Source organism: Bacteroides sp. OM08-11, from assembly GCF_003438665.1.
GTDB lineage: Bacteria > Bacteroidota > Bacteroidia > Bacteroidales > Bacteroidaceae > Bacteroides > Bacteroides cutis.
In genome coordinates this window covers 115,343-228,814 of sequence record NZ_QSTJ01000007.1, presented here as the reverse complement: position 1 = coordinate 228,814, position 113,472 = coordinate 115,343, and the positions used below count along the sequence as shown (strand labels likewise).

At 39.1% G+C, this 113,472-nt stretch carries 112 protein-coding genes (1 of these 112 running past the window's edge); 45 read left to right on the top strand and 67 right to left on the bottom strand.

Annotated elements, in window-relative coordinates:
- Positions 1–52: 52 nt before the first annotated feature.
- The 22 genes from DXC10_RS13530 to lipB form a co-directional block, all read right to left on the bottom strand.
- Positions 53–643 (bottom strand): acetyltransferase, encoded by a 591-nt coding sequence (locus DXC10_RS13530; RefSeq protein WP_117738074.1) that lies wholly within the window; start codon positions 641–643, stop codon positions 53–55.
- Between the two features lie 12 nt (positions 644–655).
- Positions 656–1,264, bottom strand: a complete 609-nt coding sequence (locus DXC10_RS13525; RefSeq protein ID WP_117738073.1) for a sugar transferase — start codon at positions 1,262–1,264, stop codon at positions 656–658.
- Between the two features lie 41 nt (positions 1,265–1,305).
- Complete coding sequence (locus DXC10_RS13520; RefSeq protein ID WP_117738072.1) at positions 1,306–2,433, bottom strand: glycosyltransferase family 4 protein; 1,128 nt, start codon at positions 2,431–2,433, stop codon at positions 1,306–1,308.
- Positions 2,434–2,443: 10 nt separating this feature from the next.
- On the bottom strand, positions 2,444–3,385 hold the full coding sequence (locus DXC10_RS13515; protein ID WP_117738071.1) for a glycosyltransferase family 2 protein: 942 nt from the start codon (positions 3,383–3,385) through the stop codon (positions 2,444–2,446).
- Between the two features lie 580 nt (positions 3,386–3,965).
- Entirely contained in the window at positions 3,966–4,940 is a 975-nt protein-coding gene (locus tag DXC10_RS13510) for a hypothetical protein (protein ID WP_147331318.1), read from the bottom strand.
- Positions 4,941–5,125: 185 nt separating this feature from the next.
- The gene (locus DXC10_RS13505; protein WP_117738087.1) at positions 5,126–5,998 is read right to left on the bottom strand and encodes a glycosyltransferase family 2 protein; all 873 of its coding nucleotides are present in this window, start codon (positions 5,996–5,998) and stop codon (positions 5,126–5,128) included.
- A 7-nt stretch (positions 5,999–6,005) separates the two neighbouring features.
- Positions 6,006–7,121, bottom strand: a complete 1,116-nt coding sequence (locus DXC10_RS13500) for a DegT/DnrJ/EryC1/StrS aminotransferase family protein (protein WP_117738069.1) — start codon at positions 7,119–7,121, stop codon at positions 6,006–6,008.
- Between the two features lie 17 nt (positions 7,122–7,138).
- Positions 7,139–7,939 (bottom strand): glucose-1-phosphate cytidylyltransferase, encoded by an 801-nt coding sequence (gene rfbF / locus DXC10_RS13495; protein WP_117738068.1) that lies wholly within the window; start codon positions 7,937–7,939, stop codon positions 7,139–7,141.
- Positions 7,936–8,409: a dTDP-4-dehydrorhamnose 3,5-epimerase family protein gene (locus DXC10_RS13490; protein WP_117738067.1), complete on the bottom strand. Its 474-nt coding sequence runs from the start codon at positions 8,407–8,409 to the stop codon at positions 7,936–7,938. The genes rfbF and DXC10_RS13490 overlap by 4 nt, the downstream gene beginning before the upstream one ends.
- Positions 8,410–8,420: 11 nt before the next feature.
- Positions 8,421–9,521: a CDP-glucose 4,6-dehydratase gene (gene rfbG / locus DXC10_RS13485; RefSeq protein ID WP_117738066.1), complete on the bottom strand. Its 1,101-nt coding sequence runs from the start codon at positions 9,519–9,521 to the stop codon at positions 8,421–8,423.
- A gap of 11 nt (positions 9,522–9,532) precedes the next feature.
- Positions 9,533–10,804, bottom strand: a complete 1,272-nt coding sequence (locus tag DXC10_RS13480; protein ID WP_147331317.1) for a glycosyltransferase family 4 protein — start codon at positions 10,802–10,804, stop codon at positions 9,533–9,535.
- Positions 10,783–12,240: a lipopolysaccharide biosynthesis protein gene (locus DXC10_RS13475; protein ID WP_117738064.1), complete on the bottom strand. Its 1,458-nt coding sequence runs from the start codon at positions 12,238–12,240 to the stop codon at positions 10,783–10,785. The genes DXC10_RS13480 and DXC10_RS13475 overlap by 22 nt, the downstream gene beginning before the upstream one ends.
- A gap of 12 nt (positions 12,241–12,252) precedes the next feature.
- A complete protein-coding gene (locus DXC10_RS13470; RefSeq protein WP_117738063.1) occupies positions 12,253–13,353 on the bottom strand; it encodes a DegT/DnrJ/EryC1/StrS aminotransferase family protein in 1,101 nt (366 codons plus the stop codon).
- 7 nt (positions 13,354–13,360) lie between these two features.
- Positions 13,361–14,581: a Coenzyme F420 hydrogenase/dehydrogenase, beta subunit C-terminal domain gene (locus DXC10_RS13465; RefSeq protein WP_117738062.1), complete on the bottom strand. Its 1,221-nt coding sequence runs from the start codon at positions 14,579–14,581 to the stop codon at positions 13,361–13,363.
- Positions 14,574–15,509, bottom strand: coding sequence for a DegT/DnrJ/EryC1/StrS family aminotransferase (locus tag DXC10_RS13460; RefSeq protein WP_117738061.1), 936 nt, complete (start codon positions 15,507–15,509; stop codon positions 14,574–14,576). Before DXC10_RS13460 ends, DXC10_RS13465 begins: the two co-directional genes overlap by 8 nt.
- A complete protein-coding gene (locus DXC10_RS13455; protein ID WP_117738060.1) occupies positions 15,509–16,447 on the bottom strand; it encodes a GNAT family N-acetyltransferase in 939 nt (312 codons plus the stop codon). The genes DXC10_RS13460 and DXC10_RS13455 overlap by 1 nt, the downstream gene beginning before the upstream one ends.
- Positions 16,440–16,874 (bottom strand): FdtA/QdtA family cupin domain-containing protein, encoded by a 435-nt coding sequence (locus DXC10_RS13450; RefSeq protein WP_117738059.1) that lies wholly within the window; start codon positions 16,872–16,874, stop codon positions 16,440–16,442. Before DXC10_RS13450 ends, DXC10_RS13455 begins: the two co-directional genes overlap by 8 nt.
- Positions 16,867–17,268 (bottom strand): FdtA/QdtA family cupin domain-containing protein, encoded by a 402-nt coding sequence (locus DXC10_RS13445; protein ID WP_370448216.1) that lies wholly within the window; start codon positions 17,266–17,268, stop codon positions 16,867–16,869. The genes DXC10_RS13450 and DXC10_RS13445 overlap by 8 nt, the downstream gene beginning before the upstream one ends.
- 16 nt (positions 17,269–17,284) lie before the next feature.
- Positions 17,285–18,373 (bottom strand): hypothetical protein, encoded by a 1,089-nt coding sequence (locus tag DXC10_RS13440; RefSeq protein WP_117738057.1) that lies wholly within the window; start codon positions 18,371–18,373, stop codon positions 17,285–17,287.
- Between the two features lie 4 nt (positions 18,374–18,377).
- The gene (locus DXC10_RS13435; RefSeq protein ID WP_117738056.1) at positions 18,378–18,785 is read right to left on the bottom strand and encodes an adenylyltransferase/cytidyltransferase family protein; all 408 of its coding nucleotides are present in this window, start codon (positions 18,783–18,785) and stop codon (positions 18,378–18,380) included.
- Between the two features lie 969 nt (positions 18,786–19,754).
- Positions 19,755–20,327, bottom strand: coding sequence for a UpxY family transcription antiterminator (locus DXC10_RS13430; protein WP_101542538.1), 573 nt, complete (start codon positions 20,325–20,327; stop codon positions 19,755–19,757).
- 427 nt (positions 20,328–20,754) lie between these two features.
- Positions 20,755–21,465: a lipoyl(octanoyl) transferase LipB gene (gene lipB, locus DXC10_RS13425; protein WP_255419825.1), complete on the bottom strand. Its 711-nt coding sequence runs from the start codon at positions 21,463–21,465 to the stop codon at positions 20,755–20,757.
- Between the two features lie 70 nt (positions 21,466–21,535).
- Between lipB and DXC10_RS13420 the strand changes: the two genes are divergently transcribed.
- Positions 21,536–22,369: a helix-turn-helix domain-containing protein gene (locus DXC10_RS13420; protein ID WP_101542536.1), complete on the top strand. Its 834-nt coding sequence runs from the start codon at positions 21,536–21,538 to the stop codon at positions 22,367–22,369.
- Here DXC10_RS13420 and DXC10_RS13415 read toward each other — a convergent pair.
- Entirely contained in the window at positions 22,366–24,021 is a 1,656-nt protein-coding gene (locus DXC10_RS13415; protein ID WP_101542535.1) for an HAD-IC family P-type ATPase, read from the bottom strand. The two genes, DXC10_RS13420 and DXC10_RS13415, sit on opposite strands and share 4 nt — an antisense overlap.
- A gap of 191 nt (positions 24,022–24,212) precedes the next feature.
- Here DXC10_RS13415 and DXC10_RS13410 point away from each other — a divergent pair, with 191 nt between their 5' ends.
- The 9 genes from DXC10_RS13410 (at position 24,213) to DXC10_RS13370 (ending at position 34,632) form a co-directional block, all read left to right on the top strand.
- Positions 24,213–25,070 carry a DUF3298 and DUF4163 domain-containing protein gene (locus DXC10_RS13410; protein WP_101542534.1) on the top strand — a complete coding sequence of 286 codons (858 nt, stop codon included), beginning with the start codon at positions 24,213–24,215 and terminating at the stop codon, positions 25,068–25,070.
- Between the two features lie 18 nt (positions 25,071–25,088).
- A complete protein-coding gene (gene rsmG / locus DXC10_RS13405; RefSeq protein ID WP_101542533.1) occupies positions 25,089–25,712 on the top strand; it encodes a 16S rRNA (guanine(527)-N(7))-methyltransferase RsmG in 624 nt (207 codons plus the stop codon).
- A gap of 29 nt (positions 25,713–25,741) precedes the next feature.
- On the top strand, positions 25,742–26,380 hold the full coding sequence (locus DXC10_RS13400) for an MBL fold metallo-hydrolase (RefSeq protein ID WP_101542532.1): 639 nt from the start codon (positions 25,742–25,744) through the stop codon (positions 26,378–26,380).
- A 25-nt stretch (positions 26,381–26,405) separates the two neighbouring features.
- Positions 26,406–29,252, top strand: a complete 2,847-nt coding sequence (gene gcvP, locus DXC10_RS13395; protein WP_117738055.1) for an aminomethyl-transferring glycine dehydrogenase — start codon at positions 26,406–26,408, stop codon at positions 29,250–29,252.
- A gap of 85 nt (positions 29,253–29,337) precedes the next feature.
- A complete protein-coding gene (locus tag DXC10_RS13390) occupies positions 29,338–29,997 on the top strand; it encodes a hemolysin III family protein (RefSeq protein WP_101542530.1) in 660 nt (219 codons plus the stop codon).
- A gap of 107 nt (positions 29,998–30,104) precedes the next feature.
- Positions 30,105–30,935 carry an ATP-binding cassette domain-containing protein gene (locus DXC10_RS13385; RefSeq protein ID WP_101542966.1) on the top strand — a complete coding sequence of 277 codons (831 nt, stop codon included), beginning with the start codon at positions 30,105–30,107 and terminating at the stop codon, positions 30,933–30,935.
- Positions 30,932–31,699, top strand: a complete 768-nt coding sequence (locus DXC10_RS13380) for a hypothetical protein (protein WP_101542529.1) — start codon at positions 30,932–30,934, stop codon at positions 31,697–31,699. The genes DXC10_RS13385 and DXC10_RS13380 overlap by 4 nt, the downstream gene beginning before the upstream one ends.
- A 3-nt stretch (positions 31,700–31,702) precedes the next feature.
- Positions 31,703–32,083: a GntR family transcriptional regulator gene (locus DXC10_RS13375; protein ID WP_101542528.1), complete on the top strand. Its 381-nt coding sequence runs from the start codon at positions 31,703–31,705 to the stop codon at positions 32,081–32,083.
- A 218-nt stretch (positions 32,084–32,301) separates the two neighbouring features.
- Positions 32,302–34,632 (top strand): TonB-dependent receptor, encoded by a 2,331-nt coding sequence (locus tag DXC10_RS13370; RefSeq protein ID WP_101542965.1) that lies wholly within the window; start codon positions 32,302–32,304, stop codon positions 34,630–34,632.
- A gap of 160 nt (positions 34,633–34,792) precedes the next feature.
- Here the strand turns inward: DXC10_RS13370 and DXC10_RS13365 are convergent, their stop codons facing one another.
- The 3 genes from DXC10_RS13365 to DXC10_RS13355 all read right to left on the bottom strand — a co-directional run bounded on the left by DXC10_RS13365 (position 34,793) and on the right by DXC10_RS13355 (position 37,155).
- Positions 34,793–35,356, bottom strand: coding sequence for a nitroreductase family protein (locus DXC10_RS13365; RefSeq protein WP_101542527.1), 564 nt, complete (start codon positions 35,354–35,356; stop codon positions 34,793–34,795).
- 5 nt (positions 35,357–35,361) lie between these two features.
- Positions 35,362–36,486 carry an HpaII family restriction endonuclease gene (locus DXC10_RS13360; RefSeq protein WP_101542526.1) on the bottom strand — a complete coding sequence of 375 codons (1,125 nt, stop codon included), beginning with the start codon at positions 36,484–36,486 and terminating at the stop codon, positions 35,362–35,364.
- A 69-nt stretch (positions 36,487–36,555) separates the two neighbouring features.
- Positions 36,556–37,155, bottom strand: a complete 600-nt coding sequence (locus DXC10_RS13355) for a YigZ family protein (RefSeq protein ID WP_101542525.1) — start codon at positions 37,153–37,155, stop codon at positions 36,556–36,558.
- 260 nt (positions 37,156–37,415) lie between these two features.
- On the opposite strand from DXC10_RS13355, the gene DXC10_RS13350 reads away from it, so the two are divergent.
- Positions 37,416–38,045, top strand: a complete 630-nt coding sequence (locus tag DXC10_RS13350; protein WP_117738054.1) for a hypothetical protein — start codon at positions 37,416–37,418, stop codon at positions 38,043–38,045.
- Positions 38,046–38,063: 18 nt separating this feature from the next.
- Positions 38,064–39,269: a glycerate kinase gene (locus DXC10_RS13345; protein WP_117738053.1), complete on the top strand. Its 1,206-nt coding sequence runs from the start codon at positions 38,064–38,066 to the stop codon at positions 39,267–39,269.
- Here DXC10_RS13345 and DXC10_RS13340 read toward each other — a convergent pair.
- From DXC10_RS13340 to DXC10_RS13320, 5 genes are all read right to left on the bottom strand, one after another.
- A complete protein-coding gene (locus DXC10_RS13340) occupies positions 39,244–40,572 on the bottom strand; it encodes an MATE family efflux transporter (RefSeq protein WP_101542522.1) in 1,329 nt (442 codons plus the stop codon). The two genes, DXC10_RS13345 and DXC10_RS13340, sit on opposite strands and share 26 nt — an antisense overlap.
- A gap of 107 nt (positions 40,573–40,679) precedes the next feature.
- Positions 40,680–40,871 (bottom strand): hypothetical protein, encoded by a 192-nt coding sequence (locus DXC10_RS13335; RefSeq protein WP_101542521.1) that lies wholly within the window; start codon positions 40,869–40,871, stop codon positions 40,680–40,682.
- Between the two features lie 58 nt (positions 40,872–40,929).
- The gene (locus DXC10_RS13330) at positions 40,930–41,331 is read right to left on the bottom strand and encodes an FKBP-type peptidyl-prolyl cis-trans isomerase (protein ID WP_101542520.1); all 402 of its coding nucleotides are present in this window, start codon (positions 41,329–41,331) and stop codon (positions 40,930–40,932) included.
- A 28-nt stretch (positions 41,332–41,359) separates the two neighbouring features.
- Positions 41,360–41,935, bottom strand: a complete 576-nt coding sequence (locus tag DXC10_RS13325; protein WP_101542519.1) for a flavodoxin family protein — start codon at positions 41,933–41,935, stop codon at positions 41,360–41,362.
- A gap of 39 nt (positions 41,936–41,974) precedes the next feature.
- Positions 41,975–42,370, bottom strand: coding sequence for a DUF6249 domain-containing protein (locus tag DXC10_RS13320; RefSeq protein ID WP_101542518.1), 396 nt, complete (start codon positions 42,368–42,370; stop codon positions 41,975–41,977).
- 142 nt (positions 42,371–42,512) lie between these two features.
- Between DXC10_RS13320 and DXC10_RS13315 the strand changes: the two genes are divergently transcribed.
- On the top strand, positions 42,513–43,064 hold the full coding sequence (locus tag DXC10_RS13315; protein ID WP_117738052.1) for an RNA polymerase sigma factor: 552 nt from the start codon (positions 42,513–42,515) through the stop codon (positions 43,062–43,064).
- Positions 43,061–43,432, top strand: a complete 372-nt coding sequence (locus DXC10_RS13310; protein ID WP_101542516.1) for a hypothetical protein — start codon at positions 43,061–43,063, stop codon at positions 43,430–43,432. Before DXC10_RS13315 ends, DXC10_RS13310 begins: the two co-directional genes overlap by 4 nt.
- A 65-nt stretch (positions 43,433–43,497) precedes the next feature.
- Here DXC10_RS13310 and DXC10_RS13305 read toward each other — a convergent pair whose 3' ends face one another.
- From DXC10_RS13305 to DXC10_RS13255, 11 genes are all read right to left on the bottom strand, one after another.
- Positions 43,498–44,745 carry a DUF1015 domain-containing protein gene (locus DXC10_RS13305; protein WP_101542515.1) on the bottom strand — a complete coding sequence of 416 codons (1,248 nt, stop codon included), beginning with the start codon at positions 44,743–44,745 and terminating at the stop codon, positions 43,498–43,500.
- 98 nt (positions 44,746–44,843) lie between these two features.
- The gene (locus tag DXC10_RS13300) at positions 44,844–45,764 is read right to left on the bottom strand and encodes an NAD(P)-dependent oxidoreductase (RefSeq protein ID WP_101542514.1); all 921 of its coding nucleotides are present in this window, start codon (positions 45,762–45,764) and stop codon (positions 44,844–44,846) included.
- A 114-nt stretch (positions 45,765–45,878) separates the two neighbouring features.
- Positions 45,879–46,946 (bottom strand): 3-phosphoserine/phosphohydroxythreonine transaminase, encoded by a 1,068-nt coding sequence (gene serC, locus DXC10_RS13295; RefSeq protein WP_101542513.1) that lies wholly within the window; start codon positions 46,944–46,946, stop codon positions 45,879–45,881.
- Positions 46,947–47,203: 257 nt separating this feature from the next.
- A complete protein-coding gene (locus DXC10_RS13290) occupies positions 47,204–48,517 on the bottom strand; it encodes a DEAD/DEAH box helicase (protein WP_117738086.1) in 1,314 nt (437 codons plus the stop codon).
- 127 nt (positions 48,518–48,644) lie between these two features.
- Complete coding sequence (nqrF, locus tag DXC10_RS13285) at positions 48,645–49,919, bottom strand: NADH:ubiquinone reductase (Na(+)-transporting) subunit F (protein WP_101542512.1); 1,275 nt, start codon at positions 49,917–49,919, stop codon at positions 48,645–48,647.
- Between the two features lie 17 nt (positions 49,920–49,936).
- On the bottom strand, positions 49,937–50,563 hold the full coding sequence (gene nqrE / locus DXC10_RS13280; RefSeq protein WP_101542511.1) for an NADH:ubiquinone reductase (Na(+)-transporting) subunit E: 627 nt from the start codon (positions 50,561–50,563) through the stop codon (positions 49,937–49,939).
- A gap of 97 nt (positions 50,564–50,660) precedes the next feature.
- A complete protein-coding gene (locus DXC10_RS13275; protein ID WP_101542510.1) occupies positions 50,661–51,296 on the bottom strand; it encodes an NADH:ubiquinone reductase (Na(+)-transporting) subunit D in 636 nt (211 codons plus the stop codon).
- Between the two features lie 4 nt (positions 51,297–51,300).
- Positions 51,301–51,990 (bottom strand): Na(+)-translocating NADH-quinone reductase subunit C, encoded by a 690-nt coding sequence (locus tag DXC10_RS13270; protein WP_101542963.1) that lies wholly within the window; start codon positions 51,988–51,990, stop codon positions 51,301–51,303.
- A gap of 16 nt (positions 51,991–52,006) precedes the next feature.
- The gene (locus tag DXC10_RS13265; protein WP_101542509.1) at positions 52,007–53,194 is read right to left on the bottom strand and encodes an NADH:ubiquinone reductase (Na(+)-transporting) subunit B; all 1,188 of its coding nucleotides are present in this window, start codon (positions 53,192–53,194) and stop codon (positions 52,007–52,009) included.
- Between the two features lie 127 nt (positions 53,195–53,321).
- Positions 53,322–54,671: a Na(+)-translocating NADH-quinone reductase subunit A gene (locus DXC10_RS13260; protein ID WP_101542508.1), complete on the bottom strand. Its 1,350-nt coding sequence runs from the start codon at positions 54,669–54,671 to the stop codon at positions 53,322–53,324.
- A 227-nt stretch (positions 54,672–54,898) separates the two neighbouring features.
- The gene (locus DXC10_RS13255) at positions 54,899–56,299 is read right to left on the bottom strand and encodes a C1 family peptidase (protein WP_101542962.1); all 1,401 of its coding nucleotides are present in this window, start codon (positions 56,297–56,299) and stop codon (positions 54,899–54,901) included.
- Positions 56,300–56,517: 218 nt separating this feature from the next.
- On the opposite strand from DXC10_RS13255, the gene DXC10_RS13250 reads away from it, so the two are divergent.
- From DXC10_RS13250 to DXC10_RS13240, 3 genes are all read left to right on the top strand, one after another.
- Positions 56,518–57,720, top strand: a complete 1,203-nt coding sequence (locus DXC10_RS13250; protein ID WP_101542507.1) for a BamA/TamA family outer membrane protein — start codon at positions 56,518–56,520, stop codon at positions 57,718–57,720.
- 124 nt (positions 57,721–57,844) lie between these two features.
- Entirely contained in the window at positions 57,845–59,035 is a 1,191-nt protein-coding gene (locus tag DXC10_RS13245; protein WP_101542506.1) for a glycosyltransferase family 2 protein, read from the top strand.
- Positions 59,036–59,048: 13 nt separating this feature from the next.
- Positions 59,049–61,727 (top strand): ATP-binding protein, encoded by a 2,679-nt coding sequence (locus tag DXC10_RS13240; RefSeq protein WP_117738085.1) that lies wholly within the window; start codon positions 59,049–59,051, stop codon positions 61,725–61,727.
- 130 nt (positions 61,728–61,857) lie between these two features.
- On the opposite strand, the gene DXC10_RS13235 is transcribed toward DXC10_RS13240, so the two are convergent.
- The 3 genes from DXC10_RS13235 to DXC10_RS13225 form a co-directional block, all read right to left on the bottom strand.
- Positions 61,858–63,633, bottom strand: coding sequence for an oxaloacetate decarboxylase (locus tag DXC10_RS13235; protein WP_117738084.1), 1,776 nt, complete (start codon positions 63,631–63,633; stop codon positions 61,858–61,860).
- 175 nt (positions 63,634–63,808) lie between these two features.
- Positions 63,809–64,312, bottom strand: coding sequence for an RNA polymerase sigma factor (locus tag DXC10_RS13230; protein ID WP_101542505.1), 504 nt, complete (start codon positions 64,310–64,312; stop codon positions 63,809–63,811).
- A 200-nt stretch (positions 64,313–64,512) separates the two neighbouring features.
- Complete coding sequence (locus DXC10_RS13225; RefSeq protein WP_101542504.1) at positions 64,513–65,136, bottom strand: trimeric intracellular cation channel family protein; 624 nt, start codon at positions 65,134–65,136, stop codon at positions 64,513–64,515.
- Positions 65,137–65,263: 127 nt separating this feature from the next.
- On the opposite strand from DXC10_RS13225, the gene DXC10_RS13220 reads away from it, so the two are divergent.
- The gene (locus tag DXC10_RS13220; RefSeq protein ID WP_117738051.1) at positions 65,264–66,358 is read left to right on the top strand and encodes a UDP-N-acetyl glucosamine 2-epimerase; all 1,095 of its coding nucleotides are present in this window, start codon (positions 65,264–65,266) and stop codon (positions 66,356–66,358) included.
- A gap of 183 nt (positions 66,359–66,541) precedes the next feature.
- Here the strand turns inward: DXC10_RS13220 and DXC10_RS13215 are convergent, their stop codons facing one another.
- The gene (locus DXC10_RS13215) at positions 66,542–67,372 is read right to left on the bottom strand and encodes a DUF4595 domain-containing protein (protein WP_101542502.1); all 831 of its coding nucleotides are present in this window, start codon (positions 67,370–67,372) and stop codon (positions 66,542–66,544) included.
- A gap of 274 nt (positions 67,373–67,646) precedes the next feature.
- Between DXC10_RS13215 and DXC10_RS13210 the strand changes: the two genes are divergently transcribed.
- The 4 genes from DXC10_RS13210 (at position 67,647) to DXC10_RS13195 (ending at position 73,714) form a co-directional block, all read left to right on the top strand.
- Entirely contained in the window at positions 67,647–70,232 is a 2,586-nt protein-coding gene (locus tag DXC10_RS13210; RefSeq protein ID WP_117738083.1) for a DUF5686 and carboxypeptidase-like regulatory domain-containing protein, read from the top strand.
- Positions 70,233–70,235: 3 nt separating this feature from the next.
- Positions 70,236–71,501, top strand: coding sequence for a replication-associated recombination protein A (locus tag DXC10_RS13205; protein WP_101542501.1), 1,266 nt, complete (start codon positions 70,236–70,238; stop codon positions 71,499–71,501).
- Positions 71,502–71,625: 124 nt separating this feature from the next.
- A complete protein-coding gene (locus DXC10_RS13200) occupies positions 71,626–72,582 on the top strand; it encodes a D-2-hydroxyacid dehydrogenase (RefSeq protein WP_101542958.1) in 957 nt (318 codons plus the stop codon).
- 25 nt (positions 72,583–72,607) lie between these two features.
- Positions 72,608–73,714 carry an endonuclease/exonuclease/phosphatase family protein gene (locus DXC10_RS13195; RefSeq protein WP_117738050.1) on the top strand — a complete coding sequence of 369 codons (1,107 nt, stop codon included), beginning with the start codon at positions 72,608–72,610 and terminating at the stop codon, positions 73,712–73,714.
- 148 nt (positions 73,715–73,862) lie between these two features.
- On the opposite strand, the gene DXC10_RS13190 is transcribed toward DXC10_RS13195, so the two are convergent.
- Positions 73,863–77,054, bottom strand: coding sequence for a carboxypeptidase regulatory-like domain-containing protein (locus tag DXC10_RS13190; RefSeq protein ID WP_117738049.1), 3,192 nt, complete (start codon positions 77,052–77,054; stop codon positions 73,863–73,865).
- A 305-nt stretch (positions 77,055–77,359) separates the two neighbouring features.
- Here DXC10_RS13190 and potA point away from each other — a divergent pair, with 305 nt between their 5' ends.
- From potA to DXC10_RS13145, 9 genes are all read left to right on the top strand, one after another.
- Positions 77,360–78,766: a polyamine ABC transporter ATP-binding protein gene (gene potA / locus DXC10_RS13185; protein WP_101542498.1), complete on the top strand. Its 1,407-nt coding sequence runs from the start codon at positions 77,360–77,362 to the stop codon at positions 78,764–78,766.
- A gap of 16 nt (positions 78,767–78,782) precedes the next feature.
- Positions 78,783–79,556 (top strand): ABC transporter permease, encoded by a 774-nt coding sequence (locus tag DXC10_RS13180; RefSeq protein ID WP_101542497.1) that lies wholly within the window; start codon positions 78,783–78,785, stop codon positions 79,554–79,556.
- A complete protein-coding gene (locus DXC10_RS13175) occupies positions 79,553–80,344 on the top strand; it encodes an ABC transporter permease (protein ID WP_101542496.1) in 792 nt (263 codons plus the stop codon). Before DXC10_RS13180 ends, DXC10_RS13175 begins: the two co-directional genes overlap by 4 nt.
- A gap of 49 nt (positions 80,345–80,393) precedes the next feature.
- Positions 80,394–81,734, top strand: a complete 1,341-nt coding sequence (locus DXC10_RS13170; protein WP_101542495.1) for an ABC transporter substrate-binding protein — start codon at positions 80,394–80,396, stop codon at positions 81,732–81,734.
- A 17-nt stretch (positions 81,735–81,751) separates the two neighbouring features.
- On the top strand, positions 81,752–82,915 hold the full coding sequence (gene nagA, locus DXC10_RS13165; protein WP_101542494.1) for an N-acetylglucosamine-6-phosphate deacetylase: 1,164 nt from the start codon (positions 81,752–81,754) through the stop codon (positions 82,913–82,915).
- 165 nt (positions 82,916–83,080) lie between these two features.
- Positions 83,081–83,755, top strand: coding sequence for an OmpA family protein (locus tag DXC10_RS13160; protein WP_101542493.1), 675 nt, complete (start codon positions 83,081–83,083; stop codon positions 83,753–83,755).
- 92 nt (positions 83,756–83,847) lie between these two features.
- A complete protein-coding gene (mtgA, locus tag DXC10_RS13155; RefSeq protein ID WP_117738048.1) occupies positions 83,848–84,561 on the top strand; it encodes a monofunctional biosynthetic peptidoglycan transglycosylase in 714 nt (237 codons plus the stop codon).
- A 348-nt stretch (positions 84,562–84,909) separates the two neighbouring features.
- A complete protein-coding gene (locus tag DXC10_RS13150) occupies positions 84,910–85,149 on the top strand; it encodes an XRE family transcriptional regulator (protein ID WP_180949177.1) in 240 nt (79 codons plus the stop codon).
- A gap of 186 nt (positions 85,150–85,335) precedes the next feature.
- Entirely contained in the window at positions 85,336–85,773 is a 438-nt protein-coding gene (locus DXC10_RS13145) for a lipocalin family protein (protein WP_101542491.1), read from the top strand.
- A gap of 186 nt (positions 85,774–85,959) precedes the next feature.
- Here DXC10_RS13145 and DXC10_RS13140 read toward each other — a convergent pair whose 3' ends face one another.
- The 3 genes from DXC10_RS13140 to DXC10_RS13130 are packed head-to-tail and all read right to left on the bottom strand — an operon-like array spanning position 85,960 to position 88,979.
- A complete protein-coding gene (locus DXC10_RS13140; RefSeq protein ID WP_101542490.1) occupies positions 85,960–87,108 on the bottom strand; it encodes a cytochrome d ubiquinol oxidase subunit II in 1,149 nt (382 codons plus the stop codon).
- A 59-nt stretch (positions 87,109–87,167) separates the two neighbouring features.
- Positions 87,168–88,718: a cytochrome ubiquinol oxidase subunit I gene (locus DXC10_RS13135; protein WP_101542489.1), complete on the bottom strand. Its 1,551-nt coding sequence runs from the start codon at positions 88,716–88,718 to the stop codon at positions 87,168–87,170.
- A gap of 39 nt (positions 88,719–88,757) precedes the next feature.
- A complete protein-coding gene (locus tag DXC10_RS13130) occupies positions 88,758–88,979 on the bottom strand; it encodes a DUF4492 domain-containing protein (protein WP_101542488.1) in 222 nt (73 codons plus the stop codon).
- Positions 88,980–89,169: 190 nt separating this feature from the next.
- On the opposite strand from DXC10_RS13130, the gene DXC10_RS13125 reads away from it, so the two are divergent.
- The 7 genes from DXC10_RS13125 (at position 89,170) to DXC10_RS13095 (ending at position 97,386) form a co-directional block, all read left to right on the top strand.
- Positions 89,170–90,576 (top strand): TolC family protein, encoded by a 1,407-nt coding sequence (locus DXC10_RS13125; RefSeq protein ID WP_117738047.1) that lies wholly within the window; start codon positions 89,170–89,172, stop codon positions 90,574–90,576.
- A 219-nt stretch (positions 90,577–90,795) separates the two neighbouring features.
- A complete protein-coding gene (locus DXC10_RS13120) occupies positions 90,796–92,025 on the top strand; it encodes an efflux RND transporter periplasmic adaptor subunit (protein ID WP_101542486.1) in 1,230 nt (409 codons plus the stop codon).
- 51 nt (positions 92,026–92,076) lie between these two features.
- Entirely contained in the window at positions 92,077–92,823 is a 747-nt protein-coding gene (locus DXC10_RS13115) for an ABC transporter ATP-binding protein (RefSeq protein ID WP_117738046.1), read from the top strand.
- 12 nt (positions 92,824–92,835) lie between these two features.
- Entirely contained in the window at positions 92,836–94,056 is a 1,221-nt protein-coding gene (locus tag DXC10_RS13110; protein ID WP_101542484.1) for an ABC transporter permease, read from the top strand.
- 50 nt (positions 94,057–94,106) lie between these two features.
- Complete coding sequence (locus tag DXC10_RS13105; RefSeq protein ID WP_101542483.1) at positions 94,107–95,171, top strand: sensor histidine kinase; 1,065 nt, start codon at positions 94,107–94,109, stop codon at positions 95,169–95,171.
- A 6-nt stretch (positions 95,172–95,177) separates the two neighbouring features.
- Positions 95,178–95,879 (top strand): LytTR family DNA-binding domain-containing protein, encoded by a 702-nt coding sequence (locus tag DXC10_RS13100; protein ID WP_101542482.1) that lies wholly within the window; start codon positions 95,178–95,180, stop codon positions 95,877–95,879.
- Positions 95,880–96,213: 334 nt separating this feature from the next.
- Positions 96,214–97,386 (top strand): phage integrase SAM-like domain-containing protein, encoded by a 1,173-nt coding sequence (locus tag DXC10_RS13095; protein ID WP_117738045.1) that lies wholly within the window; start codon positions 96,214–96,216, stop codon positions 97,384–97,386.
- Here the strand turns inward: DXC10_RS13095 and DXC10_RS13090 are convergent.
- Positions 97,378–97,587, bottom strand: a complete 210-nt coding sequence (locus DXC10_RS13090; RefSeq protein WP_117738044.1) for a hypothetical protein — start codon at positions 97,585–97,587, stop codon at positions 97,378–97,380. The genes DXC10_RS13095 and DXC10_RS13090 overlap by 9 nt on opposite strands.
- Before the next feature lie 308 nt (positions 97,588–97,895).
- On the opposite strand from DXC10_RS13090, the gene DXC10_RS13080 reads away from it, so the two are divergent.
- The gene (locus DXC10_RS13080) at positions 97,896–98,078 is read left to right on the top strand and encodes a hypothetical protein (RefSeq protein ID WP_117589094.1); all 183 of its coding nucleotides are present in this window, start codon (positions 97,896–97,898) and stop codon (positions 98,076–98,078) included.
- Between the two features lie 42 nt (positions 98,079–98,120).
- Entirely contained in the window at positions 98,121–98,525 is a 405-nt protein-coding gene (locus DXC10_RS13075; protein WP_117738042.1) for a DUF5053 domain-containing protein, read from the top strand.
- A gap of 317 nt (positions 98,526–98,842) precedes the next feature.
- On the opposite strand, the gene DXC10_RS13070 is transcribed toward DXC10_RS13075, so the two are convergent.
- The 10 genes from DXC10_RS13070 to DXC10_RS13025 form a co-directional block, all read right to left on the bottom strand.
- Positions 98,843–99,097: a hypothetical protein gene (locus DXC10_RS13070; RefSeq protein ID WP_117738041.1), complete on the bottom strand. Its 255-nt coding sequence runs from the start codon at positions 99,095–99,097 to the stop codon at positions 98,843–98,845.
- Positions 99,098–99,684: 587 nt separating this feature from the next.
- On the bottom strand, positions 99,685–100,359 hold the full coding sequence (locus tag DXC10_RS13065) for a hypothetical protein (RefSeq protein ID WP_117738040.1): 675 nt from the start codon (positions 100,357–100,359) through the stop codon (positions 99,685–99,687).
- A 14-nt stretch (positions 100,360–100,373) separates the two neighbouring features.
- A complete protein-coding gene (locus DXC10_RS13060; protein WP_117738039.1) occupies positions 100,374–100,601 on the bottom strand; it encodes a hypothetical protein in 228 nt (75 codons plus the stop codon).
- A 100-nt stretch (positions 100,602–100,701) separates the two neighbouring features.
- Positions 100,702–101,322, bottom strand: a complete 621-nt coding sequence (locus DXC10_RS13055) for a hypothetical protein (RefSeq protein WP_117738038.1) — start codon at positions 101,320–101,322, stop codon at positions 100,702–100,704.
- Between the two features lie 11 nt (positions 101,323–101,333).
- A complete protein-coding gene (locus DXC10_RS13050; RefSeq protein WP_117738037.1) occupies positions 101,334–101,699 on the bottom strand; it encodes a hypothetical protein in 366 nt (121 codons plus the stop codon).
- Complete coding sequence (locus DXC10_RS13045; RefSeq protein WP_117738036.1) at positions 101,686–102,999, bottom strand: hypothetical protein; 1,314 nt, start codon at positions 102,997–102,999, stop codon at positions 101,686–101,688. The genes DXC10_RS13050 and DXC10_RS13045 overlap by 14 nt, the downstream gene beginning before the upstream one ends.
- Positions 103,000–103,080: 81 nt before the next feature.
- Complete coding sequence (locus DXC10_RS13040; protein ID WP_117738035.1) at positions 103,081–103,542, bottom strand: DUF6808 domain-containing protein; 462 nt, start codon at positions 103,540–103,542, stop codon at positions 103,081–103,083.
- Positions 103,539–104,117, bottom strand: coding sequence for an N-acetylmuramoyl-L-alanine amidase (locus DXC10_RS13035; RefSeq protein WP_117738034.1), 579 nt, complete (start codon positions 104,115–104,117; stop codon positions 103,539–103,541). The genes DXC10_RS13040 and DXC10_RS13035 overlap by 4 nt, the downstream gene beginning before the upstream one ends.
- A complete protein-coding gene (locus DXC10_RS13030; RefSeq protein WP_117738033.1) occupies positions 104,114–104,587 on the bottom strand; it encodes a hypothetical protein in 474 nt (157 codons plus the stop codon). Before DXC10_RS13030 ends, DXC10_RS13035 begins: the two co-directional genes overlap by 4 nt.
- 199 nt (positions 104,588–104,786) lie before the next feature.
- Positions 104,787–105,389, bottom strand: a complete 603-nt coding sequence (locus DXC10_RS13025) for a master DNA invertase Mpi family serine-type recombinase (protein WP_117738032.1) — start codon at positions 105,387–105,389, stop codon at positions 104,787–104,789.
- A gap of 71 nt (positions 105,390–105,460) precedes the next feature.
- On the opposite strand from DXC10_RS13025, the gene DXC10_RS13020 reads away from it, so the two are divergent.
- The 5 genes from DXC10_RS13020 to DXC10_RS13000 all read left to right on the top strand — a co-directional run bounded on the left by DXC10_RS13020 (position 105,461) and on the right by DXC10_RS13000 (position 107,628).
- Positions 105,461–105,844 carry a hypothetical protein gene (locus DXC10_RS13020; RefSeq protein WP_117738031.1) on the top strand — a complete coding sequence of 128 codons (384 nt, stop codon included), beginning with the start codon at positions 105,461–105,463 and terminating at the stop codon, positions 105,842–105,844.
- Between the two features lie 77 nt (positions 105,845–105,921).
- Entirely contained in the window at positions 105,922–106,329 is a 408-nt protein-coding gene (locus tag DXC10_RS13015) for a hypothetical protein (protein ID WP_147331316.1), read from the top strand.
- Between the two features lie 62 nt (positions 106,330–106,391).
- Positions 106,392–106,721, top strand: a complete 330-nt coding sequence (locus DXC10_RS13010) for a pyocin knob domain-containing protein (protein ID WP_117738029.1) — start codon at positions 106,392–106,394, stop codon at positions 106,719–106,721.
- A 75-nt stretch (positions 106,722–106,796) separates the two neighbouring features.
- A complete protein-coding gene (locus DXC10_RS13005; RefSeq protein WP_147331315.1) occupies positions 106,797–107,171 on the top strand; it encodes a hypothetical protein in 375 nt (124 codons plus the stop codon).
- A 64-nt stretch (positions 107,172–107,235) separates the two neighbouring features.
- A complete protein-coding gene (locus DXC10_RS13000; protein WP_117738027.1) occupies positions 107,236–107,628 on the top strand; it encodes a hypothetical protein in 393 nt (130 codons plus the stop codon).
- Between the two features lie 61 nt (positions 107,629–107,689).
- Here the strand turns inward: DXC10_RS13000 and DXC10_RS12995 are convergent, their stop codons facing one another.
- From DXC10_RS12995 to DXC10_RS12970, 6 genes are all read right to left on the bottom strand, one after another.
- Positions 107,690–108,229: a hypothetical protein gene (locus DXC10_RS12995; RefSeq protein WP_147331314.1), complete on the bottom strand. Its 540-nt coding sequence runs from the start codon at positions 108,227–108,229 to the stop codon at positions 107,690–107,692.
- A gap of 65 nt (positions 108,230–108,294) precedes the next feature.
- The gene (locus tag DXC10_RS12990; protein ID WP_147331313.1) at positions 108,295–108,702 is read right to left on the bottom strand and encodes a hypothetical protein; all 408 of its coding nucleotides are present in this window, start codon (positions 108,700–108,702) and stop codon (positions 108,295–108,297) included.
- Positions 108,703–108,789: 87 nt separating this feature from the next.
- Positions 108,790–109,233, bottom strand: a complete 444-nt coding sequence (locus DXC10_RS12985; protein ID WP_117738024.1) for a hypothetical protein — start codon at positions 109,231–109,233, stop codon at positions 108,790–108,792.
- A 45-nt stretch (positions 109,234–109,278) separates the two neighbouring features.
- Positions 109,279–112,380 (bottom strand): hypothetical protein, encoded by a 3,102-nt coding sequence (locus tag DXC10_RS12980; RefSeq protein WP_117738023.1) that lies wholly within the window; start codon positions 112,378–112,380, stop codon positions 109,279–109,281.
- Entirely contained in the window at positions 112,380–112,895 is a 516-nt protein-coding gene (locus DXC10_RS12975; protein ID WP_117738022.1) for a hypothetical protein, read from the bottom strand. Before DXC10_RS12975 ends, DXC10_RS12980 begins: the two co-directional genes overlap by 1 nt.
- Positions 112,867–113,472, bottom strand: partial view of a hypothetical protein gene (locus tag DXC10_RS12970; protein WP_117738021.1) — the 3' portion only. The gene runs 591 nt beyond the window's last position; 606 of the gene's 1,197 nt are visible here — the last part of the coding sequence; the start codon falls outside the window, past its right edge; it ends in the stop codon at positions 112,867–112,869. Before DXC10_RS12970 ends, DXC10_RS12975 begins: the two co-directional genes overlap by 29 nt.

The window sequence follows — 113,472 nt, the reverse complement described above, 5'->3', positions numbered from 1 at the left end:
CTCATGTGAGCGAGGCAAAGATAAATTCGTTTGTCCATAAAATATATGTGATTTATAAAACTATATTTTTGATGATCCTACATCTATTTCCTACAGCTAATACTCTATCTGGAATATCTTTTGTCACAACCGAACCTGCACCAACAATGCTCCACTTTCCGACTTTCACCCCTGGAATAATAGTGGAACCTGCACCAATCCACGTTCCTTCTCCTATTTCTACATTACCACAAAGTGTACAATGTGGAGAGATATGGACAAAATCATTTAGGACACATTCATGATCTACAGAAGCACCTGTATTAATTATACAATGTTTACCAATTCTGACATCAGACTGTATAATTGCTCCCTGCATTACTACTGTGCCTACATCTATTTTAGCTTCCTTTGAAATTATGGCTGAAGGATGAAAGGCCTTTCCAAAAATCAGTTTCAATCCCTCGGCTATTCTCTTTCTAATATAATTATTTCCTATACTGATAATCAATGGACCTCGAACTTCTCCTGACCGTAATACGGGATAATTCAGAAGCTGACAAAGCTTTTCATTATCATCAAATAGCGCTTCAACAGGTTCATGATTAGCACGAAGAATATCAATGATCACTTTTGCATGACCACTGGCACCATATAAATACATTTATCAAATAGATTAGTTATTTCCAGTAAAAGGTTCCATTGTAGCAGAAGTATCAGAACTGATACCTTCGCGCACAAACACTTTCCTTATTGTCATAAACACTATTTTCAAATCAAGCAGAAAAGAGCAATGGTCTACATACCAAACATCCAGCTCGAATTTCTTTGTCCAACTAATTGCATTACGACCATTGACCTGCGCCCAACCGGTAATACCCGGACGTACTTCATGGCGCCGCGCCTGTTCTTTACTGTATAAAGAAAGATATTGGGGAAGTAAAGGACGTGGACCTATCAAAGCCATATCGCCTTTCAATACGTTTATCAATTGAGGCAGTTCATCCATCGAAGTAGAACGGATAAATTTCCCAACTTGCGTCAAACGTTTATCGTCAGGTAATAAGTTACCGACTGTATCTCGTTCATCAGTCATGGTCTTAAACTTGATCACCTTAAAAATCTTGCCATTCTTTCCAGGACGTTCTTGCAAAAAGAAAACTCCCGCTCCTTTATTGACAAAATAAAGCCATAAGGTAATCAAAAACAATATTGGCCATATAACACTTAACACGCTAAATACAAAAATTAAATCAAAACATCTCTTCAAACAACAAACATACATAACTATTTACTGTATCTGATTAAGGCACACAAGAGTTTTTTTTAAATTATTGTAAGACTTTCTGTAATTGATTTATAATAATCTAACACTTTTTTTACATCAAAAACATTTTGAGCTTTCACATATGATGCTTCCGACATTTCTTTTTTTCTACTTTGTGGAAGTTCTATGAATTTTATCATTGCTTCTGCAAGAGCGAAAGTATCCCCAGGTGCTACTGAAAAACCATTAATTCCATCTTCTACAGTTTCCAAACAACCTGGATTAGTTGTTGTAATTATAGGACGCCCCATAGCGCAAGCCTCCATTAAAGACCTATTAAGTCCTTCCAAGTACTTACTAACAACAACCACAACTACTCCATCTCTAAGAACAAAAGATGGAACATCATCTGTTGTACCTAAATATTTAATAAAACCATTTTCATGATCACTTCTCACAATTTCCTCAGGAACCCCCATTGGACTATCAGTTACCAATGGCCCCAAAAGTTCTATCTCGATATTAGGATATTTACACTTTACAATTTTTGCAGCTTCAACATATTCACGATATCCCTTATCATAAAGTACCCGTGCAACCATCAAAAATCTTGTCGTTTCAAACTGCATTGGTTTATAAGGATATAAATCTAAATTGACTCCCTCTCCACCCTTGAACCAAATTAAGTTATCAGGTTTACAGTAATTACCACTAAGAAGCACTTCTGCATTTGAAATATTTAAGCAAATTACTTTAGTAGAACGCCTCAAAGCAAATTTATATAATTTACGAGCTATCTTTTTTTTAAATGATTTCCCCTCAAATACATATCCTAAACCAGCTAACATAGCAACACTTGTTAATTTATGCAATCTAGCAACTATCGTACCGTAAATATTAGGTTTAATTGTATAGTGAAATATTATATCTGGATTTTCTTTTTTGTAAATGCCATATAACTCCCAAAAATATCTAAAATCTGAAAAAACATTAATACTATTCGGATTAAGTGAGACAAGATACACTTTCCATTTTTTAGAAAGCTCACTTAAATTCATATCTGTTACCAACTGTTTTGCAACAACAATAACAACTTCATAACCCATTCTCTCATATTCATCAATAACTTCTTTACGAAAATGAATAAGACCATCTAAATAGTTATTACAAAAAAGAACTTTTTTCATATACAGATATTTAGAAACGACCAAATAAAACAGCTATTCGAAAAACAATATTTATACGTAATTGTCCAGTCACAAATTTAGGTGAAAAAAGAAGCTTCATTCGATATGCAATTTTTTTTCTATAGCATGCTACCCAAATCAACTGTTCCTTAATTATCATAGGTATATTATTGCTATGTGTTAATAAAAAGCTCTCAATTGCGATAGATCGTTCACAAGAATTATTCCAGAACATCATTAACCATCGTTTATATCTCTTTAAAGAACTTTGGTTTCCACCTATGACATTATTACCATGTTGCCGATAATAAATATGTACATCATCATCGTACACAACATTTCCTCCACAAATTAAACATACTTTATAGAGACTGTCATCATGCAAAAACATTTTATCAATATCAATCTTAATGTACAAATCCAACAAAGTTTTATTAAATACCATGACACAACCAGGACTTGGTTGCACCATGATTGCCTCTTCAACCGTCCTTTTAAATTTAGGCTTCATTTTCTTAAGAAAAAGAGGCTTTAAATCACTATCAACAAGTAAAGTTTGGCAAGTATACAAATTGGGAGATTTCTCAGACAAATTTGCTAATTTTTTAATTGCAGAAGAAAGTTTATCAGAAAACCAAACATCATCCTGATCCGAGAATGCAAAATATTCGTAAAAAGCTAAATGTTGAGAAGCATATTGAGCCAACTCAAAAAAACTTTTCTTACATCCAATATTAACTCCATGAAGTAATTTTATCTTTTTGTAATGATGGCAAAAATCATTAATAATATTGAGTGTTGCATCACTTGAGCCATCATCTCGAATAATCAATTCCACATCTACATCTTTCTGTTGAAGAATACTTTGAATTTGATTATGCAAAAATTTCTCTCCATTGTAAGTAGACATCAGAACTGCTACTTTGGGATAATTTATTTGTTTATCACTCATATAATAAGAAAGATTAATATCATGAAATTATCAATAAATGTTTTTGACAATTCATTTTTTCCTTGTCACATATTCTAATAATTAATAAACCCTCATATGCCCTATAATACTCAACCACTTCATGAACGAATTAATAAAAAATATTCTAACAAATATGCCCAATATTGTAAATAAATATTCTAATATTATACATAATATATAATCAGCTCTTCAAATACAATTTTATAAATATTTACAACACAAAAAACTATCAGATATATTTATTACTACCACTGTTATCATGATATCATATTTCCACAAAATATGAAACACTAGTAAATTCAAAATGCTATTCTTGATTTACTTTCAAACGATTACCTATATTATTTATTGCATATATTTTCTTTTTAAACAAGCTACAATTTTTTTATGGGAAATAATAAAAACTGAATGAAGCCTTTTATTGAAGCCACTTTTACATAACAATAAACAAACACTCAATAGTACAGTAATTATACACTTCCATATTTTTATGTATATAGCTACAAAAAATTTACTTCATTGTGAATTAAATTGATAAATGGACATTTTCAATACAATATTATAACATATTCATAGATATAACCTTTTGCCGAATTACCATAGCCCAAGTAAGAGCTGTCAACCCTATTGATCCAAGGAGAATGGGATTTGTTCCGGCTAGGATAAGGAACAGAATATATGTCAGCATAAATCGGCTAAAAAAAAGATCTTTTTCTGTAATATCTACACGTTTAAGCACAGGTATATAAAATAAAAGACCAAAATATACTCCTAATGGAACTCCATACATACGTAACAAATCAAAATATGAAAGTTCCGTAAAAGCAAGCATTTTATTATTACCTTTTGCATAAAACATACTTCCTACACCATCGCCAAATATAAAAGTTCTTACTTTCAAAATTTCTTTTTTATAAGATGCCACATTATCAAACTTTAATTCATTTGACTCTTCTCCTTTTTCTGTTGCCAATTTATATGTGAGATAAAAAACTCCAATTATTGCTATAAGTGAAACCATACGTATAAAATATTTACCAAATAACTTACTATCATAAAAATATATTAATAAAATTAATGTCTGCATAATCATTGGGGTACGCGATCCTGAAAATGCCAAAGCTAAATACATAAAAATGGAAATAATCAACTTAAATGGACCATGATACCTATATAAATGGTATACGAATGAAAACATAATAAAAGGACCAGATCTAAAATACAAACCATTTATTGGTATACCCAGGAACTCACGATCCACCGCCATCATAAAGTTTGGATTAATTGTTACAAGCGAATATATAGCACTGAAATCAATAAATATTGAAAAAGAAAGTAAAATTAAAGTTATTATAGATAAGACTAAACCATTAAACCATATTATTTTCAAAAGGACATTGAGATCCATTGTATTTAAATAAACAAATAAAAACACAAAAAGCATAGACATAATATGACTTAAAGCATAATCCAGATCTCTCAAAGTTCCTATAATATCAGCGTACATAACACTGAAAACAGGCAATAATACCATTGATAATATTATAACGAAGTTTATCCTCAAGATCTTTCTATTACTAGATTTAAATATACCATATATTGTCAATATAATAAATAGAATTATTTTTAAAGATGACGTATAATAACCTGTAGGATCAAACGTTAGTACTAGCAAGAACAATGTGTAGACTAAGTCTATCAATTTCATTTTCTAAAAAACTATAATTTTACATATTGCTTAAGAATAGAAAATAAAAAGGACCATGATCCTTTTGCTGAAATATACTTAAAACCATCTATAAGATGCCATTTTTTTATATAATAATGACAGGCAAAACGAGTTTCATTCCTCTTTATAGCGTCATTGACTAAACTTGAAGGAGGTAGAGCATTAAGTATGTCTCTCATTTCAGCTATACAGGTAATACCATTTTTTGTTGTATTGTTATTTTTATGGATTCTATAATAAGTCATTGTTCTATTTGCAACAGAAAAGCTAGACAATAATGATGCCTTCAAAAGTAATTCCCAATCTTCATATTGCTGAAATCTCGTGTTTACACCTCCTATTTGAGTAAATAGATTTTTTTTTATCAAGACACTTGAGAAAATAATATAATTCTCAATTAAAAGTTTTTCATACAAATTACCATCAAAACAAATATGTCTAATATGTTTTGTATATACCTTTCGCATATTATAATCAAAGCTATCCCCAAAAATCACATCAAACGGAGTATAAATGACCTCACACTTACCCGGAACAATAAGCTTTATTTGTTCCTCAATTTTATTATTAGCCCAAACATCGTCGGCATCAAGAAAATTTATATACTCACCATTTGCCTTTTCAACAGCTAAATTTCTTGCTTCTCCTAAATTAGTATGAGTTACTGCATAATAATAATGTATTCTATCGTCATCATAGTTTTTCACAATATCACTTGTCGAGTCTGTTGACTGATTATCCCAAAAAATAATTTCCCAATTTGTATAAGTTTGAGCAATAACGCTATCAATTGCTTCACGCAGATAAGTTTCCCCATTAAAACAATTGATAATGACTGATACCAAAGGCTGAAATTTTTTCATTAGTTGTTTATAATGCCTTTTTAAGAGTATTACATACATACACCACATCTTCTTCTGTCATATCAACATGAAGAGGTAGAGTTATTAGTTGTTTGTAAACCAAATCAGTATGTTTAAGTGTAGAATTATCTTGATTACTAGAAAAAAGTGATAATAGATGATTGGGACGATAGTGCATACCTGTAGCAACACCATTATCATTAAGAAATTGTTTAACTTCATCACGTTTTCCGTTAGTAATACGCACAACAAAAATATGCGGTACAACATCATCATAATTACACGGTATAATTTTCACACCATTCACATCGAATAATTCTTTCTGATAAATCTTAGCAAGACGTTGACGGGTTTCTTTAAATTTAGGAAATTTCTCCAATTGGGTATAACCAATAGCTGCCATAATATTACTCATATGATAACGCCATCCAGGTTGGTCTACATCAAAAATCCACGTTCGAGTACCAGTGAATCGACTATCGGTATCATTCTGTACACTAAGAAGGCGAGCATCCTTCACAATTCTCTGACACACAACATCTTCTGTAATAATCATTCCACCTTCTCCTGAAGTAATATTTTTAATACCATCCATACTAATACAAGTAATGTCGCCAAAAGAACCGATTTTCCTACCTTTATAAATTGTACCAAATGCATGCGATGCATCTTCAATAACTCGAAGATTATGTTTTTTTGCAAATTCATAAATTTCATCAAGATTACCAGGATTACCGGCATAATGGATAGGCATTATAGCTCTAGTTTTGGAAGTAAGTTTACGCTCAGCATCTACAAGATCAATAGTAAGAGTATTATCATCAACCTCACAAGCAACAGGTACACCACCAGTAGCACGAATAGCTTGAAAACAAGCAACGTATGTAAGCGATTGAACAAGAACTTCATCGCCTTCCTTTATGCCCACACCCTGAATGGCCAAATGTAAAGCTGCTGTACCAGAATTAACAAGGGTTACATCACGACCAAAAAATTCATGAAGATCCTCCTCGAACCTATGAACGTCCTGCCCCATACCAAGATATTCTCTCTTTAGTACATCTGTAACTGCATCTATTTCTTCCTGCCCAATACACGACTTTGATAATCTTATATTATTCATCTTTATCTAAGTTTAAATTATTTAACAATAGGAACTTCACGTTCCCATTTTTTCCATGGAGCTTTATCCTCTGCAAGAAGTGTTTCAAGCAGATTTTTTTCACGAATATTATCCATACATTGCCAAAATCCTCTATGTTTGTATGACATTAACTCTCCCTCATCCGCAAGTTTTGATAATGGACCTTTTTCAAAAATTGTCATATCTCCCTCAATATAATCAAATATTTTAGGTTCAAGAACCATATAACCCGCATTAATAGGTGCTCCATCCGACATTTCTTTCTCTCTGAATGAATGGACAGAGTTATCTTCATCAATATTGAGAACACCTTTCTCTTGTGCTTGAATCACAGCAGTAAGAGTTGCAAGTTTACCATGAGATCTATGAAAATCAAGCAACCTATTGATATCAACATCACAAACCCCATCACCATAAGTCATAAAAAAAGTCTCATTACCAACGTAGTTTTGAATACGTTTAATCCGACCACCAGTCAAAGTGTTATAACCAGTATCAACTATAGTAACTTTCCATGGTTCCAAACGAATTTGATGTATTATTATCTCATTCTTTCCTCTAGTATAATCAAAAGTTATATCTGAATTATGAAGGAAATAATTAGCAAACCATTCTTTAATATATTCTTGACGATAACCTGCACATATGATAAACTCTGTAAATCCATAATATGCATACTCTTTCATTATATGCCAAAGAATAGGCATTCCTCCTATCTCAATCATAGGTTTTGGCTTAAATACAGACTCTTCTGAAATTCGTGTACCAAATCCACCTGCTAAAAGAACTACCTTCATTTCTCTATATTGATTTTTGTGAAATCAAATTTTATACTACTCTCTTCTATAGGAATATTCACTTGTTCTGCTGGATCATGAGAAATATCAGCAACATTTAACAATATATTTTTCCCTTTATCAATACCAACAAACGCCATCCAAACACCCGGGGGAATAGTTATTCTTCTGTATAATTTAGGCTTTTCAGGTGATAAAGTTATTTCCATAAAATCTCTGTATGTAGATGAGTTTTCCCGTCCATCATAGAGAACAAAATGTACCTTCCCTACCATACAAACAAGATTCAGTGTCATTTTCGAATGACACTTCCATGCTTTTACCAACCCACAAAGAATACTTGAAAAATAAGCTTCACCAAAACTTATGTATCCTGGATCCACACATTTCATTGCGTGATAGACATCTCCCTTTGGATGATTAATTTGCTTAAGAGGTGTCAAAAGTACCCCCTCAATTTGATTTACCATAACTTATACATTTAGAAAGCCCATTCAAGATTTTGTTTTTTAGCCTCGGAAATATATTCCCTTATTTGCTTTTCTGTGAGAGCGTACATATCCTTATCCTTCTCTACGTAGAATGCATAATACCATTCTGCTATAAAACGTACACACTCCTTATAATGAAGAGTAGAATGCCAATGAAGATAAGCTAATGCCTTATCACAATTCAATTTTAACAAAGTAGCCTCCTCAAAAGGTATATCACCTGTCTGTTTAGCAGCCTTATCTCTATCAAGCCCCCAAAAAGAGGCCAAATCCTGAACCAACTCGAATACAGTCTTAGTCTGTTCAGCCTGAGGTCCAAAGTTATAAGGTTCGCCATTCCCGCTTTTACCTTCAGCCAAGTATTGTGCAAGTGTAAGATATCCGGAAAGAGGTTCAAGAACATGTTGCCAAGGGCGAGTCGCTTTAGGCGAACGAATTTCAACAGTCTCACCTTCTGAGAACGCCTTTATGCAATCCACAATTATACGATCTTTTGCCCAGTCTCCTCCACCAATTACGTTACCAGCACGCGTTATACCAAACTTTATATTAGACATCTTATTGATAAATGAATGCCAATAGCTCTTAATAACGAGTTCAGCAGCCCCCTTTGAACCAGAATATATGTCCTTACCACCTACTCTGTCTGTCTCACGATACCCCCAAATCCATTCAACATTGTCATAAGCCTTATCTGAAGTAATGAGCACACATGTACATTCCCAATCAATCTTCATGATAGCCTCGCAAACAACAGCTGTTCCAATAATATTTGTAGTCATTGTATTAAACGGCTCACGATAAGAAGTCAACACCAAAGCCTGAGCAGCAAGATGAATCAAAAAGTCGGGACGTACCTCCTGAACATAATCATTGAACTCCTCCTTATTACAAATATCACCATAATATTGGTGAAGCTTCCCTTCAAGCTTAAGAGTTTCGAACATTGAAGGATTCGTAGGTATACTCAAAGAGTATCCATAAACATCTGCCTCCATCATATGAAGCCATGTTGATAACCAAGATCCCTTGAATCCTGTATTCCCAGTGATTAGAACTTTTTTCCCCTTAAAAATATTGTTAAATGCCATATTTTGTAATATTATTTTAATTTTTCAAATATTCTTCTGACTCTTGAATATAATTTCCATGTCCATAATGGTTGTATAATATTGGAATCAATCATATCAAAAGTATAATTAGACTTCTTAAGATCTTTGACGAATTGTTGACCAACCGATGTTAACGAATGATACTGAACAAAGTGCTCTCTACTTAATATTGACACCTCATTATAATTGAAAGTTACTTTATCCATAATATCTTCAAAAGAAGAATTATTTGGTTCATAATCCTTCTCAGTAACAAGATGGCCTATATCATAATTTTTCCTCTCATGCAACATTTTAAAAATATAATCCCCATGTAAATCCTCAAGAGAATCATCCGTTACAACAGTAGGTATTCCCAACTTTGCTGATTCCAATGCAGACGTAGCTTGAGCAAACATTAAATCAATATTCCTCAACAAGAAATTATTGATATCGACATATCGAATCGATCTCGCCTTTCGTTGGTGATAATATGCATTATCAAAACCTAAATTATCTATTTCCTCTTGATGACTTCCATATCCTAAAACATACATTTCTATATGTCGTTTATTTCTCATTGCATAATCAGCAAGTTTCGATATAGCATATTTTAAAATCGGTGTCTTTTCATCGCATAATCTTCCTAACCAACAAACATTTAAGACCTCACTGTTTCTTGCACTTTTTAGTTCTCCATAATAATCCGAAGCTGGCACAGGCAGAAAATGATCCACCTTTTTCAGTTTTATAGGAAGATGTTTAATAGTTTCATATAACGTATCATAATCCATAAAATAAAGTGCTCCATGAGATATCATATCATCCACCATATTTGCAAAACCATGTATAAAGGGATAATACAGTAAAGCACATAGTTTATACAACCAATGATATTTAAATGTAAGTTCATCAAAAGGTACAGGTATCAATGTCGGTGACAAACAGCGAGCATGCAAAGTCCACCATACAATTTTAGTTCCAGAAGAAAGTTTCAAATTCTGAGGCCAAAAACTTGGATTAAATGATTGAAAAACAATTATTGCATCATCATCTATAAAACAAATCTCATTATCATCATATTGCAATAGCTTAACTTTATCTTCATCCGTAAGATTACGAGCCATAGCACCATCTGAATAATCTATTACAAAACACTCATAATCATGAGCATAATGAATTGAGAGCCAACGAGACATTCGAAGAAATAAAACCGGAACTCCCGATTCATCCATATAAGGAAAATAGAAATAAACACTTGTCATTGTCTCTTTCTTATGCATGCATATATATATTTCTTTTCATCTTTATCAACCCAAAGTAACCACATGAATAACAATGTGAAAATAGATATAAATAGCTTCCCAAGAAAACCATGGGCAACAGTGATATTTACTAAGTTTAACAGAATAAACTCTGCAATACAAAGAAGCACAATACTACTTAAACGCCCCCATTCCAAAGGTAACCTATAATATTTATTTGATATAAACAACAGTATCAGAGCTGCAACCAAATAAGTAAACATAAAAATATAAGCAGATACCGCTACACCATATTTCGGCAGAAGAAGAAGATTCAAACCACAATTAATAACTGTTCCTATAATAGGTACTATACTTTGATATACAAATTTATTATTAACATAAATTCCAAAATTAAAAATATCAGTCCATCCATAGAACAAATAACCTATCATTATTATTGGGTATATCTGTAAAGATATTATATATTCTTGTTGAGGAAAAAGCATTAACAATATATCATTTCCCCAAACCATACAAACAATGATAAATAAAGCAGATCCCATCGTATAATAACTAGCTATTTTTTTTATAAAGAAAACATTATCAGGACTCTTACGATATTCCATTCGCAAAGGGCTCCATACCAAAACAAAAGGGAGATAGATTAGAATCTGATACAAACATCCAATTCTATATCCCAAAGAATATATACCCACATCAGCAACAGATAGAGTTTCTTTAATTACAAATTTATCAAGGCTACCATATGCATACCCCAATAAACTACTTAATACTATTTGAGCACCATAATATAATTCTATTTTATAAGTCTCTTTAGATACATTTAGGCTTAAATCATCTTTACAGTCAAATAGCAATACCAGTAAAAGTATTACATTACTACAGACCAATCCAATAAAAGGGGCACAGACTTTAATCTCAGAAAACGTCAGAACTAAAATCGTAATAATAAAATTTAAAATTAATCCTGCCAAAGTTACTATCAAGTAAAAAAAAGATTTTTTCTTATATCTAAGAAGCAAAGTAAGTGTTGTTATCGGATAAGTTAAAGCATTACCTACCATGCACAAAACAAATGGTATTATAAGAGAGGAATCTTCTAAATAATAAGTACATATAGGTGACGCTAATAAAATCGATAAGACTATTAATAAGACACTTCCAAGCATTGAAAGCCACAATGTTCCTGAAACGATATCCTGATCTTTTCCCTTTTCCTTATAATCATAATAAAATCTACCTAATACACTTGATGCTCCAAGATAAAATACAGTATTACATGCCCCTACTATTACTAAAAGCATGTTATAACCTCCAAATTCCTCTAAACTAAAATATTTAGTGTAAAGCGGTAACAAAACAAACGCCAAAGCACTCTGAAGCGATGAAGTTAGTCCAAAAACTACCCCATGTTTCAAAAGTTGTTTAAGCCGTTGTCCTAATGATAACATTAATTTAGTGATTTACTTGAATGAGTTAATTAATGATACGACTATTTTTGCATCTTTAATACTCATAACGGGACTAATAGGAAGACTTAATTCTTCCATATGAATCCTTTCTGAAATAGGAAAGGATAATTTTCTCCACTCTTTATAACATTCTTGCTTATGTGGTGGTATTGGATAATGAATAAGAGTCTGTACACCGTTCTCTGAAAGATAGCGTTGTAACTCATCACGTTGTGAACATAGAACCGGAAATATGTGATAAACATTATTTGCATCTTTGGAATGAACCGGTAATTTTACCTTCTTATTATCTATATTCCCATAATAGTAATTTGCTATTTCTTGGCGATGCTTGTTGTCAGCAACCAAATAATGCAATTTCACGTCAAGAACAGCAGCTTGAATCTCATCAAGACGACTGTTTTTGCCCTTGTATTTGAATACATATTTTTTCTGTGATCCATAGTTTGCCAAAGCACGAATACAATCTGCAACATTTTTATCATTAGTGGTAACTGCACCTGCATCGCCAAAAGCACCAAGATTTTTACCAGGATAGAATGAGTGACCTGCAGCATCCCCCAAGGCACCGGTTCGAATACCATCATACTCACAACCATGAGCTTGGGCATTATCCTCTACAAGTTTAAGGTTATATTTCTTACACAATTCACCAATCTTACTCGTATAGGCACAACGACCATAAAGATGAACTATTAGAATTGATTTTGTTTTAGAAGTAATAGCCTTTTCAATCTTTTCATCGTCAATTTCAAGTGTATTTATGTTTGGTTCCACCAATACCGGTACCAAATTATTTTCTGTTATGGCAAGAATTGAAGCTATATAAGTATTTGCCGGAACAATTACCTCATCTCCTGGTTTCATTATACCAAGTTCTATATATGCTCTATATATCCAGATTAACGCATCAAGACCATTACCTACTCCTATACAATAAGAAGTTCCTATAAAACTGGCATAATTCATCTCAAAGTTCTTATTCTCATTACCCTGTAGATACCATCCACTATCAACTACACGATTAACAGCCTCCTGTAGTTCTTTAACATGACTATCAGTCACTGCCTTTAAATCCAAAAATTTAATCATATAATACTTAATCTAATTTCCCAGAAAAAAATAATCTTCTTTGCTGATAATCTCTAACATAATCTACAACTTTTCGAAGACCAATATATTTTAATATAGTTACACCATAATGGCGAATTTCTAATAATAAAGGTCGTTTTTTGTTTGTGAATTCTTTAATTGTATTAGTATATTCATTTGTCACTTCAAGAGACCTAAAAAAGTTCGCTCTATCCGCTGGCTCTCTTTGAGAATGTTCGATATTCTTATTACCAAGTAAAGCTTGATTATAATTGAATTCTTTAAAATCAGAACTTAAATGATCAAATAAATCTATACCACGATGTGTATTTAAAATAACGAGGCTAACACCCTTATTGTCAACAAAATCCGTATCTAAATATTCTAATCCCCAAAAATCTCCTAACAAGATGTCGGACCCTGCCCTAAGACTCTTTGCAGAGCAGTCAAAACAAGAAGGTCTAAGAATAAGATTACTTCCGAATCCACTCATGAAAGAATTATCTAACGGACCTTTAAAGTATCTTCCATCATTCATTTGAATGGAAAAAATATATTCTTTCCAACTTTTTGGATTTCGGAAGAATATACTCTTTATATCATCCAAACTTATATCATGTTTCTTACAAACTTCCTCAAGATACATCTTAAAGATCTTTGGCGATGGAACCCCATGGCAGAGAATCTCTACAGAAAATAGATTATTATATCTTTTCCTAAGAAATAAATTCAATCCCTTAACCTGACAAGAAACGCCACTGAACAAAACTTTACGGCCTTCTTTTAAGTGATTCTTAATTTGAACGTAAGTATCATTCAAGTTACTTTGCACATATTTTGACCCACGAAGATTGTCTAAATCTTCCAATTTCCCTACAACAGTATGTACTACTTGCTTTTGTTCATTTAAAGAAGCGCCATATATAATACCACCATTTTCTAATACATAACGTGCAATGGATGCGAATGCTCCACCTGATGAACTTTTGATCCGGCTGTCATCATAGTCCTTTAGTGCGTAAGTTTTCTTTAATGAAGGCTGTATATTTAAGTTATTCAGACAGGGGCATACTTTTTCACATAACCCACAATCAATACAAATTTCCTCATCAACCACAGGATAGAGGAATCCTTCCTCATCTTCTTTCATGTTTATGCAATGCTTTGGACATGCTAACGTACAACCTCCGCAACCACAACATTTCTTTTTATCAATAATTTCAATCATTATTATATTCACCAAAATATTTTAACAGTGCTATTATATAACTGCACTGATCGTAAGAAAGATTTTGATGGCATGGTATATAGAAAGCATGCTGTCCATAGAAAACGCTTGACTCTATTCCATTTGACTGCATAAACTCTTTTAGTTTAGGATAATTGACATTATCATTCCATTTAAAAAGAAATACACCAGGAATAATACCATCTTCTAGTTCGAAATATGGACGAATTCCTAAAGGTCGTAATTCTTCCTCAAATCTTTTGTAAACACATAATCTTTTTTCCTTAATATTTTCAAATTCTGAAACCAGATCCGACAGTTTACTAAGTATATACTTGGCATACATTTCATTAACATCAGCTTCCAAAGGAAACCGATTCGATGTTATGGCAGCGCCTAATTGCATCGGTAGTGCTTTAGGAAAACTATAAATGACAAAATCACTATATTTACCAATCTCAGCTTTTGAGCCATCAGAAAAGAATGTATGTGCACAATCTTCTACAATAGGAAATCCTAAATCTGCAACAGCTTTCATACCTTTATATGGATAACCAAATTCATGGTTTACGAATACCAATTTCGTATTTTTCTCGATTTTTCTTGACCACTTACAAAACTTCTCAATGACATTGGTGACACAACTACTGATGTAGAAATTAGCCGATGTCGTTAATATTGTAACTACATCATTTTTTTTTAAATGATAATTACTCAAAACTTTCTCAATAGCCAACCGACCCTTAGGTACTAAACTATAATTACCAAAACTTTCGTCTAAATAACTTTTACCAGCAGAGATTTTGATATCCAGTTTCTCATCTAAAGCACTAATCTCTGATGACGAAAAAGGTGATATAAGTACATGAGGAGTAAGTTCCCATGTCGGGTTAATGACATAACCCGAATATAATTTTCCCGTAGACATTATAATGTATATTGGTAAATATCACAAGCAACTCCTCTCCCCCCAAATCCCTCTTTTTGAAAGATTAAAGGTTCATTAAGCACTCTTCCCATCTCCTCATTGGATGTTCCAAAATCAAATATTGGATAACTACAATATTCTTGATTAATTAAATAATCAAAGAGCAAGTCTAACGCACCCATTTCTTTCCCCTCAAAATTTGCAGATATATATTGTGTATGAACAACTCGCTGAGTAATATACAATACAGAACCTCCAACAGGCTTCTCACCTTTATATGCCATATAGAGCTTTATATTTTTCGGGAATTTTTCTTTTAAAATAAGCATCTCATCCAATGTATGTACAGGAGCTGCTCCATACTTGTTTTTTAGATTCTCATCTAATATATTCCAAAAATCTCTCCAATTATCAGACAATCTAATTTGTATATCATTTGCTATCGCTTTTCTTATTCCAGACTTACGAGATTCAATAAATTTAATTTTATTATCTTGATAGATTGTTGCCGATATATTTCGACCAATGAGTTGAGCATTTGTCGTCCTAAATAACGCATAAAGATCTTCTTGTGCTGGAATATTTTGGAAAATAAAAGGAATTGATTTATATATTACAGAAGAAACCCCGTTATCCTTCAAATATTCATTCATAAAACTCCAAAGATTAACAATTTCTGCTGTAGTCGCTTTTTTATCAATCAACAGTCCTCCATAAGTCAATCCTTGATGCGAGTATAAGACACCACCGTCAATGTTAGCAGGTAAAAGGGCAAACAAATTACCTTTACGATAAATCATTAAAGAGAAATCATTGAATCTATAAGAATGATAATCCATATAATCACGAAGAAAAAGAAAAGTCGCATTGATGGAGTTTCTAACAAAAACATCCCATGTATTCTTATTCTCCTGTGTGAATTTTCTAATCTCAAACATTATTTATATCTTTAATATACTTCAAATAATCATTATAATTACGAATATAATCTTCCTCAGAATAGTTTTCGGAGGCTAAAACAAGACATATTGAACCAGAAGAAAATCCTTGCTCTGAAGCCCAAATACCAGGTTGTATATGAAGACCGTAAAAAGGTCTATTCAGTAATACAGTTCTTTTACTCTTACCATCATCAAGGAGTACCTCAAAACTACCACTAGCTGCAACAAGAAACTGATGACACTCTTTATGTGCATGAGCTCCTCGTGATTCCCCTCCAGGAATATCATAAGAATAAAAAACTCTTTTTACATCAAAAGGAAAGTGTTCATTATTATATGCTATCGTAAGATTACCTTTACGAGCTTCAACCTCTATTTTGGGAAGTTCAATAAGAGAACAATCATATACTGAAATTTTATTCATTACTCATCATTTTAAATATATCATAGTTATATAAATAATCATTTTCATCATATTTCGTTGAAGCTAACACAAGAGCAAGAGAATTCGTTGAAAAATTACACATTTCGCGCCACATACCTTCGGGAACATATAGCCCATAATAAGAACGATTTAAATGATAAGTATTCTTAATTTTTCCATCATCAAGGACAACATCAAAGCTACCAGAAAGAGCAACAATAAACTCGTTATTTTTTCGATACGCATGCCCCCCTCGACTTTCTCCACCAGGAACATCATAAATCCAATAGGAACGTTCTATTTTGAAAGGAATATCTTTGTATTCTTCTATAACAGATAAATTTCCTCGTGGATCAAAATGTCTAGACAGTTCAATAATCTTTGGTTTCTTCATATCAATGAAAAATTAATTAATCAATCAACGAACAACAAAAATTATCTAATTCCTTTTTTATTAATTCAAAATCACTCATGGACATAGTACTATCTTTCCAAATACCAACAAATTTTTTTGAAATATCAGGGTCAAAACATCTCTTTTTATTTAAATGAAAATTATCATCAAGATCAAGATATTCTAAGATTTTCTTATACTCGTTGTCATAGTCTAAACATATTGCTTCATAACTGACAATTAAAGAATCTTCAATATTGGCATTTAGAGGACTATACATAATTTTATACCATTGAATAAAGCTTCCTAAATCCTGAGGAATCCACTCAACTTTCTTGTAATTCGTCCAAGCATACAAATCTCGAGGATCTCGAGGAACAAAAATAGTTTTGAGATTTGGTAAATATTGCTTATTACGATCTATATCAAATTCAAAATCAGATAACAACTGATCTGCAACAAAATAATTTATATTTTCCGTATGAAAATAATTAAAAACAGAATTTAAAAAATTGCTACATAATTTTCTATAATCTACTTTTGACATTTTTTCTAGAAAATATATTGAAGCTGGAGTTCTTGGTAAATACAAGTATCCATTATAATAAGACTGATTAAGCTTTGGAAAAGAAAATTTTATGATAGTCTTTAAAAAACTTATAAAATATGGCCTTAATTCAGGCAAATTAAAGAGGTATGAACTACTAAAAAGACAAAAGGTTCGTTTAATCAAGGCATCTTCATGAAACAAATTATTAGATTCCACATATTTTTCTATTTCAAAAAGCCCTCCAGAAAGTCGAATAAAATCAACTTCTGCCATAGATTTATTTCTAGCTGTTTTACTACCTTCCACAGAAACATATCCAACAACATTACAATTTGAAAACTCACGTAATAAATCTACCACAGCTCCAGAACCTGAATACCCAAAACCTTGAACAGATACTATTTTATCAAACTTTGACTCTACAGGTTTCATTAGATCTGGCAATTCATATTCTTTCAATTCAGATATACATTTTTCAACCATTCCAACTCTATCATAACGATTGATTATATAGCCATATGGTAATATCTTCTGAAGAAAACTCTTTATATCCATAAATCTATTTATTTATAATGTTACGTAATAAAGAAGAAGAAATTCCATCTGTATGACTAAAATATTCTATTTTTGCTCCAAATTTCAAGAACTCTTCTTCATAATGATTATACAGATCAGTACCTTTCCATTCGTCCCCATGAAACATCACATCAAAATGTCTCTGTTTTAGAAAAGCAAGTTTATTCATATTTTCCTGTGGTACTACTTCATCGACAAATCTTATAGCTGCTACAATAGCTGCTCTTTGTTCATAAGGTATTACTGGTCTTTTATGCTTATAGGATTCGCAACATTCATCAGTACTAACCCCTACAATAAGATAATCACATTTTTCTTTTGCCCTCTTTAATAAATTAAGATGCCCTATATGAAACATGTCATAAACACCAGTTGTGTAGCCAATAATCATATCTATAAAAATATAAGATCTTTAACGATTAATATATAAACTCTACTATTACCCCCCAATATATCATCCATCCAGTTTGTCTATTTGGACAAAACTCCTCATTGTATTTCTCATCAAGAAAATAGTTTCTCATAGAGAAAGGAATCTCTGTCATAGCAGACACAGGTAGATCAACCTATACTTCCTGAGCATAATGATAAAAACAGATCCATCTTGAGGTTCACAATTCAATTGCTAATATATGATACACAACATACGTTCACACTTACAACGCATATCGTAGAAGTTATGCGAATAATAGAACTGAATTATATTCAGCATCCCACTCCAACTTCTCAACAAATCGTTTCAGACATCGTAACTTAAATTATATTACTGAATGTGAATACCATTACATATGAATATTCAATAAGACACGAAAAATGTCAAGGAAACCCAAATAGTTAAAATCCCCTTCTCTGAAATGTCATCTTTTGACTATCGAACAAATATATTGAACCTGAATACTTTGTGGCGAATATCCTTGTATTATTTCTCAGACAAATTATAGAGCCTTTTGTTTCTAAAATAAAATCTCTACATCGAAACAACAACAGAAAATGCTTCGATTTTATTTTATACTGAATAAAATTTTCAAAATCCGAGTCAGTGTACATAAGTAAAGCTCGCCATTAGCCATTGATTTCCCTATATCTTTTTTGAATGATAATTATTATCTTTATGTAGAATGACACCTATGTCACCCTCTTTTATAACTTTTTATACGTATACGTAAAACGTACTATTAAGTATATTAATACATATATACTATAGAAAGTTGGAAAAACGTGTGCCAAAGGTGTCATCGGCATTATACTAAAAATGACGAATGGTAATCTAAATATGATAGTTAGCAGCCTAAACATGATGATGAACAGTCTAAACATCATCATAGCGCCCGCCAATCATCAGTAAGAGTATTTATGTTTGTTATGCTTCAATCGGTTCTATCAGTGAAGGATGAATAAAAGCTGTAGCTACTGCCATGATACCTTGGATAGCCACTACAACACGACGATCACCTTTAATACGGATGAATTCCCCTTCTACCCCTTCAAAAATGCCACCGGTGATACGGACACGGGTACCCTTTGCCATGTTGACGCAAGTAGGGTCAAGATAAACGAGTTGCTGGTCAAAGTTACCGGCAACAGCGATGAAATTACGCATTTGTACATCGGGGATGGTGATGGGTTGGCGAGTTTCACGATCCATGATATAACGGATGGGAAGAACACTCCCCCGCACTTCTTTTATTTCATCGAGTTGCTTGCGGGTAGTATGGACAAACACCAGATTGTGGACTACCGGAACAAGCTTACGCATTTTACGCTCACCCTTTACGATGTAAATATAGTGCATCGGGATAAAGTTCTCAATCCCCTCTGCATCCAGATACTCTTTCAGAACAAGTTCCCGGCTATAGGTGATGCGCAAAGCATACCAATGCAATTGAAAATCTTTGTTTAATTCTGTATTGGAAGTTAAAATTTGAGAGCTCATTGCATCATTCTCGTCAAGACATTCTTTGGGGACACTGAAAAGAAGAAACTCTTTTCAATCAAGTAGTAAAGAAGTGATGTCAAGTTTAGTACTTTCATTGTCAAAATCAAGTTCCCCTATCGCAGGCGGAGCGGCTTGAACAACGATAAAAATAAACGCATTTATAAAAAACGTTTAATTGATGTGTGCAAAGATAAGGGCGATTTTTATATTGGCAAAATGTTTGATAAGAAATATTTCCGAATTATTGATATGTTCTACTTCTTCAACAAATTTCTTATTTGTTTTCCAGAAGTAATGAAGTGTCAATCTACAATAAGTTAACTTCATATCATACAATAAGTTAACTCAGCATATCGCACTTAGTTAACTTCTTGAGAATACAAAGTTAACATCCTACCGGAAAGGAAGTTAACTTCGTAAAAAATCAGAAATATGAATGTTCAAGTAAATACTGCAATTCTTTAGATATCTTCTCCTTTACTTCTTCCATCGGCACTTTACATCCCAATTCTTTTTGAAGGGACGTAACCCCCTTATCCACAAAACCACAAGGATGGATATAACTGAAATAACGTAAATCTGTATTCACATTGAGAGCCAGTCCATGCATGGTTACATAATGGCTGCTACGCACCCCGATAGCACAAATCTTACGGGCACGGGAAGTATCGCCTTCCAACCAAACACCTGTGGCTTTGTCCACCCGACCGGCTGTTATTCCATAAGATGCACATACACGGATTACAGCTTCTTCCAGCAAATGGACATATTCTTTTAACCCTAAAGAAAATTCTTCAAGGTTCAGGATAGGATAGCAGACCAATTGTCCCGGACCATGATAGGTGATATCTCCCCCACGATCGATATGATACAACGTCGCACCTATCTTTTGAAGTTGTTGTTCACTCAGCAACATGTTTGTTTCCTTGCCACTACGTCCCAATGTATATACATGAGGATGTTCGCAGAGAATAATATGGTTTACATACTCCTCACCTGCCTGCTTGGCATGCACAAGCGCGTCAAACCATTCCGTTTGCCTATCCCATGCTTTAGCATAGGGAATTACTTTCCAATCTACAGTCTCTAATTTCATAGAAGCAAATGTAACACACTTTTCTAAATTAACAGGCAAAAATTAAATATCTTCCGCCAAATTTTCGCAAAAAAGTGTACCTTTGTACAAATTAAAGACGACAATAGCTATGGAATTTCCACAAGTAGACCTACCCGTAGATATCATTGCATGGACAGATGTAACGGAAGATATTCTGAATATATATAAGCAGTCATGCCGACTCAAAGCATGTATTTTCGCCCTTTGCACGGAAGGTTCCATCACGGTATCCATCAATCTGATGGACACTGAAATCAAACAGGGAGACTTCATCACACTGCTTCCCGGTACTATCATCCAGTTTTACGGGCAGAAAGAAAAAGTAAGGATTTGCTTTGCAGGTTTTTCCGAGCACTGCCTCAACGGGGTCAATCTAATTCAGTCTACCATGTCGTCCTACTCCAATATATTGGAAACCCCTGTAATACCTGTCAACGAATTAATCGCTTCTTATTTCAAGGATTATTTTTCCTTGTTGGCACGTATCTCCACCGGACCCTATATGCCCAATACGAGAATGGCGCAGAATATATTGAACATCATCCTGTATGGCATAGACGAACTATATAGCAGCCGTCCACAAACACAAAAAGGTGCCAAAAGCCGGAAAGAGGAAATATGCCGTGAACTGATACAGTTGGTCATCGAGAATTATACGCGTGAACGCCGAGCACAGTTCTACGCCCACAAGTTGGGAATTTCACTGCAACATCTCAGTACTACTGTAAAACAAGTTACAGGAAGAAATGTGCTGGATATCATCGCCCATGTGGTTATTATCGACATCAAGGCTAAACTGAAATCCAGTAATATGACAATTCAGGAGATAGCCTATTCGCTGAACTTCCCCAGTGCTTCATTCTTTGGAAAATATTTTAAGAGACATATGGGGATGAGTCCGCTGGAATACAGGAACAGTTAGTATTTCAATTTCAGACTATTCAACATTACGGATATGCCCGCCAATGCCATGGCGACAGTTGCCAAAGTAGGTGTAAGCAATATTCCATAAACAGGATAAAGTATACCTGCCGCAAGAGGGATACCTATCAAGTTGTAAATCAACGCCCAGAATAGATTCTGATTTATCAATCCCGTAATCTGGCGGGACAGACTGAATGCTTTGGGTAATAACAAAAGATCCGATGTTTTCAATGTTACCATGGAGACTTCCATGGCGATGTCTTTACCCTCACCCATCGCAATACTGACATCTGCTGCTTCCAATGCTTGCGTATCGTTGACGCCATCACCCACCATCGCCACTGTTTTACCCTGTAACTGGAGTTCATGGATAAATGTCTCCTTATCTTCGGGCAAGGCATCGGACAGATAACGGATGATACCCAAACTATCGGCAACAGAGGAAGCGGTACGTTCACCATCGCTCGTCAACATGCAGACTTCAATATCCTGTCCGCGAAGTACTTTGACGGCTTCGGCGGATGTGGGTTTTATCTGATCTTTAATGGCAACAAAGGAAATCAACTCATTCTCACGACCAAAATAGATGATACTATTCCCATCCGATTCATATTGGGCAAGCATATCACCTAAAATATCAGACAGATAAACCTGATAATCTTTCAACAGTTTATGATTGCCCACCCAGTATACCGTGTCTTTATAAACCACTTTCACTCCCTTTTCCGAAAGTTTTTCGAAACTCTCCAGAATGGCAGGTTCCACGCTCTCATCTTTCTCCAAAACGGAAACGATCGAATTGATCAGGATATGATCGGTTTTCATTCCGGCAGCCAGAAGAATGTTTTTAAAATATTTTTCTTGGGTTTGTACCCACAGCCACCCCGTTATCGAAGGATGCCCCTCTGTCAACGTACCGGTTTTATCAAAAACAACGACGTCCACATCGGGCATTTGTTCCAAAGCCCATGCTTCTTTTATCAGGATGTGATTTTCGGATGCTCTATTTATGCCTACCATCAAAGCAACGGGCGTCACCAATACCAAAGCACACGGGCAAGCCATCACCCATACGGAAATGGCTGAATATACACCGTGGGAAACAGCTTCTTTTCCACCGAAAAAAATCCAGGTAATGAAAGTCAGGGCAGACAAGGCAAAAATAACGGAAATAAACCCTCCCGTAATGCGGGTACTGATGGAAGGTGCAGCATGCAAAATGCGTCTCTCCATCATTTTACCGGTCAGAGTTATAGCTACGACGATAGCAATCGTTTCATAATATACATGTGGCTCCAAACCACGAATATACCAAAAGCCGGGGAAAAAAGTATTGAATGCACTGAACAGAAAAGTAATGGTAATACTGATTGCTGCCAGTGTATCCATATTATAATATCCTACATAGAATTGTCTCCATGCACCTCTATATAAAGGGATACTGAAAAACAACAGGACAAAGATAACCAATATCAACTGTAGTACATTGATATATGGAATATGTACAAAGTTTTCAAGTACCACCAAAAGGATCATAAAAATCCATGCGATTGTAACCCGCAACTTCGAGTAAAAATCAGGTTTATTTTCAGCGCATCCTGTATCGTACATATCCAATACAGGATATGCTTTTCTGAATATATTGTTCATTCAATTTATGTTTTAGATTATTGTTTTTCTGCTTTGATTAAGCAACAACCGGAATGAGTGCTTTGTTCAACTAGTTTTAACCCTTATACAGAATAGATTTTTCTCTTTTTATGCGTACAGTTCACTAATATGTTCTATATTTGTCGATAAAGATTTATGATCGAAATGTTGATTTATAAACGAAATTCAATATGAAAAAGCAAACTGTCAGCCTACTTGTCCTTCTGCTTGCGACAAGCGGCTTTTTCTTTTCTTGCGGTAACATCATGAACAAAAACGCAGGGGCGTTGGAGTTTGACAGTATACAAGTGAACGAAACGGCTCATCTTTTCGGTGACACCGCCAAACCGGCTTGTAACCTTACCATCAATTTTGCGTATGCCGCAAAATCTTCCGACAACAAATTAAAAGACAGTCTGAATACTTACTTTCTTTCTGCCTGTTTCGGAGACAAGTATATATCGATGACACCTGAAGAGGCAGTAGAAAAATATACAGAGAAGTATGTTGAAGACTATCGTAAAGACTTGGAATCGATGTATAAGAAAGATGAACAGGACAAAGAAGATGGTGCCAGTATGGAAGCATGGTATTCTTACTATAAGGGTATCAACAGCCATATTCAACTATACCTCAAACATTTGTTGGTTTATCGTATCGAGTATAACGAATACACCGGTGGCGCACACGGTATCTATATGACAACTTTCCTCAATATGGATTTACGTACATTAGCCCCTATCCGTCTGGATGACTTATTCGTTAGTGATTATAAAGAGGCTCTGACCGATTTATTGTGGAACCAGTTGATGGCCGACAATAAAGTGACTACCCGCCAAGAGTTGGAAGATATGGGATATGCCACTACCGGAGAATTGGCCCCCACCGAGAATTTCTATCTTAGCAAAGAAGGAATTACTTTCTTTTATAATGTATATGACATCGCTCCATACGTGATGGGACCGGTGAAAATCACTTTGCCGTATGAAATGCTGCAACACCTGTTGGGAGACGACAATATGGTGCTGAACGAAGTACGTAACTCATAAATAGTAATTCATATTCAAATGGAACTTATTCTGAAGTATTTTCCGAATCTGACAGAAGAACAAAAAAGGCAGTTTGCCGCACTTTATGATCTCTATCTGGACTGGAATTCTAAAATAAATGTTATTTCACGCAAGGATATCGAGAACTTATACGAACATCACGTGCTCCATTCGCTGGGTATCGCTAAAGTTATCCGTTTTAGACCGGGTACGCAGATTATGGATCTCGGCACAGGTGGAGGTTTCCCGGGTATCCCTTTGGCTATCCTTTTTCCGGAAGTAAAATTTCATTTAGTAGACAGCATCGGTAAGAAAGTCCGTGTAGCTACTGAAATAGCAAATAGTATCGGACTGAAAAACGTTACTTTCCGTCATGCACGCGCTGAGGAAGAAAAACAACAGTTCGATTTTGTTGTAAGCCGCGCCGTAATGCCGTTGACCGATTTATTGAAAATCATTCGCAAAAATATTTCTCCCAAACAACAGAATGCCCTCCCCAATGGACTGATTTGCCTGAAAGGTGGTGAATTGGAACATGAAACCATGCCTGTCAAGAATAAAACAACCCTGTGGAATTTGAAGGAATTCTTTGAGGAGGAATTTTTTGAAACGAAGAAAGTGGTATATGTCTGTAATGGATAATTGATAAATCTGACATCATAAATCTTATCATGAAAATAAAGAGATTTGAATTTAATATGTTCCCCGAAAACTGTTATGTTTTGTGGGACGAAACCAATGAAGCGGTTGTTATTGACCCCGGTTGTTTTTATGAAGAAGAAAAGCAAACATTGAAGAATTTTATCATTAACAACCAATTGAATGTAAAGCATCTGCTGAACACTCATCTACACCTTGACCATATCTTCGGCAATCCTTTCATGCTGAAAGAATTCGGACTGAAAGCTGAAGCTAACCAGGCCGATGAGTTTTGGATTGACGAGGCGCCTAAACAAAGCCGTATGTTCGGTTTTCAATTACAAGAATCTCCCGTACCGTTGGGCACTTACCTGCACGACGGTGACATCATTGCATTCGGAAACACAAAACTGGAAGCTATTCATGTGCCGGGGCACTCACCAGGTAGTTTGGTGTACTATTGTGCGGCAGACCATTGCATGTTTTCAGGTGACGTCTTGTTTCAGGGGAGTATCGGCCGTGCCGATCTTACCGGTGGTAATTTTGACGAACTGATAGAACATATTTGCAGCCGTTTGTTCATTCTGCCCAATGAAACGATTGTTTATCCCGGGCATGGTGCTCCGACAACCATAGGGATTGAAAAAGCGGAAAATCCCTTCTTTAGATAACAAAAATACTTAATCAAATATCACCATGAAAAATGACCTATTGGCATGCCGCCATATCGGCATTAATGAACAAGATGAAAAACAGATGCTCCGCAAAATCGGAGTGAAAAGTCTGGATGAGCTGATAGATAAAACTATTCCCGCCAACATCCGTCTGAAAGAGCCGTTAGCCCTGCCCGAAGCAATGACGGAATATGAGTTTGCAAAACATATTGCCGGACTGGCTGCCAAAAACAAAATTTACACTACTTATATCGGTATGGGATGGTACAATACCATTACGCCTGCCGTTATCCAACGGAATGTATTTGAAAATCCTGTTTGGTACACTTCTTATACGCCCTATCAAACCGAAGTATCACAAGGACGGCTCGAAGCTCTATTGAATTTCCAGACTGCCATATGCGACCTTACCGGTATGCCCCTTGCCAATTGTTCTTTACTGGATGAAGCTACCGCCGCTGCCGAAGCTGTGACAATGATGTACGGCCTACGTCCCCGCGATATGCAGAAATCGGGAGCCAACGTAGTCTTTGTGGATGAAAATATCTTTCCACAAACTCTGGCGGTAATGACTACCCGTGCCATCCCGCAAGGTATCGAACTACGTACAGGTAAGTACTATGAAATGGAAATGACCCCGGATACTTTTGCCTGCATACTGCAATATCCCAACAGCAACGGAAGTGTGGAGGATTATCGTGCTTTTGTTGAAAAGGCACACGCAGCCGGTTGCAAGGTAGCTGTAGCCGCTGATATATTGAGCCTCGCCTTACTCACTCCTCCGGGAGAATGGGGTGCCGATATTGTATTCGGAAGTAGCCAACGACTGGGTACGCCGATGTTCTACGGTGGCCCGTCTGCCGCTTACTTTGCCACACGCGACGAATATAAACGTAATATGCCGGGACGTATCATCGGATGGTCGAAAGATAAATATGGTAAGCTTTGTTACCGCATGGCATTGCAGACCCGCGAACAGCACATCAAACGCGAAAAGGCAACCTCCAATATCTGTACGGCTCAAGCATTACTGGCTACCATGGCAGGTTTCTATGCCGTATATCACGGTCCGGAAGGTATCCGCACCATTGCCGAACGCATCCACAGTATTGCCGTATATCTGGAAAAGGAAATCAATAAATTCGGATATAAGCAAGTCAACGAACAGTATTTTGATACGCTCCGTTTTGCATTGCCCGACACCGTATCGGCCCAGCAGATACGCACCATCGCATTGAGCAAGGAAGTGAACCTCCGTTATTTCAAGAACGGTGATGTAGGCATGAGTATCGACGAGACAACGGATGTAGTTGCCGCCAACGTACTCCTTTCCATCTTTGCCATCGCTGCCGGAAAAGATTATGCCAAGACCAACGAGGTACCGGAGAATTGCACCATCAGGAAATCATTGAAACGCCAAAGTACTTACCTGACACACGAGGTATTCAACAAGTATCACACGGAAACGGAAATGATGCGTTACATCAAGCGTCTGGACCGCAAAGATATTTCACTGGCCCATTCCATGATTTCTCTCGGTTCCTGTACCATGAAACTGAATGCCGCCGCTGAAATGTTGCCGCTCAGCCGTCCTGAATTTATGAACATGCATCCGCTTGTCCCCGAAGACCAGGCTGAAGGTTACCGTGAACTTATCCACAATCTCAGTGAAGAGCTGAAGGTTATCACAGGCTTTGCAGGCGTCAGCCTGCAACCCAACTCCGGTGCGGCGGGTGAATATACCGGACTCCGCGTGATCCGCGCCTATCTGGAAAGTATCGGTCAAGGACACCGTAACAAGGTATTGATACCGGCTTCGGCACACGGCACTAATCCAGCTTCTGCCGTTCAGGCGGGATTTACTACCGTAACTTGCGCTTGTGATGAACAGGGTAATGTAGACATGAATGACCTGCGTGCCAAAGCAGAAGAAAACAAAGAAAATCTTGCAGCGTTGATGATTACTTACCCGTCTACGCATGGTATCTTTGAAACCGAAATCGTAGAAATCTGCAGGATTATCCATGCCTGCGGCGCACAAGTCTATATGGACGGAGCTAATATGAACGCTCAGGTAGGACTGACAAATCCCGGAACCATCGGTGCCGATGTTTGCCACCTGAATCTCCATAAGACATTTGCTTCGCCTCATGGCGGCGGCGGACCGGGTGTAGGACCTATCTGTGTAGCAAAACATCTGGTTCCGTTCCTTCCGGGACACAAAATATTCGGAAATTCCATTAATCAGGTATCGGCTGCTCCCTTCGGCAGTGCAGGTATCTTGCCCATTACCTACGGTTATATTCGTATGATGGGTACCGAAGGTTTGACACGTGCCACGAAGATTGCCATCCTGAATGCCAATTACCTGGCTGCCTCACTCAAAGATACCTACGGCATCGTTTATCGCGGAACCAATGGTTTTGTAGGGCACGAAATGATTTTGGAATGCCGTAAAGTGGCAGAAGAAACGGGTATCAACGAAAACGACATAGCCAAACGCTTGATGGATTACGGTTATCATGCTCCTACCCTCTCCTTCCCGGTACACGGTACTTTGATGATAGAACCGACGGAAAGCGAAAGTCTTGCCGAATTGGATAACTTCATCACCGTAATGCTGACCATCTGGAACGAGATACAGGAAGTGAAAAACGGGGAAGCCGATAAGGAAGATAATGTATTGGTAAATGCCCCGCATCCTGAGTATGAGATAGTGGCTGACAACTGGGCACACTGTTATACCCGTGAAAAGGCAGCCTATCCGATAGAAAGTGTTCGCGAAAACAAATTCTGGGTGAATGTAGCACGCGTAGACAATACGCTGGGTGACCGGAAGTTGTTGCCGACATGTTACGGATGCTTCTAAGCTATTTCTTACCATAAATGACACAGTTCCGCGTACATTATCCTTTTAATGGCGTGAAACTGTGTCATTCAAAATCAGTAACCACATGAACAATAAACGGAGTGGGTTATTTTATTCAAAGTCGGAAGAACAAATCAATTCTATTTCACATGGAGCAGGTTTGGGAATGGGTGTCATCGTATGTACCCTGTTCCTCGTAAAATGTTATCAGAGTGGCGACTTATGGGGAGCTTTCGGAGTGTGGCTGTACCTGTTTGGTATGGGCGGGTCTTATCTTTCCTCCACGCTTTACCACTCCATGAAGCATCACAATCCATGGAAACGACGGTTGAGGCATTGGGATCATGCCGCCATTTATTGGCATATCGCGGGCAGCTTCTCTCCTGTCACACTCATTGCTCTGCGGAATGATGGAATTTGGGGATGGTCACTGTTCACCTTTGTCTGGCTATGTGCCATTGCAGGTACTGTCGTCAGTTTCCGGAAAATGAAGGAACATAGCCATCTGGAAACGATATGTTACATTCTCATGGGATTATCCGTACTGGTAGTTTTTAAACAATTGTATGCTATTTCTCCCGTTGCCTGTTGGTGGATTATTGCTGAAGGAGTGTGCTACATCACCGGGGCAGTACTCTATTCTATCCGCACACGATACATGCACTCCGTCTTCCACTTCTTTGTTTTGGGGGGATCGATATGCCATATGATTGCAATATGGGATATCTTGGAAAAGATGCTATGACATTATCAAACCGTTAAAATACTCTAATAAATCTCTGTATCCTTGCTTTTCTCCTAAGCATCCCTTACGTTTGCAGTGTTGTACACCAGTGCAACACTATGGAAATTATGATAGAAATAGAGAACGTAAGCTACGGTTATAAGTCCAATCATCCCATTTTCAATGATATATCTTTGAAAATAGGAAATGGAATTTATGGGCTTTTAGGAGAAAACGGTGTAGGAAAAACGACACTGATACATCTACTCTGCGGGTTACTTTTTCCCTGGAAAGGCGAATGTCGTATGAATGGGAACCTTACAGCCGAAAGACGTCCCGAATTGTTGAATCAATACTTCTTCTTACCGGAAGAAACGCAAATGCCCTCTGAAAGCATATCAGCGTTTGCTGAAAGGCACTCCGTATTCTATCCGAACTTCAATAAAGAGGAGTTCAAACAAAACCTGAAAGAATTACGAATTGATGAAAGGCAAAAACTGTCCGATGTATCTTACGGACAACAGAAAAAGGCAATGTTGGCATACGCACTTGCCCTACATACCCCTCTCACCATACTCGACGAACCGACCAACGGACTGGATATCACTTCCCGCCAAACCTTGAAACGCATCATCAGCCGGAGTATGGACGATGAAAGTACTTTGCTTATCTCCACACATCAGGCACATGATTTTGAAAACCTGTTCGATCATCTTATTATCTTGGGAGAAGGTAAAATTTTACTGGACAGTTCGTTGGACGAAATTAGCAACAATTTTCTCTTTGTACGGACCGATAGCATTCCGGAAGAAAGCCTATACAGTGAACAAGATTTATCAGGATACTTTTCTATCCTGCCTAATGAGAAAAAAGAGGAAAATACCCCGGATATCGAACTGTTATATAAAGCGGTGTTACAGCAATCAGTGTGTCTCACTTCCATAAAACGAACGAAATGAACGAAACATTTAATCTGAAACGTTTCCTGTTGCTGGAACGGTATAAGAGAGCCGAAACCGGTAAGCATCTACTTTGGAGTGGAACCATCGTATTGAGTATATGTATATTGTGCATTCTCTACGATATCAATCGTGGTGGAAGTTATTACGGCAAGTTCACATCTGCCGATAATCTGTGCCAGTACATATTATATTTCCTTTTTGCCGCTCCTTGTCTGCTGGAAACAAACTTGAGCAAACACACGGCAACTCTTGATATATTACTGCCGGCATCTACTTTTGAAAAGTTCATGCATATCTGGATAAAATACTTTTTGCTCTTTCCTATCTTCTGCGTACTTTCTTTACTCTGTTTGAAGATGATTTTCCTAATAAGTGGCAGTGATTTTCTGCAATTTTTCGCAAAACACATCTTCCCCTGCGAAATAAAAAAGGAACAAATACTGACTTTTTGTATCTTCCAATCTGTGTGTTTCATTGGATTTTTTGCTTTCAAACGGCAATTACTACTGAAAAGTTTCGCACTATTTGTCATTATCATCGCCGTAAGTATCGGGATTGTATTACTGGCAGCATCTCTTATGCCTGATACGAGTCCCGAAGGATACTGGCTGAACAATATCACTGCGTGGCCGAAGACTAACTACCCGTTATCCGCTACAACGCAAGCGATTGTGACCTTCTGCAACTATGCAGCTCCTATATGTGTAGTACTTGGCTCATGGATATCAAGTTATTTCCTGCTCAAAGAAAAACAATTGTAAACCATGGAGTTCAAGACCAATAAGCCAATATACCAACAGATTGTCGATTTCTGCTTCAGTAAGATACTCACACACGAGTGGCGAGCGGAAGAACGTATAGTCTCCGTCAGGGAACTTTCCACACTGCTTGCTGTCAATTCACGTACCGTACTGAAAGCTTACGAGTATCTGCAAGCCGAAGATATCATCTATCCGGAACGGGGAATGGGATTTTATCTCTCCAAAGATGCGATGAAGAAGGTGATGAAGATACAGAAGAAAGAGTTCTTTGATAATCAACTGGCCGATACATTCCGCAATATGGAATTACTCGGCATCGGTATAGAAGAAATAATAGAACGATATAACAAACTTAAAAAGACGGTTCATGAAGAGATACGCTAAGACTGCATTATGGATTACCTTCGGACTTCTTTTTGTACTTATTGTAGTCAAAGTTTTTGCACTGATGTACGATATTAATTCCTTCATGCAATCCTGACTTCCATCGTACTGACGAAGAGAAGATAAATAACTGGTTTATACACAATAAAATCTTTCCTATCAGGGAAGAGTGGACTTCATGTCTTTAAACTGAAAGAAATCTACCAATACCAATGGATATGAAAACAAAACTTTTTTTACTTCCGGCATTCTTCTTCGTACTCAGTACGCAGGCACAGAACTTTTCCATCAAAGGCCGCGTAACGGATGCCTCGCAAGAGACGATTATGGCAGCTAATGTATCTTTATGGACAACGGACTCTACTCTGGTGACCGGAGTAACGTCGGATGCACAAGGGAAATTTACTCTCAATAAAATCAAGCAGGGTAATTACCGTCTGGATATCTCTTTTATCGGTTACCGGAATGAAGTGATTCTGTTAAACCTGAATAAAAGTCTCGACCTGGGTGATGTGCAGTTGGAGGAAAATGCCGTAAATCTGGGTGAAGTCACCGTATCTGCCAGCAATACAGTGCAGCGGGTAGACCGCCAGATTATTCTGCCTACCGAAAACCAGTTGAAACGCTCATTCGGCGCATACGACTTACTGAATAATCTGGGTATCTCGCGCCTACAAGTAGACAAACTCAGCAACAGTATGAGTGTGAGTGGCGGCGGTGATGTACAAACCCGGATCAATGGTATCAAAGTAACAGAGAAAGAGTTGGCGGCTGTAAGAGCAAAAGATGTATTGCGGGTAGAGTTCATCGAAGATCCCGGCAAGCAATATGGGGACGAAGAACTGGGGGCTGTCGTCAATATTATCCTGTGCCGCCGCGAAACGGGCGGAGTCGTAAACTTCCAGCTCTCCGACTCTCCTCATGTGCTATGGGGTGAAAACTTCCTGGCGGTAAAGTTCAACTATAAGAATTCCGAATGGGGCATCGACTATTTCAACAAGAACGGAAAGCGCCATGACCGGCTGGTATCTCACGAAACGTTCTATCTGGGTGACCGCACTATCGACCGTTTGAAAGAAGGTATACAGGACAAATCGCCTGCTCTCAGCTTTACCAACAATCTGAACCTGACGTACAATTTGACAAAAACGGACAGGTATGTATTCAACACCATCTTCCGCAACAACCTTTACAATGCCCCCTACGAACAACAACTGAACAAAATGTGGGCGAAAGGTAGTACAGAATATATCTATTCGTATGTCCATAACCATACATCCAGCTATTCTCCGGCACTCGACCTGTATTTTCAGTATCTACTGCCCCGCCAACAAAGTATCCAGTTGAACGTTACGGGTACGCTGATCCATAGCAAGAATAATCGTAAGTATAAGGAATATAAAGATGAGAACGACCCGGTAGCGGATATCCTGACATTTGTAAATGGTGACAAACGTTCCATCATCGGTGAAGCCATCTACGAGAAACGTTTTACTAACCTGCAATTAAGTGGGGGTGTACGCCATTACCAGATGCGCACAGAGAATGAATATACCGGTTCCAACCCTACCACCTCCAAGATGAATCAGTCACAAAGTTCCGCCTTTTTTGAACTACAAGGTAAAGTGAGAAATTTCAGCTACGCAGGCAGTGTGGGTATGACGCGCGCATGGTTCAAGGAAGGGGATGAAGACCATACTTACTACACCTTCACTCCCACTCTGCGACTGAGCTATAATCTCAAGAAATGGGGGTTCCTGCGTTATCGTTTCAACATCAGTCCTGCTATCCCATCACTCGGTTCGCTGACGGATGTGGAACAAGCTATGGATACCATACAGATTGTACGGGGAAATCCATTATTGAAAACTTATCAACAATTTACCAATTCATTGTCATACAGCTATTCCAAGAAGAAATTCAATTTCAATCTGAGTGTACGCCATCAATATTATGACAATCCTATCATGGAAAGTGTATTCGTGGAAAACGGCAAGCTGATATTGATGGATGAAAACCAACGCTCATATCAAAACTTCAATGCAGAGTTGATGGTTGGTACGAATGGAGCGGACTTGTTCGGACTGAAAAATTTCCTCACGCTTTATGCAGCGATAGGATGTAACCGTACTTGGTCGGAAGGGGTGAACTATAACCATACATATAATGACTTCTATTATAACCTGATGATGGAGTTACAGTACAGAAGTTTCTCTTTAGGCGGACAGTTCCGGAAAGTTCAGAATTACCTGTTCGGAGAAACCATAAAGAAAAGCGAGAACCAAATGGCACTCACGGCGATGTATACCCGGCAAAATCTGCAAGTAGGATTTGGAGTGTTGTTTCCGTTTACCAACAATTATAAGGTGGGAAAAGAGCGGATCAGTACAGTAGCCCCCTTCCATTCGGAAACGTTTGTAAAAGAAACTGGGCAGATGTTTATACTCCGTATAGGATATACATTTGAATTCGGCCGTAAACACAAGGCAGGAAACAAGGGACTGAATAACAGTGATACGGATAGCGGTATCATCAATATGCAGAGATAAACGGAATTCTTATAGCTCCTCTCCGTGAGGAAAGGATGCCCAAGGGGAAAGATGGCAGAATTATACTTATTGCTTCATGTATAATTCATTAATTACCTATCTGCCATCTTCCCTGCGGGCTTTTTAAAAGGAACATCTCACATATATCAAATACCTTTAGTTATTTGATATATGTTATTGTCCCCTCCGCCAGTTTCTTTTCCTTCACAAGGGCATCGACAGGCGCATAACCCAATGCCGCACAGCCATAAACACGATGGTTTTCGGGAACTCCGAGCTCGGTCAGGTAAGCCCGCACATCAGGATCATCACATGTCTGTCCCAACTGATTTATCCAGCAAGAACCGATACCTAAAGATTTGGCAGCAAGAAAGATATTCTCTAAAGCACAGGCACAATCCATAGACGCCCACCACTGTGTAGGTTCATTGGAAACAATGACAAGCGTAGGCGCATGGTAATAGCAACAATACGTCCGGCTATGACCACGTTCTTGTAAACGAGGTTCATTACTTTTGGCAAAAGCACCTTTTATTTTCTCGTTCAGCTTTACCAACACTTCCTCATTCTGTATAGCGGTGAAGTGCCAGGTTTCAAGATGCATTCCGTTGGGTGCATATGCAGCCGCTTCAAGAATCAGGTTCAAATCTTCTGCAGAAACTTGTTGTTCTGTATAGACACGCACACTACGGCGTGACCTGATGTTTTCCAATACTTCATTCATAACTACTATCTTTTTATCAATCCAATCTTTACATTCAGTTTGAAATAATAGACTCCGTTCTCACGCTCCAAGAAACCATATTTGTCCTTATCCACCGAACTTTTCTCAAAACGGGAATTCTGATAGAGAAAATCAGCGAAAGTCTGTCTCTCCGATTTATGGTAACAAAGAACTTCGCCATTGCCGTCTGTCAGAAACATACCCCCAACTGCCGAATCCGTACCGTTGTAGATCTTGGCAGGGCGCATACCCAAAGCAAGGGCAAGCAGGAACTGCTTCATCTTGAACTCGTAAAAACCATGTTTGTTTATCAATTCGTCTTTTATCTTCAGGACGTTCATTTCTTTGATACGCTCGGTCAGTTCACTAACGCGGGTGATACCATCTAAATGCATAATACGTACCATTTCGGCCAACATCCGAGGGAAATGAAGGTCAATCATCAACAAATTGCAACGGAATACACGGTCGGCTACATCAGAATATTTCAACACACCACCCAGACGTTCAATCATCAGCATGCGTTCGGCAACTTCCGTAGGAGATTCCGGCAGAGCATTCACTTTATTGACTGTAGGTACAGCGAACTTGATGCCACTTTGTTCCAATTTCAGGTTGGCAGTACGCCCCCCATCCAGCAAAGGGTTCATAGGAGCCAGACGGCAACGAACGCTGAAACCGGTTAATGGAGCTTCGGGATGCCAGAAGGCCACGGAAAGATCCGTACGGTCGTCTGTATTTGCCTCCAAATCGTAGATATTGACAGCATCAAGAAAAGCTTCCAGACCTTCGGAGATTTCTATTTCTTCACCGGAAACAGTTTTCAACGTATGTAAAATCAATGCCGCCGCATCACCAAAATCTTCACGAGGAAAGTTTCTTCCCCCTTCGGCATTGGCGATAAATGTTTTATTCTTGTCGAGCGTACCGGTAACTATACGTACTTCATCCTGTTTGATATAATAACGGCGCGTACCGTCATGTTCTTCACGCTGTATCATCGCGACAGGCCAGCGCTTTGTATCGTTTTTCACAGCTTGCGGCATACCGAGCGATACCGCCCCGTCGGCAAGAAGGCGAAAGAAGGTGTAGAGTTCGCCCAACTCTCTTTTAGTTGCACTAAATGCCATATATTTCCTTTATTTAGTTTCAATTCTTCTCGACGCTATTATTCACTGTTCATATCAAGCGTTGGTATTTCACCTATCAAAGTGCAATGTCTCGACTTTCTCCAGTCGTGCCTGTAATTTCGGCATCATAGACTGGCGTATACGGAGTGTCATACGGCAATCCATATCGTAAGTTTGTTCAAGTATTTCCGGTTCTTCCTCTTTAACGATACGCATTACATCGTTCATAAAAGGATACTCGAAAAGAACTGTTACAGTTTCGTCTACTGTTTTCTCAACGATAGCGGCAGCGGCAATAGCTTCCGCAGCAGCAGCTTTATAAGCAACAATCAGACCACTTGTACCCAACTTTATTCCACCGAAATAGCGTACAACAATAATCAGTATATCCGTCAGTTCGTTGGAGTTGATTTGTCCCAAAATAGGTTTCCCCGCCGTACCCGATGGCTCCCCGTTGTCATTTGCCCGGAAATCTTTCCGCTCATGTCCCAGCATATAGGCATAACAGACATGGCGGGCATCGTAGTATTTCTTCTGATAAGTTTCCAGATGCGCCTTCACTTCCTCTACTGTACACACAGGTAGGGCGATAGCGATAAATTTGCTACGCTTCTCTGTATAAATCCCTTCAGAAGGGGCGATAATGGTTTTATACGTATCTTCACTCATGCTGCAAAGATACAGATTATTTAATTTCTCCTCATAAAAATGGACACGATGATTTTTTCCATAATTAATTTATGTATATTTGAAGCATTGAAAACAACTAACATTCAAAACGTATGAAACACATGATTGTTGTGATTTGCTTTCATTTGCGTATATTTGTAAGAAGAAAAGAGTAAACGAACTATCAGGTTGTAAGCAGGTATCAGGACTTCTTATTTACAACTTTAACCATAAAGTCCTTTCTACTAATATTTAGTACTATGAACAACAAACTCTTTACCTTTCTCGATCCTTTTTTAGGTTACATTGACAATGGACGTTTCTTCCGCGAACCCTTCCGTTGGTTTTACGTCATCTTTGCCGTATTGAATATACTGTTTCCCATAGCCCTGCTTATCAAGGTTATTGACATGGGGTTGTTCAAGTATATCGACGGGAAATCCATCGTTGCTTTTCTATTGATTTTCATCATTATTTGTGCAGGTGCATGGGGTAGTTTTCTGCTTTGGATGAACCGTAAGGAACGGTTGAAAGAGATCATCAAGAAGGATAACGAATTTATAGCTATTCCCGTAGTTTCACATCTCACACAGACACTGGGCGAATGGTTGGGTCTGTACATAGGGGTCATAGGTACACTGTGCTCATTGGTCATCACGGTTTTCGCAGCCAATGAAATCCGGTATATCCTTCCTATGTCCGGTACTATCTTCTTCCTGCTGCCTATATACGGCTTCCTCATTGTAGTATTTGCCCGTTTGCTTGCCGAACTGTACAGAGCCTTGGCGGCCATTGCCAACAATACCAAGAAAATTGCCGACAATACCAAAAAAGAAGTAAAACAGGAAGAAAAACTAATAGACATAGAAGGAACTGATCTCCAAGAATAAACTAAAGATTGAAAAAGAATGCATAAGGTTGTCATTGCCATTGATACCTTCAAAGGATGTTTATCCTCGATAGAAGCAGAAAAAGCGGCTACCGAGGGTATTCTTTCTGTATTTCCCGAATGTGACATTATCAGTCTGCCTATAGCTGATGGCGGAGAAGGAATGCTGGATGTGCTGATTGCCGCTACTCAAGGAAAGAGTATAACCGCCTATGCTCACGATCCGTTAATGGAACGACGGGAAACCCGGTATGGTATTTCCGGCGATGGACAAACGGCTTTCATTGAAATGGCAAATATCAGCGGCTTGCCATTGGTAGCCGTAGAACAACGAAATCCGATGCTGACAACAAGTTACGGAACAGGAGAACTGATTTTTGACGCACTGGAAAGAGGATGCCGGAATTTTATTATCGGTCTTGGAGGGAGTGCCACCAATGATGCCGGTTCAGGTATGCTGCAAGCATTGGGCTTCCGGTTTCTGAATAAAGAGGGAAACGAATTAGGAAATATCACCAAAGATAATCCAACACATCCAACAGGAAAAGTGATAAATGGGATGTGCGGACAGTTAATATCAGAAGTGGTATCTATCGATTTTTCATCTATCCACCCGGCTCTCAAGGAAAGTCATTTCACGGCAGCATGTGATGTCAAAAATCCTTTCTACGGTCTCAATGGTGCCGCTTACATTTTCGCTCCACAAAAAGGGGCTGATGAGAAAATGGTGCAAGAATTGGATAAAGGATTGGAACATATTGCCAACATCATACGTAAAGAAACAGGGAGAGATATCTCTGTTTATCCCGGTGCAGGTGCAGCCGGTGGTATGGGTGGCGGCATGCTTGCGTTTCTCCGTGCCGAACTGAAACCCGGTATAGAGTTGTTGCTGAACGTTCTCAATTTTAAAGAGCAGATAAAAGGGGCGAACCTTATCATCACCGGAGAAGGAAAATCAGACCGGCAAACCCTCATGGGAAAAGTACCCTTCGGAATACTTCGGGAAGCTCAAAAACAACATATTCCAGTTATTTTATTGGCCGGAAGTGTGGAAGACTGTGGATTATTGAGCCATGCAGGATTTCAGGGAATATTCTCTATTACCCCCTCTCCCTTGTCTTTAGAACAGGCCATGGAACCTTCATTTGCACGAATGAATATAAAAAGGACTGTAGAACAGATTTGCCGTATCCTGGCAATTAACGACGCAATTTGTAGTAAATAATACCTATCAAATCCGCAAGAAGCCATCCTATAGGAATTGACCACCAAATACCAATTACTCCGATAGAGGGTATAGAGGCCAAAATATACGAGAGTACTACACGTGTACCTAAAGATAAGACTGTAAGTATCACAGACATTCCCGGTTTACGAATGGCACGATAATAGCCATATAACAGAAATAAAATGCCTATGCCGCAATAGAAGGCACCTTCGATGCGAAGATAATCTACACCGACAGAAAGTATCTCCGTCTCATTGGAACGGACAAATATCAACATAAGTGGTTCTGCAAAAACAAATACAAGAACAGAAACGACCAGTGAAAATACAACTGCCGTAATAAATGCGCTATAAACTCCCCTACGGATACGATCATAACGCTTCGCTCCGAAATTCTGGGCTATAAAAGTGGAAAAAGCATTACCGAATTCCTGGACAGGCATATAGGCGAAAGAGTCTATTTTTACAGCTGCGGCAAAGGCTGCCATCACTGCCGTACCAAAACTATTGACAAGCCCTTGTATCATCAGAATACCAAAATTCATCACCGATTGCTGAACGCATGTAAGTAGTGAAAAGGAAGTTATTTCTTTCAGGCAGGTACGATCAAAGTGTATATCGGCAGAATGCAGCCGCAATTCCGGACGTTGCATATAAGTATATGCCGCAATTCCTAAAGCTGATATGCCTTGCGCAATGATTGTAGCAATGGCCGCACCTTCTATACCCCAATCCAACTGTAGTATAAAAAATAAATCAAGCACGATATTCAAGACGACCGATATGGACAGAAACCAAAGGGGGGTCACAGAGTCTCCTACAGCACGTAGCAACGCTGCATAAAAATTATAGATAAAAGTAAACGCAATTCCCCAGAAGATAATCCAGAGATAACTGCGCATCATTCCATAAATATCTTGCGGTACTTGCAAAAGCCGGAGAATAGGATCGAGCCAGAAAAATACAGCGACGTTCAGTACAAGAGTTACCGTTCCAATCAACACAAACGAGACAAAGATACTACGGCGTAAAGCCGATTGATCGCCGGCACCATATTGCAAAGAGAAAACCGTGCCGCTTCCCATTGACAAACCCAGCAATACAGAAATCAAAAAGATCATCAGGGTATAGGCCGAACCAACAGCAGCCAGAGCATCGGCACCAATGCATTGCCCTACAATCAAAGTATCTGCAATGTTATAACATTGTTGTAAAAAGGCCCCTACCATCATGGGCAGAGTAAAACGTAATAATGTGCTTGTTATACCTCCTTGCGTAAGGTCGCCTTGCCGAAGTTTCAATGCTGCTTATTTTGAAGTTTTTCAATTCTTTTCGGCAAAGATACAAAACCCCTCAATAATATGTTATAATCTTCAATAAGAAATGTGGAATACAAAAAAGCAGAGGATTATCCTCTGCTCTCTAAACTATTTTTGTCAGGATTCAATATCTTAACGACCTGACGAACTTCTTTATTGTTCACTTTACTGTACAGACCGATCTGCTGTCCGGGTACTGTTCCTTTTTCATTGATCAATGTCTCTTCTGACCGGGAAGATACTCCTAGAGTATCATTCACTTCGCTCTTCTTTGTATTCATACCTACTAAGTTTTAGTAACAGGTATCTTAACAAAAGAATATGAAAGATTGTTCACGTTCAGGCAATACCCAATAACCGTATTTCAAAGATTAATGTTGAAAAGGCTGGAATAGGACCGCTTGCCCGTGTACCATAACCTACTTTATAAGAAATATAAACGATCCAATGATCTCCTACATGCATTTGTTGTAACGCTATCTGCCAGCCCTCAATCACTTCATTCAAGCGAAAAGCCTCCGGACAGTTCCGTTTCCATGAGTTATCAAATTCACGACCATTGATAAGCGTTCCTTTGTAATGTACTGAAACCACACTATTAAGACGAGGGCTTGTACTCCCCTGTCCCGTTTCCAATGTCCGATAAAGTACTCCTGCAGCCAGTTCTTTCACTTCCTCTTCGGTACGTAGACTTTCCAGATATTGTTCGTTCTTGAACTTATATTCTTCTTTCTTACCCATCTTATCTTCAAATTTCCTACTTCTTTGATTACAATAATTTATGGACAATCTTTTTACATCGTATCATTTCTTTTTCCGATAAACCCGGATGTTTTCTGGTTCCTCCTCTCTCTATAGCCTTTACTACCTTAAAGCCACTCCACTTCAAGATTTCTTTCAAAGCTTTCACTACTCCCCGTGTCTGATTATAGAGTATATTAAAAGGATAAGGCGTGGTAGATGTACTTACTATAATTGCTTTTTTGCCTTTATGAAGAGGAAGAGGAATTCCCATGGAGTTTTCTCCCATCATACCATAAACCATCCGGTCAAAAAGAACTTTCAACGTACCGGGCATATTTCCCCAATAACATGGAGCACCGATAATCAACGCATCCGCTTCCTCAATAAAATGTAGAACTTGCTGTGCATCATCTTCTGGTAAACAGCATTTCAAAGTTTCACGGCATTTCATACAACCGATACAAGGATGTACTTTCAACTCCGAAGCCCGTATATAATTTGTTTCGACCTCCAAACTTTCTGCTTCTTGTTTCATCAAGTCCAACATCTTTGAAATGTTTCCCTGTCGACGAGGGCTACTATTTATTATCAATATCTTCATAAATAAAGAAACTTTCCGACAAAGGTAGGAAAATAAAGATTACTCTTTTTTCTTATTCAGTTTCAATTCGGTAATAAAAGCAATTATCAGCCCAATTCCACCAAATAACAACACACATGCACCATAAATCAAAGAAACGGTTTGTCTATAGTCCCATTGATCTTTACTTAAATATCCGGGAAGTGTAGTTACACAAAGCAGATAGCCAACCAATAGGCCTAATCCCATTCCCGTTAAAAGGCTACCTATTTTTAAAGCAGAAAAGGACAGAATATCGTAAGGTTTAAAGTCGGGCCTCTTAGGATACATTTGTTGATCAGCCATTTTTTCCAGTAAAAGCAGTCTCTCTTTTTTGCAAACAAACAGTTCAAACAGTTTGTAAATTCCTAAAGTAATGATTGCCATTACAGCAGGTACCATAATAAAATCCATCATATTCGTTATCTTTTAAATTAGTAATTTTGTTTCTTTGTACTCTTTAGACGCTATAATCTTGATTAGGTTACAGTTTATGATAAAAAAATATTTTTTGGGGAAATATGTAACCTTATATTAATAGTTGCGTCTAATAGACAAAATGAAAGACGACGAAAAATATATTATACAACGTATCTTGAATGGAGAGACTGCTCTTTATGAATACTTTTTGAATAAGTATAGCCAACAAGTCTTTACTTTGATTATCCGCATTGTCTCCAATCAAGAAGATGCTGAAGAATTGACACAAGATACTTTCTTAAAAGCTTTTCAACATCTCTCGTCTTTCAAAGGAAACTGTTCTTTTTCAACATGGATATATGCCATCGCATATAACACGGCTATATCCAATGCACGTAAAAAGAATCTTGATACTTTTGTTATGGATGATGGACCACTTGCCAATATATCGGATCAACAGGTGGACGAAGCCTTGAATAACGACAGAGAAAAACAGATTATCAAGCTAAACAAAGCGATCCAATTACTTAATTCTGATGAAAAGGCTTTAATCACTCTGTTTTATCTGGAAGAAAAAACTATTAGTGAAATCACTCTTATCTCAGGATTGACAGCAAACAACATTAAAGTAAAGTTGCATCGCATCCGCAAAAAAATATATGTACTAATGAAACAGGAGGATAAATTATGAGCGAAGAACAAAAAGATAAAGGTCTGAAGAAGACATTACAAGAACAATATTCGTTTCAGTTACCTTCTAACTTTACCTATTGTACTATGCAAAAGGTAGAAGAAAACATGCGTCTTCGCGAAAAGAAGACAGAATATCGAACATTATTAGCAACTATTATCGCTACTATATTTTTAATTGGAGTTTGTATAGCCAGCCTGATTATCTTTTTTGGAAACAGTATTCGAGAAGCATTCACTATATCTTCGATAACAAAAAGCGAAGAAATTCAAATACCCTCTTTCTACTTCCTACTCATAATAGCTGTTCTTCTTTGTCTACTATTTGATCGATGGATGAGAAAACAATACTACAAACATCATCCATAAACCATAAAAACGGGGATGATTCATAACTTCTTAAAACATCCCCGTTCAAATAAAACTCACTATATTTAGTCTAGCTTATGAATTACCAGTCCTGAACGCAATTTGGGTTCAAACCAAGTTGTCTTAGGAGGCATAATATTACCGGTATCTGCAATGTCCATCAATTGTTTCATGCTGACAGGATATAACGCCAATGCAAGTTTCATTTCCCCACTATCGACACGTTTCTTCAATTCACCCAACCCACGGATACCTCCTACAAAGTCTATTCGCTTATCTGAACGAAGGTCTTTAATACCGAGAATTTCATCCAAAATCAAATTGGAAGAAATGGTTACATCCAACACGCCGATAGGATCGTTATCATTATAAGTACCGGGATTGGCGGTAAGACTGTACCATTTACCATCCAGATAAAGAGAGAAATTATGTAAACTTTCAGGTTTATAAATATCAGCCCCTTTCTCTTCTACCTTGAAATTCTTACTAACGGCAACAAGGAATTGTTCAGGAGTCAGACCATTTAAATCCTTCACAACACGGTTGTAATCTATAATTGTCAACTGATTGGCAGGGAAACAAACAGCCATAAAATAGTTATATTCTTCATCTCCACGATGATGGAGATTTTGCTTTGCTTTTTCTGCACCTACCAAAGCAGCAGCTGCACTACGATGATGTCCATCGGCTATATAAAGGGCAGGCATCTTGGCAAATTCTTTGGTAATCGCGTCAATATCCTCTTGCTTATCTATAATCCAGAAAGTGTGACCGAAACCATCGCCCGGAGCAATAAAATCATATACCGGCTTCCCAGCTGTATAACGGGAAATAATAGTATCCAGTGTAGTATTATCAGGATAAGCAAAGAATACCGGTTCGATATTGGCATTATTCACGCGGACATGCTTCATCCGGTCCTCTTCTTTATCACGGCGGGTCAATTCATGTTTCTTGATGATACCGTTCATATAATCGGGAACGTATGCACCTACTACCAAACCGTATTGTGTTTTACCATTCATAGTTTGGGCATACACATAGTAGTTCTCTTTCTCGTCTTGGACCAGCCATCCTCTATCCTGAAACATACGGAAGTTATCGGCAGCTTTCTGATAGACACGTTCATCATGCTCATCCGTGCCAACCGGAAAATCTATTTCCGGCTTAATGATATGATACAGAGATTTTTCGTTTCCTCTTGCTTCTTCGCGTGCTTCCTCAGAATTCAATACATCGTACGGACGCGATGCAACTTCCTCTACCAAATCTTGGGGAGGGCGAACGCCCTTAAAAGGTTTAATGATTGCCATGGTAATTAGATTATTAAATGAAATATTCAGGCGCAGATTACACGGATTTCACGAAACAACAATTCCGTATAATCCACATAATCCACGCCTAAGAAATATTACTTATTTACGCGGAACTTTTCGCAACCGTCTTTCAGGAATCCTACAATCTGCTTGGCTGCTGCAATACCTGCATTGATATTGGCTTCAGCAGTCTGGGCACCCATCTTTTTAGGTGTAGAAAAATAACGTCCGGCAAACTTGGCAATAAACGTTTCATGAGCAGCGGGCATAATGTCTGTCATATACTTCAAATCAGCACGCTCTTCCATCAATTGGATAAGTTCGGCCTCGTTGATAACTTCCTTACGAGCAGTATTCACCAACAGACCTCCTTTCGGCATTTTGTTTACCAAAGCGTAGTTAATGGAATTCTTCGTTTCGGTAGTTGCAGGGATATGCAAAGAAACGACATTACAAGTAGAGTAAAGTTCTTCAGCAGAAGCAACAGCCTTCACTCCGTCTTTCTCGATTACTTCTTTTGGACAGAATGCATCAAAAGCATAAATATCCATACCAAAACCTTTGGCAATACGGGCCACATTACGACCTACATTACCGTATGCATGGATACCCAACTTCTTACCCATCAGTTCCGTACCGGAAGTACCGTTATACATATTACGAACAGCCATCACCATCAGGCCAAAAGCCAGTTCAGCAACAGCATTGGAGTTCTGTCCCGGGGTATTCATTACACACACATTATGAGCGGTAGCAGTTTCCAAATCTACATTGTCATAACCGGCACCGGCACGAACTACGATTTTCAGCTCCTTGGCTGCATCCAACACTTCAGCATCAATGATGTCGCTACGGATAATAATGGCATTAGCGTCTTTCACTGCTTCCAGCAATTTTGCTTTTTCTCCATATTTCTCCAGCAATACAAGTTCATAACCTGCTGCTTCAATCTCTTTGCGAATACCGTCCACCGCAACCTTTGCAAACGGCTTGTCTGTTGCAACTAATACTTTCATAATTCTTATAGTATTAAAAGAATTCACCACAGAGTCACACGGAGTTTCACAGAGTTTTCTCTTTTAGTTTAATCTCTGTGGGACTCTGTGCCCTCTGTGGTGAAAATTATGTTATTAATGAAGTTTCTCAAATTCCTGCATGCAGTCGATCAAAGCCTGAACACTCTCTTTCGGCATAGCATTATAGCAAGATGCACGGAAACCACCTACAGAACGGTGTCCCTTGATACCTACCATACCCTTTTCTGTAGCAAACTTCAAGAAGTCTGCTTCAAATTCTTTATATTCGGGAGCCATTACGAAGCAAATGTTCATACGTGAACGGTCTTCTTTAGCAGCAGTACCCACAAACATTTTGTTACGGTCGATTTCAGCATACAACATATCTGCTTTCTCAATAGCACGACGTTCCATTTCTTTCACACCACCTTGTGCCTTAATCCAACGCAAAGTTTGCAATGCTGCATAAATAGGAACAACAGGAGGAGTATTAAACATAGAACCACCATCCACGTGAGTCTGATAGTTCAACATAGTCGGAATATAACGTGACACTTTACCCAACGCATCGTTCTTTACTATGACGAATGTCACACCTGCCGGAGCCAAATTCTTCTGTGCACCACCATAAATACAAATATACTTAGATACATCGATTGGACGAGAGAAAATATCGGAAGACATATCGGCAACCATCGGAACATTTACATCCAGATCTTTTTTCAGTTCCGTACCATAAATCGTGTTATTAGTAGTAATATGGAAATAATCCACATCAGCCGGTACAGTGTAATCTTTCGGAATATATGTATAAGTGGCTTCAGCAGAAGAGGCAACTTCTACAACTTCACCGAAACCTTTAGCTTCTTTCATTGCCTTTTTTGCCCACACACCTGTATTCAGATAAGCAGCTTTCTTTTCAAGGAAGTTGAAAGGAACCATGCAGAATTCCAGACTGGCACCACCACCCAAGAACAGTACCGAATAACCTTCGGGGATATTGAGTAATTCTTTGAATAATGCCACGGCTTCGTCCACTACGGGTTGGAAGTCTTTAGCACGATGGCTAATCTCCATCAGGGAGAGACCGGATCCATTGAAATCTAAAATAGCCTTCGCTGTATCCTCAATCACCTCACGCGGAAGAATGGAAGGTCCTGCATTGAAATTATGCTTTTTCATTTGAAGTTTGTTTTGGTTATACAATTTCGTTGATTTGTGTCTTTCGACATGGCGAAATTAAGGAATTATTTCTGTATTACCAATCTTTCCTTATGAAAATCCTTTTTTTATCCGCATTTACCTTTCTTTTTATTGGTTTATACAAGATATATGCACCATTTTGTTATGTATACTTGCCAAGAATAGTATAAAATAGTAAATTGAAAGATAGACCCGATATTAACTTCTTATTCGATAGAAAAAGATTAAGAAAAACGTTACTTTGCTTCTTCGATCAATGTTTTCATCCCTTTAATCTTTTCATCTCGTATCAACGTGAGGAGCTGCTTTACTTTACCTCGGCGAATGGCAACAAAAGCATAGTGGTCTTTTACATCAACCTGTCCTACATCTTCTCGAGCCAATCCACCTTTTTTATATAAAAAGCCAACAATATCAACCTTATTTAGTTTATCTTTCTTTCCTTTACCGATATATATGGTAATCCAGCGAGATTTGATAGGTTTGGGAGTTTGATCCGGTATTTCAAAAATAGGAATATCTTCCGGAATATAATCTGGCCAACGTTCTTCTGAATGTAAAAGAAGATAAGATGAACCTTTTGCTTCCCAACGCGCCGTACGGCCATTGCGGTGGGTAAAGGCTTCTTCGTTGACGGGAAGATGATAATGAACCACATTGTCAATACCGGGAATATCAAGTCCCCGAGCTGCCAAGTCGGTAGAAACAAGGACAGGACAACTGCCGTTACGGAATTTATAGAGTGCACGTTCGCGGTCGGCCTGCTCCATGCCACCATGGAAAGAATCACAAGGGAATTTTTTCGATTTCAAATAACCGGTTACCCTTTCCACACTTTCACGATAATTGACGAATACTATAGTGGAACTGTCACCCAGCGTACAAAGCAATCTATAAAGCGTCTCCAGTTTATCTTTATCAGGGGATAATACCTTTTGAATATTCAAGCGTTCGGATAACACTTCAGACGTCAAATAGTTGAGTTTTATGGTACGATTTAATCCCGTAAATTGAGGTATTTCTTCTGCATCGGTAGCAGACAGCAAAATGCGTTTCTTCAATGAGGGCAACTGTCCGATCACTTCCGACATTTCATCTTGAAAGCCAAATTCAAGGCATTTATCAAATTCGTCTATGATAAGGGTATTTACCGTACCGGCATCGAAATTCTGTTTCCTCAGATGGTCATTCATTCGCCCCGGTGTACCTATAATTACAGAAGGATTGATACCTTTCATAGTCCGGTGTTCTTCCATTGCAGGACGTCCCCCATAGCAACTCATAGCTTTAAAAGGAGTATTCATGGATTTAAATACGGTTTCTATCTGCAACGCCAACTCCCGTGAGGGAACTAAAACAACAGCCTGTACTCTCCGTTCAGAAAGATTCAAAGAATTAACCAAAGGTAGCAAGAAAGCCAAAGTTTTACCGGATCCTGTAGGTGATAACAAAACAAGATCATTGTCTGATTGATAGGCATCCAATGCAGCCTCCTGCATCGGAGTAAGTTGTTCTATCTGCAAATTATGTATTATTTCCGAATATTCCATATAGTTCTTCAATTTGAGAACAAAGGTAATAAAAGAATGGGAGATACAGGGAAACAAAAGTGGCAGATAATGCAATATCATCTGCCACTTTCAATTATATATGAATAAAAAACGTATAATACATCTTTTATCCACCGAAGTTATCAAACATCAGGTTCTGAGCCGGAACACCAAGATCATCAAGCATTTTTTCAACAGCTTTAGACATAGGACCGGGACCACACATGTAGTATTCAATATCTTCTGGAGCTTCGTGATCCTTTAAATAAGTTTCGTAAATTACATTGTGAACAAAGCCCGGAGTATACTTCACGCCTGCCGCATCAGCTGCCGGATCGGGACGGTCCAGTGCAAGATGGAATGAGAAGTTCGGAAAATCTTTTTCTATTTGCAAGAAATCCTCCAGATAGAATACCTCGTTCAAAGCACGTGCACCGTAGAAGTATGACATCTTACGATCGGTTGTATGCAACGTCTTCGTCAAATGCATAATTTGCGCACGTAATGGAGCCATACCGGCACCACCACCAATCCACATCATTTCTTTTGTAGAATCGAAAATAGGATGGAAGTCGCCGTAAGGTCCACTCATAGTTACCTTATCACCCGGTTTCAAGGTAAAGATATAAGAAGAAGCGATACCCGGCATCACATCCATAAAGCCAGGACCTTGATCTTTCGGTTTGAACGGAGGAGTAGCGATACGTACTGTCAACATGATACGGTCACCCTCAGCAGGATAGTTAGCCATAGAATAAGCACGAATAGTCTCTTCTTCATTCGTACACTTCAAACCAAACAGTCCAAATTTCTCCCATGCAGGAAGATATTCCTCACCAATCAAGCTCTTATCTATATCCTTATTATAATCCATTGAGAATTTAGGTATCTTAATTTGAGCGTATGATCCCGGAATGAAATCCATGTGTTCACCTTTTGGCAATGCAACAATAAACTCTTTGATGAATGTAGCTACATTCTTATTAGAGATAACCTCACACTCCCATTCTTTCACACCAAGTACAGACTCATCAATCTTAATACCCATATCACCTTTCACTTTCACCTGACAACCCAAGCGCCAATGGTCTTGTATCTGTTTACGGCTAAAATGGGGTATCTCAGAAGGTAGGATTTCACCCCCTCCCTCCATTACCTGGCATTTACACTGTCCGCAAGAACCCTTACCACCACATGCGGAGGAAAGGAAAATGCCGTTTACTGACAATGTATTCAACAACGTTGAACCGGACTCTACCTCCAAAGTTTTATCATTATTGATAGTCAATTTCACATTACCTGACGGTACCAAGAAATTTTTGGCAACCAACAGGATAACAACAAGCAGGATGACAACCACCAGGAATACGCCAATGCTTGCTAATATCATATTCATATCCATTGTTTTATTCTTTTCTTTTAGATTTTCAAACCAGAGAAACACATGAATGCCATTGCCATCAGACCTACTGTAATAAACGTAATCCCTAAACCTTTCAACGGAGCAGGTACGTCAGAATAAGCCATCTTCTCACGAATAGCAGCCAAACCTACGATAGCCAACAACCAGCCAATACCTGAACCGAATGCATAAGAGATAGAATCCCATACATCACCGATATATTTCGGATCACTCTCACCCAACGTGATACGTTGTTGCATAAACAGTGAGGCTCCCATGATAGCACAGTTAACAGCAATCAACGGCAAAAAGATACCTAGTGAAGCGTAAAGCGAAGGACTAAAACGTTCCACAACCATTTCCACTAACTGTACGATAGCAGCAATTACGGCAATAAAAAGAATAAAACTAAGAAAACTGAGGTCAACGCCTTCAATAATCGCATTAGGACCAAGTACCTTGGTTTGCAACAAATAGTTGACCGGAAGTGTAACAACCAACACGAAAGTTACAGCTATACCCAGTCCCACGGCAGTCTTCACATTCTTCGATACGGCCAAATATGAGCACATACCAAGAAAGAACGCGAATATCATGTTGTCCACAAAGATTGAGCGGACGAATAAACTTAATAAATGTTCCATGTTATCTAATTTTAATTATGAATTACTAATTATAAATTAGGAGAATGACATACACTTTTACGATATATAATTCACCATTTATAATTCATAATTGAATTTACTTTTCTTGCAACTCTTTGTGACGAGCACGTTGATACCAAATAATGCAAGCACAGATAATCAATGCCATAGGCGGCATTAACATCAAACCATTATTTACATATCCGATCTTTTGCAAAGGTTCGTAGTTTAAGATATTGAAACCCAGCAAGGTACCAGATCCTAAAAGTTCACGAAAGAATGCTACGATAACCAAAATTTTGGCATATCCCAAACCATTACCCACACCGTCAAGGAAAGACTCCCAAGGACCATTCTGCATGGCAAATGCTTCCAAACGTCCCATCAGGATACAGTTCGTGATAATCAAACCTACGTATACAGAAAGTTGTACACTTACATCATAAGCAAAGGCTTTCAATATCTCACTTACAATGGTTACCAACGCAGCAACCACCACTAACTGAACAATGATACGGATACGGTTGGGAATAGTTTTACGCAACAATGAAATCACTACATTAGAAAATGCCGTAATCACAGTAACGGAAAGTCCCATCACTATAGCAGGCTCCAATTTTGCTGTAACAGCCAAAGCGGAACAGATACCCAATACCTGTACGGTAACAGGGTTGTTCAATCCAAGCGGAGTTGAGAATACTTCTTTATTCTTCTTTGAAAATAATGCACCCATATTCTTATTCCTCCTCATTATTATTAGTTAAAAAGTTCTTATAGTTATTCAGGCAAGTCTTCAACATCGCATCTACACCTACAGAAGTGATAGTACCACCGGATATACCGTCTACCTGATAAGCAGGTTTATCAACTTTTCCGTTTTTTACAACGCTAAGTGCAACCTCCCCATTTTCCAAAGTCTTCTTACCAGGAAATTCTCCTTGGAACTGAGCACCCGCAATTTCGGCACCCAAACCCGGAGTTTCACTAGCATGAGAGAAATATACACCATAAACGGTATCCTTATCAGCATTCAAAGCCACATACCCCCAAATAGCTCCCCAAAGACCAGCACCGTAAACTGGAAATACATATTTAGTCTCTCCGTTCACTTCGGCAACAAAAACATGTAAACGCTGTTGTTCTTTGGCTTCTTTCTCGTAAGCAGTAACAAATGCACCGGTATTTTTAGTCAAAGTACCGTCTACATTCATCAACATATCACCTTTCACATATTTATTATATTCTGCATCTGCATCCTTCACATCTTTAATATTCAATGCAGCAAGAATCTGCTTCTTCGTATCAAGCTCTACGTTCTTGTTTTGAATAGTACGCAGTGAAGAGCTTACGAATGCCAGCAGGAATGCAACGATAACAACCATTACCGAAGCATAAATGATAGTATAACTATTACTATTGGTATTCATTTCTTTTCCGGTATTTTTAATTGTTAGACTTAACAGTTGCACGTTTTTCGCGGCGACTAATGTTACTTTGTACCACACAATAGTCAATCAGCGGAGCAAAGATATTCATCAGCAGAATAGCAAGCATCATACCTTCTGGATAACCAGGATTCAGTACACGGATAATGATAGCCATAGCACCAATTAGAAATCCAAAAATGTATTTACCTGTTTCAGTACGGGCGGAAGTAACAGGATCGGTAGCCATAAATACGGCACCAAAACAGAAACCACCTAACACAAGATGTTCATACCAAGGCATATTAGCCATAGCTGTGTCAGGACCGATCGTATTGAAAATCCATCCCATGAATGCACCACCTACAAATACGGAGAACATAGTCTTCCAACTTGCTATACCGGTCCACAACAAGAGGATAGCCCCCAAAGCGATAGCAATAACACTAGTTTCACCAATAGAACCCGGAATTAGCCCCGTCACCATGTCCCAAGAGAAAGGCAGATAACCGTTAGGATCGGTAGCCGTAGATGCTACTCCCAATGCAGTAGCTCCGGAGAAGCCATCAACAAAAGTCTCACCACCTAAACCGAAAATCGTATCTCCGGGAATCCAAACCGCATCACCTGACATCTTTGTAGGGTAAGCAAAAAACAAGAATGCACGGGTAATCAAAGCAACGTTGAATACATTCATACCTGTACCGCCAAACACTTCTTTCGCAAAAATTACAGAAAATGCTGTAGCAACTGCCAAAATCCATAATGGACAGTCAACCGGAACTATCATCGGGATCAAGATACCGGAAACAAGGAAACCTTCCTGAATTTCTTCGTTCTTCCACTGAGCCACTACGAACTCAATACCAAGACCTACGACATATGATACAATAATTTTAGGCAATACAGCCAAAAAACCGTAGGCAAACATTTCGATGAAACTACCGGTAACACCGGTTGCATGGAAATGCTGGTAACCTACGTTATACATACCGAACAACAGCGCCGGTATCAACGCAATAACAACCATCGACATGATACGTTTACTGTCGATAGAGTCATGGATATGCGTTCCCGATTTCGAAGTGGCATTAGGCACGAACAAAAATGTTTCAAAGCCATCGAACACCGAACGAAATGCGTGGAGTTTGCCGCCTTCTTCAAAGTTCGGCTTTATCTTATCGAGATAATTTCTTAACGCTTTCATTTATTAAATTGATAATTGAGAATTGAAAATTGAGAAATAAGCTGCGCTACATCGTTCATAAGGCAATTTATATCACAGAATTTCATCCATCATTTTTTTAATTTTTAATTCTTAATTTTAAATTGAATTATGCCATTTCAGCACGAAGCATATCAAGCCCAGCACGTACAATACGTTGAATTTCCAACTTAGAAGAGCATACGAATTCACAAAGAGCAAAGTCTTCAGGAGCAACTTCGTAAATTCCCAAAGCTTCCATACGATCGATATCACCGGCAATGATTGCTTTCAATAAATATTCAGGATAGATGTCCATTGGGAATACCCGGTCGTATTCATTGGACATAATCATGTGACGTTCTCCACCCTTGATACGAGCATCAATCACATATTCCTTATTTCCCATCAACCAGCTGAAATAAGAACGGTTGGCACTGAACTGATTGAATCGTGGCATAATCCAACCTAGCATTTCATGTATTTCATCTCCTTCGGGAATAACTGTCAACTGATTGTCGAAAGCTCCAAGAAAGCCATTCTGAGAAACCTTCTTCCCTGTCAACACATTACCACTGATATAGCGAAGGTCTTTATCCGTCGTCACATTATCTTTGAACACATTTGTCAGCAAAGCACCAACTTTCAATCTACAATAGGCAGGTTTCAACACCTCGGAACCTGTTATAGCCACTGTACGAGTCATGTCCACACGACCGGTATTCATCAAACGTCCTATGAAAATTACAGCTTCCGCACTGATAGTCCATACAGTTTCGCCTTTTACAACCGGAGAGATGTGATTGATTTGTACCCCCACATTACCAGCCGGATTTGGTCCGTCGAATACCGTAACAGTAACGTTTTTAGCTTGCGTCAAAGCAGCAGATTCTTGTTTTACACTAATAGTCAGATACGTTTTTGCCATCTTGGCCAACGCGTCAAGTCCTGTCTGGAAGTTTACCTCCTCTCCTTTCAAGGTAAATTCGAAATCGGGTGCCAACGGATTACTGTCGAAGGCGGAAATAAAAATTGCTTTCGGAGCGACCGTGGGATCAGCGATTACATCGTACGGACGCTGACGGATGAAAGCGAACATACCAGCCTGCAGAAGTACATCTTTCACTTCCTGGGCACTCATCTTGGACGGATCCATTTTACCGAACTCTTCGTAGTCTTGCTCAGCGGCAGCTTCTACAACGATGTTCAGCACCTTACGGCGTGCACCACGTTCCACGCTTGTCACTACGCCGCTAACGGGCGAAACAAATTTCAATTCAGGATGATTCTTGTCGATAAACAAGGGTCCTCCAGCCATCACATATTCCTGCTCTTTGACCACCACTTTCGGAGTGATACCCGTAAAATCGTCGGGAACAAGTGCATAAAATCCCGGCTCTTTCACGGAAAAAAACTCTTCCGCAGCTTTACCTTTCAGGTTAATGTCAAGGCCTTTGCGTAACTTAATTACATTTGCCATGCGTTTATATAAAATAATGGTTTCATTAATTTGCCCGCAAAAGTAGCAAAAAAGAATGTGATTAAATAGTAAAAAAGAAAGGAATTACGGAGAATTTTCCGTAATTCCTTTCGTTAACGAACACAAAGAGGAAAAGAGGGAGAAAATAGGGTAATAAAGTGATAGATTACTCTAATACTTTTATCATTTTATCATCCTATCACCTTTTATCACTTTATCACCTTTTATCATTTCTCTTCTGCAAACATTGGATCCCAAGCCGGTAAACGGATTGGTTTTTGTTTAAATAATTCCATTATTTTAGAAGGGACATACTTAGTTTCTACTACCAAGCGGAACATATATTCATTGAACCAATCATCGGTCATTATCAAATGCCCCTGATAACCACTTCCCGCTCCCCAACTATTTTCAACCATCCATTTCACTGGTTTCCCGTTATCATTCAAATCTACTGCCATTAGTGTCATGGCATGAGAAGAACCACTGGAAAAAGTTTCAATACGTTGCTTTTTATCCATACCGAAAGTAGTCCCCATCAATGATTCGTAATCATAGTTTTTCACATCAAGCAAACCACGTTCCGAATTTAGGAACTTGCCGACATCACAAGAAAAATACATCATGGTACTATCTTTCAAAGATGCAATAGCCATTTCCTTAATCTCTTCTATGGGTAAATTTACGTATGTCCAGTTCTTTCCGTCATAACGATGGCGGTCATAATCTATTTCATAACATTTATAATATTCACGACTGGGATCATTCATCAGCATTATATAGTTAGTCAACAACTTTTTATCCCCATATTTTTCCAAAAAAGACATAGGAGTGTGATGTTCTATTTCCATAGGATTTCCTTTGGTATCTCTACGAACATAATCAAACTCCGTAGGAGGAACACCCAAGTTCAAAACCAACATACGGTAAATAGTACCTAACATCTTTGTCTTCTCTTCTTCTATAACAGCAGGTTTGGTGTCTTTTGCAATCATATCACGCAATTGCAATCCATATTCTTTCAGCTTCAATGAAATAAGATTTGCCATGCGAGAAGTATTATCGCTACTATTAGTTTCCGGCATCGCTTCTTTGGGTACCAAACCGTACTTCGTTACAATATCCGCCACTCCTGTGAATGTGCCACCATCACTCAACGGATGTTGGAAAAGCCATTGAACAGTCTTATCATTCATAGGACTTTTACCAGTATCAATAATTCCTTGCAGGAAAAGATTGGATTTTTCAAGCTGATCCCAGAAAAAAGGATATACCTGAGAAAATTCGAAAGAAGGGAAATTATATTTGGCAAGCGTTTTGGCACGCATTACGTTCAATCCGGTAAACAACCAGCAACGTCCGGATGATTTTTGGTCGGTGATACCTTTGGAATTTACCCGAACAGAGAAATGAGTATCCATCGCCTGCATATTCTCCTGATTAAGTGCCAATTTACGTATATCATTATTACCAATAGCATTACGAAGCGCCTTGTCCGATGCCGTTCCTTGATAACTTTGCTTGATTTGTTCGAGCATGGAAGAGCTGATACCTCCCCTACCATCTTGAGCCTGTACAGAAAGCAATGCAGCACCCAAAACAATGACGGATAAAATTTGTTTCTTCATCATAAATTTCATTTTTATTATATAGTTCATTCAATCATTTTCTAGCAAAAAAATCCAGACCATCACAATCTAATTTATTCCACTTTATTCCACATCGTTTATGAGACAAAAGTAATTCCTTTTTTGAAATTTTTAGAATATTCTTTAAGAAATATTGTCTATTTACTTGAAAACCAATTCAGATAAATTAGTTTTCTTTGCAGCCATATTCGTACGACATGAAAAGATTTATACTAAGTATGTTTACTTTGGTGCTGGCAATAACAACTATTTCAGCCCAAGAACAAGTAGTTACAGCACCCAACGATACTACTACCACATTAACAAAAAAAGAACTGCGTAGACAGAAAGTAGCTCGCAGAAATTTACATTATAATATATTGGGTGGTCCCAGTTATACGCCAGATTTTGGTGCATTAGTGGGTGGAAGTGCTTTGTTGACGTTCCGTATGAATCCCAGTGATACTACTCAATTACGTTCCGTAGTACCTATGTCCATCGCATATATGTTTAAAGGTGGCATCAATATCATGGTGAAACCACAACTATTCTTTAAAGGTGATCATTTCCGTATTTTCGGAAAGTTTTCTTTTAAAAACACAGAAGATAATTTTTACGGTGTCGGTTACTCTACCAACAAGAATTACGTGCGTAGTGATACTACCAGCCAATATCGTTACAGCGGTATTCAAGTTAACCCTTGGTTTTTGTTTCGGTTGGGGCACAGCAATGTCTTTGCCGGTCCACAAATAGACATCAACTATGACAAGATAACCAACCCTGCCAAACACCTTGTCGAAGAAAAATCCTATATTGCTGCAGGCGGTAACGAACATGGTTACAAAAACTTCAACTCCGGTCTCGGCTTCCTCTTGACTTACGATAGCCGTGATATTCCCGCAAATGCTTATCGAGGTATTTATCTTGATTTCCGGGGTATGATGTATAGTAAAGTTTTCGGTAGTGATCAAAACTTCTACCGCCTTGAACTGGACTATCGTCAATATAAATCAGTAGGCAATCGTAAAATCATAGCTTGGACAGCACAAACCAAGAATGTATTTGGTAATGTCCCCTTGACCCAATATTCCCTTACAGGTACTCCCTTTGACCTGCGCGGTTATTATATGGGACAATATCGTGATAAGTCTTCCCATGTGGTTATGGCCGAATACCGCCAAATGATTAACACCGACCGTAGTAATTGGATAAAACGAATGTTGCACCATATCGGATTTGTAGCATGGACCGGATGCGGCTTTATGGGACCTACCATGGGAAAAATCGAGGGAGTATTACCCAACTACGGTCTGGGTTTACGTATTGAAGTACAACCCCGAATGAATGTGCGTCTCGATTTAGGAAAAAATACCGTCAACAAACAGACTCTATTCTATTTTAATATGACCGAAGCATTCTAATTTCTATAACAAATTGAATATTAAACAGTAGTTTTTCACAGGTTTCCTTGCACCACCCAAAGATTATACATACTTTTGGACTTGATTTCTGCCTTTGATTAGAAATTAAAGAGTCTGATACTGAATGGAAACCTTTGAAATATTCTTTTGGATAAGCCTATTTATCGTATTCTATACATATCTCGGCTACGGAATTCTTCTGTATATCTTGGTAAAGATAAAAGAATGTTTCCATAAAACGGTCGTCACTCCGATGCCAGCAGATGATGTATTACCTGATTTAACCCTATTTATCGCCGCATATAATGAAGAAGCTGTTGTAAATGAAAAAATGCGTAACAGCCTCGAATTAGACTATCCGTCCGAAAAACTTCATATAGTTTGGGTGACTGACGGTAGTAGTGACCGTACCAATGAACTTTTGTCCGGATGGTCTCAAGTTACAGTTATCTATCAACCCGAACGTCAAGGAAAGACAGCAGCCTTAAACCATGGAATGCAATTCGTAAAGACTCCATTGGTTGTATTTACAGATGCAAATACCTATGTCAACCGTGAAGCATTACGGGAAATTGTACATGCATTTGCCAATCCCAAAGTGGGATGTGTAGCAGGCGAAAAACGTATCAATGTACAAACTAAAGACAATGCAGCTTCAGGAGGCGAAGGCATTTACTGGAAATATGAATCCACACTTAAAAAACTCGATTCACGCCTTTACTCGACAACCGGTGCAGCCGGAGAACTGTTTGCCATTCGTAGCGAATTATTCGAAGAAATGGCTACAGATACGTTACTAGATGATTTTATACTTTCCCTGCGTATCGTCATGCAAGGATACACCATTGCATATTGCACAAATGCATACGCCACAGAAAGTGGTTCGGCAGATATGCTCGAAGAAGAAAAGCGCAAAGTACGGATCGCAGCAGGCGGATTACAATCCATATGGCGATTACGTCCGTTACTCAATCCATTTCATTACGGTATATTTAGTTTTCAATATGTATCACATCGCGTATTGCGTTGGTCACTCACTCCTGTTTTATTATTTTTATTGCTTCCCCTCAACACAATTCTCATTTTCACGACAAACTCTCCTCTATTTTATGCCTCTATTTGGCTACTACAGGCATTATTCTACCTCATGGGAAGTTGGGGTTATTACCTATCAACGAAGCATATCAAAAATAAAATACTCTTCATCCCGTACTATTTCCTCTTTATGAATGTCAATGTCATTAGAGGAATCAACTATTTGTATAAACGTAAAGGTAACACTAGTGGAGCATGGGAAAAAGCACGAAGAGCATAACACCAGAAATAATATGAAAAACATTCTGAAAAACGCAGAAAATGCTGAAAAGTTACTGAAGCTGACATCGGATACCATGATTATCCTGGATAAAAACGGCATTTGTATAGATATCACAATTTATAATGTAGATTTGTGGTTTCTAAAAGAAGAATTCCTGTTAGGTAAGAATATGTTCGATTTGTTACCTTATGCCACCTATTACCAAGTATATCCTGAATTCCAAAAGGTATTAACGCAAAAAATACACTCTACCAAAAACTATGAACTAACATTAGGAAACAAAACTTATTTCTTCAAATGCATTATGTATCCATACGAGGACATGGTACTCTGTCAATATCGTGATATCACAGAGCGAAGTCAACGTAAGTTGGAACTGGAAAAAAGAAATCATGAACTCAAAGAAATACAGAAGGTTGCGCTTATCGGAAGATGGAGATATGATACCGACACCCAAAAATTCAAATATACAGGTCATACCGATATCATGTGTACCGAAGACGAACAAACCATCCCGTTGAATGAATATGTGAACCATATCCTTCCCGAAGACCATGAGACTTTCAATAACTGGTTGGAACGAAACCTGAAAGGCGATATAGAAGAAAGTGTAGATTACCGGATACACTACCTGAAACAAATATATTATATCCGTCTGAAAACTTTTGCACGGGAGAAACATAAAGATGGAAATATAATCATAGAAGGATATATACAGAATATTACAGATATCCAGCAACGGCGTAACGACATCAATTTATTAACTCATGCCATCAATAACTCTACCGAAGATATCTTTGCTGCTCGCGAAGATGGTACATTGGTATTTGCCAACCGACGTTTCAAACAACATCACGATATCGGTTGTACAGATGACATCACTCAATTGACTATTTACAATATAAACTCTTATGTCGGCAATCAGCAAGCGTGGAAAAAAATGCTTTCCAAAATTAAGAAAGGAGAAGAGCACAATGGATTTGTAATTCCTAATCCCCTACCTCTTCATCCCGAAGTATTGGCTATCGAAGGAAATGCATATTGGGTAACCAGCGATGAGGGTGAAGAAACCGTATGGGTATTTGGACGTGACGTTTCACAGCGTATCACCCACGAACAGCAAATCAAACGGTTCAGCCAGATATTAGACAAGACAATAGAAAATCTCCCGGCAAGCATTGTTGTAAAAGATATTAAAAGCGGGTTTAAATATTTATATCGTAACCGAGAATCATACAATCGTAACATACCGATGAAGGAGGCATTGGGGAAAGACGATTTTGATTTTTATCCTTTTGAAGTAGCACAGGAAAAAAGACGGCAAGACATAGAAATCGCCAAAACAGGAAAAGAAATGCATTGGATTACAGAAGAACACGACCAGAACGGTAAATCCATTTATCTAGATAAAAGAAAAATTAAAATCGAGAGTGGAGATTTCCCTCCCATCTTACTGAGTATCGAATGGGATATCACCAAAATGGAAGGAATGAAACGCGAATTACTCGTTGCCAAGGAAAAAGCGGAAACTTCCGATCAGTTGAAATCAGCCTTCCTAGCCAACATGAGCCATGAAATACGTACTCCACTAAATGCCATTGTAGGTTTCTCACGTATCATAGCCGAAAGTACTGATGCCGACGAACGGAAAAACTATTATGAAATTGTAGAAGCTAACAATGAAAGGTTGTTGCAACTCATCAATGAAATACTCGACCTCTCTAAAATTGAAGCGGGTATAGTAGAGTTTACCATTACTCCAGTACGTTTACATCCGCTTTGCCGGGAAATACATGACGCGCACAAATTCCGTTGCCCCCCCGGAGTAGAACTGATTTATGAACCCTCGGATGAAGATATTGTCATCGAAGGAGATAAGAACCGTATCTTCCAAGTGATTTCCAATTTGATAGGAAATGCATTCAAATTCACCACTAGTGGTAACATCAGCTATGGTTATCATTGCAAAGAAGATAAAATAGAATTTCATGTCAGCGACACGGGTATCGGTATTGAAGCCGACAAATTATGTAAGGTTTTTGAACGTTTTGTCAAAGTGAATACTTTTGCCCAAGGTACCGGTCTGGGGCTATCCATCTGTAAAACCATCATCGAACGGTTAGGTGGTAGCATATCCGTCAGTTCGGAAATGGGTAATGGTACCACTTTTACTTTCACCTTGCCTCTACATTCAAGTAAATCACAAGTAAAGAAAAAGAATAGAAGTGAAGAAAACGTCACACAACAGATCTCTATTCAAGATAGTCGCGAGGAAAACATATATAAATTTAAAGACAACAAAACTGATACCGATAAAGAACAAAAAGACGAAAAAAAAACAAAAACAATATTGATAGCAGAAGATACGGACAGTAATTATATTCTGACAAAAGCAATACTAGGAAAGTTATACCATCTGGAACGTGCCAAAGACGGTATGGAGGTGGTGACCATGTTTGAGACAGTACGCCCCGACCTCATTTTAATGGATATGAAGATGCCGAACCTCGGAGGATTGGATGCCACCAAAATCATTCGTGAACTTTCACCGGACATACCTATCATCGCTCTTACGGCTTATGCTTATGAACATGATAAACAAGCTGCCTTTGATGCAGGATGCAATGATTTCCTGACAAAACCATTCACTCAAGAGATTTTAAAGGAAACTATCAAAAAATGGTTATAGAGAAATGATAATTCAACAGATTAATTATTGAAACACAGATTAGCGTAAATTTTTACAAAGAATTTTATTTTCAAAGTACTGCATACCGCCTTATAATCTACGAAAATCTGTGTTTCAATAATTTTTCATTTTATGCAAAGATATCACTTCTCTGGATATAAGCTATCACGTCGCCTTTATTGACATTACCACCTTGTTGCACACAAACTTCCACAACGCGTCCCGTAAATCCGGTCATCACCTTCTCATATTCACCCCATGGCGTAGAGAGATAACAGAAAACTTCATCATGTTGATATTTTCGTCCGATAAACGGTGCAGTAGAGGGTCCCTCTACCGATACTTCCCACAAAACCTGCCCTTTGGAAGGAGCTATTACCGGATCTGCCTTTGCCCGTTTCAGTTTCTTAATCTCCTCTTCAGAATATCCACTCTTTGCCATAGCGGCATCCTTAGCACGCTGCAATTCATCCTGGAAACGTTTTTTCGCAATACCCGATTTATAATCACGATACTGACGATCGTGCATGGCAAGTTCGAAGAGTTCTTCATCATCTTCTCCATATTCCCAACCATTCTCATCCATTTCCTTGCGATATTCATCCAGAGCATCCGGATAATTCAGTTGCGGATCGGCATCCACAAACTCATATTCTTTGGACTTGGCAAGCTCAATGATCTCAGGAGCCAAAGCTCCCGGAAGTCGCCCGCTTTTACCCAAAATCATATCCCACGTATGGTTGTCTATCATCGTCCAGCGTTCTTCACCTTTCACCAGCTGCATAACATTCATCAACGCTACATTCTTCACGTACTGGCTGAACGGAGTTACCAAAGGAGGATAACCTAATTTTGGCCAAACATACTCCACTTCATCAAAAAGCATCACCAGTAAATCATCAATATTCAGTTCCGGCTGGTTCTTTCCTTTTAAAATCATATTAATTCCTGAATGTACACCTTTTAGGTCAGCCATCATAGATCCCATCATACCGCCCGGCAATCCGCACTTCAACAAAAGAGAAGAAGTATGCTTGTTAGTAGGATCCATAAAAAAACCAAGAAAATCATCTATAAACTCTTGCGTCATGGCACGCGCCTTCATATAGGCTTTCATATTGATATCAGGTACCCGGAAACCTTTATCCTTCAGCATCGCCTGTACTGAAATAACATCCGGATGCACTTTTCCCCATGACATAGGTTCCATAGCTACATCAATAATGTCGGCACCATTCTCGCAAACTTCAAGAATGGAAGCCATGGAAAGTCCTGGTCCGCTATGACCATGATATTGAATAATCACCTCAGGATGTTTTTCCTTTATAGCTTTTGTCAGCCGTCCCAACATACCCGGCCGACCGATACCAGCCATATCTTTCAGGCAAATTTCAGGTGCTCCGGCTTCAATCAGACGATCGGCAATAGTGGCATAATATTCTACCGTATGCACAGGTGAGTGTGTAATGCAAAGGGTAGCCTGCGGAATCATTCCTGCCTCAAGGGCATAATGAATAGAAGGAATTATATTCCGGGACTCATTCAGTCCGCAGAAGATACGAGTAATGTCCACCCCCTGTGCATGCTTCACTTTGTACATCAGACGGCGTATATCTGCCGGAACAGGATACATGCGCAACGCATTCAGACCACGGTCGAGCATGTGTGTCTGTATACCTGCTTCATGAAAAGGTTTAGTAAAAGCACGTACTGCTTTGTTGGGATTTTCACCATAGAGAAGGTTTACTTGCTCGAAAGCTCCTCCATTCGTCTCCACACGGGCAAAACAGCCCATTTCGACAATCAGCGGGGCAATACGGACCAATTGGTCTACCCGAGGCTGGTATTTACCGGACGATTGCCACATGTCGCGATAAACAAGACTGAATTTAATCTCCTTTTTCATCATAGTCAGTAATAAGTGATTTTTCTTTTTGGTTAACTTAATATATACAAATATAAAGGATTATTCTGACATATAGTCAAAATAATCCTATTAATTTTCAAATAAAAGAGATGTTTTATATCATAATGTCAAATCCCTCATTTATTTGACATATACATTAAAATATAAATAGACATTAAACAAAATCCTTTAACTCTTCCTGTAACTTTTGTCTCGTAAAAAAGATGCGGCTTTTCACTGTTCCTAATGGCAACCCAAGCCGTTCGGCTATCTCACGGTACTTAAAACCAGAGACATGCATAGAAAAAGGAACTTTATAATCACGTGGCAATGAATTGACGATACGATGCATTTCTTTTAAATCATAAGACCCTTCAGTGCTTGCGAAACCGGAGTCTTGGGGCATATTCAAATGATACAAATTATCTGTTTGGTCTACAAATGTCTGTTCACGGACAATTTTCCGATAATTATTAATAAAGATATTGCGCATGATTGTGTACATCCACCCTTTAAAATTAGTATCTGGTTCAAATTTATCCTCATTATCCAAGGCTTTTAGAGATGTCTCCTGCAACAAATCATTCGCTTCTTCCCGGTCGGCCGTCAATTTGTATGCAAAGCGAAGCAGTTCTTCTTGCACAGCAAGTAAATCTTTTCTAAAACTGTAAGTATTCATACTTTGCTAAATTTTTTATGGTTAATATTCGTTTAGGTTTTATGATTGCAAGTATACGGAGGATTTCAAATCTCTTAGGATGAGATATGATTTTTCTTTGGGGTAAAAACTATCAATTGACAGTTTTCACCCCTTGTTTTGACAGTTTTCAGGTGCCGATATGCCTAAACGATAACCAAATTTAGAAAAATATTCATGAATTATGTTTCTTCATCTCCACTCCCCGAAAGAATGGGAAGACAGATTTTATATTTCACCGCTAATATACGGGTAACGAAAACCGTAACACCGCCAACTACCTGACATGCATAAGACTCCATGCCCATAAGATCACACAACCAATAGAAAGTCCCTCCTACCACACAGGCCATGGCATAAATTTCTTTACGGAATATCAGCGGGATTTCATTGATGAACACATCACGAATAACACCTCCCGCCGCACCGGTAATACTACCCATAATAATAGCCACCCAGAATGGATATCCCAATGCGATACTCTTACCCACACCGACAACTGTAAACAATGCCAAGCCAATGCTGTCAAATATAAAAAAAGTATTATGCAAATGAATTAGATGTTTCCCAAAAAAGATAACCCACAAAAGAGCCAATCCGGTACAGATTAAATATATAGGATCTGTCATCCAACCGGGAGTCACATCCAGTAAAAGATCACGTATCGTACCGCCACCTATAGCCGTAACGAACCCTACTACATACGCCCCAAACCAATCAAACCGTTTTGCCGAAGCCAGACGTATACCACTGATGGCAAAGGCAAAAGTTCCTATAAAATCGAGTATCTGAACAAATGTTGGCATGAAAATAGAATTTTAGATTTACGATTTAAGATTTTATGATTGACATCTATCAATTTTATCGGCAAAGTAACGAATAATTTCCCTAAGAATACGTATTTTTGTCTCATCATTTTTCACCTTATAAACAATGAAAGTAACCATCGTATCGGGAGCACGTCCCAACTTCATGAAGATAGCCCCTATCTGCCGCGCCATTGACGCAGCCAAAGAAACCGGAAAAAAAATTTCATACCGTATTATATATACCGGTTCTAAAGACGACGCCACTTTAGATGCCTCTCTTTTTTCCGACCTGGCCATGAAAAGTCCCGATGGTTATTTGGATGTCAGCGGACGTGCCCACTCACAAGTAGCCGCTTCCATCATGTTGGCTTTTGAAAAAGAATTAAATGAACATCCTGCACAAGTGGTACTCGTAGTAGATGACATGACTGCCACAATGAGCTGCGCCATCGTCGCTAAAAAACGCGGACTGAAAGTGGCACATGTCATTGCCGGTACACGTTCATTCGATATGAATATGCCTCGTGAGGTGAACCGTACAATAGTAGATGCCATTTCCGATTATCTCTTTACAGCCGGCATGGTAGCCAACCGTAATCTTAACCAAGAAGGGATGATACCGGAATATATCCATTACGTAGGAAATATCCTCATTGATACCATTCGTTACAACCGCCACCGACTGGTACAACCATTGTGGTTCACTAGCCTTGGTTTACGTAAAGGCAACTATCTTTTACTGACCCTAAACCGTCACGACCTACTGGAAAAGAAAACTGTATTGCACTCGCTGATGCAAACCCTTTTGGAGAAAGCCAACGGAATGCCCATCGTCTCTCCTTTGCATCCATATGTAGAGAAAACATTAAAATCATTGGAATTGAAAGCCCCCAATCTGCATATCCTGCCTCCACAGAGTTACTTGCATTTTGGCTTTCTCATCAACCAGGCCAAAGGGATCGTGACCGATTCCGGTAATATCGCAGAAGAAGCCACATTCCTTGACGTTCCATGTATTACCCTCAATACATACGCCGAACATCCTGAAACATGGCGCATCGGTACCAATGAGTTGGTTGGCGAAAATTCTTTTGCTCTCTCCGCCGCACTGGACAAACTACTTCAAGGTGAATGGAAACATGCTACCCTACCCGAACGCTGGGACGGACGGACGGCAGAACGTATCGTACAAACGCTCATAAATGGAGAAAAACTTTAAATAAAGGTTACCAAAATACTTGCCTATAAAAACCTTACGAGTTGTACAACCGGAACGGTATAAGCTATATGACTTATACGTGATGGGTTGTACAACTCGTAAGGTTTCATTGGTAATCGCAAAAGCGGATAGTTATCCGCTTTTGCCCTACACATAGGCGACATTAATAATCGCCGTCATTTATTATTTATAAGTATATTTGTACTTGCTACCATCTGAATTGAATACAGTAGGATAATCACCGTCAAATTCATAAGAATAATTAGAAGTATAACTGTAATCTCCCTCATCGACAGACTTCACTGATTTCAGCATATTTTTAGTAGACTTACCAAGCAGCCCTGCATAATAAGCATACTCCAACTCATCAAGATCAACTACTTCATCAAAGAAAGAGAAACCGATCTTATTTACTTCGCCTCCATAAGTAGAAGTACGTGTATTCGTACCGGAATCGGTATCACCGTCTTCCTTTTCAGTCCAGTTTTCTACTGTCTTAGTAATGTTACCGTCCTCCCAAGTTAATTGAATTTTTGTAGTATATTCGTCTCCGTCACTATCTTTTTCATTTATCTGAACAGTTGTTAAATGCCCATCCTTATCATAAGAAAATGACATCGTAGTGTTGGATGTATAAGTCTCGTTATTATATACTTCTGTATACACCCCGGTACCATGTGATATAAATCCATTAGAACCGATATTCATTGTATAAACCTCGGTATCTTTTGAATTACCATACTCATAGATACTGGTCATTGTTACTGTATTACCAGAATAAGCAAAGGTGTATTTAGAATCACCATCATCCACACTTACCAACTTATTGTCAGCATAAGTGAATTTAGTAACACCTCCATATGCATCACTAATAGTTGCAACTTTCTTTACTCCTTCAGGAAAGATATTACCTGTACCTGCATTTTCCGCATTATTGTCATCATCCCCACAAGAAGTAAATCCCACACATAAGAATAAGGCAATCATACTTGCCCATAAATTAAATTTTTTCATATTACATTTTGTTTATTTATTTTTGACAGCGCAAAATTATTAATTTTACAATAATGCACAAATATTTTTATACAAAAAAAACATATTATTTCATCAAACAAACACACTAAATTGTCTATTTTCGTGATTAAATATATAGAAACCAATAACATTAATTTAGACAATAAAAATTACCGTCATTGTTTCTCTTTAAACATCCCTCTCATTTCTTTAAAATATATTTGCTTCTTGTTTAGCTGTAATTTGTTAACTTTGCAACCTGATTATGAAATATATGAAGCAATTATATACCATTATTATTTTATTCTTGCTATCCCTATTTGCCTCTACAGGCGCATCGGCACAGATTAAAGGCGTTATTACAGACTCCCTCACTCACGAGCCATTGATGTATATCACTGTTCAATATGAAGGTAAAGGTGTGGGTAGCATCTCCAATGCCGACGGAGAATATCATGTAGAAGCTCATAAAGGATGGGATGAACTGACTTTTTCTGCTATCGGATATGTTACGAAAAAAGTAAAATTCGCTCCAGGCACCAAAGTATTGAACGTAAAGATGATGCCTGCCGACGTTATGCTTTCTGAGGTTGTCGTTAAACCCCAAAAAGAAAAATACTCTCGCAAAAACAACCCTGCCGTGGAGTTCATGAAGAAGGTTATCGAGCACAAAAAAGCTCTAAAGTTGGAAGAGAATGATTACTACCAATATCAGAAATACGAAAAAATGAAGATGTCCATGAACGATGTTACTCCAGAAAAAATGGAAAAAGGCATCTACAAGAAATTCTCTTTTTTCAAAGACCAGGTAGAATTGTCTCCTAAGACCAATAAGATGATTTTGCCTATCTCCATCAAGGAAACAGCCTCCAGAACCATCTATCGTAAAAGTCCTAAAAGTGAAAAAACAATCATCGAAGGTATGAACTCTACCGGCATCGAAGAGTTTTTTAGTACAGGTGATATGCTAGGAACTATTCTGACCGATGTATTCTCGGACGTAAACATCTACGACGACGATATCCGCTTATTGCAGCGTCGTTTCGTCAGCCCTATCGGACGAGGTGCCATCAGTTTCTATAAATTCTATCTTATGGATACTTTGATGGTGGATAAACGGGAATGTGTACATCTTACTTTTGTACCTCAGAACTCTCAGGATTTCGGTTTCACCGGACATTTGTATGTTGTTAAGGACTCTACTTATGCCGTTAAGAAGTGTATTATGAATCTCCCTAAAAAAACAGGAGTCAACTTTGTGGAAAATCTCGATATCGTACAGCAATTCGAACAATTGCCCGATAGTAACTGGGTGCTTACCGACGATGATATGACCGTAGAACTGGCATTGATGAAAGGTATACAAGGATTGGAAGTGCAACGAACTACGAAATACAGTAATTATAAATTCGAAGAGATAGAACCCCGGTTGTTTCGTTTAAAAGGAAGTGTCATCAAAGAAGCCAACATGCTTTCGAAGAGTGATGAATACTGGGCTCAAGTGCGCCAAGTGCCGCTCACCAAAAAAGAAAGTAATATGGATATCTTCATGAATCGTATTGAACAGATACCGGGCTTCAAATATGTCATTTTCGGGGCGAAAGCGCTTATTGAGAATTTTGTGGAGACCGGTAGCAAAAAACATCCGAGTAAGTTCGACTTCGGACCGATCAATACCATGATTACCAGTAACTATGTGAATGGTACCCGTTTCCGTGTCAGCGGTATGACTACAGGAAATCTTGACCCTCACTGGAGTTTCAGCGGATATGGAGCATACGGTACGAGAGACAAGAAGTGGTTTTATTCAGGACAAGCCGCATATTCATTCAACAAACGTGAATACGTATTATGGGAGTTTCCCAAACATTATCTTGGTTTCAAGTACACCTACGATGTAATGTCGCCTATGGACAAGTATCTGGAAACTGATAAAGACAATATGTTTGTCGGCTGGAAGTGGACAAAAGTGGACCAAATGTCTTATATGCGTGATGCCACCTTAATGTACGAATTAGAAACCAATACCGGTTTTTCTGTTAAAGCCATGGCACGTCATCGTAACGACCAACCTGCCGGAATGCTTCAATATTGGAAAAACAATGGGGACGTTCCGGGTGAGTGGGATCAAAAGAATACATTGGTACATGATATTACCACTGCCGAACTGGGTGTGACTTTACGTTATGCTCCAGGTGAGACCTACGTCAACACCAAGCAACGCCGCGTTCCCGTATCACTGGATGCTCCTATTTTCTCCCTCTCCCACACTACCGGTTTTAAAGGTGTACTCGGTGGAGACTATAACTTTAACCTGACAGAAGCAAGTATCCGCAAACGCTTTTGGTTTGGTTCCTGGGGCAAGCTGGATGTCACGGCACGTGCCGGAGCTCAATGGAATACAGTCCCGTTTCCCTTGTTGAACCTGCCGATGGCAAACCTTTCGTATATCACACAACATAATGAATCGTTCTCGCTTATCAATAACATGGAATTCTTAAACGACCGTTATGCCTCTCTTGCCCTGACATACGACATGAACGGAAAACTATTCAACCGCATCCCGCTTATTAAAAAACTCAAATGGCGTGAAGCATTTCGTATTCGCGGATTGTGGGGTACATTGACAGATAAGAACAATCCATATAAAAGCAGTAACCCCGATTTGTTCCTGTTCCCGATGCGGGACGGCATGCCTACCAGTTATGTAATGGGCAAAACGCCCTATATAGAAGCCAGTGTAGGTATATATAACATTTTCAAGTTACTACATATCGAATATGTTCGTCGCCTCACCTATACAGATATTCCGGGAGTGAAAAAAGGCGGTATCCGGTTTATGATTTTAATGATATTCTAAATTATGCCTCCATTAGCAGAACGGCTTCGGCCCAAGACATTAGATGAATACATCGGTCAGAAACATTTAGTCGGACCGGGTGCAGTGTTGCGTAAGATGATTGACGCAGGACGTATCTCCTCGTTTATACTTTGGGGACCACCGGGAGTAGGAAAAACGACATTAGCACAGATCATAGCCAATAAACTCGATACTCCGTTTTATACTCTCAGCGCCGTGACCAGCGGTGTAAAGGATGTGCGCGACGTGATAGAGCGCGCCAAGAACAACCGTTTTTTCTCGCAATCAAGTCCTATCTTGTTTATCGATGAAATCCATCGTTTCAGTAAGTCCCAACAAGATTCATTGCTGGGCGCTGTGGAGCAAGGTACTGTCACCCTGATAGGAGCTACCACAGAAAATCCTTCTTTTGAAGTGATCCGTCCATTGCTCTCCCGTTGCCAACTTTATGTATTGAAGTCGTTGGAAAAAGATGATTTACTGGAATTACTTCAACGAGCTATTTCCACAGATATCGTCTTAAAAGAACGAAAGATTGAACTCAAAGAAACTACCGCTATGCTACGTTATAGCGGTGGAGATGCCCGGAAATTACTCAATATCCTCGAACTGGTAGTACAATCCGAAAACTCCGACCCTGTTGTCATTACCGACAAAATGGTGACCGAACGGTTGCAACAAAACCCATTGGCATACGACAAGGATGGAGAGTTACACTATGATATTATCTCTGCATTCATCAAATCTATCCGGGGAAGCGACCCCGACGGAGCTGTCTACTGGCTTGCACGTATGGTTGAAGGAGGTGAAGATCCTGCTTTCATCGCCCGGCGTCTTGTCATATCCGCTTCCGAAGACATCGGACTAGCCAATCCCAATGCTTTGTTGATAGCTAATGCATGCTTTGACACTATCATGAAAGTTGGTTGGCCCGAAGGGCGTATTCCTTTGGCGGAAGCTACCATATATCTTGCCACAAGCCCTAAGAGCAATTCTGCATACATGGCTATCAATAATGCCCTGGAGATTGTGAGGCAAACCGGTAATCTACCTGTTCCTCTGCACTTACGCAATGCTCCCACCAAACTGATGAAACAGTTGGGCTATGGTGATAATTACAAATATGCCCATGACTATCCCGGTAATTTCGTCCGTCAGCAATTCTTACCCGACGAATTGAAAAACCGGATCATCTGGGAACCGCAAAACAATGCTGCTGAACAAAAACATAAAGAACGGATGCAGGCATTGTGGGGAAAATATTCTTGAATTCCTTGAAAGGAAAAAAGAAAATGCTCGCTACTTGATAAAGTACATAGATGAACCAATAATAAACCAAACTATTCCTCCTTCTTCTTTTTTCAGGGAGATGGAAGATTATAAATCACAAATTATGAAAATAGTAGTATTAGACGGTTATGCCGCCAATCCCGGAGATCTTTCGTGGGACGAATTAAAAGCATTAGGTGAATGTACTATCTATGAACGTACTTCTCCTGAAGAAGTACTGGAACGTGCCGCCGGAGCCGAAATCCTGTTAACCAACAAAGTGGTGCTTAATGCTGAAATCATAGCGGCTTTACCGGAACTGAAATATATTGGTGTACTTGCCACCGGATATAATATTGTTGATGTTACAGCAGCTAAAGAACATGGTATCATTGTGACTAATATCCCCGCATACAGTACCGATTCAGTTGCACAAATGGTCTTTGCCCACATCTTGAACATCGCCCAGCAGGTACAACACTATACCGACGAAATTCGTACAGGACGTTGGAGCAACAGTCCTGATTTCTGTTTTTGGGATACTCCGCTCATCGAGCTTCGTGGAAAGAAAATAGGTATCATCGGACTGGGACATACCGGCTATAATACAGCACGTATAGCTATAGGCTTTGGTATGGAAGTCTATGCTTATACCTCAAAATCCCCCTTCCAACTTCCTCCCGAAATAAAAAAGATGGAACTTGACGAGCTTTTCAGTACGTGTGATATTGTCAGCCTGCATTGTCCTCTCACCGGCACAACCCATGGACTAATAAACTCGAAACGTCTCAAACAGATGAAACCGACTGCAATCCTTATCAATACCGGACGCGGACCGCTCATCAACGAGCAAGACCTTGCGGATGCCCTGAACAATGGCACTATCTTTGCCGCCGGTCTGGATGTACTTACCCAAGAACCTCCCCGATCCGATAATCCTCTGCTCACCGCCAAGAATTGTTATATCACTCCACACATTGCGTGGGCAAGCAGTGCTGCACGCGAACGCCTTATGCAAATTATGCTTGAAAATGTAAAAGCCTATTTAGGTGGAAAGCCGGTTAACAACGTTGCCAAGTGACATTAGTATTTGATAATTAACTCTTATGGGAAAAGCCGCAGTCAAAGGACTATTTCATATCATTATAATAGCCGCCACCATTGTTTTGGCGGCTATTACTATCATAGCTTCCCGATCGGGACATTATGTTCCTGTTAATTCCGTAATTATGCCCCTGTTGGGACTTGCTATCCCGGTTTTGCTACTTTGTAACCTGGCAGTAGCTATTTGTTGGACATTTGCACGTAAGTGGTGGGCTTTAGTGCCTTTGGCAGCTTTCCTTTTTAACTGGCCATATCTGACATCTGTCATCCAGTTTAACTCAACTCATGAAATACCAACAGATGCTTTGGGAAAAAACAATCGCCCTAACGGTTATCTGACTGTTGCTACCTATAATGTACATAGTTTCGGTAATGAAATAACCGGTTATTCCTGTAAAGAAATAGCTAAATATATGCAAAAGAAGCATGTTGATGTACTTTGTTTCCAAGAGTTCGGTGACAACAAATATTTTCCCGTAGATAGTTTACGCCATGCACTTTCCTATTGGAAGTATGTTTCCATACCCACCGGAAATTCTATCCACAATGTTCTCCCCATCGCCGTATTCAGTCGTTTCCCACTAGCAAACGAGCGTTTCATTGCCTACCCATATAGTGCCAATTGTAGCATGACATGTGATATTGTTTTAGGTATGGATACTATCCGGCTCCTAAACAATCATCTGCAAACTACCAGTGTAAGTCAAAATCGTAAAAGATGGCAACGTGAACTTGCCACAGATGATACCCGCCGTGAAGCCCAAGCTATGCAAGATGCTGCCGGAACTTTGCACGATAACTTTGTAAAACGTGCCGCCCAAACAGACAGTATCTGTCATCTTGCCATAACCAGTCCCTATCCCGTACTTGTATGCGGTGACTTCAATTCTTTGCCTTCTTCCCATACTTACTATCAGTTATCAGAAATCCTGCAAGACGGTTTCAAAACCGGAGGTTGCGGTTACATGTATACTTATCGTTACGGAAAGCGCTTATTCCGAATTGATTATGCCTTTCATTCTCCCGAACTTGAATGTATAAACTATTATTCTCCTGATTTGGATTTATGTAGCGATCACAATCCGGTGGTGTTTACGGTAAAATACTAAATTCGGTTTGTACTTTTATTATCCTTTCATCCTTTAGCCGGAATAGTATAGAATATACTCGCATACCAAATAAAAATAGAGGGTCGTTCCGGCTATTCCGAAACAACCCTCAACATCTATTAAATATTAAATAAACCTTGGCTCCTCATTAGAAAGTCAAACGGATACCCACTTGTGCATGCCAACGCGAAGCGGTATCATTCTTAGTGATCTTTGCGTTGTTGAAATAATAAGTAGGAGTCTTTTGACCGTTATTATCCGTAGTTAAAGATGCTACTGTAAGCGGTGAAAGGTTATAGGCAGAACTATAGTTTACACCCCATTTTTTATTAAGCATATTAGCAAAATTGATAATATCGAATGTGAACTCCAGTTTACCCAGTCCTTTAGGATTATAGATAGTCTGAGCTAAATGGAGATTGATCTCATGTTCCCAATTGCTGAGATTAGAGTTCCTCACAGCATATTGCCCACGATGGTTCTTGGCATAATCGTCGTTCTCAATCCACCGCGCAAATGCCTGACGACCTTCTTCTGCGGTTCTGACAAGTTCATTCTTATCATATTCATCTACAAAGTTCATTTTGGCAAGTTCGCTTTCCGTAGGAATATACAATAAAGAATTACCGCTAAACCCATCACCGTTAAAATCAGACTTTTCATTCATTGTCAAGCTATAGCGGCTTCCTGAGAAAGCATTATAAATTACAGAAATAGAAGTACTCATCCAGTTATTCCAATACTTCGGAGTAGTATAAGCAGCCTGTACCATTATACGATGGGGTATATCAAACTTGGAGAAACTGAGTTCATTACCACTATTAGTATCATGTGAATAATTATACTTCCAGTTGGAATATGCTACAGAAGAAGTCCCGTCATTTACAGACTTGGAATGTCCAAATGTATATGACGCTGACATATCAAGACCGAATCCAAAGTGTTTTTCCAACAACGCAGATAAAGCATAGCTATATCCTTTATTCGTATTCTTCAAATTAATGATAGAATAGTAATCACCGGCTTGCGCTTTATAATAAGGAGAAGTAGAAGCTTCTACGCCAGGAACAGCATAAACCTGTCCGTTCTCGACCAATGCCAAATTTTCGAAGAAAACATTATTCATAGTCTTTGAATAAACTCCTTCAAGAGTCATTTTCACATTACCCGGTAAAAATTGCTCATAAGCCAAATTAGCGCGCAAAACTTGCGGATACTTAAAGTTCTTTGAGGTAGTCACAATATCCTGTTTGGCATCCGTTGTTGCGGCTGCTTTCGGATTTTCATGGTATTCCGTCAAAGTAGGAGCGCCGTTAGTATAGTTTTTATCAGCATCCTTAGGAGCGATAGTAGTTCCTTTCTGCTCCATGCCTGTATTATTAAAGGAGTTACTGAGCCATACAAAAGGTACACGTCCGGTAAAGATACCTACTCCCCCACGGAACAAAGTACGGTGGCTGTCATCAGCATACCAACTGAAACCTACACGAGGTGAGACCATCAATTTGGCACTCGGAGTCTCACCCACTTTTACACCCATGTTACGTTCTGCGGCAAAAGTATTGAAAGCCGGATTAACGGTAGGTTTGTTAAACAGTAAAGGTATGTCAAAACGAATACCATAAGTAAAGTTGAAATTACGGGATACAATCCATTTATCCTGAACATAAAATCCAAACTGACCGGCTTTCATCACAGGAGCATATTTCAAATCACCGCCCGTAAGTGCCGGATCACTATACTTATAAGTAAACTGATAGGGTTTGTCTTGCATAAATAAATCTAATGAATTGTAATACCATGCCCCCTCGGATGCCTGGATAAACAAGTTACTGATACGGTATATTTCATTATGCGTACCGAAAGTCAAGGTATGATCACCCAAATACCAAGAAAGGTTATCTTCAAAGCTATATACATCTTGATCCAACTTGTTAGCCCCTGAAGAATATTCAGTTCCTACATTAACTGTTATTTTAGTTTGACCATCAGCAGCCAATACATTTTTGATCTGAAGATTTGGACCTAAATAATCTGTATCACGGAAATCGCGTACAAAAGTACCGGACGCACGGAATTCATTGTACATTTTGTCACCCAAACGAGAATTCAACTCAGCTACAATAGAATTGGTTTTATTATTCATGCGATAACCACTATTCTCAAAATAATAAGTAGTAGAGTTAGCGCCATATACATCCTTATAAGAATTATTGTGCTGGAAACGTACAGCCAACTTATGATTATCATTAATATTCCAGTCTAAACGAGCCAATAAGCCAAATGACTTTTGTTCAATATCACGTTGATTATAAGCATCGGACTTACCGGTGATTTTAGCATATTGATCAACAATTTGTTTTGCAGTAGCAGTCGTTATGTAGTTAGTGGTGTACCCCGGATAAATACTGAAAGGATAACTGTTTTTTTGCCCTTCTGCACTTACAAAATAAAACAATTTATTCTTAACGATAACTCCTCCAAGTGTGCCACCATACGTGCGGTCAAATTGCTGAGACATTGGAGATTTAATGTAATCACGGATAGCACTGTATTTACCATACATATTCTGATTATTAAAGTAAGTGTAGGCCGATCCATGGGTTTCATTAGTACCCTGTTTTGTAATGGCATTGATACCACCACCAGTAAATCCACCCTGGCGTACATCATAAGGAGCAACTACAACCTGTATCTCCTGAATCGCATCCATAGAAATAGGATTGGCTCCGGTTTGATCACCATTCGTTCCACCGGAAGAAAGTCCGAATACATCGTTAGCTACTGTACCGTCTATCTGGAAACTATTGTAACGATTATTAGAACCGACAAAAGTAATGCCTCCTATCTTAGAAGCTGTAACCAAAGGACTGTTCTTCACAATGTCGTAAATGTCACGGCTTACTGTCGGAGTATTTTCAATATTTTCAAGCGAAAAATTCTTTGCTGCACCCGTTTTGGTTTTAGCATCGGCAACTACAAGAACCTCATCCAACAACTCAGAACTTGGATGTAGCGTAACATTCTGAACATAAGTATTACCAAGTTCCAGAATAATACCTTTAAATACAGAAGTCTGATAACCTACATACGATACTTGTACCTTGTACGGACCTCCCGTACGCATACCTTGAATTGTGTATCGACCATCAACATTGGTGATAGCCCCATACGAAGTTCCTGACGGTTCATGAACAGCCATAATTGTAGCACCAATCACAGGCTCATTTTGTTCATCAATTACCTTGCCACTCATCGCAGCAGTAGTAGTTTGCGCATTAACGCCTATAGTAACCAAGAATGAAATTACTATAAACACAAATCTCAGTCTTTTTAACATAATACCATTAAATTAATTCCTTAAAATGTTATATTTCTCAAAACACACACAAAGATAAGTAAAATAATGTACATACATATTACACGCTCATTACATTTTTTAAGACTTTAAGAAACACTTTAGTATGGTCATACAAAGTATTTACCCAATTCATGATCAAATCAAACCAACCCAAACCTTCATTAATAAAAAGTTTTGCAACTAAAAAATACACATTTTTCTCTTTTTAGACCAACAAAAAGAAAAAGTGCAATTATTTATGTACCTTTGCCGCGCTTTTTATGACTCTAAAGTAAGAAACGCTTATGCAAAAATCCGACTGCATCATCGGTGTAGAGCACGTATCGAAGTTCTTCGGAGATAAGGCCGTACTGAACGATGTAAATTTATCTGTCCGTAAGGGCGAGTTTGTAACGATATTGGGACCATCCGGTTGCGGAAAAACAACATTGTTACGCCTAATTGCAGGTTTCCAAACTGCTTCAGAAGGGGTAATTACCATTGCCGGAAAAGACATAACACAGACACCACCGCACAAACGTCCGGTAAACACGGTGTTCCAAAAATATGCTCTCTTTCCTCACCTTAATGTATTCAATAATATTGCTTTCGGTCTCAAGTTAAAAAAGATGCCTGCCACCACTATTGAAAAAAAAGTGAAACAAGCACTCCGTATGGTGGGTATGACGGACTATGAATATCGTGACGTTGATTCGCTCTCCGGCGGCCAACAACAACGCGTAGCCATTGCTCGTGCCATTGTCAATGAACCGGAAGTGTTGTTACTGGATGAACCGCTTGCCGCATTAGACCTGAAAATGCGTAAGGACATGCAGATGGAACTGAAAGAAATGCACCAAAAATTGGGTATTACCTTTATCTACGTCACACACGACCAGGAAGAGGCGCTTACTTTAAGTGATACCATCGTCGTAATGAGCGAAGGAAAGATACAGCAAATCGGTACTCCGATAGATATCTACAATGAACCTATCAACTCTTTTGTAGCTGATTTTATCGGTGAAAGCAATATATTGAACGGTGTGATGATAAAGGATAAACTCGTCACTTTTGCCGGACACGAATTCGAATGTGTGGATGAAGGTTTTGGAGAACAAGCACAAGTAGACGTGGTGTTGCGGCCGGAAGACCTTTATATCTTCGAGCCATCGGATGCCGCACAATTGACGGGTATCGTAACCAGTTGTATCTTCAAAGGTGTACATTATGAAATGCTGGTACAAACTCACGAAGGCTACGAACTGATGGTACAAGATTACCATTGTTTTGAAGCCGGACGTGAAGTAGGTTTGCTGGTAAAACCATTTGATATCCACGTAATGAAAAAGGAACGCACTTGTAATACATTCCAAGGAAAGCTGATTGACGAAACCCATGTAGAGTTTTTAGGCTGTGCTTTTGAATGTGATCCTGTGCATGATATCGAACCGGAAACCCCAGTACAAGTAGAAATCGATTTCCAAAACGTCATTCTTGAAGATAACGAAGAAGATGGGCGACTGACAGGAGATGTAAAATTTATCCTCTATAAAGGCAACCATTATCATCTTACAGTGTTTACCGATTGGGACGAGGATATCTTCGTTGATACCAATGACGTATGGGATGATGGCGACCGTGTAGGAATTCGCATTGCCCCTGAAAATATACGGATTGTTCAACCTATTAAAAAGGAAGGAAGTGACCAGTAAGTTATCCTATTTCTTCATGCGGCGGCGCAACTGGACAGTGCCCTACGCGTTATTTTTACTTATATTTGTAATAGTACCGCTACTACTCATTGTGTTGTATGCCTTTACAGATGCCGAAGGGACGTTTACCTTTGCCAACTTCCGCAAGTTCATGATGCATCCCGAGGCACTGAACACATTCGTCTACTCCATCGGCATTGCAATAATAACAACACTTGCATGTCTGTTGCTGGGTTATCCGGCAGCCTACATTCTGAGTCAGAAACATTTCAATACTTCCCGTACGATGGTGGTACTGTTCATTCTGCCCATGTGGGTAAATATTTTGATACGTACTCTTGCCACAGTGGCACTTTTTGACTTTCTGAGTCTGCCATTGGGAGAAGGGGCATTGGTTTTCGGTATGGTATACAATTTTCTGCCTTTCATGATATATCCTATTTATAATACGCTGCAGAAAATGGATCACAGCTTGATTGAAGCTTCACAAGACTTGGGAGCCAACCCTATGCAGGTATTCGGAAAAGTAATATTACCGCTATCCATGCCGGGTATCATGAGTGGAATTGTGATGGTATTCATGCCCACAGTATCTACTTTTGCCATTGCCGAGTTACTGACAATGAACAACATCAAGTTGTTCGGTACAACGGTACAGGAAAATATCTATAACGGAATGTGGAATTATGGTGCAGCTTTGTCACTCATCATGTTGTTACTGATTGGTATTACCATTCTCTTTACCAACGAAGAAGACAGTGCGTCCAATGAAAGCGGAGGTGTAATATGATGACGCGTATTCTGGCTAAAAGTTACCTTTGGATGTTATTGGCATTACTCTATTCGCCGATTCTGATCATTATGATATTCTCTTTCACTGAAGCGAAAGTGCTTGGCAACTGGACAGGATTTTCCACAAAACTATACAGTTCGCTCTTTACAGGCGGAATGCATCACTCGCTGATGAGTGCTATCTGGAACACATTTGCCATCGCATTGCTTGCTGCCACCGCCTCCACCGTTTTGGGAAGTATTGCTGCTATCGGCATATTCAATTTGCGTACACGTACACGGCAGATAATGAACTTCGCCAATGCCATCCCAATGATGAACGCTGATATCATTACAGGTGTATCCTTGTTCCTTTTATTTGTCAGTTTCGGTATATCACAAGGATTTACGACGGTGGTATTGGCACATATCACTTTTTGTACACCATACGTGGTACTCAGTGTCATGCCTCGTCTGAAAAAGATGAATCAGAATGTATATGAAGCAGCGCTCGATCTGGGTGCCACCCCATTTCAGGCATTACGTAAAGTAATTCTCCCTGAAATATTTCCAGGAATGATTAGTGGATTTATCCTTGCATTTACGCTTTCTATCGATGACTTCGCAGTAACCATTTTTACCATTGGCAACGAAGGTTTGGAAACACTATCGACTTATATCTATGCCGATGCGCGTAAAGGCGGACTGACACCGGAACTTCGTCCGTTATCAACGATTATTTTCATAACGGTACTGGTACTGCTGATTGTGATTAACAAACGGGCAGAAAAGTCAAAAAAAGAATAACTTCTCACCTCGTCAAAAGGGAGAATTAAGAAATGATATATAAAAGCTAATGAAAAAATTAACAGTCCTATTGACCCTGCTGTGCTGCATTGGCCTGTTCGCTTCCTGCGGAGGTTCAAACGAGCAGCGCAGTCATGTACTGAAAATATATAATTGGGCAGACTATATCGATGAAGATGTACTTGCCGAATTTCCTGCCTGGTATAAGCAGCAGACCGGAGAAGATATCCGTATCATCTATCAGGTGTTCGACATCAATGAAATAATGCTTACCAAAATTGAACGCGGACATGAAGATTTTGACGTGGTATGTCCTTCTGAATATATCATCGAACGAATGCTGAAAAAAGATTTACTCTTACCCATAAACCGGAATTTCGGTAAAACACCAGACTATATTCCCAACATCTCGCCTTACATCCAAAAAGAATTGAATAAAACCAGTCAACCGGAACGTACCACTACAGACTATGCCGTACCTTATATGTGGGGTACCGCCGGTATTCTCTATAACAAGAACTTCATCACAGAAGAAGAAGCCGGAAGTTGGTATTGTTTATGGAATGTAAAGAACAAAGGTAAAATCCTAATGAAAGACAGCTATCGTGATGCATACGGTACTGCCATCATCTACGCTCATGCTAAAGAATTGGCAGACAGCACTGTTACTGTAGAACAATTAATGAACGATAATTCTTCCGAAGCCATCGAACTCGCCGAAAAATACCTGAAATCCATGAAACCCAATATCTCCGGCTGGGAAGCTGATTTTGGTAAAGAAATGATGACCAAGAACAAAACTTGGCTCAACTTAACCTGGAGTGGTGATGCCGTTTGGGCTATTGATGAAGCGAATGCTGTGGGAGTCGAACTGGATTATAAAGTCCCCCGTGAAGGAAGTAACATCTGGTACGATGGTTGGGTTATCCCGAAATATTCGCGTAATGTAAAAGCTGCGAGCTATTTCATCAACTATCTCTGCCAGCCCGAAATAGCCATGAGGAATATGGATGCGATCGGTTATGTAAGCGCTGTGGCAACTCCCGAAATCATGGAGGCAAAAATTGATACAACCATTGAAGAACGTTCCGATCTGAGTTATTTTTTCGGAGAAATTAAAGGGGCTGACAGTTTACAGATCAATCCTGTTCAATATCCCGACCGAAAAATAGTGGAACGTTGCGCCATGATACGCGATTTTGGTGACCGCACGGAACTGGTACTCGAAATGTGGAGCCGTGTAAAAGGCGATAACCTCAATACAGGTATCGTATTACTGATATTTGCCGTTTTCGGCATATTGTTTATCTGGCTGATGTATGGAAAGATACGGAAATACAAACAACAACGACACCATCGCAGACGAAAAAAAAGAAACTTGAAATCATAAATCTAAATTCTAAAAAAATGCTGACTCAAATTATCAACGGACGTATATTCACCCCGCAAGGCTGGTTGAATGAAGGTTCTGTCCTAATGCGGGATGGAAAAATCTTGGAAGTAACAAACTGTGACCTAGCCCTTATCGGTGCACGGCTCATCGATGCCAAAGGTATGTACATCGTGCCGGGTTTCGTCTGCATGCACGCACATGGTGGTGGTGGATACGACTTTACCGAATGTACGGAAGAAGCTTTCCGTGGAGCTATCCGTGCACATCTGCGGCATGGAGCTACCAGCTTCTATCCTACCCTTTCTTCTTCACCTTTCAGCAAATTGCACCAAGCTGCCGAAATATGCGAAAAACTGATGGAAGAACCCGGAAGCCCAGTGATTGGACTGCACATCGAAGGTCCGTATCTAAATCCTAAAATGGCAGGCGAACAATTTGCCGGACAAGTCAAAGAGATTGATGAGAAAGAATATAAAAAACTTATAGAGAGTACTTACTGCATTCGCCGTTGGGACGCTTCACCCGAACTTCCCGGTGCACTGGACTTTGCCCGTTACCTTCGTAAAAAAGGCATACTGGCAGCCGTATCGCATACGGAAGCTGAATATGATGGTATCAAAGAAGCCTTTGAAGCCGGTTTTACCCATGCAGCCCATTTCTACAATGCTATGCCCGGTTTCCACAAACGCCGCGAATATAAATATGAAGGCACGGTAGAAAGTGTCTATCTGACAGACGGAATGACCATTGAATTGATTGCCGACGGTATCCATTTGCCTGCTACTATTCTTAAGCTGGCCTATAAATTAAAAGGTGTTGAACATACCTGCCTGGTAACCGACGCATTATCCTATACCGCCAACGAAGACAAAGAAATCAACGATCCGAAAGTAATTATCGAGGACGGTGTTTGTAAATTGGCCGACCGTTCGGCATTGGCAGGCAGTATCGCAACCTCCGACGTGCTGATACGCACGATGGTAAAAGCAGGAATTCCTTTAGGAGATGCATTACGTATGGCTTCTGAGACTCCAGCCCGCATTATGGGAGTATACGACCGTAAAGGTTCACTGCAAAAGGACAAGGATGCCGATATACTGATTATGGATAAAGATTTGAATATCCGCGCTGTATGGCAAGCCGGAAATTTAGTTGAAGAGACAAATACACTTTTTTAAGGAAAGAGTAACAACCCCTGAATTATCACTACGGGGTTGGTTTATATTTATTAAAAGGAAAATTCTCTAAAAAAAGTACAATGCTAAACTTTTTGAGGTCAACAGATGTATTATATAAATAAATTTGCATCATTAAAACTTAAACCAACTAAAAAATAAAAAGGTATGAAAAAAATGAAGATCACAGCTATATTGCTGAGTGGTGCTTTGCTACTGGGCAGTTGCAGTACCATGAATAAAACGACTAAAGGTGGTATCATCGGTGGTGGTTCGGGTGCAGCGGCCGGAGCTATTATCGGAGGATTGATCGGTAAAGGAAAAGGCGCGGCCATTGGTGCGGCGGTAGGCGCGGCAGTAGGTACAGGCGCCGGTGTAGCCATCGGTCATAAGATGGACAAGAAGGCTGCCGAAGCTGCCAGAATTGAAGGTGCACAAGTAGAGAAAGTGACAGACTCCAACGGACTAGCTGCTGTAAAAGTTTCATTTGAATCCGGTATTTTATTTGCTTTTAACTCCGCAGCGTTAAGTAACAGTTCCAAGGCTTCTTTACGTGAACTGGCACAGATTTTAAAAGAAGATCCAACTACGGATATCGCTATTGTCGGTCATACGGATAAAGTAGGTACATACGAAGCCAATATGAAAGTCTCGAGAGAACGTGCTTATGCCGTAGAGAATTATCTGCAAGCTTGTGGTGTGTCTCCCTCACAATTCAAAAAAGTGGAAGGTGTGGGATACAATGAATATGACAATAACATGACAGCCGAACAAAATCGCCGGGTGGATGTATATATGTATGCCAGCGAACAGATGATCAAGAATGCAGAAGCAGGAAAATAAATGATGATTAAACAGAGATTTGTTAAAACGCAGATTATTGTTAATTTGCGTTTTAACAAATCTCCATTTACATCCCCACCAACACTGCGACAATGAAACTTTCAAAGCCCTTACGAATAACCCGTAACATTATATTATTCTTTTTTATCTCTACTTTTACAGTAGCAGTGATTTATCGTTTTGTGCCAGTATATATCACTCCCCTAATGGTTATCCGTAGCGTACAACAAATATTTACGGGAGAAAATCCCAAGTGGCATCACACTTGGGTATCGTCCGACAAGATATCCCCTCACCTGCCTATGGCGGTTATTGCTTCCGAAGACAATCGTTTTGCTACACACAATGGTTTCGACTTTATCGAAATAAAAAAAGCGATCGAAGAAAATGAAAGCCGCAAGCGAAAACGGGGAGCAAGTACCATCAGCCAGCAGACAGCAAAAAATGTCTTTCTTTGGCCACAGTCTTCATGGTTGCGTAAAGGTTTCGAAGTCTATTTCACCTGGTTGATCGAACTACTCTGGTCGAAAGAACGAATTATGGAAGTCTATCTTAATTCCATAGAAATGGGAAAAGGAATATACGGGGCACAAGCCGCAGCAAAATACAAATTCAATACCACAGCTGCCAAACTCACTGAAGGGCAGTGTGCACTGATTGCGGCAACTCTCCCCAATCCGATACGATTTAATTCAGCAAAACCTTCCCCATATATATTAAAAAGACAAGGACAGATACTGAGACTGATGAAACTTGTACCGAAATTTCCACCGACAGAAAAATCGGTTAAAAAGAAGAAAAGATAATAAAAGTATCCATTCTTAAAGAATACAAAAAGAATATTCACTAAATTTGCAAAATAACAAAAGTATTACATGAAATGTAATCTTTGTTGTAATTGCATTAAATGAATATAATTAATAAAACATTGGAAAAGCGTTTCCATTCTCATACTTATTAGATATTGAGCTTTAGCTCTTATTCTCTGTTCTGAAAACCGCCAAAATGAAGACCGTAGAGAATAAGTAAGTGATAGTTCACGCTGTATAGGCGTGAATTATTCGTACTTATTTATACGGTTGGGTGCTTGGCGGTACCTCAGAGCAAGATAGGTTACGGATGGTTCCGCCTTTTTTCGTACAAAAACGACACACATGGTACACATAGGTAAACTTATTGAGGAAAAACTTCGCCAACAAGGACGTTCCGTCAGTTGGTTTGCTGGTAAGCTATATTACGACCGAACTAATGTGTATTCCATATTCAAAAGAAAAAGTATAGATACAGATCTTTTATTACGTATCAGCCACGTTCTGGACTACAATTTTTTCAATTGCTACCATCCTGAATTTAAGGAGGAAGTTCTATCAAACCCAAGCAGCAAACAGGAATAATGTAGAATAATATTCTACATTGTGTAGAAATTCCGGTTACATCAATGTTTCATTTTTTCTTTCTTTCCACGCTATCTTTGCCTAATATTTTCAATGGAACTTATAAACATTGATACAAACGTAACAGTCACTATTTGCGCAATGTATCAAATAACTTTTTTAATACTAATTAAATCCAGAAAAAAAATGAAAAAGCTTGAATTGAAATTATGGTTGTCATACATATTGATAGCCCTGTGCATTGGTTTTACAGGTTGTAGCGATGACGATGAAGGTGTCAACGGTGATGCAAAAACTCTTATTATCGGTACCTGGGAATCCACCTGGTATAAAGGATACGAAATTTATAATGGCAAAAAAGAAACATGGGACGAAGCATATACCGAAGACATTTATACATTCAAAAATGACGGGTCAGGGGTATACCAAGATATATCCGGCAGTACAATACACTCAGAAAACTTCAAATGGAGTATTTCCGGTGACAAACTAAAAATTTCTTTCGACGGTTATAGTGATGAAGCTACCATCAAAACCTTGAATGAAAGCACGGCTGTCCTCACCTCTTACGAAAAAGATGAAGAAGGTGAGTTCTATAATGAAATTACTTTCAAAAAGAAATAATAATTATCAGGAAAAAAGAGGACGTATCAAAAACTAACCGAACGTCCGGAAAAGCAACGGACTGCAAAAGACAAACACAAAGGCAACCCTATCAATCCTCGCTTTAGGATATGATAGGGCTGTTTTATTACAGATAAGGATAATCAAGTTTCAGATTTAATATCCATATTCGGTAAAATCATTTTTTTAATAAGCGTGTCCTCCTCCTTCCATTTCTTTCACATCAATCTTCTTCCTGTCAATACTGCGCCAAGCATAGAATATATAAGCAAGTACAAAAGGCACCAATATAGATACATACGCCATTACCTGCAAAGTAAATTGACTGGAACAACTGTTTGCCAGCGTCAACGAACTTTGCAAGTCGGCAGTAGAAGGATAATAGGCCGTATTATTATAGCCAGCCGTAAGCAACAGGGCAAGTACCGTAAACACGGTACCTATACCGGCAAACCAGATACCTTTATCAAATGTAGGTTTCCACAATGTACGGACAATCCCCCATAGAACAGAGACTACACCCATGAGGAAAATCAGCAAGACCAAAGGCATCTCAAGAAAATTCGTCAGATATTTGTAGGGTTCCATAAACACTTCACCTGTTACCGGATTAACAGCATATCCTTCGGCAAGCAACATACGGATAACAAAGGCAAGGAAGAATATCAGGAACAAAATCGTGTTACCCCACAAAGCACGACGGGAACGTTTCAGCAAATCATTGTCATTAATATTATTAATGAAATAAAGTGCCCCCAAGATACGGGCCAAAAAGAAAACAGCCAATCCCAGCACTACATTCCAAGGATTGAGTAATGCATCAAGCCCATGTCCGGCATTTGCCCAACGACTGATAACAGGCATCACGGTATCCGCTATATTACCTTTGTTTATATAAAACTCGGAACCGGTAAAGAACGTAGCCACAGCGCCCCCCAACAACACCGGACCTACCACGCCGTTTATTACCAGAAACACACGATATGTCGTTTTACCCAATAAGTTCCCAGCTTTTGACTGGAATTCATAGCTGACGGCCTGTAACACGAAACTGAACAGGATAATCATCCATAACCAATAGGCGCCACCGAAACTCGTACTATAAAATAATGGGAACGAAGCAAAGAATGCACCCCCAAACGTAACGAGTGTAGTAAACGTAAACTCCCACTTCCGCCCTGTTGAGTTAATCATCATTTTACGCTGTTCCTCCGTTTTTCCCAGACAGAAGATGAGTGAATTACCTCCCTGTACAAATAGCAGGAATACAAGTATAGCTCCCAACAAGGAAACTACAAACCACCAATATTGCTGAAGTAATATATATGTATTCATATTTCAAATGTGATAAAATTATAATATATAATGTGTATGATAAAGTTGAAAGCACTCTATCACTTTTCTTCCGGTCCCTTGCGGATAGCCTTCAGCATAATACCGACTTCTGCAATCAGCATAACAGTGAAAAGTACAAGGAAAATAAAGAAAGTAGTCTGCACGGAACTTACATCCAACTTAGAAATGGCAGCACTGGTAGGCAACATATCCTGTATAGCCCACGGTTGGCGTCCACACTCAGCCACCACCCAACCAGCCTGTCCGGCAAGATATCCTAAAGGAACAGTCAACATAGCCACCCAATGCATCCAGCGCATCCGCGACAAATCTTTCTTATATACAAAGAAAAGAACAACAATAAAGAAGAGAATGAAATAGCCTCCCAGTATCACCATGACGCGGAACATATAGAACGTTAACGGTACATTAGGCACCAACTCATTGATATCTTTAATATAGCCATATCCAAAATATGCCACGTTCTCATTCAAAACTTTGGCAGCCACCTGTGCATCGGCATCATTACCCGCAGCCTTTGCCGCACGATAAGCCGCGAAAGCACCAATAGCCGTTTTTCCCCTTTTTATCTTTTCCTCGGCAGAAAGGGCAATCGAACCGTCTTGCAACTTATATCCACCTTGCAACAGATTGTCTATACCCGGAACAAATGCATCCATTCTCCGTTCTGCAAGCAATGACAATAACTTGGGAATTTCCAAACGGACCAGAAATGCATCTTCTCCGTCACCGGCAGTCTTCTTTTGAGGATTGAGGATACCGAAAGCAACCAATCCAGCACCATCTTGCCCCTCATAATATCCTTCCATGGCAGCCAGCTTCATAGGTTGCTTCTGCGCTACTTGGTAGCCGGAGCCATCACCTGTCCATGCAGAAAGCACAGCGGCACACAGTCCTACCCAAGCGGCAATCTTGATGCTAGCCAAGGCAAACTTCTTATCCCGGTTCTTCCAAAGATACCAGCAACTGACGCCAACCACAAACACGGCAGCCAACACCCATCCTGATAATACACTATGGAAAAACTTATTAACAGCCATCGGTGAGGTTGCCACAGCCCAGAAGTCCACCATCTCGTTACGGGCAGTTTCCGGATTGAACTCCATTCCTACAGGATTTTGCATCCAGGCATTTGCTACCAAAATCCACCATGCAGAAATCGTAGCCCCCAATCCTGTGAACCAGGTAGATGCCAAATGGAAACGTTTACTCACCTTATCCCAGCCAAAAAACATGACCGCAATAAACGTTGCCTCCATAAAGAACGCCAAAATGCCCTCGATGGCCAGCGGAGCACCGAAAATATCTCCAACAAACCAACTGTAATTACTCCAGTTCGTACCAAATTCAAACTCCAAAATCAATCCCGTAGCCACGCCCACGGCAAAATTGATACCGAAAATTTTCATCCAAAACTTAGCGGTACGTTTCCAGAACTCGTCACCCGTACGGTAGTAAGCCGTCTCCATGATGCCCATAATTACCGCCAAACCTAAAGTGAGCGGCACAAAAATCCAATGATAGATAGCAGTCAAGGCAAATTGCGCTCTCGACCAGTCGATCAGGGAAGTGTCAATGTTTTCAAGCATGAGAGTAAAATATTAAGTATTATGTAAAAGGTATAAAAATCAGTTACCGGTAGCTCTGATAATAAGTTCACGGCTCACGTACTCTTCTTTATCAGCCCCCACAGCCACCTTATTCAAGTAATTTGGAAAGAAAATAAGGCGAAGAATAAAAAACATAATGAATAACTTGATTACGATAATCAGCCACAGGGTACGTCCCAATGTCATACTTCTGAAACCGTCTAAGTAGAATTGCCAAATACTGGTTACAAGGTTTTTCATATAAATTCGGATTTACAATCATTACAAATATAAAATTCTTTTATATAAAGAACAAATTAAAACCTAAAAAGTTATTTATCGGCACAAAAAAGTATTCTGCCGACGAAAATCCGACCTATATCTATCAGTTTTGCACTTCTACAGGTTACCGCATATATTTGTCATGTGAAACAATAGAAGATTAAGAGATATGACGAATGTAAAAAGATTGACAGTAATAGTACTCTGTATAGCAAACTATACGTGGTTGTCTGCGCAAAATATCGATACGATACAGCAAGCTACACAGAACAACATTCAGCAGGCCGACAGTAATTTGCTTGCCCAATGGGATTTGCAAAAATGCATTGATTATGCTTTACAACAGAACATCACCATCCGTAAAAACCGCCTGAATGCCGAAAGTACCGAAGTAGACGTAAAAACCGCGAAAGCTTCCCTCTTCCCCAGCCTATCAGCATCGGTAAGCCAACGTATCGTAAATCGCCCCAATAGCGAAACCAACACGATTATAAACGGTGACAACATCACGAGTAGCCAAAGCAAGACAAGCTATAACGGCACTTACGGTATCGATGCGAACTGGACACTTTACAACGGCAGTAAACGCCTGAACACACTGAAACAACAACGTTTAAACAACCGTATTGCCGAACTGAATGTAGCACAAAGCGAGAATAGCATTGAAGAAAGTATCACACAAGTCTATGTGCAGATACTTTATGCAGCCGAAGCAGTAAAAGTAAATAAGTCTACCCTGGAGGTAAGCAAAGCTGAATATGAACGTGCCCAAGCACTATTTGCAGCAGGAAGCATTGCAAAGAGTGACCTTGCACAGTTAGAGGCACAAGTCAGTACAGATAAATATCAGGTGGTAACAGCACAAGCTACCCTGCAAGATTACAAACTTCAACTAAAACAACTGCTCGAGCTGGATGGTGAAGAAGAAATGAATCTCTATATTCCTGCTTTGAACGATGAAAATGTACTCTCTCCGTTACCTGCAAAAACGGACGTATTCCACGCTGCCCTCACGATACGTCCGGAAATAGAAGCAAGCAAATTGGACGTAAAGGCTTCGGAATTGGACATCGACATTGCCCGTTCAGGATATATACCTACACTAAGTCTCAGTGCCGGTATCGGAAGTACCAATGCCAACGGCAGTGACTTTACTTTCGGTGAGCAGATTAAACAAAACTGGAATAACTCGCTGGGGCTGACTGTAAGTATTCCTATCTTCAACAATCGTCAGACCAAGAGTGCCATACAAAAAGCAAAACTTCAGAAGCAGACGAGTGAATTGTCATTGCTGGATGAGCAGAAGACTTTGTACAAAACCATCGAGGGACTTTGGCTGGATGCCAATAGTGCACAACAACGCTATGTTGCAGCCGTAGAAAAGTTAAAGAGTACCCAGACCAGCTACGACCTCATCCAAGAGCAATTCAATCTCGGCATGAAGAATACAGTGGAACTGTTGACGGAGAAGAATAACCTGCTTAATGCGCAGCAGGAAACACTGCAAGCCAAATACATGGCGATATTGAACACACAGTTGTTGAAGTTCTATCAGGGAGAGAAGATTACTCTATAATCATCAGTTTTCCGTTTCCTATAGATGGAAACGGAAGTTTCCTACCACAGAAACGAGCGTTTCTCTTAATGGAAACGACAGTTTCCACTAATGGGAACGGGCGTTTCTCCTAATGGGAACGGAAGTTTCTCTTCATGGAAACGGCCGTTACATTTAAGGGGAAAACAATCAGTAAATACAATACACTAACAATTAACAGTATATATATAATATATCATTATGAATAAAAAGAAAATTATCCTCATTGCCATAGCCATTATTGTGGCAGTCGGCGCAGGGTTCTGGCTCTTCGGAGGTGCTAAAGCCAAGCATAAAGTGATCTACGAGACAGCAACCATAAACAAAGGCGAGATATCAGAGTCAGTAACCGCCACGGGAACTATCGAACCGGTGACGGAGGTGGAAGTCGGTACTCAGGTCAGTGGTATTATCGACAAAATCTATGTAGACTATAATTCAGCGGTGACCAAAGGCCAACTGATTGCAGAGATGGACCGCGTGACCCTCCAGACCGAACTGGCTTCTCAACGTGCCACCTACAACGGTGCCAAAGCGGAATATGAATATCAAAAGAAGAATTATGAACGCAATAAAGGTTTGCACGAAAAACAGTTAATCAGTGACACAGACTACGAACAGTCTCTGTATAATTATGAAAAGGCGAAGAGCAGTTATGAAAGCAGTCAGGCTGCCGTAGCCAAAGCAGAACGAAACTTGTCGTATACCGTCATCACTTCCCCTATTGACGGAGTGGTTATCAGCCGTGATGTGGAAGAGGGACAAACGGTGGCTTCGGGCTTTGAGACACCGACTCTGTTTACCATTGCCGCGGACTTAACACAGATGCAGGTGGTGGCCGATGTGGATGAAGCTGACATAGGCGGAGTCGAAGAAGGACAACGCGCCACATTTACAGTAGATGCCTATCCGAACGATATATTTGAAGGCGTGGTAACTCAAATACGTTTGGGTGATGCCAGCAGTAGCAGTACAGCCACTTCATCAACCACGGTCGTTACATACGAAGTGGTTATCTCCGCCCATAATCCCGATTTGAAATTGAAACCCCGGCTGACGGCAAATGTAACCATCTATACTCTCGACCGTAAAGATGTGCTTTGTGTTCCGGCACGTGCCCTGCGTTTCACTCCCGAGAAACCACTCATCGGAGAAGATGATATCGTGAAAGATAGCGAAGGCGAACATAAACTCTGGACGCGAGAAGGTAATACATTTACCGCACATCCGGTAGAAATAGGTATCTCCAACGGCATCAATACTGAAATTATCAGCGGTATCAGCGAAGGTACGGTAGTAGTGACTGAAGCAACTATCGGGCGCATGCCGGGTGATACTGGAACACCGGAAGCAAATCAGGGAGCAAACGGTGAAAAGAGTCCGTTTATGCCTGGCCCTCCGGGAGGAAATAAAAAGAAAAACGGCAAATGATGAATTATCGGCATAGCACCCCTAAATTCCCATTTATAAACATCAATCATTATGAGCAAAGTAGTTATTGAACTTCAAAACATAAAACGGAACTTCCAGGTGGGTGACGAGACAGTCCACGCATTGCGTGGTGTTTCATTCACCATTACCGAAGGTGAGTTCGTCACCATCATGGGTACATCCGGTTCGGGAAAGTCTACATTGCTGAATACATTGGGTTGCCTGGATACTCCGACAAGCGGTGAGTATTTACTTGACGGCATTTCGGTACGCACCATGAGCAAGCCTCAGCGTGCCATACTCCGCAACCGCAAAATCGGTTTCGTATTTCAGAATTACAACTTACTGGCAAAGACAACAGCCGTAGAAAATGTAGAACTCCCCTTGATGTACAACTCCGCAGTATCTGCCGCCGAACGCAGGCAACGTGCCATCGAAGCCCTGCAAGCCGTGGGATTGGGTGACCGGCTGGAACATAAATCCAATCAGATGTCCGGTGGACAGATGCAGCGTGTTGCCATTGCCCGGGCATTGGTAAACAACCCGGCAGTTATTCTGGCAGATGAAGCAACCGGTAATCTGGATACACGTACCTCTTTCGAGATATTGGTACTATTCCAGAAACTGCACGCAGAAGGACGTACCATCATCTTCGTGACACACAATCCGGAAATAGCCCAGTACAGCAGCCGCAATATAGTGTTGCGCGACGGACAGGTTAAAGAAGATCACCTCAATCCGGAAATCCTGAATGCCGCCGAAGCGCTTGCCGCATTGCCTAAACAAGAAGAAGATTAAAACATTATTAATATGAATGGAACCAACCTATTTAAAATAGCCCTCCGGGCACTTGCCAACAACAAGTTACGGGCATTCCTCACCATGCTGGGCATCATCATCGGGGTAGCATCGGTCATCACCATGCTTGCCATCGGACAAGGTTCGAAGAAGAGTATCCAGGCACAAATCTCCGAAATGGGTTCGAACATGATTATGATCCATCCGGGAGCCGATATGCGTGGTGGTGTACGTCAAGACCCCAGCGCCATGCAGACCTTGAAACTTACCGATTACGAAGCTCTGCGAAATGAAACAAACTTCCTTGCCGCTGTCAGCCCCAACGTGTCTTCATCGGGACAACTTATTGCAGGCAACAACAACTATCCTTCTTCCGTGAGCGGTGTCGGCACGGACTATTTAGAAATCAGACAGTTGACGGTGGAGAACGGAGAAATGTTTACCGAATCCGATATACAGACCTCCGCCAAAGTTTGTGTCATCGGCAAGACCATACAAGATAATCTATTCCCCAACGGAGAAGATCCGGTAGGTCGCATCATCCGATTTAATCAAGTACCTTTCCGGGTAGTCGGTGTACTGAAATCGAAAGGTTACAACAGTATGGGTATGGACCAGGATGACGTAGTACTTGCGCCTTACTCTACCGTTATGAAAAGATTACTCGCCCAAACTTATCTCAGTGGTATCTTCGCTTCTGCCCTGACAGAGGATATGACGGACAATGCCACTGATGAAATCACTGAAATTCTACGACGCAATCATAAGTTGAAGGAAAGTGATGATGACGATTTTACTATCCGCAGCCAACAGGAACTCAGTTCGATGCTGAACACCACCACTGACTTGATGACCACCCTACTTGCCTGCATTGCCGGTATCTCACTGGTAGTCGGTGGTATCGGTATCATGAACATCATGTATGTATCCGTCACGGAACGTACCCGCGAAATCGGCCTGCGAATGAGTGTCGGTGCCCGTGGAGTGGATATTCTGTCACAATTCCTGATTGAAGCTATTCTTATCAGTATCACCGGCGGACTTATCGGAGTTATCATCGGCTGCGGAGCAAGTTGGATAGTCAAGAGTGTGGCCCACTGGCCCATTTATATCCAGCTATGGAGTGTATTCCTCAGTTTCGCGGTCTGTACCGTCACCGGTGTCTTTTTCGGTTGGTATCCTGCCAAGAAAGCAGCAGACTTGGATCCGATAGAAGCAATAAGATACGAATGATGATAAAGAAATGAAGAGTTCTTCATTATTTTGTTTATTTTTGCAACAGTATGAAACAAATTCTTTACTCACGGTCGCGCATCATTGAAGCCCTGATACATATCATCGGCTGGGGAATTGTTTTCGGTTTTCCATTCTTGATGATGACACGTAGCGGGTTCACAATAACTTGGGTAGAATATCTGCGGCATGGCAGCGTGGTTCCACTCTCTTTCTTTATCGTGTTTTATGTGAATTACTGTTATCTCATCCCCCACTATCTGTTTGAGGGACGCATCAACAGATATCTGTTACTGAATGTCCTGTTGATAATCTGTGTTACGGCAGGCGTGCACTTCTGGCAAGAATATGCTTTTCAGAATTTTATTAAAGGTAGCGGTAACTCAAGGAGGCATATGGGACCTCCCAAATGGATATTCATATTGCGTGATGCATTCACCATGATACTTACCGTCGGGTTGAGTGTAGCCATCCGACTGAGCGGACGATGGATACAGGTAGAAGCAGCCCGTCGTGAAGCAGAGAAAAGCCGTACTGAAGCAGAATTGAAGAACCTGCGTAATCAGCTCAACCCTCATTTCCTGCTCAACACTCTGAATAACATCTATGCCCTTATTGCCTTTGATACGGACAAGGCGCAATCTGCCGTTCAGGAATTAAGCCGATTGTTACGCCATGTCCTTTATGACAATCAACAAACTTTTGTCGCTTTGGGTAAAGAGATGGATTTTATTCGGAACTATATTGAGTTGATGCGCATACGGCTCGCTTCCAATGTCACCGTAGAGACGCATTTCGAGGTTCGTCCGGATAGTCGTACAGAGATTGCTCCACTCATCTTCATTTCTCTGATTGAGAATGCTTTTAAGCATGGTATATCTTCTACTGAACCTAGTTTCATCCGTATTCGTTTCAGTGAAAGCCACGAAGAAGTACGTTGCGAAATTATCAATAGTTATCATCCCAAAAGTGAAACGGATAAGAGTGGAAGCGGCATCGGATTGGAACAGGTGCGTAAAAGGCTTGAACTGACCTATCCGGAACGTTATGAATGGGAACATGGAGTAAGTGAGAATGGAAAAGAATATAAATCAACTTTATGTATCAGGTATTAAAACAGTATGAATTTAAGATGTGCAATCGTAGATGATGAACCTTTGGCTTTAAACCTTCTGGAAAGCTACGTTCTGAAAACTCCTTTTCTGGAACTTGCAGGCAAGTATTCTAGTGCTGTACAAGCTATGAAAGATTTACCGGACAAACATGTCGATCTTCTCTTTCTCGACATCCAGATGCCGGAGCTCAATGGTCTTGAATATTCCAAGATGGTAGATTTTCACACACGTATTGTGTTCACCACAGCTTTTGACCAGTATGCAATAGATGGATATAAAGTCAATGCCTTGGACTATCTGTTGAAGCCTATTTCATACGTTGATTTTTTACAAGCTGCCAACAAAGCTGTGCAATGGTTTGGGTTGTTGCAACAACCCAAAGAGGTAATTGAAAGTATTTTTGTGAAAAGTGACTACAAACTGGTACAAGTGGAACTTAAAAATATTCTCTATATAGAAGGTTTGAAGGATTACGTCAAAATCTACGAAGAAAATACTCCCAAACCTATTCTTTCACTTATGAGTATGAAAGCCATGGAGGAGTTGCTCCCTGCTTCCCGCTTTATGCGCGTACATCGTTCCTACATAGTACAAAAAGACAAAATACGTATTATCGACCGTGGCCGTATAGTTTTTGGGAAGAGTTACATCCCCATCAGCGATAGCTATAAACAGGTTTTTCAGGATTTCCTGGAAAAGCGTAGCTAAAATCCAGTTTACCATAGATAAATAATAAAATTTGGTCGATTTCTTACAATATCCTATTGCATATTAAAAGATGTTTTTTTACCTTTGCATCGAACAGATAGGAGTTGTGAAACTCCCCCAATAGAATAGTTTAGTTAAGTCTAGTTTAGTTTTTGTGTAAAGCACTTCCTCCGTAAGCGAACGTTGGAAGTGCTTTTACATTATGGTATATCAAGTACTTACGAAAAAGCGTATCTCCAATATTTCGCAGCAGGTTGCAAAATTTGATTGTCGGACGATTGTCGGACACCGATTTTATTACTAACAAATTGTCGCAACTTTATTAAACAAAAATATGGCAACGCTTAAACTTTGTATCGTACCTGCAAAAGTGCTTATCAACGGAAAGCACAAAGTAAGAATATCACTGGCCCATAATTCCAATACCAGGTATATTCCAACAAACTGCATTATTGACACCCTATCACAATTCAAAGAGGGGCAAGTTATCAATCATCCAGAAGCCGCTTCAATGAACATGAAACTTCGGAATCTACTTAACCATTATCAGAATGTTATCGACAACATATATGATGTGGACGTATATTCATGTTCCGAGCTCCGGGAAATAATCATTAAAAAGAAAGACTATACCAATGCCAAGTTTTCCTCTGCAATGGCATCTTATCTATCAGAACTTGCAGAGGAGAAACGAAACAAATCTGAAAAGTTGTATCGCTTGGCATGCCAATCATTCATCAAGTCACAAGGTGATTTGCTACTTTCAATGATTACCCCTCGAAACATCAAGCATTTTGAAATGGATCTTGAAGACAAGCGGCTCTCTCCTACCACTATAAAAATCTACCTTACATTGCTCAAAGTAATCATCAACTATGCCAAGAAGCATAATATGGTCAGATACGAAGTAGAGCCGTTTGAGTTCTGTAGAATGCCATCAGCCAATATCCGCGAATTAGACCTTAGCATTGATGAAATAAAGGCGATCCGAGATATGGAAATCCCTAAATACAATATCGGAGTAGTACGTGATATTTTCATGCTAAGTTATTATCTGGGTGGTATCAATCTTGTAGATATGCTTGATATTGATTTCCGAAAAGAATGGATAGAATATTACCGGCGAAAAACAAAAAACAAAAAAAGTGGTGAAAGCAAAACGGCATTCTCCGTCCAGCCGGAAGCAAGGGAAATCATAAACAAATATATGCAGAAGAATGGTAAACTTGTTTTTGGTAAGTACAAAACATTCGGGCAATGTTATTCTGTTGTATCCCGCAAAATGGAAGAACTCGCCCAAATAGCAGGGATAAGAAAGCATGTGGTTTATTATTCTGCACGTAAATCATTCGTTCAGCATGGATTCGAATTAGGTATATCCTTAGAAATTCTTGAATATTGTATCGGCCAATCAATGAAAACGAACCGCCCTATATTCAACTATTTTCGAGTGATGCGAAAACACGCTGATGATGCAATGAGGAAAATCTTCGACAGCTTAAAGTGATTGTTCCTGAACGAAAGCTATTGCTTCGGCAGTAGCTTCTTCCCTCTCCTTTTCTATATCAGAGTTTAAACGGTCTATTAACTCCATATTTCCCGTTATGGTGGTTTTCACACAATCGGGATATGTGACTGTTAGCTGATAATGACCGTAACCAATGAAAGCTTTTGTGAGCTTTGGAGAGGATAATTGAGATTTACCCATAATGCAACGGATTAAGGAGCGGAAAAAAGAACGGTTCCGCTTTCCCGTTGCGTTACATATCTACTTGCGTCGGATACAGGATGCCATTAAGCTATCTCACGGGGGTCGGAACCGTATATTAATAAGCTACTGGCAAAATCAATCACCAGTAGCCCAACGGTCAGGTTATCACCCAACGCAAATCAAAATATGTAACGCATTGCAAATATGGAAAAAATATACGAGATAGCGAAAATAATTCGTGCAATAGTTGTATAATAACCAAAAGATTATTATCTTTGTAATGTCAAATAACAAAAGTAATCAACATGAGTAACGAACAAATTAAAAAGGATTTGCTTATACAAAGAGCATTTCTCAAAAAAGAACTAGATCAACTAAGATTTATCGCCGAAGTTACCGGAACAAACCAAGAAAAAGAGATCGACAAAAGGTTAGACCGGTTATTAACAATCGACAAAATCTTAAAAGAGTTAGAAAAAAAGAAATAAAACAAAGCCCCTCTCTCCGGAGAGGGTACTAAAAATAAATATATGGCACTGAAAGATGAATTACTGGCATTAAAGCCACTACTTGGTACAGACTCTCCAGAGTTCTATACCAAAATGACAGAAATAGCAGCCAAGTACAATTCGGAAGAAGACAAGAAAGCTATTGCCAACTTTGTATCAGAGCGCTTACAGAACATTGATAAGAAACTGGATGTTGTAGAAGAGAGCGCAATCAAATTACAACTGCAAGAAGTGGCCGAAATTGTCTCTCTAAGCTACCTCGCAAAGAAGTACTTTAATAAAAGTAGATCATGGCTGTATCAGAGATTAAACGGCAATTTGGTAAACGGAAAACCGGCACGCTTTACACAAGAAGAATTACAGACATTCAACAATGCCCTGCAAGACATTTCTAAAAAAATAGGCTCACTTAGTATCTCATATTGATACTCTGTTATTTGACACTATCCTCGTAGTTGAGCCGCTACGGGGATTTTATTTATAGAAAAGCCCCAACCCTTACGAGTTCAGGCAAACACTTGTCGCTACAAGTACACTTCTACTTTCTTATTCTCCTATATACGAGCCAAACCGCAACTGTCAAGACAAAGGCAAGAATGAAACTAATTGTCCAACCTCGGTCTCTGAAAGGGTAAATCCAAGGCAGCTGTTGCACTTTCCTTTCTATAAATTCTTTCAACTGATAAAAGATTATAACCAGAATATTTAACGGTATAAAAAACAACTATTAACCTACATCTACTTCAACCTACATAACTGGGCTGTACCCCAAAACAATACCACAACCAAAGCATAATACCACCCAACCAGACAAGAATCACATCAATATAATATAGTTTCAATATCCGACTAATTAACACGGCTAAAAGTTCTCCACAAAGTACATAGGCAGCAACCATAGTAATAAGCTGGTCATTGGCAACCTTTATTAAAATCAAGGTTCCTATAACAGGAATAAGAGATGTACAGTCGATAAGAAGTTGTTGCTTGTCGTTCATAATACAATACCTGAAATTAAGGCACAAATATAAACATTATTTATAAAAGAAACATATATAACGAAACACATAACCAAGAAGAATTAGGATTACAATACAAAGAGCTAACGGAAAAAAGAGTAACTTATTCAGTCACTCCTTTCACAAACAGTCAATAAATATCCACTAATCAAACGATACAAACATAAGCATAAATAACCCGACCAAAGCCATAGCAAATGCAATCACCATATAAAATACTTTTTTCATAACTAATAATTTGGTTAAACACATTATTCACTATTGTACGCTTAACAACGTCCTCTTATCTCCAACAAAACCTCAGCCACATAAAAGCTGAGGTCCAGCATGTTCCCTTCGATACATACAATCAATTAACACACAATATTGGAACATTCTGTAAATCCAGTATAAAGAAACTGCAATGGCTGAAAAAAGGACTATACTATATACCGGATTATACTATAAAGACAAATGTTTTTCTGAAAATCCTTACATGATTTGAAGGAAATTTTAAGTAAGAAAGGATACACAAACGAAAAAACTTGATAGAAGTTAGGATAGACAAATAAATGCAAACTATTTATTTAACCTCTTTCCTTCGCAATATATTCATCATACCCCTTTTGCCAAAAATACATATCTACAACCTTCATTGATGGGTAGAAGCAGTGAAGTTTTTCAGAAATATATCTTTGGCATTGTTGTATTGTATCTTTATTGCTCTGAGAACAGTCGATTATCCGCTTTAGCAATTCCTCGTCAAACTGCTTGCCTTGACAATGAAATGCCTGCTTAAACAAACCATCCAACGCAGGGACGCAACCAATGGTTCCCAACATTATTTTAGTAATCAATGTATCTGTCACAGCAAGGTTTAAGGGTGAAGTACTGTTTTCCGGTTTATAATATTTGATTTCACCGTAGTACTTTTTAAGTTCACCGTACAAGTCCATTATTTGAGAAATATCATTCATTGTAAACCATTCTTTTCGTAGGGAATGAAATTTCCTTATTATGTTTACGGCATCCATATGAATCGTATAATCTTTCCAAAGTATTCCGCAACTACCTCTATACATCCCCCAACTCGCCAAATAAAAAGCAAGGTGAAGAGCTAAATGGTCTGTTGGATTATCTAAATTGTTGAATGCCCCATGGCAATACTCCCACGATTTAAAACGATGATTTGAGTCTTGAACCATATTACTCAAATATTTGTCAACGCTACTTTTGTCTATGGTTAAAACTGGATATGTCATTTTTATATACTGTGCTAATTGTTTGACTCAATAAATTCCTTCAACCGGTAAAGCCGGATAATAGCCGGATTATAAAACTCATCGGGATAGTGTTGCTTAATATCGTTGATATTAGCACGAACATAAATTTTAGCATCCATGATATGTTCAGCCTCGCTTAAAGTTACCTCCTTTGGCAATTGGGCACTCTCAGACCATTGTATGAGAGCTTTTACACTATCTTCATCGTAAATATATGCCATATTGCCTTTGTTGCAAAAGAATAATAGAAGAGCGAAAGCAAAAAAAGGCCCATAAGTCTACTTTACATAATTACATTCAAAGATATCTAAATATACCAGCCTAATCATCATCCTGAGTTTTTTGATATAATAATGATATAACATTCTTTTTTGACAGAAGCAATCTCCGTCTTATTTCATGTCTTGTGGGATTATCTATATTAAAATAGAAATCTCCCAACATCGTCGTAACTTCATCTTCCAATTTTTCTACTTCATCAGCTATTCTCCGCGAAAGAGAGATGTCAAAAGACCGAACCAATGATTGTAAATGATCAAAAAAAGCGTTTATTTGTTCTTTTCGCTCAGCTTGTTTTTCACTCAGCAATATTATGTTTCCCGAATTTCCCGGTTGTAATATTAACATATCAGACAATACATCTTCAATTATCTTCTTATAAAAAGCATTAACATCTTCAATTTGAGGTAAAACTATTACACTTAAAAACCAATTTTTTTTATTCGCAACTTTTTGTTCTTCCCTATTCTTCCTCATCTGTTTGTTAAACTGATAAATCGCAATAGCTACACTTAATATTGCTAATAATAAAGTAATTACCTCATTAAAAGATAAATAATAGTATGAATCTTTATGTTCCACAGTATTAGCAACAATCTGATTCAATAAATTTATTATTGTATCATTAGAGTATGCCGTTGTCGTATCTATAGTTACTAGCATTATGAATTCATTCAATCAAGTCCGGTAGAATCATTCATCTCATTTTCTGCTTTGCGAAAACATTCTTTAAGATTTCGCTCAATAAAGGGACGCAACGGTTTTTCTACTTGAGATAAATCTATAAGATATTTCTTTTTAAAAGTATCAACACTTCCCAGCGCTTTTATGCTATTGAAAAATAAACCAAGAAAAAATGAAGCATTAATGGATGTAGTGCCAGATGGTATATATACGTTGTATTCATAATCCTTTTGGTCCATTTCATCCAATTTTAATTCTTCTCTGACTTTTCTCCCCTCTGGTCTTCCAGTAAAAAGAGTACTACCAACTCCTCTATGGGCAGCAGTTAACTGTATAGCCAATCTATTTTTCTCCATTTTTTAAAATTTCATCAAAGAATTGTTCATTTAAATATATCTTACATTCAATAATTGTCCCAGGGAAAAAACCCCTATAATGCTTTAAATATTGACTATTAGGGAGCAAAGATAACTTTTTTTCCTCATTTAACGACAATTTCAAATGATTATCTTCCATGTATGGGCCAACTTTGTTATCACAAGACAACAATGTGTGTCCAGATATAACATTCAAAAGTGAATTAAAGTTCTCATCTTTAATGCCAAAACTTCCTAAAGTGGTAAAAGCTTGTAGAAATTGCATAGTTCCATTTCCACGAGAAGAATCCGTATATTTCAATCTACTAATCCCCTCATTCAGCATATATAGCATAAATAATGATTCCCTTTCAAAACTAAGTTTGGAAGTGAAAAGGTTAGCATGATAACAATATTTTTCATCAACCTTCTTATAATTTAGTTTATTTAGTTCTTTCGTTTTCTCAAATCCTTCATACATGGAATCCCCAAAATTTATAATTGTAAGGTTTAATTCCACAACCTTTTCTCCTAATAGTTCCTCACTAAAAGCGATTCCCCTTACATACCATTCACAATTTTTATAACTATGGTCTTCAGCATTGTTGAGAATTTCAGAAACTAAAGACTGTATAGTATTCAATCCATTTGGAGATAAACATTTGTTTACAGGTTCAAAAGAACTATTTATAAAATCTACAATTTGCTGTATAGCTTTTGCTTTAGTATTTTCTTGGTAAGAATTTCTATATTTTCCTTTTATTAAAGTCAAAGGTAATACTTCACCATCTTCATCTTTAAAATCATCATATGCATAATAGTCCAGAACATGTAGAAACTTCTTCACCTTCATGTCTCTGTAAGAAGGGATTACTTTAATTTTTCTATAGTTTTTATTTCTGCATATTTGTCTATACCTTTCTTGGCTTAAGAGAAATTCATCATAAAGTATTTGTATCAAAGTGAGCGTTGATATGCAAACTTTATTACATTTCGTAAAATCTAAAATAATATGTCCTTCTCCTTTTATAAAAAGGGATATTAATATTCTAAAGAAAACTATGCATTCATCAAAATTATGATAAAAAGAAAAAAACTCAGGAATTTCTATCTTATTAGATGTATATTGGAGTGGTACTCCTAACTTTTTATGCAAAAGATTTAGAGAATAAGGAAAAAAAAACTTTTTTGATTTACATAAATGAGAATAAGATTGATATCTTCGCCGCATTCTGTTAGGTCTATGTCTCCTATATTTACATATTTTCTTTTCGATTAATCTATTTCTCTTTTTATTCATAATTCCTACAATAGTATCTTTGCAAAGATATACAAAATCTTTATCTATAAATAAAAATAACAATATAATTTGCCAAATATATCACCACTGCCACAAGTCATAACTCACCCCAGCTCCAACATAAAAACCTCCCGGATACCCATACCCAGCCTGCAAGCCTAATCCCCAACGCTTCTTCTTCGGCTTGACGGTGACCGGATGATAAATATCATTCGTCACCGTCTGATAAACAGTTCTTGAATACACAGTCATACTATCCAGTCGCGGGTCTACATATCCGCTCACCACCGCACGATACAAGCTATCTTCATACACAGCCCGTTTGCGATGAAGCAAGGTATCACCTATACGTACTGTATCATTCGGCAATATCTGCCAAAACACTGCCATCGGTGCAGAGATAAAAACCGTATCAGTCTTAACAACCGTCTGTATCTTCGTCTCGGTACGTATTTCCGCCGGCAAAGGCTCGTGCGGACGGAACCAAGCCACCACACAAGCAATTGCCAGCAATACAACTAATATCCAAGACAACTTTTTCATAAGCCCAAATATTTCATAGTACCCCACACATGAAGCGAGACAATAGCTCTTTTACCTTCCTCGGACAACAAAAACTCTACATCCTCCCTATTATCCTGGAACAGATTCTCAGTAAGAACAGCCGGACAATTCGTATGCCTCAGTATGTAAAACTGCGATTCTCTGTCCGGATCACCATCTGCCATATCCTTGCGCATTTTCATTCCCGGCAAACAGTGTTCAGCATCCTCGTACAGACAAGTAGCCAGTTTATCAGCCTTTGTTTTGCCAACACTGGTCCATGCTTCCCAACCGCGAGCAGACATCCAATCACTTCCATTACCGGCAGCATTGCAGTGAATAGAAACAAGTATAGCTTCAGAAGCTTTATACTCATTCACTCTACGGCATCTCTCTGCCAATGGAACATCAATTTCTTCCTTGACGATACGTTCAGCGTCAATTCCGTTCTTTCTAAGCTCCATCACCAGACGTTCGGCTATCTCACGAGTATAAGCATACTCTCTCAACCGGCCGTCCGGAGAACACTTGCCGGGAGTGTTACTGCCATGCCCGTTGTCAATCAAGACTTTCATTTCTTATCCTCCTTACCATTATTCATATACTCCACTACAGCCTTAGCAATCTCAGTAGGGTCGGCCTTATGTTTCGCAATCTCTGCAGCTAATGCTGCCACCTGCTTCATCTCCCTGCGTTCCTTTTCTTCAGCTTTCTCATAGATGGACTTCACCTCAATGGCGGCTACACCAAAAGCCCCTAACAAGGTTATAAACGGGAAAACCGGTATATGGTACCCGTAGTAGTTATCCAGATACCAAACACCAGCTATTTGCATACCATCAACTACCACAAGCGCCAACAACGCATTGTAATACCTCGCTACTTTGTTGACAGTACGTTTCCAGCCATCACTGGAAATCTTTTCATTCCTCTGCTTGGCCTTTCGTATTCCGGCCCATAAGTCAAATGCGATAAAAAACAGCGGAGTCATCAAAATACCGAATAACATCCACGCCACAACGAATAACTCATCTAATCCTTTCATCTTTCCTTTTATTTAATTAATTATCAGATATCACAAAAATAAGTAAGCCTTTAGCAAACATTTCATCAATTAAAGATATTCCACTGACATGGAATGTCAATGCAAAGTTACCAAGCTACGCTTCCACGAAAAAGGACATAAAAAGAACCCGATGACAACGTTAATTACCCACAATATCCAGATTATAAGCAAAGGTACTTTAATCAGAGCTACCCATCCTTAATAAATGATCATCAAGTGTTTTTGGATTACATTTCAGCTTCCGACAAATAGCTGCCTTAGAATAGCCGTATTCAAGCATAGTTTTTATTAAAGATTCTTTCCCCGTAAGCTTATAATGTGAGTTACGCCCCCCTTTGTGCCTGCCCAATTTCTGTCCTTCGGCAACGCGCCTGGCAAGCCCCTCTCTCGTCCGCTGGCTTATCAAATCACGTTCAATTTGTGCGGACAATCCGAAAGCAAATGCAAGAATTTGCGATTGGATATTATTACCCAGTTCATACTTTTCCTTTACGGTAAGAACTGTTATGTTTTTCTGCATAAGTGTGTTTAGAATAGACATGACTTCCATTAATCGACGCCCCAAACGGCTGATTTCCGAAGCTATTAATGTATCCCCCTTCTTTAACTTTTTAATAAGGGAACCGAGTTTTCGTTTTTTTGCAGACTTTGTTCCTGATACCGTTTCGGATATCCACTTATCAATATTTAACTCTCTGATACGAGCAAATTTTTCAATCTCGAATCGTTGGTTTTCGACAGTTTGTTTGTCCGTACTAACACGAATGTAAGCGTAAATCATTTTTGTCGTAAAAGTAAGGATAGTATCTGTGTAGACAAAACTTATATCAGACGCCCCTAAAAAGTAAGATTATGGCAGAGAAACAAGATATACCGATGAACGCGTTTAAAATACTGACGAATGTGGCGTATTTATACGGTGAAGCTACAGATATTAGCCAAGGGAAGATTGGGAGGAATACTTTTCTGAGTAGGGTATTAAAAGAAATGAACCTTCCAAGTTCCGCTACTAATGTGATAGGTGACTATGATGATTTAGACAGTGGCTATGGATATTATAATAATTCAAATGATCCCTCCGGCCAATATGCTCCAGCTGGAACTGCAGGCTTTTTTATTAGGTTCAGAGTGCATTTAGATTCGATTTCGACAACTTTTTTCTTTCCTACAGCAGCAGGAGAACATAAATTATGGTATCGGGTAAAGGGAGGCGTATGTGTCGAATTTAGTCTATAACATTTACCTAATCTGACGGGTATAAATTGCCTCTTTCATTTCTTATCCAATCTTTTGCCCCTAAAATGTACAAGGATATGGCAGACAAGAAAGAAAATGCGATGGGTGATGGCATTCCGGCAAGGCTGCGTGGATTGGATACAAATGGTAACAGCATATCACCGACATTGGCAAAGGTAATGGATGCGATGGGATTTAAGCGGTATGTCTACGAACTTATAGACGGCCAAGAACTAAGTCTTGAGACAACTGATAGCGGTCTATATATTGTGTATGTATCTTATTACGCGTATGTAGCTTTATATATTATCAGTCCCTATACCCACAACTCTATAACTTCGTACGATTCACGTTTTTTTGGAAATTTTGTTGCGAGCACCGATTTAAAAATATTATTCGGGAGAAAAGTTGATACGGGCGTGTTGTATATTAAAAATAATAGTGGTCAAAAAGTAATAGTAAACATCAAAAAAATTACTATCTAAGAGTAGGCTAATTTATATGTGACCTTTCTTGCCGTATCTTGTGCCCCTAAAATGTACAAGTTATGGCTGATAAGAAAGAAAATGAGTTAAGTGCTGGAATACCTGTACGGTTACGAGGAATAGACACAGAAGGGAATAGTATAAATGTTTCAATGACAGAAACTAAGAAATCCTTGTTTTTTGTCCAATTCATAAATAATGGTTCTTTAAATGATATAAATATACCGGGGGAATATATTTTGTATCCAGCTGTAAAAGATAATCCTTTTAATGGTTGGTGTTGGCTAAAAGTAATAGGAGGTTCTGATTATATTCAAATTCTAATTCTTTTTTCCTCTTTAGAAGAAAAAAGAAGAAGCTGTATCAATGGAGAGTATTCAGAATGGAAATAAAAATTACTCATATTTCCTAATCGTATGATAACGATGATTCACCCCATATTCTTTGCCCCTAAAATGTACAAGGATATGGCAGATAAACGAATGAATGAGTTTCAGCAGGTGGCAGATGCGGAATATGTGTATGCGGAAGCAGCTGACGGTAGTCAAATAAAAATGGAATGGAATAATATTATAAAGAAAATCATTCCAAAATTATTAGAAAACAAGAATTTTTTGCCAGATAATGCTTCTCTTGATACTATTGAAAATGCTTTTGGTTATGCTTATGGATATAATGATAACTCGGGTATATGGGGGCCTTTTATATCATTCGGTGCTGAAGGTTATCAAGTCCAATTAAAATTCGATTATAAAGGGGAAGGAATTAAATTTAGAGTAAAGTATAAGGATGAAGATAACAATCCCCAATACACTCTTTGGAGGGCAATATCTTTTACTTGATTTTCATGCAAATACCTGTACATGCTTTCTGTACCATATTCATTGCCCCTAAAAAGTACAAGTTATGGCAGATATTAAGATGTCTGATTTCACTCAGGCGACTGAAATAGAGTATGTGTATGCGGAAGCAGCTGACGGTAGTCAAGTAAAAATAAAGAAGAATGACCTAATACGTGAAAAACAATTTTATATGGGGGTCAATCAGGAAATTGATCTTGGATTTAATACATCAGCGCTATTATGCATAAAAGCGCCCCAGCTAACTGGCTCGTTAGCTGTTGTAATGTCTTTTAGCAATAGCGTTTATTTCTCTGAAATATCAAATAATAATGATGTATATGTATTTACAAAAGATATACCTGGTAAAGTGTGTATTTATAAGACAGAAGAATATGGTAATATTAAAGTCAAAAATTTGACAAATGACCCTTCATTTATAATTGTTTCCATCTTGTAGTATATATAATGATCCTAATCGCCATGCCTCTCTGAAATAAAGCATGGCGGTAAATCGTTCATTAAAGTTCAATTTCTGTAAAATTTCCTGTTATATCCATAATCTGTGATATATCCTCATGGAAACCAATTAAACACAATTTATGTCCACCGTACTGGTTAACATATACATCTATTCCAAAATATTCTTCCCCATCATAATTGACTCCTCTTAAATTGGAAAAACAGCCATATTCAGTATGAGCTATATCATGTTGTAATGCACCTCCTGACGCATAATGTATCTTACACCAACCGGGTAAGCTATGGTTCATCGAAGGATCTGACATCGTAAATAACTCAAAAAAATTAAAATGGCAGCTATTATTCTCACCTATTTTAAATAAAGTGACGGTTTTGGTTATACTGCCTCCATCTGGTTTAGACAGTGATATAACGTGTTTCGGTAGCCAATAATACATTCCATTCCCGTAACTTCGCTCTCCAGGTATTACTTCAGCAACTTCTTGTAAGGATGGTGTAATACTATTCCCTTCTACATCTATACCTCTTAATAGTGTAGGAAGCCCGCCAATCAACTCATTTTCTTTTTTGTCTGCCATATCTTTGTACATTTTAGGGGCAAAGAATGTGGAAGATATACAAAGAGTTGAATAACACTTTCTAATTAAGTAAGATTAATTAACCTCCAAGTAAAAAAATCATTTTTATTTGATGAGAATCTAAAATACAATTTCCAATCATTGAGACCACATAAAAATTGCATAACATAACTTCCTTCTTGAAGTGCGAAAGAACTCAATAAGCCAACTCCAGTAAATCCATTAGGAATATTAGCACAATTTTCTGCTTGTAATGCGATTGTACAATTATTTATAATAGTATTACAATCTGTGCACCATTCACCCCATTTATATGTGTTGTAAGGAAACAATCTCAACTCTTGCATTATTTCACCTATGTTTTTAGCTAAATCACTCTTCTTTATTTTCACCTGTGAACCATCAGCTAACTCTGCATACACATACTCCATGTCCGTAGCCGGTGTAAATTGATTCATCCTCTTATCTGCCATAATCTTACTTTTTAGGGGCATAATTTCCGGATGGAAATATTACCCGATTTAACATTTTGTTTTTAGTCTCGTTTTGTAAATTATAAATCAAATTATTCCGTAGTATCTGAAGAACTCAAAAGGAGTTCTCACATCAAGATAACCGTCTACCTCTTCGTTGGCTTCAGCTTCCATTTCAAACGCTGAATTTCCGTAAGCCTTATCACCTACATTCACCCAGCATCGGTTACGGCATAAGTGATAAACGTATGAAATCGCATACTCCAACCCGTACTGCAGATAGAACCACAGTGGACACAACAGATATGCCCATACACTGAATGATGTCAATATCATAACAAGTGTCAACAGAATCGCAACGGCAATCATGCACTCCTCCCATTGCCTCACATGGATGGCTTCATGGTTAAGGACCCGCTGCTTCATTTCCTCCTTCGTTTTCTTGGTAAAGACGAAACAACCTAAAGTTATGGTGCTGTAGCCTTGCCACAGCAGCCACTTTGCTAATTTGCTTTCATAAAATACTTTCATATCTTGTATATATTAAGTGTAATCTCTTATAAACTTGTTGTTACTTTATTCTCCGACAAGGATGTTATTTCCAGGGTTTATGACATACCATCTTACGCCTAATAGCGTTTCACCTTCTCGACAAGGAAGTGCTTTCAGTTGCGCTAATCCATAATCGTTGAATGTAAACGAATTGAAAGCAGTCTGATAAATATCTGCGGAAATCATATATCCTCCTCCGGCAACCTTCACAATAGGTGATGATCCATATCTTGTAGCCAGATTACCCCAATAGAGCGTACATTCCACCCCCTCGTATTCTGCCGCATTCGGAAGGTAAATAGTACTTTTTCCGTAGGGAGTAGTTATGATTCCGCCCACATCGAAATTGAATCCGGTTAAAAAGTCCAGATAGATGTCATAACCGGTTGATTCCAGATTTTTCATATGTCTAATTATGGAACCGTCGAAGAATGTATTCCCATATTTGTCCCAGCGAATATTTCCACCTGCCAGCATGCCATCGCCTTCCTCACACATCTGTATGGGAGCATTTTCCGGATCAGAATCTCCAACCCATATCCGTACTTTCTTCCCCGTCTGTTTTCCGCTAAGTCCCGCTGTTACTGTTCCATCATCTTTTTTTATGAGCAGCTGGTTCCCCTGCATAAAATCAATCTGCGCATCCTTCGCAATGATAAGTGAGGTGAAGATAGCTGTCGTATTAAGCCCGAATTCTTCCCAGTAGGTAGAATTACCCGGAGCATTGGCAAGCGAACTCGTATGAGTAGTTTTACATTTGTACGCCTTCCATCCGGTGGCAACTTGGCCGTCTCTCACAAGGGCTACATCAAGATATCTTGTACCGGAAGTGAGTGACTCATCATTGCGCCATTCTACGCCAATCTTCCATTCTCCTTTGCGGATGATACAACCTTGTATGCCCGGATCACCTTTAATGCTTTCACCATCCGTACCGTCCTGGGCAACAAGTTCATATTCGGCTGTATTGAGTTCCCCGGTCAATATATAGCCGTAGGTCTTCCCACCGTCCTGTGTCTGTAATAATCGGTTGCCGTCCTTATCGGTAATAGTCCACATAGGAGGGTTGTCAGTTCCTGCAGGAACTGTACACTGCCACGTAGCATTTCCCATACGGACAATACCCAGATATGGAATATGCTTACCCGTCTGCCACTGGCCGTGGTTACTGATACTATCCCCATCTTCGCCATCTTTACCGTCCTCACCCTTGAATTTGCTCCATGTATAATCAGTCGGATTCGTGCTCTCAACAGCAGTTTCTTTGTTCACAGCTATACCTATGTATTTCGTATTTTCATTAGGCTGCTGATACATACCGCTACCGTCGGCGTTATCAGAGTATGCGACCCAAGTGTAGTAAGTCTTACCGTTTTCTCCCGGAAGACCAATACCATCTTCTCCTTTAATATCACTCCACTGATAATCCTTTGGATCGTTGCTTTCTACTGAGGTTTCTTTATTATGAGCCAGTCCCAGAAACTTTTTTCCGACGGGACTGTCGCTGATTCCGTTACCTTGAGCGTCATCAGCATAGCGTATCCATGTGTAGAGTACTTTCCCATCCTTACCTGGTTCTCCCGGTATACCATCCGTACCATCCTGAGCTATCATTATATACTCGGTGGAATTCTCGGTTCCGGTTAATATATAGCCATACGTTTTCCCGCCGTCCTGTGTCTGCAACAGGCGGTTACCGTCCTTATCAGTGATAGTCCACATAGGAGGGTTATCAGTACCTTCCGGAACTGTACACATCCATGTGGCCGTCCCCATCTTTACGATGCCTAAATAAGGGACATGCATACCAGTCTGCCACCTTCCGAGAACGCTTACACTTTGTCCGGCCGGACCTTGAATACTTCCTTTGTCTTCAAATGTTTGTCCATTCCATACCCAAAGATGGCCGGCTATAAGATACCCGTCACCAATAGAATTTCCTTCTGCCGGAAGCTGCGATATATCATCCAGTTTATCCTTAATGGTAAAAGAAGTTCCATCCGCACCCTTATCCACTTGAAGCAGCCAGTCAACATTATCTTTCGAGGGCATCGCACTTGTTCCGTCCTCATTGATACATAGCCAAATCCGACCGTCATATGACACACGATCATAAAAATCACACTTCATACCGGTAGTCCATGCTCCCCGGTCATTGACTGTAAGAACAGGTGTACCATCGGGCTTTATCTGTTTGATAACTCCGGTCAAATAGACATTATTCACATATTCCGAATAACCGGACATTTGCAGACCATGAACGGCCAGATTACTCAAATCACCACTTTGGGAAGCTATGTTAGCAGCCGATATTTCCCAAGTATTCTGTTTCCAAAGCCTACGGGTATAAGTGCGCGTAGTATATGTGGACGTCTGCCTATCAGCATTAGTAAAGCTACCATAGCAGACAAAGTGCATAGCCTGACATGGGTGGAAAGTCAACTTCCAGCGTTCGCTGACAGGACGAAGCTGGTATCTGAATTGCTTGTTGTTACTTCCGGTTATTTCGGTGATGGTGAAATAACAAGTATAGAAACCCGCATATTGAAAGTTGCCGCAACTGTCATCACTGTCTGCAGTAGCATTATCTTCTGCCTTTTCACTGTGAAAGATACCCATGCAAATGTCACCTACATCAATAGCACCGTATTCTCCTTCCTCAAGCTTCAGATATCCGGTTCCAGTCATCTGTAAGTTACCGTCCCCGTCTATATCAGGTTCTATTTGCTCGATAATACCTGCGCCCGGAGCATTCCACTTATCACCGAGTGTGACAGAGATCCGGTTATAGCGTAACTCTGGAACTTCAAGAAATCTACGGAGAATAAGGCTTTCCATTTCGCCGTTACCATTCTCATCTATCCTGGCACCAAAACCAGTCAGTCCGGAAGCAAAACCTGCCTTACCGAACACTGCACCTGCCAAAAAAGATACAAGAAAAGATGCCTGGTCCGGTTGATCTTTACGGAGAAAGATTTTCGTCAATTCATCCAAAGAAAATTGTGACAACAAATCCAATACCCCCACAAAAATACGACCCACACGTTCAGCGCTATTCTCTCCTGCAAGGGTAGCATTACGCACTTGCAAAGCTAGTTTCCTTAATATATCAAAAGTATCTGCCATTATTCACCCAAAACTCTACACGTCACACGATTGGCTGTTAGTCCCCCATTTCCCCTATATAAAGGGAAAGAGTACCTATTGTCATTCAAATAGCGCACACATTCTTTTAAGTATCGGTCTGCTACAGAAAAAGCATCATTATAGGCCATGAGCTTCTCTTTAAAATCCGGACGTGAAGAATACTCGTTATCCTTATTCATAAATCCTAAACGGGTAACATTACCATCCCCATTCTTCACTATACGAGCATAGGTATAATAGGCTAATGCCGTTTTCAACCCTACAAAAGAACGTTTTTCACCATATCCTGCATCATAAGAACCACCATTAAGCAACTCATCATAATTCTCTTGGTGTTCTTTTACATCTAAAAGTAAAGCATCCCCCAAAGCTAATTTCAAATCAATGTTCTCCGACTCCCTGATATATGTCTCTATCTTTTCCGCATCGATATGCACTGACATCGTACGGGCTAGCTTAGAGACTTCATCCGTTGTTATTAGATACTGCTGCATTCCTTACGTATTTAAGAGGTTGTACACTAAAGTCATTAGATGGATTAACAGATTCATACCAATGCTCAAAAATCTTCTGAAAAGCACGTTCAATCATTCGCTGTTGTTTTGATACAATAGAGTTATAATACTCAAATGCATCTTCCAATATATCACCGGAAAAGCCCACTTTACCAACCCTTATACAATACCAAGGTTCTTGACCGAAAGCAGAATAAATACGCTCTACCACACTAGTATCAGTTACGGTAAATTCTTTATCATAATTTTTAGAACTGATATCCACAAACTCCGGTTTTTCTTCATCGGATTCCAAAGATACTTCCAATATTTTTGCAGCATTAGTATCTCCTTGAAGTTGTATAATGGTATCTGAAAAGCCTGTATCTTCACTTGGTTTATCTTCTCTTATCGGGTTTCCTTCTTCATCAAGATGTACCGGAGAAACGCCTTTCTTGGTGATAATCATCCCAGAAGGCATGAAATTACAGCGTACATTACGATACTTTATATTAGCAAGCCCTTCATCTGTACTCATTTCCGCAATCACCCGATCAGCCTTTCCGACAGGATACAC

Excerpts from the sequence above, each read along its gene's own strand:
- DXC10_RS13160 (WP_101542493.1), top strand. The coding sequence starts at position 83,081 with ATGAAAAAAATGAAGATCACAGCTATATTGCTGAGTGGTGCTTTGCTA.
- DXC10_RS13215 (WP_101542502.1), bottom strand. The coding sequence starts at position 67,372 with ATGAAAAAATTTAATTTATGGGCAAGTATGATTGCCTTATTCTTATGT.
- DXC10_RS13420 (WP_101542536.1), top strand. The coding sequence starts at position 21,536 with ATGGAATTTCCACAAGTAGACCTACCCGTAGATATCATTGCATGGACA.
- DXC10_RS13325 (WP_101542519.1), bottom strand. The coding sequence starts at position 41,935 with ATGAAGATATTGATAATAAATAGTAGCCCTCGTCGACAGGGAAACATT.
- DXC10_RS13345 (WP_117738053.1), top strand. The coding sequence starts at position 38,064 with ATGCATAAGGTTGTCATTGCCATTGATACCTTCAAAGGATGTTTATCC.
- DXC10_RS13190 (WP_117738049.1), bottom strand. The coding sequence starts at position 77,054 with ATGTTAAAAAGACTGAGATTTGTGTTTATAGTAATTTCATTCTTGGTT.
- DXC10_RS13050 (WP_117738037.1), bottom strand. The coding sequence starts at position 101,699 with ATGGAGAAAAATAGATTGGCTATACAGTTAACTGCTGCCCATAGAGGA.
- DXC10_RS13255 (WP_101542962.1), bottom strand. The coding sequence starts at position 56,299 with ATGAAGAAACAAATTTTATCCGTCATTGTTTTGGGTGCTGCATTGCTT.
- DXC10_RS13080 (WP_117589094.1), top strand. The coding sequence starts at position 97,896 with ATGAGTAACGAACAAATTAAAAAGGATTTGCTTATACAAAGAGCATTT.
- DXC10_RS13270 (WP_101542963.1), bottom strand. The coding sequence starts at position 51,990 with ATGAATACCAATAGTAATAGTTATACTATCATTTATGCTTCGGTAATG.
- DXC10_RS13195 (WP_117738050.1), top strand. The coding sequence starts at position 72,608 with ATGGGAAAAGCCGCAGTCAAAGGACTATTTCATATCATTATAATAGCC.
- DXC10_RS13220 (WP_117738051.1), top strand. The coding sequence starts at position 65,264 with ATGAAAGTAACCATCGTATCGGGAGCACGTCCCAACTTCATGAAGATA.
- DXC10_RS13135 (WP_101542489.1), bottom strand. The coding sequence starts at position 88,718 with ATGCTTGAAAACATTGACACTTCCCTGATCGACTGGTCGAGAGCGCAA.
- DXC10_RS13150 (WP_180949177.1), top strand. The coding sequence starts at position 84,910 with ATGGTACACATAGGTAAACTTATTGAGGAAAAACTTCGCCAACAAGGA.
- gcvP (WP_117738055.1), top strand. The coding sequence starts at position 26,406 with ATGAAAAATGACCTATTGGCATGCCGCCATATCGGCATTAATGAACAA.
- DXC10_RS13515 (WP_117738071.1), bottom strand. The coding sequence starts at position 3,385 with ATGAGTGATAAACAAATAAATTATCCCAAAGTAGCAGTTCTGATGTCT.
- DXC10_RS13015 (WP_147331316.1), top strand. The coding sequence starts at position 105,922 with ATGGCAGACAAGAAAGAAAATGCGATGGGTGATGGCATTCCGGCAAGG.
- DXC10_RS13240 (WP_117738085.1), top strand. The coding sequence starts at position 59,049 with ATGAAAAACATTCTGAAAAACGCAGAAAATGCTGAAAAGTTACTGAAG.
- DXC10_RS13045 (WP_117738036.1), bottom strand. The coding sequence starts at position 102,999 with ATGAATAAAAAGAGAAATAGATTAATCGAAAAGAAAATATGTAAATAT.
- DXC10_RS13375 (WP_101542528.1), top strand. The coding sequence starts at position 31,703 with ATGGAGTTCAAGACCAATAAGCCAATATACCAACAGATTGTCGATTTC.
- DXC10_RS13130 (WP_101542488.1), bottom strand. The coding sequence starts at position 88,979 with ATGAAAAACCTTGTAACCAGTATTTGGCAATTCTACTTAGACGGTTTC.
- DXC10_RS13525 (WP_117738073.1), bottom strand. The coding sequence starts at position 1,264 with ATGTATGTTTGTTGTTTGAAGAGATGTTTTGATTTAATTTTTGTATTT.
- DXC10_RS13415 (WP_101542535.1), bottom strand. The coding sequence starts at position 24,021 with ATGAACAATATATTCAGAAAAGCATATCCTGTATTGGATATGTACGAT.
- DXC10_RS13440 (WP_117738057.1), bottom strand. The coding sequence starts at position 18,373 with ATGGATATAAAGAGTTTTCTTCAGAAGATATTACCATATGGCTATATA.
- DXC10_RS13380 (WP_101542529.1), top strand. The coding sequence starts at position 30,932 with ATGAACGAAACATTTAATCTGAAACGTTTCCTGTTGCTGGAACGGTAT.
- DXC10_RS13450 (WP_117738059.1), bottom strand. The coding sequence starts at position 16,874 with ATGAATAAAATTTCAGTATATGATTGTTCTCTTATTGAACTTCCCAAA.
- DXC10_RS13360 (WP_101542526.1), bottom strand. The coding sequence starts at position 36,486 with ATGGCATTTAGTGCAACTAAAAGAGAGTTGGGCGAACTCTACACCTTC.
- DXC10_RS13390 (WP_101542530.1), top strand. The coding sequence starts at position 29,338 with ATGAACAATAAACGGAGTGGGTTATTTTATTCAAAGTCGGAAGAACAA.
- DXC10_RS13290 (WP_117738086.1), bottom strand. The coding sequence starts at position 48,517 with ATGGAATATTCGGAAATAATACATAATTTGCAGATAGAACAACTTACT.
- DXC10_RS13200 (WP_101542958.1), top strand. The coding sequence starts at position 71,626 with ATGAAAATAGTAGTATTAGACGGTTATGCCGCCAATCCCGGAGATCTT.
- mtgA (WP_117738048.1), top strand. The coding sequence starts at position 83,848 with ATGAAACTTTCAAAGCCCTTACGAATAACCCGTAACATTATATTATTC.
- DXC10_RS13025 (WP_117738032.1), bottom strand. The coding sequence starts at position 105,389 with ATGATTTACGCTTACATTCGTGTTAGTACGGACAAACAAACTGTCGAA.
- DXC10_RS13400 (WP_101542532.1), top strand. The coding sequence starts at position 25,742 with ATGAAAATAAAGAGATTTGAATTTAATATGTTCCCCGAAAACTGTTAT.
- DXC10_RS13070 (WP_117738041.1), bottom strand. The coding sequence starts at position 99,097 with ATGAACGACAAGCAACAACTTCTTATCGACTGTACATCTCTTATTCCT.
- rfbG (WP_117738066.1), bottom strand. The coding sequence starts at position 9,521 with ATGGCATTTAACAATATTTTTAAGGGGAAAAAAGTTCTAATCACTGGG.
- DXC10_RS13105 (WP_101542483.1), top strand. The coding sequence starts at position 94,107 with ATGAAACAAATTCTTTACTCACGGTCGCGCATCATTGAAGCCCTGATA.
- nqrE (WP_101542511.1), bottom strand. The coding sequence starts at position 50,563 with ATGGAACATTTATTAAGTTTATTCGTCCGCTCAATCTTTGTGGACAAC.
- DXC10_RS13230 (WP_101542505.1), bottom strand. The coding sequence starts at position 64,312 with ATGAATACTTACAGTTTTAGAAAAGATTTACTTGCTGTGCAAGAAGAA.
- DXC10_RS13480 (WP_147331317.1), bottom strand. The coding sequence starts at position 10,804 with ATGCATAAGAAAGAGACAATGACAAGTGTTTATTTCTATTTTCCTTAT.
- DXC10_RS13310 (WP_101542516.1), top strand. The coding sequence starts at position 43,061 with ATGAGCGAAGAACAAAAAGATAAAGGTCTGAAGAAGACATTACAAGAA.
- DXC10_RS13315 (WP_117738052.1), top strand. The coding sequence starts at position 42,513 with ATGAAAGACGACGAAAAATATATTATACAACGTATCTTGAATGGAGAG.
- rfbF (WP_117738068.1), bottom strand. The coding sequence starts at position 7,939 with ATGAAGGTAGTTCTTTTAGCAGGTGGATTTGGTACACGAATTTCAGAA.
- DXC10_RS12975 (WP_117738022.1), bottom strand. The coding sequence starts at position 112,895 with ATGCAGCAGTATCTAATAACAACGGATGAAGTCTCTAAGCTAGCCCGT.
- DXC10_RS13470 (WP_117738063.1), bottom strand. The coding sequence starts at position 13,353 with ATGATTAAATTTTTGGATTTAAAGGCAGTGACTGATAGTCATGTTAAA.
- DXC10_RS13335 (WP_101542521.1), bottom strand. The coding sequence starts at position 40,871 with ATGAATACAAAGAAGAGCGAAGTGAATGATACTCTAGGAGTATCTTCC.
- DXC10_RS12990 (WP_147331313.1), bottom strand. The coding sequence starts at position 108,702 with ATGGCAGATAAGAGGATGAATCAATTTACACCGGCTACGGACATGGAG.
- nagA (WP_101542494.1), top strand. The coding sequence starts at position 81,752 with ATGCTGACTCAAATTATCAACGGACGTATATTCACCCCGCAAGGCTGG.
- DXC10_RS13300 (WP_101542514.1), bottom strand. The coding sequence starts at position 45,764 with ATGAAAGTATTAGTTGCAACAGACAAGCCGTTTGCAAAGGTTGCGGTG.
- DXC10_RS13125 (WP_117738047.1), top strand. The coding sequence starts at position 89,170 with ATGACGAATGTAAAAAGATTGACAGTAATAGTACTCTGTATAGCAAAC.
- DXC10_RS13465 (WP_117738062.1), bottom strand. The coding sequence starts at position 14,581 with ATGATTGAAATTATTGATAAAAAGAAATGTTGTGGTTGCGGAGGTTGT.
- DXC10_RS13370 (WP_101542965.1), top strand. The coding sequence starts at position 32,302 with ATGAAAACAAAACTTTTTTTACTTCCGGCATTCTTCTTCGTACTCAGT.
- DXC10_RS13250 (WP_101542507.1), top strand. The coding sequence starts at position 56,518 with ATGAAAAGATTTATACTAAGTATGTTTACTTTGGTGCTGGCAATAACA.
- DXC10_RS13460 (WP_117738061.1), bottom strand. The coding sequence starts at position 15,509 with ATGTCTACGGGAAAATTATATTCGGGTTATGTCATTAACCCGACATGG.
- DXC10_RS13040 (WP_117738035.1), bottom strand. The coding sequence starts at position 103,542 with ATGAAAAAGTTGTCTTGGATATTAGTTGTATTGCTGGCAATTGCTTGT.
- DXC10_RS13020 (WP_117738031.1), top strand. The coding sequence starts at position 105,461 with ATGGCAGAGAAACAAGATATACCGATGAACGCGTTTAAAATACTGACG.
- DXC10_RS13140 (WP_101542490.1), bottom strand. The coding sequence starts at position 87,108 with ATGAATACATATATATTACTTCAGCAATATTGGTGGTTTGTAGTTTCC.
- DXC10_RS13145 (WP_101542491.1), top strand. The coding sequence starts at position 85,336 with ATGAAAAAGCTTGAATTGAAATTATGGTTGTCATACATATTGATAGCC.
- DXC10_RS13330 (WP_101542520.1), bottom strand. The coding sequence starts at position 41,331 with ATGGGTAAGAAAGAAGAATATAAGTTCAAGAACGAACAATATCTGGAA.
- DXC10_RS13170 (WP_101542495.1), top strand. The coding sequence starts at position 80,394 with ATGAAAAAATTAACAGTCCTATTGACCCTGCTGTGCTGCATTGGCCTG.
- DXC10_RS13385 (WP_101542966.1), top strand. The coding sequence starts at position 30,105 with ATGATAGAAATAGAGAACGTAAGCTACGGTTATAAGTCCAATCATCCC.
- DXC10_RS13100 (WP_101542482.1), top strand. The coding sequence starts at position 95,178 with ATGAATTTAAGATGTGCAATCGTAGATGATGAACCTTTGGCTTTAAAC.
- DXC10_RS13065 (WP_117738040.1), bottom strand. The coding sequence starts at position 100,359 with ATGACATATCCAGTTTTAACCATAGACAAAAGTAGCGTTGACAAATAT.
- DXC10_RS13210 (WP_117738083.1), top strand. The coding sequence starts at position 67,647 with ATGAAGCAATTATATACCATTATTATTTTATTCTTGCTATCCCTATTT.
- DXC10_RS13090 (WP_117738044.1), bottom strand. The coding sequence starts at position 97,587 with ATGGGTAAATCTCAATTATCCTCTCCAAAGCTCACAAAAGCTTTCATT.
- DXC10_RS13035 (WP_117738034.1), bottom strand. The coding sequence starts at position 104,117 with ATGAAAGTCTTGATTGACAACGGGCATGGCAGTAACACTCCCGGCAAG.
- DXC10_RS13435 (WP_117738056.1), bottom strand. The coding sequence starts at position 18,785 with ATGATTATTGGCTACACAACTGGTGTTTATGACATGTTTCATATAGGG.
- DXC10_RS12980 (WP_117738023.1), bottom strand. The coding sequence starts at position 112,380 with ATGGCAGATACTTTTGATATATTAAGGAAACTAGCTTTGCAAGTGCGT.
- DXC10_RS13475 (WP_117738064.1), bottom strand. The coding sequence starts at position 12,240 with ATGTTATCATTAGGACAACGGCTTAAACAACTTTTGAAACATGGGGTA.
- DXC10_RS13235 (WP_117738084.1), bottom strand. The coding sequence starts at position 63,633 with ATGAAAAAGGAGATTAAATTCAGTCTTGTTTATCGCGACATGTGGCAA.
- DXC10_RS13260 (WP_101542508.1), bottom strand. The coding sequence starts at position 54,671 with ATGGCAAATGTAATTAAGTTACGCAAAGGCCTTGACATTAACCTGAAA.
- DXC10_RS13305 (WP_101542515.1), bottom strand. The coding sequence starts at position 44,745 with ATGGCAATCATTAAACCTTTTAAGGGCGTTCGCCCTCCCCAAGATTTG.
- nqrF (WP_101542512.1), bottom strand. The coding sequence starts at position 49,919 with ATGGATATGAATATGATATTAGCAAGCATTGGCGTATTCCTGGTGGTT.
- DXC10_RS12985 (WP_117738024.1), bottom strand. The coding sequence starts at position 109,233 with ATGAAAGTATTTTATGAAAGCAAATTAGCAAAGTGGCTGCTGTGGCAA.
- DXC10_RS13245 (WP_101542506.1), top strand. The coding sequence starts at position 57,845 with ATGGAAACCTTTGAAATATTCTTTTGGATAAGCCTATTTATCGTATTC.
- serC (WP_101542513.1), bottom strand. The coding sequence starts at position 46,946 with ATGAAAAAGCATAATTTCAATGCAGGACCTTCCATTCTTCCGCGTGAG.
- DXC10_RS13060 (WP_117738039.1), bottom strand. The coding sequence starts at position 100,601 with ATGGCATATATTTACGATGAAGATAGTGTAAAAGCTCTCATACAATGG.
- DXC10_RS13175 (WP_101542496.1), top strand. The coding sequence starts at position 79,553 with ATGATGACGCGTATTCTGGCTAAAAGTTACCTTTGGATGTTATTGGCA.
- DXC10_RS13520 (WP_117738072.1), bottom strand. The coding sequence starts at position 2,433 with ATGAAAAAAGTTCTTTTTTGTAATAACTATTTAGATGGTCTTATTCAT.
- DXC10_RS13225 (WP_101542504.1), bottom strand. The coding sequence starts at position 65,136 with ATGCCAACATTTGTTCAGATACTCGATTTTATAGGAACTTTTGCCTTT.
- DXC10_RS13445 (WP_370448216.1), bottom strand. The coding sequence starts at position 17,268 with ATGAAGAAACCAAAGATTATTGAACTGTCTAGACATTTTGATCCACGA.
- DXC10_RS13120 (WP_101542486.1), top strand. The coding sequence starts at position 90,796 with ATGAATAAAAAGAAAATTATCCTCATTGCCATAGCCATTATTGTGGCA.
- DXC10_RS13490 (WP_117738067.1), bottom strand. The coding sequence starts at position 8,409 with ATGGTAAATCAAATTGAGGGGGTACTTTTGACACCTCTTAAGCAAATT.
- DXC10_RS13205 (WP_101542501.1), top strand. The coding sequence starts at position 70,236 with ATGCCTCCATTAGCAGAACGGCTTCGGCCCAAGACATTAGATGAATAC.
- DXC10_RS13500 (WP_117738069.1), bottom strand. The coding sequence starts at position 7,121 with ATGAATAATATAAGATTATCAAAGTCGTGTATTGGGCAGGAAGAAATA.
- DXC10_RS13430 (WP_101542538.1), bottom strand. The coding sequence starts at position 20,327 with ATGAGCTCTCAAATTTTAACTTCCAATACAGAATTAAACAAAGATTTT.
- DXC10_RS13000 (WP_117738027.1), top strand. The coding sequence starts at position 107,236 with ATGGCAGATATTAAGATGTCTGATTTCACTCAGGCGACTGAAATAGAG.
- DXC10_RS12995 (WP_147331314.1), bottom strand. The coding sequence starts at position 108,229 with ATGGCAGACAAAAAAGAAAATGAGTTGATTGGCGGGCTTCCTACACTA.
- DXC10_RS13030 (WP_117738033.1), bottom strand. The coding sequence starts at position 104,587 with ATGAAAGGATTAGATGAGTTATTCGTTGTGGCGTGGATGTTATTCGGT.
- DXC10_RS13055 (WP_117738038.1), bottom strand. The coding sequence starts at position 101,322 with ATGCTAGTAACTATAGATACGACAACGGCATACTCTAATGATACAATA.
- DXC10_RS13265 (WP_101542509.1), bottom strand. The coding sequence starts at position 53,194 with ATGAAAGCGTTAAGAAATTATCTCGATAAGATAAAGCCGAACTTTGAA.
- DXC10_RS13410 (WP_101542534.1), top strand. The coding sequence starts at position 24,213 with ATGAAAAAGCAAACTGTCAGCCTACTTGTCCTTCTGCTTGCGACAAGC.
- DXC10_RS13110 (WP_101542484.1), top strand. The coding sequence starts at position 92,836 with ATGAATGGAACCAACCTATTTAAAATAGCCCTCCGGGCACTTGCCAAC.
- DXC10_RS13180 (WP_101542497.1), top strand. The coding sequence starts at position 78,783 with ATGCGGCGGCGCAACTGGACAGTGCCCTACGCGTTATTTTTACTTATA.
- DXC10_RS13365 (WP_101542527.1), bottom strand. The coding sequence starts at position 35,356 with ATGAATGAAGTATTGGAAAACATCAGGTCACGCCGTAGTGTGCGTGTC.
- DXC10_RS13075 (WP_117738042.1), top strand. The coding sequence starts at position 98,121 with ATGGCACTGAAAGATGAATTACTGGCATTAAAGCCACTACTTGGTACA.
- DXC10_RS13455 (WP_117738060.1), bottom strand. The coding sequence starts at position 16,447 with ATGTTTGAGATTAGAAAATTCACACAGGAGAATAAGAATACATGGGAT.
- DXC10_RS13320 (WP_101542518.1), bottom strand. The coding sequence starts at position 42,370 with ATGATGGATTTTATTATGGTACCTGCTGTAATGGCAATCATTACTTTA.
- DXC10_RS13355 (WP_101542525.1), bottom strand. The coding sequence starts at position 37,155 with ATGAGTGAAGATACGTATAAAACCATTATCGCCCCTTCTGAAGGGATT.
- DXC10_RS13115 (WP_117738046.1), top strand. The coding sequence starts at position 92,077 with ATGAGCAAAGTAGTTATTGAACTTCAAAACATAAAACGGAACTTCCAG.
- DXC10_RS13350 (WP_117738054.1), top strand. The coding sequence starts at position 37,416 with ATGAACAACAAACTCTTTACCTTTCTCGATCCTTTTTTAGGTTACATT.
- DXC10_RS13275 (WP_101542510.1), bottom strand. The coding sequence starts at position 51,296 with ATGGGTGCATTATTTTCAAAGAAGAATAAAGAAGTATTCTCAACTCCG.
- DXC10_RS13095 (WP_117738045.1), top strand. The coding sequence starts at position 96,214 with ATGGCAACGCTTAAACTTTGTATCGTACCTGCAAAAGTGCTTATCAAC.
- DXC10_RS13510 (WP_147331318.1), bottom strand. The coding sequence starts at position 4,940 with ATGGTATTATTGCCTGTTTTCAGTGTTATGTACGCTGATATTATAGGA.
- DXC10_RS13005 (WP_147331315.1), top strand. The coding sequence starts at position 106,797 with ATGGCAGATAAACGAATGAATGAGTTTCAGCAGGTGGCAGATGCGGAA.
- rsmG (WP_101542533.1), top strand. The coding sequence starts at position 25,089 with ATGGAACTTATTCTGAAGTATTTTCCGAATCTGACAGAAGAACAAAAA.
- DXC10_RS13530 (WP_117738074.1), bottom strand. The coding sequence starts at position 643 with ATGTATTTATATGGTGCCAGTGGTCATGCAAAAGTGATCATTGATATT.
- potA (WP_101542498.1), top strand. The coding sequence starts at position 77,360 with ATGCAAAAATCCGACTGCATCATCGGTGTAGAGCACGTATCGAAGTTC.
- DXC10_RS13505 (WP_117738087.1), bottom strand. The coding sequence starts at position 5,998 with ATGAAAAAATTTCAGCCTTTGGTATCAGTCATTATCAATTGTTTTAAT.
- DXC10_RS13010 (WP_117738029.1), top strand. The coding sequence starts at position 106,392 with ATGGCTGATAAGAAAGAAAATGAGTTAAGTGCTGGAATACCTGTACGG.